Here is a 115,343-nt window from a genome sequence, read left to right as displayed (position 1 = left end):
GACCGTATTGGTCTCACCTAATGAAACTGCGTGGCACCAAATTACTCCATTATCTATATCAGCATTGACCACTGGACGCGGTGGATACTGCTTACCAAAGCGCTGATCGATTTCCTGCTGATAGTTTTCGTTCTTATGAGATCGACGCCATACTTGCAGACGATATAGTGGTTTTAGCAGCCCAATAAGAGACTGATAATATAAAGGTGTCTCGTGTACCGCTCGACTAGGCGATGATACAGGGTCAATTGGATTTACAGAGTGGTCAGACGAAGTATTAGATGATGGCATGGAACAGCCCAAATTAGTTATGAATCAAACGATAAAAGGGTAAAGGTAAAGCGCGCCAATTCTACCTGAATTTAAGCTGTAACAATAAGCTTTTAAAAAGTTACTGAGTAAATAGTTATTAGATAATGATTGTTAGATAATGACTATTATCAATAAAGCGACTGCAATGATTGCACCAATTAACAGCTGATAACGCTTGGTGCTATGCTGCTCTTGCTTCTGTGTGGTCAGCAGCATTTCTGCTTGCTGCCATTGCTGAACCAGATTGGCCGCTTCTGCATGACCATTATCTGCCGCTTGCTCTAACCAGTATTTACCGCTATCTATATCTTGAGACACCCCTACTCCTTGGTAATACATCTTACTGAGTAGACGCTGAGCACGGCTGTCGTTCTTGCTAGCGGCTTGGTTGACCCAATCTACGCCAGATTTTTTTTGGTTGTCACTGTCCGCTGTCAAACCTTCACCTAACAATTCATACATGGCCAAACGTAGCATAGCCGCTGTATTACCATCTTCAGCAGCCGCTTGTAGCGTTAGAAGCGCTTGGTTCTTTGTTGCGATATGTTTATCTGAAAATATAACTTGGCGACGAGGTTTGTTCTGTTTGGCAATATGCTGCTCGAACTGATCTAATACTTTGCGTGCTTGCTGATACTGAACATCACCAGTTGGTTGTGGCACCGCTATCTCATCTAATTCTACGAGCAGTTGCGTAAACATCTCTGGCGTTGATGTATTCTTTACAGACGACGTAGGCTTGGCTACTGGTTGCGCTATTTTAGTCAGCTCGGGCTTTATTGAATTCTCAGACTCAGGAGGCACTACGCTTGTTTGCAACTCAGTTGTTACCGTATCAGGTACACCAGATGGAGCTGCGCGACTCTCACTATCAGTTACAACTACATTAGCTAGGTTATGCTCAGCTCCTATCGATACTTCCTCTGGCTTGTTAAGAGGAGCATTTAATTGGCTAGTACCGACATGCGTATTTAAATCTACGCTCGGAATGATGCTTTCAGTGATTTGATGAGTGGTTGCTTTATGCGCTGTCAATTCAGGCACTGAATGAACATCGTTGCTTAAAATAGTTGGTAGTCTAAGGCTAACCGCTTGATATAGCCCACTCTCCACTTGCCCGCCTTGTACTGCGTCAAACTGCCGATCAATATGACCAAACAGACGCAGCCCTATTGGCTCTAATGCAAAAAATAAGTGCCCTTTAACCACGCTATCATCGTAACCAACCGCCATATGCTGATAGAAGTCATCTGTGACCAATGACAACTCAGGGTAACGTTTACGCAGCTCAAACTGACCATACCAATGTGGCTTGCTTTGCCACTGCTGCGCCAATACACGACCTACATAAAACGCCAAAAACACCATAAAATTACGATAGCGTTCATCGACCAGCAGCGTCGTCTCATCCCATATACCGCTTTTAATCATATCTCGGCGCACTTGGGATAATAGCGTGTCGATACGCTGTAAACTCTCAAGCGACTCGTCTAGTGTACAAGCACGCAGCTCAGTTTCGTAGGCGATACCGCCCGCAATAGGACGCCCAGCTAAGAAATCTTGCCAGTAGCCTTCTGCAATATAGTCCAGTGGCGTTAAAGGTGATGCAGACATAGACGGATGTGACCTCTTTGCAGATAAATAAACCAAAAAAGTATAAGTTATAAAAGTGCTACGACTAAGATGATAGAACAATACTAGTAGATTACCTTACCCTAAAAATCCGAGTGCTACAATAAAGGACTGAACAAGCGCACGACATTATCAAACAAGCGTTTTGATCCGTGACGCTGTTGCCACTCATCACTATCCAAGATTCGGCAGTTTTCTAAATACACTTCTTGACAGTCCGCTACTTGGGCAACCATTTCTGGCGTATAAATCGCCAAACTGACTTCCATATTTAGATAAAAGCTGCGCATATCGATATTAACGGTGCCAAATAGACAGTAGTCATCATCGATAACTACTGTTTTTGCGTGTAGCAAACCACCTCTAAACAAGGCAATCGTTACTCCAGCATCCAACAACTCTTGATAATAAGCTTGAGAAGCATGTTGTACCAGAAATGAATCAACCTTTTCAGGAACAATAATCGTCACATCAACGCCGCGCTTAGCTGCTATCGTCAGCGCGCCTGATAGGGATTCATCAGGGACAAAATAAGGCGTGGTAATACGGATGCGCTTATTGGCACGATGAATCACGGTAACTAACGTATTGTAAATCACATGAGCCGTTAGCTGCGGTGCTGAAGGTATTAGCTGCGCTAAGACCTTGTCCACAACAGGCATCTTTGGTACGACAATCGAGGTGGCACCTACATCTGGCTGCTCATGATCATCAATCGTATCCGCCAATACCTTCACTCGGCTATTTAGATCATTGATGGTCGGATGCATCACATATAACTTACGAGTGTAGTTATTAACCCGCTGATGCAGTTCAGCAAGATTGTCATTACTTTCAGCACCGATGTCGGTAACAATTACCTTGGCCATCGCTGTATTGATACTAATCGAGTGCTGGCTAGTCGTTCGTAGTGCCACATCAATCCATTGGCCGACGTTTTTGTTTTGCTTAAAAAACCTTGGATCAACCAGATTGAAACTACCGATATAGCCAATATGTTCATCGATAACCACCATTTTACGATGGTTGCGCAAATCAGAGCGTTTAAATAATGTCTTAAACAATCCTACTGGCAATGACTGATGGACATAAACCCCTGCTTTTTCTAATTTGCGGTGCACGCTACTATTAATAAAGCTAAAGCTGCCCACACTATCAGCCAATATATGACACTCTACGCCGCGCTGAGCCGCTACAGATAGCGCCTCTATAACTTCTAGCACCTGTCCTTTTGGATAGACAATATAAAACTCCATAAGGACAATACGCTGGGCTGCATGGATATCTTCAATCAAACGTTGAAAAATAGAAGCGGGATCGGTCAATAGCTGCATTTGATGATTGGGAAATACACCAAACCCTGTCCAGCGCGTTCCTATTTGGCTAACACCGCGGTAGTTGGCTGGTAATAAGTCCTGCCCTTTGTCAAAAATCAGATGCTCACGCCTTGCCATATCATTCATCAAGATGCTGGCTTGATCTACGCGTTCACGATAGCGCCGTCCAATCATCGGCTCACCGAGCAGAATGTAAGCCACAAAACCAAATACTGGTAACGTGTAAAGCACAGCCACCCAAGCAATAGACACACCAATATTGCGCTGCACAGAAACCACGCGCAGTGTCATTACTATCATAAGTACAATATGCAGCACCAGACCTAGACCCGCTAAGTCTCCCCAGGTCCAGCTAGTAAAAGTATCTTTAATAGTAAAAGTGTTTATATTGGCCTCCATCAACCGTGTTCAACGAATAAAGCATCCATAGTATAGTAGCTTTTCACCTCTAAACAACAAATAATGATAATAAGTGTACTTTTAGAAATGCTATATAATACATGGCTTTGAGTGCTATTTTTGGTAGATCGCAAGTGCGATTTATAATTATTTTCTAAAAACATTAAAATAATATTTGACACTCAACAGTAAATCTATATAATACACACCCACAGCAACGGAGCTTAGTGACAAACTTAAGAGCTCAGTTGATGTTGAATAAATTGCCTAGCAATTGTTCGAAGGGTGATTAGCTCAGTTGGTAGAGCGTCTGCCTTACACGCAGAATGTCGGCGGTTCGAATCCGTCATCACCCACCACTTCTTAGCAAGTGGCTAAACAAGCTAAGAGACCTAAGCAGCGGTAGTTCAGTTGGTTAGAATACCGGCCTGTCACGCCGGGGGTCGCGGGTTCGAGTCCCGTCCGCTGCGCCATATTTAAAACGAATTTAAACTGTTAAGTTTAAGCAAGTTTCGCCTCAAGTATTAGTTTACTTGAGGTTTTTTTGTGTCTACATATTTTGCTTAGACATTGTTTATATAGCTACTGCGCCAGCTAACACTTCTTAACTCGCGTACAAATATTTCAGTGCTATGGACGTTGACTTATTCGGCTCACACTAGCGATTAACGCTACCATCACTACACCCATAATAATCAAAATACCAGACATCATATGCGCCGCCTCATAGTTAAGGGCCTCTACTTGCTCATATATCGCAATCGATACTACTTTAGTTTCGCCTGAGATGCTGCCGCCTATCATCAGTACAACCCCAAACTCTCCAATGGTATGAGCAAAGCTTACCAAACTACCCAAAATAATACCCACCCGCGCTTGCGGTAAAGCCACTTTCATAAAACGCCGCATACGATTGGGTTCTAAAAGATGAGCGACTTCCGTGACACTTTTCGGAATACGCAAAAACTGTGCATAGACAGGCTGTATATAAAAAGGTAACGAGTAAATGATGGAGCCAATGACCAGACCTTCAAAGGTAAAAATTAGCGGGCTAATATTATGTTCGCTCAACCATTTACCGATACCTACACTAGGACTGAGCAGTAACAATAGATAAAAACCAATCACGGTAGGTGGTAGCACCAGGGGCATCGCAATGATGCCCATGAGCAGTACTTTAAGACGTCCTATTGCTTTTATACGGCTCGGCTTAGCCAACCAATAAGCGATGGGCGTTGCAAATAGCAGTAAGCATAAGGTAGTCACGCAAGCGAGCTTGATGCTCACCCAAAATGGACTGAGCATATCTGACATAAGAGACTGGTCGATCATATAATGTCACTGCTCGTTCTATGATGAGAGGGGTTAGTCTAACGTATTACTGGACGGCCAGATAGCCTGCTTGTAAGAAGTGCTGCTGCCCTGCTTTTGAGCGCAAGTAATTGGTGAAGTCTGCTGCTGGAGCAGTGTTATTAACGATTATGCCATCTTGTAAGATAGCTGGATAAGACGCTGGCAATAAGGTAATAAACTGCTCAGGCTTGGCTTTAATCGCAACAAGCTGAGACTGTGCTACAAAACCATAGTCCACACTACCTGTATGCGCATATTGAAATGCCTGACCGATATTCTCTGACTGTATTAAGCTTTTTTGAGCATTTAACTTATCGTACATATTTTGTGATTGCAGATAGGCTTTTGCAGAGGCACCATAAGGAGCAAGGTCAGGGTTCGCAATAGCTACCTTGCTGTCCTGAGTAAAGTCAGCACTGATAAACACATCACCCAGCGACGTTGGAGTAAAATTGTTTAAAGGTTTGGTGCCACTATAGAGCGCTAATTGACCTCTGGTATACGTAAAAGGCTTGGTTAGCTTATTATCTTCGTTAATAACACTAACTAAATTTTCATCAGCCAATTTAGCAGGAAAATCTTGATTGGCAGACAAGAATATATCATACGGTGCCCCTGCTTTGATTTGCGCATATAACTTACCAGAAGAGGCATAAGTAACTTCAATATCTGAAATACTTGAAATATTTTGGGCAGATGAGCTGTTATCAGCCTGATATCTATCAATAATACGAGGTAGTACATCAGATAAGTTGGCAGCCGCAGCAATACGCAAAGTCTGGGCTGGTTCAGTGGTATCAGCAGCAAGCGTCGTATTGGCGTCTTTATCCTGCGTACAAGCATTTAGTGACAATAGCAGACAAGCAGATGCACAGACAGTAGCTAATGACTTAACCATTATTGCTGAGCCATTTAGACGAGTCGTCTTCGTAGTATTCTTGCTTCCATACAGGAATGTCCGCTTTGATAGTATCTAATATCCAGCGACAAGCATCAAATGCTGGATAACGGTGCGCTGACACTACCCCAACCCACACAGCCACGTCGCCAATTTCTAACGCACCGATACGATGTATGGCAATAGCATGCGTAATTTCAAAACGCTTTTTGGCCTCTTCTATAATGGCGCGGCCTTGATTGATGGCCAAATCCTCATAACCATAATAGGTAAGACGATCAACGCTCGTGGCATTATTATGGTTGCGCACTCGCCCTTCAAAGCAGACGAAAGCACCACAACTGTCATTGTCTAACGTACTTTTTAGTCTATCTTCATCTATAGCAATATCTAGTAGCGCAAAACCATCACGCTCAGCGATAAGGTAAGCGTCATCAGCAGTACGTTTGATGGTCATTGAATGGTCATGGACGTTGTCGGTCATTTCTATTCTCTACTTATTATATTTTCTTTGTAGCCACTGACAAAATGGACACTAGTAAATGCTTGTCTAACCACCAGCGACTGGCGTGATGAAAACCACGCTATCACCATCATTTATCTGGTCAGTCCATTTAGCAAAGTAGTCATTTACTGCAACACGTAGCTCCGACTGCGGACGGCTAAAGCGATGCTTTTGACTAAGCTGTTCGTATAGTTCAGTCAATGACGTATCTTGCTGTACGCTTACTGTCTCTTGCTGACAATTGGCCTCATCAGCCAAACTGGCAAAATACATGACATTAATATTCATTGTTGATTCGATATTAGTTGTCATATCGATAGCACTCATAAACCTCTCCATCTTATACAAGCTTCCTTGCTTAGCATTTAGCATATCTTTATTAATTGATTAATTGATTAATTGATTACGCACTCTGCAATGTTGTCACTTTAAGCATGACTGTAATCTGACTTACCACCTGTCTTTTTAACCAGATGAATGCCATCTATAACGATGTCATGCGATAGTGCTTTGGTCATATCGTAGATAGTTAAGCAGGCAACGCTAACTGCGGTTAATGCTTCCATCTCAACCCCTGTCTTATGCGTAACCTTGACCACCGCACTGACCGTGATGCTACTGAGCGCGTCGTTATATTCAAAGTTTAAACCTATCTTGTCTAGCGGTAGCGGATGGCAAAGCGGTATAAGATCATGAGTGCGTTTGGCCGCCATGATACCAGCGATATGAGCTGTTTGCGTGATGCTGCCTTTTTTGGTCATGCCATCAGCCGCTTTAATCTGCGTATAAATCTCACTGGGAAAGCGTACTTGTCCAGTAGCATTGGCTTCTCGCGTCGTTGCTGTCTTGCCACTGACATCGACCATGGTAATATCACCATCATTATCCAAGTGAGATAAAGTAGATTGCTGATTTATCTGAACGCTGTCACTCATTTATATAACCTTTCTTATGTGATATTTTTATTATTTTGGTAGAGCAGCACATGCCTGCTTAAAATCTTCAGGCGTATTGAAGTTGGTTAGATTTTGCCACTCTTTGCTAAATGGTACAGCTTTCACTAATGGTTGAATAAACTGCATTACTCTACGCTGTCTGCTGTCTATATAGTTTTTCAAATCACGCTCGATGCTTAGCTGATACAGTCCTAATAATGGATATAGGTGACTGTCATCTTTTAAGCAAATTACTTTTTTATCGGTAGCAAGGCTTATTTCACATTGTAATTTCTGCCACAAGTCAGTTGCTGGTATTAAGCTATCACAGCTAATAACCAGTAACCACGATGCTTGTACGTTTTTTGATACGCCTGAATCATTCAAATCGTTCAATGTTTGTAAGGCTGATTCGATAGCGACCAAAGCGCCGCCAGTCTTGATCTGCTCATCATGTTTATTAGAGTCAACATCAGTACCATAATCAGCAATGTGAATAACAGGCGCATTAGGTTTTTCTGAATGGACATCTAAACCAGCTTGAAAGCCGCGACCATTATCTGCAATCAATATAGGAACCTGTAACTTGCTCGCATGACGAACATGATAGTCTAGCAGCTGCTCACCTGACGGTAGCGTCAGCATCGCTTTAGCCGTTCCCATGCGCTTGGATGCCCCGCCTGCCAAGATAACCACACCTGCCAAACCATCCAGATTATTTGAGCAATCTGTTACTACGCTATTACCTTTCAGATTTGATTGTATATCACTCATAGCTCAATTATTTATAACTCAATCATGGCTAGGGTTTTGTGCCAAAAAATGCGGCACGAAATTGCACGGACGAGTACGGCTATCAAACTGATCCTTTAAAATATTTTCCCAACCCGTACGGCAAGCACCAGAAGAACCTGGTAGACAGAATATACCCGTACCATTGGCCATACCAGCAACTGCTCGCGATTGTACGGTAGACATACCGATTTCATCTTTTGAGATTAAACGGAACATTTCACCAAAACCATCGATTGATTTATCAAACAGCACACTCACCGCTTCTGGCATGCTATCTCTGATGAAGAACCCTGTGCCGCCAGTTGTAATAACCGCATGAACGTCTGGACTAGCAATCCAACCACTAATGACTGCGCGAATCTGGTAAATATCGTCGGTGATTAATTGACGATCTGCTAAATGATGACCTGCTTCGGTCAAGCTGTCTACTAAGTACTGCCCTGAAGTATCTTCTGCCAGCGTACGGCTATCAGAAACGGTCAATACAGCAATATTAAGTGGTGTAAATTGTGCAGCAGGCTTACTCATAAATAATCCTTTATAGATGTCATTTTATAATTGTATTAAAAATCCGTTGTATCAAAAAAAGCGATGTTGAAAAACGATTGCGTTGGAAAACAGTCTCTATCAGCGTCGTGATTGCAGACTCAAAATGTTTTATCCGCCGATTATCGATAGATTGTGCATAATGCCACTGTTAGAGTCATGCAAATGATGATGCTCAGGTTTGATCGGCATAAAGCTATGTAAAGTGTTTACCAGTCCTTGGATATCGTCTTGCTGTAAGTATGGACGGATATCGTAATTGCCTTGATCAAACAGACACAAATGCACCTTACCTTGGCTGCTTACACGCAAGCGGTTACAGGTATCACAGAAGTGCGCCGCATATGGGGCAATCATACCGATACGACCGACATACTCAGGGTGGCTGTACTCTACTGCTGGGCCATCGGCACTACCGCGCTCGTGCGGCTGCCAACCATTTTCTAACAAGTAATCGGTGATAATATCAGACTGAGCATGCTGAGCAAAAAACAAATCGCTATTATCACTGGTCTGCATAAATTCAATAAAGCGATAGGTTACTTGTCTGTCTTTGACATAGTCGATCGCCGTGACTAAGTTCTCAAAAGCAGTCTCCGCCATCAAGACACTATTTATTTTCAGTTTGATATCAGTCGTTTCTAACAATATATCCATGTCAGCCAATATCTGCGGCAAGGTATCAAAGCCTGTCATTTTATGAAAAGTAGCAGCATCAAAACTGTCCATACTGATATTGAGCTGATCAAGTCCAGCAGCTTGCCAGTTGGCTATATGTTTACCCAATTTATAACCGTTACTGGTCATCGCAACTGTCTCAATACCGTCAGTCTGCTTAATCGTTTCGATAATTTCGACAACATCACGACGAATAGAAGGCTCACCACCTGTAATTCTAACCTTCTTGGTACCTACTTGAGCAAAGCCGCGCACCAAGGTTGCAATTTCAGAGATACTCAGCTCATCATCAGGGCGCTTACCTTGATAGCCATTTGGCAGGCAATACTCACAGCGAAAATTACAGAAGTCAGTAATAGATAGACGCAAGTAAGTCAGACGCCGTGCAAACCCATCAGTTAGCGGCTGGTGATAGTCACTCATCTGCTCAGTAGGCACGACCAAGGAAGACCCTATGTAACCGTCAGACATTGCCGGTGCCAAGCTCGGTGAATACAGTTGCGGGCTGTCTATTTTGTGTTTGTCATCTATGTTGTCATCAATCATATGTTACTGCCATCAGTACTGCTTACTATAAGCACTACTTTGTTATTCGTGTTTAGCATACCAGTGTAAGGTTATAGGATTGCTCTCTAACTTTATGCGACCACCTTACAATAAATTGGCAAACGATGAATTAGCGATGTAGCCAAGGAAACGGTTGTACAACGACGTCATTACCAGCTGCTACGTTCCCACTGTCTTTGTCCAGTACAATAAAGCAATTGGCGCGGCTTAGCTGTTTGATTCTATGTGACTGCTGTCTTGAGAAGCACTCAACTTGATAATGACCTGTCTCATCTAGTGACAATACGCCACGCTGAAAGTCTTTGCGGCCGGGAGATTTTCTGATATCACTGATCAGTTTGGCCTTGATAGTTAGCGGCATCGGCTGCTCTGATACGCTAGCACCTGACATTTCCCACAATGCAGGAATCACAAACTGTAGCGTCCCCACAACCGTAGAGAGTGGATTGCCCGGTAGGCCAAAATACAATACTGGCTTATCGAGATTTTTATTTAACTCGCCAAATACAAAAGGCTTACCAGGTTTCATCGCCACTTTATAGTGGTTAATCTGACCTAATGTTTCGATCACAGTGGTCAAAAAATCATAGTCACCAACAGAGACACCTGCAGTAGATATCAGTACATCACAGTCCTGCATGGCCTCATTGACTGCGATAGTTGTCTGCTCTAGGTTATCAGGAATAATGCCATAATCACGAATAGTGATAGGCAGATCTGATAGCAAGCTTTTGAGCGTCGGAGTATTAGAATTATATATTTGGGCTAGACTTTGTAGCTCATTGCCAATAGCCACGAGCTCATCACCTGTTGCCAACACGCCTACGACAAGCGGTTGGAACACGTTCACTTGGCTAATACCAAAGTTAGCCAGTAAGCCAATATCGGCAGAATTAAGGCGTTTACCAATTTTTAGTACGGCTTCGCCAGACTCAATCTCTTCGCCTTGTGAGCGGATATTATTGTTAACTTTGGCCGTTTGCGTGAGCGTAATGTTATAAGGTCGAGATTTATCAACGGTCGCTTTGATATCTGCAAAATTTGTATTCTCTTGCATAATGACCGTATCACAGCAATCTGGTACGACTGCACCCGTAAAAATCCGTACCCCTTGCCCTGCCGCTGTCTCACCAGTATAAGCACTGCCAGCTTGCGACTCACCAACGATTTCGATAGTACTGTTTTCTGATAACTCACTACCTTTGGCAATCGCATAACCATCCATCGCAGATAGATTTTGCCGCGGCACATCAAAGGGTGAAGCAATATCTTGAGCCAATATATGGTTTAGGCTGCCCAGCAACTCTAGAGTGTTAACGGCTCTTTTTTGTAGTGGAAAGTCAGTAATATGATAATTATCTATCCGTTGCTGTATCGCAGCTTGTAGCTCTTCCATGGTAATCATAAGGTTACGCTCTTTCTATTGTTCTAATTATTTATAATCGAAACTGTTATTTAAAATGGTCACTAAAAACTATGAGTAAAAGTCATCGTCAAAAAACACATTATCTAGAGTCTATCATTCAAAGTATCAACTTTCTTGTATTAACCTTGTCCTGATAAGTTTTGAATAAAGCCAGATTGAACTGGTCTCAATATTTGATATTTATTGCATTGTCAATTGTGTTAAAGATGTCAGCAAAACCAGACATAGATTGAGACAAAAAAAGCACCTTGGCAAGGTGCTTTTTGTAGAACAAAGTAAATTATCGTTTGATAACTAATGGCTAATTAATAATGGCTAAGCACGATTAAAAAGAGCCGCTTTTATACAATGTATAAACACCGTCAGCCTACCTCACCATCCAGCCAATGAAGACGCACTGTTTTGAGTAATGAATCCATCTGGCGTTTGACCATTATCTGCTTGCCAGCGCTGGAATGCCATACGAGTATTGGTACCAACGATACCATCAGCGCCTTTGGTATCGTAACCCATACTAGTCAACCGACGTTGTAGGTTAGTCACTTGCGTAGTCGATAATGGACGCTCATAACGAGGCCAAGATTTTTGCAAACCGCTTTGCCCATCAATCGTTTTGCCTAGCAGACTAACGCCCAATGCATAGCTTGATGAGTTGTTATAGACTTTGATCACATCAAAGTTTGGGCTCAGCAATAATACTGGACCGTCTTTACCAGCGGGTAACCATAGCTCCATCTGAGTATTGGCATCTAAGTAAACGTCCGCTATCGTATCGACACCCATCGCCGCCCATCTAGCAGCAGGTTGTTTACTACCAACCACTGAGTAATCAAACGAGGCTGGCACAGTTGCTTCATAAAAAGGCGCTAAGCCACGAACCCAACCTGAGTTACTAAGATAGTTGGCCGTCGAGGCTAGTGCATCACCAGTAGCCCAAGGATTACGATGCCCATTGCCATCACCATCGACCCCTTGTTTGAGCCAAGTCTCAGGGATAAACTGAGTTTGTCCCATACCACCTGCCCAAGAACCGTCGAGCTGTGACCATGATACGTCACCGCGTTGTAGCAGTGTCGCTAACGATAGCAACTGCGTTTCAGCAAACTCTTGACGACGACCGTCATAAGCAAGGCTGGCAAGCGAACTTGGCAAATCACTATTGCCCGTCACAGCGCCATACGATGACTCCATACCCCATATCGCAGCGATAATCTCTGCATTAACCCCATATTGAGACTCTAGCTGAGACAAATAAGCACGCTGCTCAGCAAATTTGCGCTTTCCTACACTGACGCGCCCACTTGATACCGCAGAATCTACGTATTCCCACGGCATCTTAGAAAACTCGGGCTGACCTGAATCTAATGAGATGACTTGCTGATTTAGATAAGCAGAATCGAGCAATCGACCAATTACTTGGGCATCATAGCCTGACGATATGGCACGCATAGAAAAGTCTGACTTCCAATCAGAAAAGCTACTGTAGCTAGGCTTGGGCGCAGGCTGCGGCTTTACGACTGGCGCAGGTGTTGGTTTGACCTGAACGGTTTGGGTTTGAGTAATCTCAACGCCGCCTTGACGAACAGGCTTACTTTGCATTGCCTGCTGGCTTGTACACCCGACCATCACTAATGCTGGCATAAGGGTGAGGTATTGCTTTTTTAATCTCATAAAAAATCTCAAACATGAATAAATAAAATGGCGCACAGTGGCCAAGCTATCCGTAGCTATTATTTAAGTCTAACGCCCAAGTACGCTACGTGGGTCAATAGGATTACCATTTAAGCGAACTTGAAACTCTAAGCCTACCTCATTGGTCTGCCCACTGCTGCCCATACTGGCAATGCGTTGACCACGCTGTACTGTATCGCCCTCTTGCACCAACAACTGGCTATTGTGGGCGTAGGCTGTGATGTAGTTATCACTATGACGAATCATAATTAGATTGCCATACTCTGGCAGACCGTTGCCTGAGTAAAGCACAGTTCCTGATTGGCTGGCAAGTACTGGATCACCAACTTTGCCTGCAAACCACATTCCCATATTGCCCGCAGCAGGGTCAATATTACGAGTCACTGGATTACGCGTAGGATAATCATAACCAGAGGTCGAGTTGGCAGTGGCTTCATAAGCTGGTGTTTGAGATTGAGTCACAGGTGGCGTATAAGTTGGTTGCGTTTGAACTGGAGCACTGTAGCTATTGTTACTTGCAGTGGTTGCCGCATTGCCTTGCCATAGTTTGAGCCATTGCCCACTATAGATGGTGTATTTACTATCTAGATTGTTCATCGCTCCGATTTGACGGTAGTTCAGACGATAGCGCGCTGCAATCTGGCTGACCGTATCGCCGCGTTGTACACGGTGATAGTTAGGGACGCCTTGCGCGTTAGTAATAATCTTAGGACCTGCTTGGTTTGCTGATTGATAGGTAGGCTTCGTTGCACAGCCGACGACAGATAGAGTAGCGACTGCCATAGTACCAATCAACGCGGCTTTAACAAGGTGCGATCCAGCTATGATTTTTTTCATACAAGGTTCCTATTCTTTGTGTTGCTCATTCATTGTTTAATCATTCAAAAGATCTTAATGCCATACATCTTAATGTCATACAAAAGTCTTCTGATACTCTCATAACACGTCAGTCTTTAATAAGCCGGTATGGATTATATCTTATAGAATTTATAGCGCGAGTGTTGATAATCTATCCACCGATGCCGTTGGCGTATGATGTAGGCGTACTGGTGATAAACTGATATACCCTGCCGCTACAGCCTGATAATCTGTCATCACATCCTGCTTCGCTTGTAACGCATCGATTGATGTCTCTAGTGGTCGCTCATTTTTACCTTTTCGTAGAGACAACCAGTACGCATCTCGGCCGCGTGGATCTATCATATGGCGTACTGGCTGAGTAGCCTGCTTATGGCCTAGCGAGGTTATTTTTCGACCCTTGATATCATCAGCATGCTGCACATCAGGAATATTAACGTTTAATACATGATAGGGCAAACTTTTGAGCATCTCTAAAATTGAAGTCTCAGTAAGCAGTTTGACGATTTCATGTGCGGCCACTTGATAATCACTGGCTGATTCTTGCCCGCCGTTTTTAACACCCCCACCTACCAAAGACGTTGCTATAGCAGGAATACCAGATAGTTGCGCAGTCAATGCAGCACCGAACGTACCAGAGAACATCACATCCTGTCCCAAGTTAGCCCCTGAGTTAATGCCTGTAATCACGCAGTCAAAGTCACTATCACGATATAACTCATGCAGGGCCAAATAAACACAGTCAGCTGGTGAGCCATTTACCGCTACAAATCCAGAAGGCAGCTGATGCGTGTGCAGTGGTCTTGAGACACTCAGCGCGCTGGCATAGCCGCTTTGTTCATCGTTGGGAGCGACGACGACAACTTCGCCGATAGTCGATAATGCTTGAGATAATGCCAATAATCCTGGCGCATACACACCGTCATCATTACTAATTAAAAATCTCATTTCTACTCAGTATCTGGTTAATATTTTATTAGCTGTTTTCTACATCTGTATTTGGTAATTCTGCTATCTTGCCATATCTGTTCAAAATATGGCATAAAGATACGATGCTCATATTTAAAATGAAAACATGATACTCTAATTCTTCAACGACATGACGTCTCAGTCTAACGAAAAAGAATCATTTTGATAGCATGGGCGATTATAACTGAATAATATAAAGACACGAACCCTGTCTTTAGCAAAGTATCATGCTCTTCTTATGCTGATAATTATACGATGAAAGTAGCGTAACAAGATCTGTATAGAGCGGATGACAACCAGTAGATTAAGCATCGCGTTACAATACGCAACACCCCACAACAATACAAACCGATGTACTGATACTGAAGTAACGTCATTAGGGTATGCTACTGATATGTTGCTAAAAAATGGTTTTGGCTCACAAGATATCTACACATAAATCAATATTTTATGTGACTTTTGTTTTTTTACCGATTAACATATGACCATTAAATAAAGACGAGCGAGTGTAATACTGAATGAATAAACAATCGATATTATCTATAGCTTCTGTGATAGCAAATACTGCCTCAAAAGTTGGGATTGCAGGACTGATAACGTCTGTTGCTATGCTGTCTCAAGCTTCTAATGCTGCGAATAACTCTGGCACTACCATTCCGCTAGACATGTCTGGCATCAACATTACTAAGCATGAAATTGCGGTAATGCAGGTACTATCAGAGATATGCCCACCAATGCTAAATGGTAAGCAAAAACAGCGGTTTTATAAGTCGTACACTGTACAGCTGCATGAGCTAATGCCTTCTCTAGAAGATCCAAAAGCGGCTATTCAATACTTATCTACACAGCAAGACTATCGCCAGATATTACAAGGTATTCGTAGTTGGACGATGGGATTCTCAAAGCAAGAAAACAAAGCACTATGTGAAGATTTGGCAAACGCGGACTATTAGACAACTAGCTAGTTTGATTCAGCGGCTAGCGTCTTCTGCTTAACTTGTTAATAACAATATTTGTATCAATGATAATAAAATAAAAGCTATGTACTCTTTATAACATCGGTTAAGCAAAGTTTATCAACTGGTTGTCTAGGTATCTGTAGCTTCAAAGCTTGCTGTCACTTTACTTGTTATTCACAAGCAGTGCAGCAGGCTTTTTTGTGAGCGTTAAATTTTTATTACAGAGACTGGTCAGATGATAGTCAGAACAAATATATGATAGGTCTTCATTTTTCTTTTCAAACTTGCCTTATTTTTGCATTTATCGATTCCCCATCGGTAGTCATTTTGCTAAGATAAGGCGTTAATTTTATGTCTATTGTGTAGGCGTTACTATTTTCGTCGATACATTATTTTAAACACTGCATTTAAGACATGCTGCTTAAAATAATGTATGGAAATAGGTACAAAACATGAGCGATAAATACATTTGGTTCCATGATGCGGTGTAATGATATATGACAGTAAAGCGTGTAAAAAATCAGCTGGTACAGCTGGTAGTTGGTGTAAGTATCTCGATGAGTGCAGTAGTGGCAAACGCAGCCATTCAACCACCTGAAATGGACAATACTGCCTATGTGTTGATAGACTATAACACTGGCGAAATTTTGGCTCAAAAGAACGCCAATGAGGCGCTGCCGCCAGCATCTCTGACTAAGATGATGACCAGTTATATCATTGAGCAACGCTTAGCATCAGGCGACCTGAAAGAAGATGAACAGGTATTGATGAGTCCAAATGCATGGTGCCGTGGTAGCAGCAGCCAATCTTGTATGTATGTGCCTGTGAACAAAACTGCCAGCGTCATCGATATGCTACGCGGTATTATCATTCAATCAGGTAATGATGCATCAAAAGCCATGGCTGAACATATTGCTGGCAGTGAAGCCTCGTTTGCAATCTTGATGAACGAACAAGCGCAAAAAATTGGCATGGAGAACTCTAACTTTGTCAATGCTACTGGTATGCCTGATGAGGGTCATTTAGCGTCTGCTTTGGATTTGTCTAAACTTGCTCGCGCTATTATCAAAAATAGCGGCGACTACTATAGTATCTACGCAGAAAAAGAGTTTACTTATAACGGTATTACCCAAGGTAACCGTAATGCTCTGCTGATTACAGACCCAACTGTTGATGGCCTAAAAACGGGCCACACTGATGCAGCAGGCTACTGCTTGGTTGCATCAAGCAACCGTGAAGGCATGCGCCTAATCTCTGTCATTATGGGTACCAAGAGCCAACAGGCTCGCGCCGATCAGTCACGCGAACTACTTAACTGGGGTTTTGGGCACTTTACAACGGTTACTAAGGCGCCTGCTGGACAGTTCGTTAGCAAGCTTCCAGTATGGTTTGGAGAAGCTGACGAGGTAGAACTGGCAACTGGCGACAACTTGCAAATTCTAACCAGCAAAACCCAGAAAAATAAAATCACTACAGTGGTCGATATTCCTGAGAGCTTAGAAGCACCGATTAAAAAAGGTCAGGAAGTTGGTAAAATGATGGCTGTAATCGATGGTAAAGCGGTAGCCTCAGTTCCAATTATCGCAACCAATGATATCGAACAGTCAGGCTTTATGAGCCGTACGTGGGAACATATCGTACGCTGGGTAAAAAATCTTTTCTAAGAGAATCCTTTAGAAAGCAATTCTAGCTAAAAACTGTTTAAAAAAAGACGCCTTAAAATGGGCGTCTTTTTTTTATACCTATTTTAGGTCTAAAGTGCTTTGATACTGAAAAGTCGAAAATACGAGAAATGCTACCTAGCAAAATAAACCTAACTAGGAACACCGATTTAGTAGAATCGTACTACATCTAAACCAACCATTGTTTTAATAAGTCGCTTAACGCTTTGTCTTTATAAGTAGCAATATGACAATAGTCAACGCCAGCTGCTTTTAAACCATACTCAAAACTGTCTACATAGCGCGCCCGATGCTGCGGATACCAATATACCAATAACGCCCGATGCTCGCTCTTACTACCCTCATCGCTTTCATACTGACGAATGCGTTTGGCCAGCATCTCAGCTTTTTCTGGGAAAACATCTTCAGCAAACATGACCATGTCAACTTTCTGCTTACGCATCTCCTCTATGACGAGTTGGTTACCTTGGCGACAAATAATCGTAGCTCCTAGGTATTCCAGTTCCTCTAACAAGGAGCCTGTCTCATGATAGTAATAATAAATAATCGTTAGGCCAGACAATAAGCGCTGCTGTTTTGATTGCTGTTGATTGGGCATCGCTATGGTCAGTGTAAACTGTGTACCTACACCAAGCACACTATCAACATCTATAGTAGCACCCATAAGCTGTGCCATTTGTCTAACGATAGGTAAGCCAACCCCTGAGCCTTCATACTGGCGAGTTTGCGACGAATCCACCTGAAAGAATGGATTAAATATATCGTCTAGGTGCTCATTATCGATACCAATACCCGTATCTTTCACGCTAATCTGCCAGCGATTACTCTTATTAAAATGTGTCAGTTGCGACGTAATCGTAATTTTTCCGACAGGCGTGAACTTCATCGCATTATTGAGTAGTATCGATAGTATCTGATGTATTTTTTCTGAGTCACCGTATAGGCTATAGTCTATATGATGAATATTACTAATCAGCTCCAACCCTTTTTGAGTAGCCGTATTTTCAAACTTAGCTAGCAGATCAGCGATTAGCTGTAATGGGTTAAACTCATTTTTATGAATTCTTATCTGGCCTTTTTGAATCTGGTTCAACTGTATAATATGATCTAACGACAATACCAATTTATCACTGCCGCTACTGATAATCTCTACCGCGTCTTTTTGCTCTCTGTTGAGCGCTTCATGATCCAATAGTTGTAACCCACCTACAATTGCATTCAATGACGTTTTTAACTCATGAGAAATCATGCTTTGAAAATTATGCAATTGCACATCAAGTGACACATCTTTATTTTGCAATTGTTGTTCAAAGGCCGCAAGGGTTTCATAACCTTGCCGTGCTTCTTGTAAACGATTGAATAACACAATTAATGCTTTTTTGATTTGGGTCAGTTCTTGAAAATTGAATTGCTGCGGGATGACTGGCAGTTGCTCTAGATTTGCGTTGTTCATGACAATGGCACAAACATCAGTTAACACTTCAATATCTTTAACTGGCCAATTAAGCTTTCTAAAAATATATAAGGCAAATATAACAATCATTATCACTGTTGTTAGCCATAACCACAGGATATTTTGGAACCAATGTAAACGTAGCACCTCTACGTCCATCGTAATATTAATATAACCAATCAATGTGCTATTTTCGGTAGCTGTATCAGTCGTCTCATCTGGCGCTGACGATTCGCTCATAATATTTGATAAAGCCAGTGCCAACTGCTGATTGGAATCAGACTTATTGGACGCGGCACTATTGGCATCAAGGTCTTTACTAATCACTGGATAGTTGAAACTGACCGTATGCGCAAATAAAGCATTTTTCCAATCAGCAAGCGACTGGTCTATATCTTCAATTGGCTCAGAAGTTGAATAGAAAACAATACTCTGAATCGTCGGCTCGTTTTCTAATAAGATATTGACTTGTTCAGCCACAACATCTGCGCCATCTGCAGTCGATGCGCTAGTCGTTAGTAGCGATGCCAGTTGTTGAATATGCTGGTTTTTTTCTTGATAGTGATGCACTAAGCCATAAATAAAAGGCAATAAAAAACCTGCCAGCACTGCCAATACGACAGCTTGTATGACAGAACGCCAGATAAGTACGGGTATTGTTTGAAACGAACGGTTGTTCATATCACTCTACTGAGTCGCGTGCAGCTTTCATTTATAGTACAGGTATTTTAAAGATGTGATAAGTAAAACATTTGAGTATTTTTTGAAACTAAGATAGCTATTTATGAGCTCAAACTATAGCGTATTAATAGAAAAATGTCATCGCGCTATCGAACGCGATGACATTAATCATAAAGCTAAAGATATAAAGCCTAAAATACGAGGATTAACGAGGCTTTTTATCTTTGGTAGTAAATTTCTGTGATCGATTACGCTCACGTTGACGCAATTGCTGGGCTTTTGCCTTAGTCGGCGTATCGCTCTTATTCGCATATGGGTTGTCATTTTGCTTCAAGATAACGTTAAGCGGTGTGCCTTCTAACTTAAATACTTGACGGAATTGGTTCTCTAGATAACGCTGATAGCTCTTAGGAAGCGCACTAGTTTGGTTACCATGAATGACAATAACGGGTGGGTTGTGGCCACCAATATGCGCATAACGTAACTTGATACGACGACCAGCAACGGTCGGTGGCGGATTGGCCGTTACCGCATCTTGCAAAATCTGGGTCAAACGGTTGGTCGATACTTCGAACATCGAAGATTTATACGCGCGCAAGATAGACGGATATAAATTACCAACGCCTGTACCATGTAGTGCTGAAATCAAATGTATTTTTACATAAGGAATGAAGCTAAAACGGCGATCCATTTCAAGCTTGATATAGTCTCTTTGATCTTGTGTTAGACCATCCCATTTATTGATCGCAACGACTAACGCTCGTCCAGCGTCAAGCGCATAACCAATCATATGCAAATCTTGATCAACGATACCTTCGTGAGCATCGATGACAATCACGGTTACGTTGGAATCTTCAATCGCTTGCAAGGTCTTGATGACAGAGAATTTTTCTACTTTTTCATCGATTTTACCACGGCGACGTACACCAGCAGTGTCGATCAAAACATAGTCGCGACCTTCACGCTGATAAGGAATATAAATACTATCACGCGTTGTGCCTGGCATATCAAATACCACTACTCGGTCTTCGCCAAGCAGGCGGTTTACGAGCGTCGATTTACCAACGTTTGGACGACCGATAATGGCAAGCTTTAAGCCTCTTGGCTCTACTATATTTTCTTGCTCAGGCATATCAGCCGTTAGCACTTCAAGCAAGTTACCCACACCACGACCATGACTGGCTGCCATCGGATACGGCTCACCCAATCCTAATGCATAAAACTCAGCAGGCGCTGCATCATGTACGCCATCGACTTTATTGGCAACAACATAGACAGGCTTGCCTAACGTATGCAAAAACTTACCAATTTCAGCATCAGCGCCAATCATACCGGCACGAGCGTCAACGACGAATACAATAATATCTGCTTCATGGATTGCTGTATGCGACTGCTCAGACATATAGTCATCGATATTACCGCTACCGTCATCAGCTTCACCGATACCACCCGTATCTACAACGATAAAGGATTTGTCTTCATAAGTTGCATCACCGTACTGACGGTCACGAGTCAATCCTGAAAGGTCAGCGACCAATGCCTGCCGACTTTTTGTGAACTGATTAAATAAGGTGGATTTACCGACGTTTGGACGACCAATTAAGGCGACCACAGGCTTGATACTCATGGGTTACTCTCAGTGAAAGGCACAATGACGGGCAGTACAGTTATTCTTATAACCAGTGACATAACAATAGTAATAGATATGCTGCAATTGACCGTGAATTAAAATGAATGATAGAACAATAGCAAAAATAATAGATGGCTATTTTACGTTTAAAAATAGTATATAGGATGGCTTCATAATACCTATTATACATAAATCAGTAGTATATATGGATAGCACATCGGTCGCATAGAGTACGCGAAAGCCTGTGTTTAAACAAGCAATTTACACAAGGCACTAAACGCTGACTGAGCAGCGTTTGTGTTTTATAAATGATAATCAAGAATAGGCTTAAGGGCTATAGTGAAATGTTACACTTCGTTAATTATCTATAAGCACCTATCTATATAGTTATTAGCGCACTAACTGCCAGATAGCAACTTGTCCTGACGTACTTTGAGTCATTAAACGGCTACCTTGAACTTGCAAGTTGGTCAACGCACCTTTTGTCTCTACACGACTGACGATGCTACCCGTAGCAGGGTTAAACAAGTGCACTACGCCATCGAAATCACCAATGGCGATATAGTTGCCAATCATCACAGGATTGGTGAGATCACGATAAGCCAATTCGTCACTTTCCCATAGCGTCTCACCACTGTTGCGATCATAAGCAACTACTTTGCCATCTAGACTGGTAGCGATAACTTGCTGAGGATTTACCGCCAGTGATTTGAGACTTGCAATTTCATTGACGAACATCACCTGACGTGAGGCCAAATCAATACCTAATAGCTGACCACTATAGCTGATCGCAAACAACTGATTTTTATCTACGATAGGTTTGCCATCGACATCGCTCATGCGCTCAACTTCACTACTACCAGCGCCTACGCCAACACGTCTTGACCAAAGCGGAAGACCGTTATCGACAGTAATCGCATGCAGGCGACCATCAGCTGTCGCCAAAAGTGCCGTCTCATTGTCTAATAAAGTTGGCGCAGCGCTACCGCGAACGCTGATAGCAGGTACTTGAGTTGCGAACTGCCATACTGACTGTCCGGTTTGCAGCGACAGACCATGTAAGAAACCATCATTCGCTGATAATACCACACGATTATTGGTAATCAGTGCTGGCGTCAAAACCGAACCTGACAACTGCTGCTGCCAACGCTTTGCACCAGTCGTGCTATCAAATGCCATGATCTTGCCACCACGAGTACTAACGATAGCGGTCTGGCTCAATGCGTCTACTGCAACACCGCCGGTGATTTGATCGTCAACATTGATTGACCATACGCGCTCGCCTGCACTATTAAACCCTGACAGCTCACCACCGCGTGATGCAGTAATGATTTGACCATTGGCATAGCCAACTTGCAAATCTAGCGGATCTTTTTTGCTGGCTTTTTTATTGCCAACGTCTGTACTAAAAACAGGCTGTAGTACGCTAATCGGCTGAGCGATTTGTACCAATTTTACCGGATCATTCACGACCGGCTTAATACCGCGATTACATCCAATCACTGCCGTGCTCATTACTGCCAGTACGGCCACATGCATGACTGTCTTTTTGATAGTCTTGGTGTTTAACATTTTGCTAGAGCGAATAGATTGAGTCATTGTATGTTCTCACTACAGATAAATTATTATTAATTGGTAAATTGGCCAACAGCAAATTAGTAATCATTAGGTTATATTAAAAAAGAGCTTTGGATGATTACCAACTCTCAATACTATCCTACTGACTTACTGCCCTGCTTCGACAGCGACTTCGTTCGAGGTATCCATCACTAGCGACGGCTCAGGAGCAGATGGCTCTTGAATAAGACTGGTTTGCTCAGCAATCGGCTCAGCCGTGATACCTAAGCTCTCCATCTTTAATGCCAATACTGCACGCGTTTCTTGACGGCTACGTAATAGCTCCCACGCATTGCTATAAGATTTAATCGCTGAGTCTTTATTGTCTTGTGCTAAGTAAATATCCCCTAGCAGCTCCTGCTGACTTGCTTCAAACGAGCTTGGCATGTCATTGTTTGCTTCTGACAGTGCAGCATCTGTATCACCTGCGGCCAATAACGTTTTTGCATAGCGTAAACGAGTAATCGCTTCTAGACCGGCATCACCCAAATCGATGGCCAATGCTTTTTTGAATGTCTCAGTCGCTGTTGCAAAGTCATCATTGTCTACTTGTTGACGTGCTTTTATCATCAGCGCTTGCCATGCATAAACCGACTCACCGTGCGTACTGACCAAAGTATCAATATCTTTGTCTAGCTGGCTACGACTTTGGGTAAGTGCTTCTTGAGCCTCTGCCTCTAAATCTGGGTTTTGCGAGGCCAATTTAACCTCTTCGTTTAGCTGCTGAATATCAGCATATTGATCGGCGGCGACGGTATCTACTCGCGCATGATTGTTTTGCCAGTATGTCCAACCAAAGTAGGCGGCCAGTGCTAACAAAATCGCAGTGACGATATAACTACCATATTGCTTTAGCGCTTGCATGGAGTTATCTGCATTCGGCGAATTAGGTGTCAGAGCCATATATATTTACCTGATAAAATTTACATTAAATTGCTGGTGCGACAAACAAATCTGATTAGACAAAGTCGGTTAGCGACGAGAAAAGTTATCTTTATTTGATAACCAGTCTTGGGCGACCGTCTTTTGCTCACCTGTCTGCATGTCTTTAATACTAATCGTATTATCATCCAGCTCTTGCTGGGCGATGATGACTGTCAATGCCGCGCCTGACTTGTCTGCCTTCTTCATTTGCGCTTTTAGACTCGTGGCACTGGCCATCTTTACTCGTACATCTGGACGACTGTGACGTAAGTTCTGTGCATAGCTTATACCAGCACTATACACCTCAGGATGGGCCACCACGAATACATCACAAGCAGGTATGTCAGCAATCGGCGCAACCGCTTCTATGAGTAGCAATAAACGCTCAAGCCCCATTGCAAAACCAACACCAGGCTCAGATTTGACTGGTTTACTACCATCTGTACCGATTGATTTTAATTGCCCTACTAACCCGTCATAACGACCACCCGCACAAACAGTGGCTTGGCTTCCAAGCTTATCTGTTACCCACTCAAATACCGTTTTATTGTAATAATCGAGGCCACGTACTAAGTGCGGATTGATTTCAAAATCAATATTAAGCGCAGTCAGATAGGCTTTGACTTGCTCAAAATGCGCCAGACTCTCTTCACCCAAGAAATCAGCAAGCTTTGGCGCATCTGCCAATACTGCTTGCGTGCTCGCCTCTTTACTATCCAAGATACGTAAAGGGTTAGTCGTTAGACGGCGCTTACTGTCTTCGTCTAGCTGGTCTTTTTTATCAGTTAAATAGGCAACCAATGCTTCGCGATAAGCATAACGCTCATCCAACTCACCCAAACTGTTTAGTTGCAAACGCATCTCATTGTTGAGACCTAGCTCTTGCCACATCAAATGAGTCATCGCAATCAGCTCAGCATCAGCATCCGGTAGTGCGCTACCGAAGCTCTCGACACCTAACTGATGAAACTGACGATAGCGGCCTTTTTGCGGGCGCTCGTAGCGGAACATCGGACCGATGTACCAAAGCTTGGGCGTATCACCACGTAGCAAGTTGTGCTCGATAACTGCGCGTACTGCTCCAGCTGTGCCTTCAGGACGCAACGCTAATGGCGTTGGTGGCTCAGATTTATCAGTAAAGCTGTACATCTCTTTTTCGACGATGTCAGTCGCGCCGCCAATAGCACGGGCAAATAGATCCGTTTGTTCAACGATAGGCAAGCGAATATGCTCGTAACCGTACCTACCAAGTACATCAGCCAATATCGCTTCTAAATGCAGCCACTTTGCTGATTGGTCAGGCAAAATATCATTAAAACCTTTGATAGCTTTGATCATGGTACGGTCGTATCCTTAAATATTTAACAAGTATTCTATTATTGTTTTCTATGCACTCAAATAAGCGTTATATCTGATTGATACTGTGACGGTATGGCCTAACGTATCAATCTATTCTATGGCTTATTTTACGCGAATGATTTCATTTTCACGTTTTTTTGCCAAGTCTTCTGCATGGGCGCGAACCATACCTTCGATCTCATCAACCAGATTACCTGTATCGATAAGGTGGCTTTTTTCACCCATACGATAGACCAGTGATCTAGGGGCAGCGCCAACGATACCGATATCGGCCTCTTTTGCTTCTCCTGGACCATTCACCTTGCAGCCAATCACAGATAGATTCATCGGTTCACGAATATCTTCTAGGCGCGACTCTAACGCTGTCATTACTTTAATTACATCAAACTCTTGACGCGAGCAGCTTGGACAGGCGATGAAGTTTACACCGTTCGAGCGAATATTAAGCGACTTTAAGATATCAAAACCAATCTTAATCTCTTCTTCAGGCTCAGCGGCTAATGAGATACGAATAGTGTCGCCAATACCATCTAGTAATAATCCACCTAGCGCGATAGCAGATTTGACAGCGCCCGTACGGTAGACACCCGCTTCCGTCACGCCCAAATGTAATGGATTATCAATTTGCGCTGATATTAAGCGATAAGCATCCAGTGTCAAAAACACGTTGCTGGCTTTGACAGAGACTTTGTACTGGTCAAAGTTAAGACGCTCTAAAATATCGATATGGCGCATTGCCGACTCTAGCATTGCCTCGCCAGTTGGCTCAGTATACTTACGCTGTATGTCTTTTTCTAAAGAGCCTGCGTTGACGCCAATACGAATCGGGATATTATGATATTTAGCACAAGCGACCACTTCACGCACTTTGGCATCGCTACCAATGTTACCGGGATTGATACGTAAGCAGTCAGCGCCCGCTTCAGCAACGGCCAAAGCGATTTTATGATCAAAATGCACGTCAGCAATCAAAGGCACACTTACCAGTTTGCGAATTTCACCAAAGGCTTTAACAGTATCCATCGTTGGCGTAGATACACGCATCAAATCTGCACCTGCTTCGACACAACGCTCGATTTGAGCAACCGTCGCTGCTACATCACAGGTATCAGTGTTGGTCATGCTCTGTACGCTAATTGGTGCATCACCACCAACCGCGACATCACCGACATAGATTTTTTTGGTCAGACGACGATTAATAGGCGATGGCATTGACATACATAAATCCTTGAATCAAAAATAGAAAAGCCCTAGGCCTTTGTACATATAATATAAACCAGCTAAATCAGGATACACATGTGCGCTTTACTCAAACACATGGATGCTTCATCCAAACATATAAGTGCTTTATTCAAATTTGGCGCTTATGCAACTGACTATGGTGCCAATTCAAAAGTAGCTTGCTTATCTGTTGCATACGTATCTAACACAACTGGTTGTTGATTGAGCATCAAGCTAACATTATCGATATTATCAATTTGCACATTAAACGGTGGCACACCTGACAAGTCATAGTTACCCGCAGACTGAGAACCATTTATTAGACTGTTTCCAGAAGCATCCGTGATACTAACCACAGCGTCGCTTGTCAATACAAGGTTTAGGTTAGCCGTTGCTGCAGCATCACCTAGATTCAATGCAGAGCCAGAAGCACCAACGCCACTTGCATCACTATTGATGGCGGCACCTTGTGCTTGCTCTATCGCCGACATGTCTTCAACAGCTGATACAGGCTCTTGGGTATTTTCTTTGCTAGCGTTACTTACCATGCGGAATAGGAATACCGCCAAGATAATCAATCCGATAACACCTATGATCAATAGCGGGTTAAAGCGGATACGGTTATGAGTATCACGCTGCAAAGTCCCCATTGGGCGCAGCGGCGTATCGATATTGCTGGCTGATTTGGCCTTTAGCTCATTAGGATAAGCGGCATCGAAGCTACTAGCGATTTTTGCTGAATCTAAGCCCAAATATTTGGCATAGTTAATCGCAAAACCACGAGCAAACGCAGCCTGTGGTAGCTCAGCGAAGTTTTCGCTTTCTAGCGCCTCTAGATGACGCTTTAGAATAAACAGCTCAGCCGCCGCTGCTTCTAAAGTTACTTGCTTGTTTTTACGGGCTTGCTGCAACACGGCACCAAATGATCCCTGAGCGTTAGATTGAGTGTTAGATGATGGGGTGATCATTTCCATGGTGCCTCTGGATTGTTAAGCCAAGTCTTAAGTTGTTTTGCTTCATCACTTAGCGGATAAGCGGATAAAAGCTGCTGTGCCAATTGCTGGCGCGTTGTTATATTATTTTGTGCTGCTGCAAGCTTGATACCTTGTAAGAGCAAGCGCGGGCTAATACCCTGCCCCTGCACCAATATCAGCGTCTCATCATACAGTCTCTGTGCCTGCGGTACACGCTGTTGGTCGAGCAATAAATCTACCAGTTCGATATGAGCAATAATACTATTACGATTGCCATCGAGTGCCCGTAAAAATGCTTTTGAAGCAGCACTATTATCACCTAACTGCAGATAAGTACGACCTAGGTTTTCTAGCGCGCCAATACGGCCTTCATAGCCTAGCGTCGCCCCTGCAATCTCAAACTGTTCTGCTGCTTCACGATAGCGCTTTGTCTGTGACAGATACACGCCATAATTATTGTGCGCTTGTACAAAGTCTTTATCTAGTGCGATTGCTTTTTTGAAGTACTCATCAGCTTTGGCTAGATTGATACGGCTGCCTTCTTGCTGCAACAAAACGCCCATCATATCATAGGCTGGCGCATAACGGCTATCGGCAGCAAAGGCTTTTTCGAGCTGCTGCTGCGCGGTATCTAACTCATTTTTTCGGATGTATTGCGCGGCAAGTGAGGTACGTACACGGGCGATTTCCTGCTGATCTAAATTTCGATCGTTGCTAGCGCGCGTAGATGTTTGATAAGGAGAGTTGCCTAGCAAATCATTAGTCGGGGTGGTCTGACAGCCACTTAATACAAGGACGCCAAATACTGCCGACAGCACTGCACGCTTTGGCAAAGCGGTTTGGGCAGCACTGATACTCAACTGCTTATAAAACTTAGAAAATGATTTTTGATATTTGAACTGACAAGAATTTTTAGAAGTCATCATAGCCGCCATCATAAAACTGGGATTCAATGCGTTCGATCTTCGAGGCCTCAGTTTAATAGATTTAACCCCTATAAGTACAATTTAGTTGTTATTAATTGCCACGTTCTGCAATCTTGACAGTCATTGCTACATTTTCTTACCATTGCGACAGACAAAAGACAGCTAAAACGCTATACCAGTCGAATATAACGCTTATCCTCTAAAGAACTACTAAACGCTTTCGCGATCTTTAATGCTCTGCTGCCACGCGGCTGAGCGTCTAGTACGATCGGCGACTTGTCCAACTAACTGACCACAAGCGGCGTCAATATCATCACCACGTGTTTGACGAATCGTACAAACAAAACCTGCTTCGCTCAGTATATTGCTAAACGCATGAATACGGTTGTTGCTTGATTTGTCATACGGTGCATGTGGGAATGGGTTAAACGGAATAAGGTTAATTTTACTTGGCAACCCTTCTAATAGCGCAACCAACTGATGAGCATGCTCATTGCTATCATTGACCCCATCAAGCATCACATACTCGATTGTAACGTGTTTCTTGTGACGTGGATTGACATCATAAACGTAGTTTTTTGCCGCTGCAATCAGCTCTTCTAACGGATATTTCTTGTTAATTGGTACCAGCTCGTTACGCAGCTCATCATTTGGTGCATGCAGTGAAATGGCCAATGCCACATCGATGTCTTGCGCTAGCTGATACATTTTCGGGACGACACCAGAAGTCGATAACGTGACGCGACGCTTTGATAATCCATAAGCATGATCGCTTAGCATCAACTCCATTGAACCTACTACAGGTTTATAGTTCAATAGCGGCTCACCCATGCCCATCATCACCACGTTGGTGACATTATTTTCCCATAGACTATGGTCGACGTTTTCTAAACTTTCATTTTCATCTGTCATATATGACGCATTAGCGACCCATAACTGACCGATAATTTCAGCCGCGCTCAAGTCACGCTCAAACCCTTGCTTGCCTGTACTACAGAAGCTACAGTCTAGTGCACAGCCTACTTGAGAAGACACGCATAATGTCTTACGGCCATTTAACTTACTGTCATCTGCAGGGATAAGCACTGTCTCAACCAATGAGCCGCCGGTGACTTCAAATACCCACTTACGCGTACCATCATCGCTATATTGACGATGAATCACTTTGGGCGGTACCACACAAGCATTAAGCGATAACTTGTCTCGCAACGACTTACTCAAATTGGTCATTTGCTCAAAATCTGTCACGCCATGCTGATAAATCCACTTAATCACTTGAGTTGAGCGGAATGGCTTTTCGCCAATACTCTTGAAGTAATCAGCCAGTTGCGCTTGCGTCATACCCAATAAATTGGTTTTGGCATGTGCCTCATCTACTAGCTTAATGCTATCAGTAATCTTAGCAGGTACGTGCTGAGTAGGTGCTTGAACAGTTGACATAATAGGTAACCTTTTTGCAGAAGCTTAGATAAGCGGTGCAATTATTTATATGGGCTTTGTCATACATACATGGGTGCATGAGCAATCCGCTATGAGCGCAGTTTTTTGAATTGACAAAAACATGCTGATAAGGGATTGATAACGCTAAGTAAAATCAATAATGAGGCAAGTCACTAAGAATTTCAATGAATAATATAATTATAGAACTCTAAAGCGGATACAAGGCAGCCGACTGCAGATTGTACAAGTTGTACATCTAAGGAGGGTAACGCCCTAGCAGTTTAGTAATTATTGGACTATAGGATTATTATAATAGCTAAAACGGCCTATACCCATAAGATATAAGCCGTCTCGCAAACCAATTATAAACAATCAATGTTGTAAATAATTCGTCCATAGTCAATCAAGTATAAAACTCATACAGGTAAGATCAGTTTAAATCGTAGCTGTCTTATTATAGCAGTTACCTCAAACAAATCGAATGCCGTAAAAGCTTATCGCTGATTTACTATATTAGCGTGTACGTGCACAAACTTCATCATCGCTGAAGAAGTAGCTGATTTCACGTGCTGCTGATTCAGCTGAATCTGAACCATGTACTGCGTTTTCGTCGATGCTGCTAGCGAAGTCAGCACGGATAGTGCCTTCAGCAGCTTCTTTTGGGTTAGTTGCACCCATGATTTCACGATGCTGAGCGATAGCGTTTTCGCCTTCTAGTACTGATACCAATACTGGACCTGACATCATGAAAGATTTTAGGTCATTGTAGAATGGACGCTCAGCATGCTCAGCATAAAAACCACCTGCTTTTTCATCATCAAGTTGTAGCATTTTAGCGGCAACGATTTTTAGACCAGCTTGTTCAAAACGGCTATAGATAGCGCCGATGTGGTTGCCAGCAACTGCGTCAGGTTTGATGATAGATAAAGTACGTTCGTTAGCCATGAGAAGCTCCTAATAAATGATAAATTCAATAAAATATGAAAAATTAATACGTTGTTTTAGCTTTAGCCACAATGTTGACTTGGACTGTTTTACACAACTCATGGTATATCAGTGTATAACCATAAGCGCCAACATCGGATTGCTGCCTATTATAATGATTAAGGCCATAAATGATAGGGTTAATTTATGACCATACCTTGCATAAAAGTAAATTTATTGTGCATTAGTCGTTGATAATGCTATAAGTTCTAACAAAAGCAAAAACCCCAACGCTCAGCGTTGGGGTTTTTTATTAACTAAAAACTATTTAATCAAGTTTATAGTAAAAACTAAGCGTCGTACGGATCGCGCAATACGATAGTCTCTTCGCGATCAGGGCCAGTTGAGATAATATCAACTGGGCAACCGATCAATGCTTCGATACGCTTGATATATTTTTTAGCGTTTTCTGGAAGCTCATCATAGTTCGTAATACCAACAGTAGACTCGCTCCAGCCTTGCATTGTTTCATACTTAGGCGTGACTGACTCATAGAACTCAGCATCATGTGCGCCTGCACACTCAGTTTCAGGTAGGTTGTAACCTACACCGATTAGCAACTCTTCAAGACCATCTAGTACGTCAAGCTTGGTCAAGCAAATACCTGACATAGAGTTAAGTACTACTGCACGGCGTAATGCTTCTGCATCGAACCAACCACAACGACGGGCGCGGCCAGTCGTCGCACCAAATTCATGACCGACTTTGGCTAAATGAGCACCAACATCATCGAACAATTCAGTTGGGAATGGACCACTACCAACACGCGTAGTGTACGCTTTGGTGATACCAAGTACATAGTCTAAATACAATGGACCGATACCTGTACCCGTTGATACACCGCCAGCAGTTACACTTGAGCTGGTTACAAACGGATAAGTACCATGGTCGATATCAAGTAGCGTACCTTGAGCACCTTCAAACATTAGGTTTTTGCCAGCTAGACGTAATTGATTTAGGTCTTCAGTTACATCAGTAACCATACCTTTAATCTCTTCTTTCCACTCTTTACAAAGCTTAAGTGTCTCATCAAAATCAATCGCTTCAACTTTATAGTACTCAGTCAGTTGGAAGTTGTGATATTCGATTAGGTTACGTAGTTTTTCTTCTAGATCTTCACGGAACAAATCAGCAAGTTTAATCGCACGGCGCGCTACTTTGTCTTCGTATGCAGGGCCGATACCGCGACCTGTTGTACCGATTTTACCAGATCCACGCTTGGCTTCACGAGCTTGGTCAAGTGCCACATGATAAGGCATGATAAGTGGGCAATTAGGAGAGATACGTAAACGCTCACGTACTGGTACGTTGTTGTCTTCTAGCTCTTTCATTTCCTTTAGTAATGCGTCAGGTGCTAACACCACGCCATTACCGATAAAGCAAGTGACGCCTTCACGCAAGATACCTGATGGAATCAAATGCAAGACAGTGGTTTTGCCATCGACAACCAACGTGTGACCAGCATTATGACCGCCTTGGAAGCGGGCTACTGCTGAGGCTTTTTCGGTAAGTAAATCAACGATTTTACCCTTACCTTCGTCGCCCCATTGGCTACCCAAAACTACAACATTCTTACCCATGATCAATCCTTACCTTTATGTATTGAGGTGTGTGCAATAAAAGCTGAAAATTAAAATGATTTTCTTAGCTATATCTTTTTATCTCAGTGATTTATGAAATAGAAACACTGAGATATCTAACGAATAATTTTGCGTTCTCATAATCTGTACTGAATAATTTTGGCTGCGTGCGCCATTCAATAGCCTACTATCAGACAATTAAACAGTCTGTAGCTGCCATTGACTGTCATCAGCCATGCTCAGACGATGCGTCACATCATCTGGACTGTCCTGTGCATCTAACGGCATAGTGACGCGATAGCCTTGCTGACGTAGACTCTCTACTTGTTGCAGTAGCGTCTGCATCTCATCTGTATTGGCATTAGACAAAGCGGCAAAATCAACCAAGACAACAGTTGGCGCATCTAACTGTGTATGAGCCAGCAATCGGCTAACATCCATACTAAAGCCCGTGGCCGCGCGTAACGCTTGCGTCTGACTTTGCATACCATCAAAACGACCACCACGTACGAGCGGCTGCGTTTCGCTATTGATATAGCCATTGAAGACGATGCCAGTATGATAGTGATAACCTGATAGCTCAGTCACATCAATACTGACTGGGCACTGCCATTGGTCTTGTAGATAGTTTTTCAGACGCTGTAGCTCATCAATTGCCGTTGCGATTTGGCTGTCTTGCTGCGCCGCATCTGATAATTTGGCTAATAGGTTTGCAATATCATGACCAAAGCGTGCCAAAACATAAAAATCATCACCCATTGGCAAAGCGCGGCAAACACGCTTAAGCTCTGGTAAGTTTTTATTGGCATATAAGTACATCAATTGTTCAGTATCACTGTCTGATAACTCAGCCAATTCAGCCAAACGTTTGAATATCGCTACGTGACCCAAATCGATATGGAGCGCTGCACTCATACTGAGTTTATTTACCATCGTAAATAGCACATCTATCAGCTCAATATCTGCTGCTAGTGACGCACAGCCAAATATCTCAGCACCCAACTGTAGCGGCGTACGAGAGCCAAACAGACCTGATGGCAAGGTATGGATCACATCACCAACATAGCAATAACGCGCAATACCCGTACCACCATGATGCGCATCTATACGCAAAATTTGCGGGGTAATGTCAGCGCGTACGCCCATTAGGCGACCCGTCAACTGATCGATAATCTTAAAAGTTTGACGTTTCAGATCTTCTGACGCATCACTTAGCAAGGACTCAGTAAACTCGATCATCGGCGGACAAACCAGCTGATAACCATGAGTAATAAGCTGCTCGATTAACTGATGTCTAAGCACTTCTTGCTTATGCGCATCTTCAAACAGGACATCAACCACCCCATCAGGCAATAGCCAACTATTGGCAACATCACTGCCAAAGTTACTCAAATATGGCATGCGATTGGGTGCAGCACTGTTTTCGGCAGGCTGAGACACTGTTTCGTTGGTAGAATTTGGCTGGGCAGGTTTTGCAGAATCAGAACTAACAGACACAATAAATCCTTGTTTGGCGTATCGCTTACCAAAAACGCGGTACTGATGCGGTACTTAAAGGGTGATTTGCCGGGTATTGACGCTGTGTGTGTTTATTTTTAACGCGCAACATCATTGACCCAATTATTTATAAACAAACCAGGTAACCGCAAAAGGGTGAATAATAAGTATAATTTAGAATGATAAGACGAGTATCTTTATGCGCTAAAAAATTGCGACAAATAATCAAGGCACTTTATGCTTTAGTTTAGCATAGCACTCAAGGTTCGCCTAGTGACAATTAGCCACAATCACTATCTAATTACAGTTCAATTGCCGCTTATTAGCTCAGCAGATGTAACAGTCATCATTGATGTATTTGGCTCAATATTGGGTGAATAGCCGAGAGGTTTGTTTTTTGTTATCCATAAGATAATGAGCGCGATTACGGCAGCGTCTTCGGCACAGACTCATGATACACTAACACATATTTTTATCTCGGAAGCCTTATGTCATCTGATTACCACCCAAACCCTGCGATCAACCAAACCAATGTCTTAGGCACCGCACTTGCTAGCTGTTGTTTCGATCCAATTACTGGCTATTATCGCAATGGTTTTTGCCATACTGGCAACCATGATGTCGGTCAACATACCGTCTGCGCCAAGATGACCAGTGAGTTTTTAAACTTCTCTGCCAGTCGCGGTAACGACCTGATTACCCCACTACCTGAATACAACTTTCCTGGTCTTAAACCTGGTGACTACTGGTGCATCTGTGCGCTACGTTGGGTTGAAGCATTGGACTTCGATATCGCACCGCAAATCAAGCTAGAAGCGTGTCACGAAAGCCTGCTAGCATTAGTAGATATCGATACGCTAAAAAGCTATGCCCTATAGAAATCTATGCCCTATAGATAGTATTGGCACACGATAAAACCGTAGCAGCGTTCACAGTATATTTGGATTATTGAAGTTTTTTATTATATGACAGGAAAGTATATGGAAAATGATAATAATCAATTGATCAAAAAAACGGCTCATATTGCGCCTGATTCCAATATGAATCATATCTACGCCAATATGAATGACAAGCATCTCTATTTGGACGATGATGATAGCTATATCTATGGTGATGTGGATGCCACTACTGAAGACACTATTGAGACCATGACGGTCTACGATCCTGACTCTGAACGCTATGAAGATATTGATTCATCAAGCGCAGGCGAAGTGGTCAATTGCTACGCTTACTCACGTAAAACAGGTGAGAATCTTAATAGAGTGGCGCTTAATGATGTGAGTCGTACGCTAGGGAACAACGGTCAATTTATTTGGCTTGGGCTATATGATCCAAGCTTAGAAACCATGGTCAAAGTAAAAGAAGCGTTTGACCTGCATGAGCTAGCGATTGAGGATGCCTTTGCTGATCATCAACGTGCCAAAGTCGAAAACTACGATAATGACATGGTCTTTGTGGTGCTACGTACGGCCAAGCTAGAAGATAATGTCATTCGTTATGGTACTACTGCGATATTTATGGGTAAAAACTACCTCATTACAATTCGCAATGGTCCGTCAAACTCTTATGCGCCAGTACGTGAGCATTGCCATCGTCGCCCTGAGAAGTTACGCATGGGCCCTATCTTTGTACTGCATGCTATCCTCGATTTTATCGTTGATAACTATATGCCGATTACTGATAGACTAGGCCGTTACTTGCGCGAGCAAGAACGCTATGTATTTACCTCTGAGTTTGATAAAGGCACCCTAAAAAATCTCTACGAGCTTAAATCGCAACTGGTACATATGCGTGCCATTATCTTACCTGTGCAAGACATCTGTAGCTTTTTTATCAATCATAAAAAGAGTGAGATTGTCTCTGGATTTTCTCAAGCCGCTAAGCCATATTTTCGCGATGTTAACGATCACCTGTTGCACTCACTAGATGCTATTAATGGTCTAAATGAAATGCTGAGTGTGGTGATGAATACCTATATGGCGATGGTCAATATGGGTCAGAATGAAGTCGTGCGTAAGCTCGCTGCATGGGCAGGTATTCTGGCAGTGCCGACAGCTATCGCTGGTATCTATGGCATGAACTTTGACTTTATGCCTGAGCTGCATTGGAAATACTCTTACCTTGTCATAATGGTCATTATTATCGCCCTATGTAGCTATCTGTACTACAATTTTAAAAGATTGAAATGGTTGTAATACCAAACGCCATCCGTAAAAAAAGAGCAACCACTGGTCGCTCTTTTTTTATGTTGCTATCTTTTTGTATTGCTATCTAATTATTCACGGCGATGCTTAGTATGGCTATCAGGCGCTTGAGCATTATCAGGCAATAGTGCTTTAACCGTTAGGTTTGCATGCTGCTTATCAAGATTGTCTTCTGGGCGACCAAATGTTTTGGCCGTCCAAGTCAAGATTACAATAGAGCCGCTTAGTAGCATGATGGCCACGGAAATTGTCGCTAGTAGCCATAAATGAAAATAGTCTGAAACTGCCTGCACATCAACCACCAAATGTCGTGACAATGCTGTTATGGCAATAAATATCAAAAACTGTACTGGCAGTCGGTGGGTTTTAAAGTAGATACCTATCATAGCCAGTAGCTCAAGGTAAATAAATAACATCAATATGTCTTTTAGATCCGCTGAACCCTTTTGGACAATATAAATAAACTCTTTCCCAGCGGTCCAAACGACAACCACACTGATTAGAAATAAAATAACGTAATGACAGACATCGACAAACTCTCTACCAATACTTTGTAGTCGCTCATGAACACCTACGTTTTTTTTAGCCATGTTTAGGTCCTATCAACTGAAATGTGGTTGATTTAGCCTGAGTCTGTGTTACCTCAGGCCCCTTATATATCGGCAATCAGTATTCGTATGACTATCTTTTTAGCCGTTATTCAAACCCGCTGATTTTTCAGCAGCATCGACCGTTTGGCGAATAAGCGTGTTAATAGTCATTGGGCCAACGCCGCCTGGTACTGGCGTATAAGCGCTGGCAATGTTTTCCATGCCTTGCATTTCGATATCACCAACACCGCCATCATCTGTAGGATGGAAACCTGCATCAACGACAACCGCTCCTGCTTTGATCCATTCCGCTTTAATCAGCTCAGGTACACCTACGGCACCAACCACGATATCTGCACGCTTAATATGTGCTGCCAAATCTTGAGTTCTTGAATGGCAGATCGTCACCGTACAGTTAGCATTCAATAGCATCATCGCCATTGGCTTACCTAAGATAGCACTACGCCCTACGACCACTGCTTCTTTACCCGATAGCTCGATATCATAATGCTCTAACAAATGCATGATGCCCTGCGGTGTGCATGAGCCATAAGCTGACTGCTGCATCGCCATACGACCAAAACCAAGACAGGTCACACCATCGACATCTTTTGCTAAGTCAATCTGCTCAAAACAAGCACGCTCATCGATATGCTCAGGAACCGGATGCTGTAGCAAAATACCGTGTACATCTGGATTACTATTTAACTCATCTATCTTTGCCATGAGCTGCTCAGTAGTCGTGGCACTCGGCATCTCAACGCGTATAGAGTCCATGCCAACACGCTTACAAGCGTTGCCTTTCATACGAACATAAGTGGCAGAGGCTGGATCGTCACCAACCAATATCGTCGCTAAGCTTGGGGTGCGGCCAGTCTTTTCCTTAATCGTATCTACGCGCGTGCGCAGATCCTGTTCTATTTGTTTGGCAAGTGCTTTGCCGTCCAAAACGGTGGCGGATTCTTGGGCAGTAGACATAGTAACTCCAATAGAGGGTACGATATAAAAAAATAAAGACAGCGCGCGCAAATACTTTGCATGCCTGTCCTTTGCTTCGTCAATCTTTGACTAAGAGTAATATTGTACCTGTGTACGCTACAAAATCCTAGCGTAAGATAAAGCCTGCGCACTGATAAATTTTTATAATAAGTAAATTAAACAGTATTGCTTATATATAGGCAAATGTATCTTGTGCTTTCAATAAAAATAGCGTCGACTGAGGGATGAATTTCTAAAGATAATCATTAATTAATTATCGTCTTATTTGACCATCGAACCAAACACACTATCGATCGCCTGTATTGTCAGTTCAATTTCAGCTGCCGTAAGCGTAGGATGCACCAAAAACATTAGGCTACTCTCTCCTAGCTGCTTTGCCATTGGCAATCTAATACTTGGACGCAACCCTGTATTATCAAAGGCCCTCTCCAAATAGACTTCTGACGCAGATCCAGAGAAGCAAGGCACACCTTGATGGTTAATTGCTTCAATAATACGGTCACGTGTCCAGCCATCAGATAGATTATCGGACTGCACATAGACATATAATTTGTAGTAAGCATGGTTTGTATTGGAGAACTGCGCTAAATGCTCTAATCTCGGCACACAAAGGTAGCCTTTGGACTCCCACTTGCTACAGGCCTCTAGTATGGCTTGCGCATTAGTAGTCCGTTTGGCTGTCCACTCACTCATTTTTTCCAGTTGAATACGCCCTAAAACGCCTTGCATCTCAGTCATACGCCAATTGGTGCCAAAGCTCTCATGGAGCCAGTTGTAGCCAGGTGATTGCTCTGTTTCATAGACTGCAGCATAGCTCTTACCATGATCCTTATACGCCCACATTTTTCGCCATAGCAGTTCGCTATCGGTGGTGACCATACCGCCCTCACCTCCTGTGGTCATAATCTTATCTTGGCAAAAACTCCATGCCCCAACATGACCAATACTGCCCACACTTTGCCCTTTATATCGTGCACCATGAGCTTGTGCGCAATCTTCAATGACATATAGGTCATGCTCATCTGCCAATGCCATAATGCTGTCCATATCACATGGCCAGCCAGCCAGATGTACGCATACAATACCTTTTGTTTTATTGCTCAATACAGCTGTGATGGTCTCAGCGGTAATATTGCCAGTTGCTTCATCGACATCTGCAAAGATGGGGGTCGCACCTGCATTAACGACTGATGAAATACTGGCAATAAAGGTACGCGGTGTGACAATGACCTCATCACCTGCACCTATATCAAGTGCTTGTAACGCGACATCTAATGCCAAGGTGCCATTACCCAACGCTATTGCATATTTACTACCTGTCCAATCAGCAAACTCTCGCTCAAACTGACGACATTCTTCGCCTGTCCAATAATTGACTTTGTTAGATAGTAGCACTCGACTGACAGCATCAGCCTCATGTTGCGTAAATTTTGGCCAAGGTGAAAAAGGGGTATTTAGCATATGTTCCTCTATGGTACTTATGTCTAATGTTATGTCACGCTCTACGATAAACTGCTCACTATGTTATTAACCTTCTTATCTATCATGATTTGCTTCATGCCTAAATTTTTCAATTAGCTGTATTGCTATTAGCAAAGAGTACTTTCAAAGTATTTCTTCGTTAATACTATTGCCCATAAATTTACTCATAGTTGCTTCTCCCTCAGCACTGATGCCATCTTTGACAATAACTTTTTTCACTGTTTTAAGTAAAATCTTGATATCCAACCATAGCGACTGATTGTCCACATACCATGTATCAAGTGCAAACCTCTCATCCCATCCAATAGCGTTGCGACCATTGACTTGAGCATACCCTGTAATACCTGGACGGACGTCGTGTCGGCGCGCTTGTTCATCATTATATAAGGGCAGATACTCCATCAATAATGGTCGCGGGCCCACTAGACTCATATCGCCTTTTATGACATTCCAAAGCTCTGGCAACTCATCAAGGCTGGTGTTACGCAGCGCTTTACCAAACGATGTCAATCGCGCGCCATCCTCCAAAGGATTGCCATTTACGTCTATATCATCTTTCATGGATCGAAACTTTATCATCTCAAATGGCTTGCCATACAGACCTGGACGAATCTGACGAAATAGAACAGGCGCACCAAGATTTTTACTCACCTTATATGCAGTTGCAGCATAGACAGGAGACAGCACTACTAACGCTGTCGTTGCACCTACAATGTCAAATAGTCGTTTTATCATTTATAAGCCCAACATATTTATTAGTCGTTTATTGACTTTATCTGCATCAAATTTCTCTTGTGCTAGCTTGTAGCTTTCATCACCCATCTCTTTAATCTGTTCAGGATGTTCTATAAAGTAAATCATTTTCTCTGCCAAAGCTTTTGGGTCCCATTTTTCTACTAAAAACCCATTTACTCCATCAACAACCGTCTCACGGCAACCAGGTACATCAGTAGTGATAATAGGTCTTCCAACTGCCATCGCTTCTTGAGTGCTGCGAGGCACCCCTTCACGATAAGACGGCAGTACAAACACATGATGATTTGCAATCCAGTCTTTTACATTATCAACATGACCAGGATAGTTTACGATGTTCGATGCAATCAACTCATCTAACTCTGATTTCTGCAATGCACCCATATTAGAAGCATCTATCTCTCCTAAAATAGTGAAATATGCTTCAGGATATATTTTCTTTACTATTTTTATAGCGGAAATAAGATCATGTACACCTTTTTCTTTCAATAAGCGACCAATAAATAAAAATTTGATAGGTTCTTCGATATTTACTATGGACTGATATTTGTACTGGCTTAGATTTAAGCCGATACCACCTAGCACATTTACCTGTTTCACTTGTATTTTATACCGCTTCAATAAATCATTAGGATCATCAGTATTTAAAAATATAAGACGATTTAACCGTGGCAAAGCAATTTTATACAATAAGACCTGGATACCTTTAATCACTTTTACCTTCTTGCTGAGGCCTTCAGGTTGATCTGTAAAACAATAACCCAATCCTTCGAGCATACCTACAACCTGTGGAACCTTTGCTATTTTTGCTGCTAACGTGCCAAAGATAACGGGTTTAGAAAAGTAAGAGAACACAACATCTGGCGCTATTTTCTTAATAACTTTGGACAGATGATAAGCTGCTGTGATATCCGCTAAAGGATTTAAGCCACCTCGATTTAAACTATAGGTTACAGGTATGGCACCCAACTTTTCTATCTTCTTTAGCTCATCTTGAGTATATTCAGAAGTAAACGCATAGACAGTATGCTGCTGTCTGACCAACTCCTGAATAAGGTCAGCGCGAAAGCCATAAAAACTATAAGCAATGGTGCCTAAAATAATTATTTTCATCCATTCACCACCTATACTCTACTTGAGGAGGACTTCCTAAAAGACGATCTTTTAAGCCTTAAGATATAAAAAAAACTGATATATATAGCCAAATAGTTGTATATCCTTAAACGTACTGCGGTGCCTAAATTATCGTTTCCGATCAGCCAAACACTGCCGTAGAACACGAAAAATATAATGAGAAAACGTACAAAGCTGTCTGCTAACTTAATATTCTTTAATACATATATGAGCATGAAAAAGAAAGGAACGGTTTCGAGTACGAATAGTACAAGCGCTAGCGGGTTAGTAATGTACAAGCCCAGCATCTGTCCCAAAAAGCTAATTATAAAATTAGGTATAAATAGTATAGGATTAGAGAAGCTGAGACCTAGAGTCGAGCCACCTTCCGACTCTTCAAATCCAGACCGATACTCAGTTAGCAAGTCCAAAACGCCTAAATAGTTTGCTGCAAACAGAAGTCCAAGATAGAGAAGACCTAAATAAAAAGCTCTACTTTTAGTAAATTTTATTTTTAAGAAAAGTAGACTAAGCAAGTAGGCATACCCTAAATAAGGTCTTATCTCTATTAAGAAAAATCCAATCGCCACAGATAATAAAAAATAAAAGACAGCACCAACGACACTATGACTGTTTAAGAACCACTTTACTGTCAGGCATCCTAATAGAAAACTAAAGGCCATAAATATATCGCGAAATATATCTGTTGAAAAAAAGAATATCGTTGGATGAATCAAGCAAACTAAAAGAGCGTATAAATAGTATTTTTGATTTCTTTTGAACGTTATGCCTGAAAGTCTAACTACCATAATGGGAATGGCTATTAAACTTAGAAAAAATAAGAAGTAAGTAGTCAAATCACGCGAATACAAGCCAAAATCGTTTAACCACCTTAGTAATACTGGCCAAATATTTACTGCGGTATCTGTAAAGCCTTCAGCATAAGAGTTATAGTAATTAGCATCGCTGCCACCGCCCAAGTTTATTATTAAAATATCGTATTCCATCAGTACAAATGCAATTATTTTTGAGAAAAAGATAGCGGTAACTAACAAAAATATATTAGAGTTAGAAAATCTCTCGAATAATTGCTGTTTATTTCTCATGGTATATTTCCACCCATTCATCAGAAATAATCTTTATATCAAATTTGTCTTTGGCATATTGTCGACCTAGAATGTTCTTCTGTTCAATTAATAAATTAGCTTCGATGGCCTTTGCTAAAGCTTCAGGCTTACGAATAGGTACGATACTTCCATAACCGTCTAATATCTCACGGGCGCCGCTAACATCAGTAGAAACGACGTTTGCTTGACAAGCTAAAGCTTCAATCAACACTGTCGGCAGCCCCTCATAATCAGATGATAAAACGAACGTATCACAAGCACTCATCAACGTTGATATATCACTCCTTCTACCTAACAAAATAACTTCTTTATCTAATTCCAACTCTATAATATGCCTTTCAATTTCTGATCTTAATTCACCATCACCTGCAATAATCAGTACAAAAGGAATAGAATTAGCGTTTTTTAAAAATCTTATGGACCTCAAGAGATTAAGGTAGTTCTTTGCTTTATTAAACCTACCAACTGCTAAGATTACCTTGCAGTTCTGATCTAGCCCGAGCTCATCCTTTATTGCAATTTTTGCCTGCGTACTATAACTAAAGTCATCAAAATTCACTCCGTTATATATAGCTTTCATTCCTTTTTTTGGTACTGCATATCTTGATTCAAAAGAGGCAACTGCCGTGTTGCTGACATTGGTGCTTACATCAGCTAAGCGGTTGGTCAGTCGATAAGCTAGCATACGTAGTGCACCGCCCTCATTGCTACTGTGGGCGGTGGATATCAATCTATTCATTGGAGTTACTATTTTAACTAAGCGCGTCAAAATGTTTGCATGGACCATATGCGAGTGCACAACGTCAGGCTGATAACTTTTAATTATTTTTGATAGCAAAATATATGCAGCAGGTAGAGAGATTAGATTAGTCAAGCTAACTTTCGTTAACTCAATACCTTCACATATTGGTCTAGTAAGTACCTCACCTACAAAATACACAATTCTAACTTGATGCCTTTTTTGGACCATGGCATCCGCCAAGTCACAAACAACTCGTTCAGCGCCTCCTTGTCCTAAGCCTGTAATAACATATAGTATTTTCATTGTTATCCTATAGCTATAAAATTGTTATATGAGTAGGCATACATCCATTATTTTAATTCTATTTATTCTATAATTAGTCACTCTTTTCTAATAGCCCAATCCACTGCCCTATTATTTCTTTAGGTTGATATTTTTTAGATTTCTCCTTTCCTTGTAAGCCAATTATTTTTCGATCTTCTTTATTATCCATCAGTTCTATCAAGGCTGAAGCAAGCTCATCGATATTGTTTTTCGGTACTAAAATTGAACCTGTACCTTCTAATATTTCTGCAGGGCCTGTATCACAATCAAAACTAACAATAGGTAGTCCAAAAGCTAACGCCTCAAGCAGCACCATTGGAAAACCTTCAAAACGAGAGCTTAAACAAAATATTTCTGCTTCTTTATAGTATTTACTTACATCCGAAGTCCTACCCACCAAGCACACTTTTTCAGTTAACTCATTCTCTTCGATAAATTTTGTGAGTTTGTCTCTTTCTTTCCCTTCGCCAACTATGACTAGTTTCCAGTCTGGCATAAAGTCACTTACCTGAACCCAAGCCTCAAGCAACATGTCGAAGCCTTTCACCTGAATCAACCTACCTACTGCCAATACAGTTTTTGTATTTTCTCGCTTGATATAGTCTTGTGGTGGGAATGGACAAGCATTTTCTATTGCTAAGATTTGCGATTTATGATGCGTGCCGTCTAACCAATACTGCTTATCTCTTTCCGTTAAAGTCACTACTGCATCACAATATCGTGCGGCTAATTGACGAGCGACTCTTCTACTTCTAACTCCTAAATCGTGATTAAAATTCAAGTGCTCCCAACATATATGCTTGACTGGTAAGCCAATGGTGGCAGGTATAGTAAATTGAGAGCATAACGTCTCTACTACTATCAATGCATCAATCTCCTCTTCTTTTAGTAGCTTCCTTAATTTATAAATAGTATTAGGAATACGGAGCAACCTATGGTCTGAAAAACTCATTAGAGACACTAGTTTTATTTCTTTATTTATAGGAAAAAAAGGTTTATCTCCGTAGGATATGCTAGCTAGTATTACTTCATACCCTACTTCAGATAAGCTATTTGCAAGTATACATCCTACTCGCTCAGTACCACCCGAGCTATTGACACTACTAATTACTATTAGAACTTTCATGTCGATCTCCTTATTATTTATTTCTAAAGGCTATAATATAAATGGATTTTATATAAGTAGCTTTTATGAATATGCACGAGCTAAATATTGATCATATCTCATACTATTAATGTTTATACTAAAACTATATTGATAATTATTACCCGCCCAAAAAACACTTAATTTCTTATCGGAGTTAATATAGTCATAAAAAAACTAATTTTATTTTTTTAGACCCTCTAACAAAAAAACCCACTGGTTTATTATTTCTTTAGGTTGATATTTTTCAGATTTCCCCCTACTTTTTATGCCAATCATGTTTCGATCTTCTTTATTATTCATGAGCTTTATCAATGCTGAAGCCAGTTGCTTAGTATTATTTTTTGGCACTAAGAGAGAACCCGTACCTTTTAATATTTCTGCAGGGCCTGTATCACAATCAAAGCTAACAACAGGTAGTCCAAAAGCCAGCGTCTCAAGTAATACCATTGGAAAACCTTCAAAACGAGAGCTCAAGCAAAATATTTCCGCTTGTTCATAATATCTACTTATATGAGAGGTATTACCTACTAGGCACACGCTTTCTGTCAATTTGGTCCTTTTAATAAATCCTGTTACTTTATTTCTATCCTCTCCCTCACCAACTATGACTAGCTTCCAATCAGGCATAGAGCTATTTACCTGCACCCAAGCCTCAAGTAACATGTCAAAGCCTTTTATTTGAGTCAACCCACCAACTGCCAATACGATTTTGGTGTTTTCTTTTTTGATATATGTCTGCGGTGGAAATGGGCAGGGGTTAGGTATTGCTACTATTTGAGACCTATGATGTGTGCCATCTAACCAGTACTGCTTATCTCTTTCTGTCAAAGTCACTACAGCATCACAATATCGTGCGGCTAATTGACGAGCTAACCTTCTAACAGGTTTTCCTAAGTCATTTTTAAAATTAAAATGCTCCCAGCAAACATGATTGACATTCAAACCCACTAGCGCAGGTACTGTAAATATGCATGAAATACTATCAACCACAACGAGCGTATCGATTTTTTGCTTTTTTACAAATTGCCGTAATTTATAAATTGCTTGTAAAATTCTTTTTTTAAAAGACACACTCTTAGAATATAAAAATTGATTTTCTATATTAGAACTTAGATTAAAAAAAGGGTTATCGCCTCCTACAAGACTTAAAATTGAGATGTTATAACTTCTTTCGGCAAAACCATTCGCAATTAAACTGGTTACTCTTTCAGTACCGCCAGCGTGATTAAGATTACCTATAAGAAAGCATATATTTTTCATATTTTATCTCTCAAATAAACCCATACATCCTATTGCGTTTATTGTTAAAACTTCATAATCGTTACTTACCATAGAAAATAGTGATTTATAAAAATAATTTTTTATTATTTTGACTATGAATACATAGCCATTTTTTCGAACGTTGGGTTGTTATTTATTAACTGTTGATAAGTGCCTTGTTCAATCACTTTACCTTTTTCCATAAAATAAATAATATCGCAATTTTTTACTGTTTTTAGACGATGGGCTATCATTACGATGGTCTTCTGCCCACTTAACTCTTGAATAGCGTCCATTATGACTTTTTCAGTAATGCCGTCTAAGGCACTTGTTGCTTCATCAAACACCAGTACATCAGCTTGATTGTATAGTGCTCTAGCTATGCCAATACGCTGTCGCTGTCCTCCAGATAGTTGTACGCCTCGTTCACCGACTTTAGTATTTAAACCTTCAGATAAACTGTCTACTAAGAACTCTAAATGGGCAAGCTTAATTGCCTGTTTTACTCTTACTAAATCAATATCTTTACGACATATGCCAAAAGCGACGTTTTCAGCGATACTACCTTCACTCAAAAATATACTCTGCGGTACGAAACCTATGTATTGCTGCCAAGCCTGCTTGTTTTTTTCATCGATAATTAAGTCATCAAGCATTAACTGTCCGGTAGTTGGTGCAATAAGACCTAGTAATAGATCGATAGCTGTAGATTTACCAGACCCCGACTCACCGACAAAACCAACTGTAGAATTGATAGGTATATTTAGATTTATATTATCTAATGCTGGCATTACTTTGTTAGGATAGGTGAAGCTAACCCTGTTCAGTCGTATAGTCTCGATTTTTGCTAAATCAATTGTTTGACCGCTCGCAATATCTGAAGCAGCACCCTGTTCACTATCTACGGTCAATGATGCAAGCAAGTCTTCTTTTATAGAATCAAAAGCAGCCGTATTACCTCTAATCGTAGCAACGCTGTGGTATATTTGCTGCAAAGCAGGCAATAACTTAAAACCAGCAAGAGCATAAACGGTCAATATAGGTAATACTTGGCTCAAATTCCCTTCGCGTGTTGTCAACAAAACTAAAACTAGCCCAATCATTGCACCAAAAGCTAATAACTCCATTAAATATCTAGGTGCTTGGCTTAATGCTGTATTTACTCCTTGAGCATGCGCAAATAACTTTCCACTTGTCTCAAACTGATGTACAAAATCATGTCTACGATTGTAAAGTAGTACATCTTTGATCCCCCCAAAGCCTTCATTCATTAAACGAAATCGATCAGTTGAGGTAGTAGAAACGTACTCTCCATACAAGGCGATACGCTTACGAATCATTCTGTATATAATTACGTAACCGCTAGCAAACAATACAACCCCTACGGTTGCTATCAATGGGTTATAAATAAAGATACTAACTGAGATAAATACTGCTAATACTAGACGAGCATTCATCTGTATAAATGGCAAAATAATAAAGTTTGTTACTCTTAATGCCTCAGTTGCAATTTGCTTCGTCAATTGAGCGCTGCTTCCACTGGCATGGAACAACCAGTCTTTTTGCAAATAATAATGATACAAACGATCACTAATCTCTGTACCAACGGAATAAGCAAATAAAGACAAACGCCATGTCGTAATCATCGACAAAATAGACGCTAAACTAAGCATCAACAGTACAAACAGACCCGTTATAAACAAAAAATCTGTATGTGTACTCACACCGCTGGCTACATATATACGATTAAGAGTTGCATTGGTTTCAAGCAGCTGCATATCAGCCACTAAGGCCATGAAGGGCCCTATAGAAGCAATTCCCAACAGCTCCATAAATGCCATGAACACCATCATGATCTGCAAAGACAAATAACGTCGTCGCTGGTCTACAGTTAACAGGGCAAACAATTCTTTGGCTAATCGCAACATACTTTTAACCACTCTATTAGTTTACTTACTTCAATTTTTTATTCTATTAACTCACTACGTCCATCAGTTCTATATCTATCTTTTCGGCATCAGTGTCATCGCCTTCTCGGTAGCCTTCAACGAAGGTCCTAAACTGTTCTTTCAACCATTGAGTATCGTGCCGCTTTGATCTTTCGATGAACTCAAACAAGATAGCTTCGATGTCTTCCAATGGAAAACTATGCTCCATTGCTTGCATAATGAGTGGATGAAACGTGGTCTCTATGTTGTCGGCACCAATGATTAACTCTTCATAGAGCTTTTCACCTGGTCTCAATCCAGTAAACACAATTTCGATATCACCATTAGGATTGCTCGCATCTTTTAGCTCGCACCCTGTCAGACGAATCATACGTTTGGCGAGATCGACGATTTTGACGGGCGCACCCATATCAAGCACAAATACTTCACCACCGAACGCCATGGCCCCTGCTTGAATAACTAAACTGGCTGCTTCTGGTATGGTCATAAAGTAGCGCGTGATGTCTGGATGAGTGATGGTAATCGGACCACCCTGCTCAATTTGTTTGGTGAAAAGTGGTACCACAGACCCTGATGAACCCAAAACGTTGCCGAAACGCACCATACTAAAACACGTGTGACTGTTGCTTTGGCTCAATCCTTGGCAGACAAGTTCAGCCAAGCGTTTAGATGCACCCATGACATTGGTCGGTCGCACTGCTTTGTCAGTAGAGATCAATACAAATGTATCAACGTGAGCCTTTATCGCAGCACAGGCACAATGGTAGGTGCCTTTAGTATTGTTGATTGTGCCTTCAAATGGATTGGACTCGACAATCGGTACATGTTTGTATGCTGCAGCGTGATAAATCGTTTTTATATGGTATTTTTCGAATATATTGATTAATTTTTTTTCGTTACCCACGCTTCCAATGATGCTGACAATCTCAGTATCTTGATATTCAATATTACTAATGACATTACTAGCGACAAGGCTTCTAAGTTCCTGATCGATTGTGTACAAAGCATATTCAGACTGCTCGTATAACACCAAACATGCAGGTTTATTTTTCATGATTTGTCTACACAACTCACTCCCAATAGAACCCCCTGCCCCTGTTACGAGTACGTTTTTACCCGTAATGTTCTTTTGGAGGAGCTCAGCAACTGGTTCGACAGTCTCTCTTTCAAGCACATCTAGTATATCAACCGGACGTATATGGCTGACTGTTACGATCTCATCAGCAAGCTCTCGTAAGCTCGGTAAATCTTTTAATTTGACAGAAACGCCTGACAGGCTATCCATAATCTGTTTTTTACGACCACGGCTCATAGAAGGCATTGCCAAAATCACTTGCGCGACATTTAATTTTTCTATCAACCAAGGTAGCGCATGAGCGGCATATATTTTTTTACCATGTAGATAAGCCCCTATCAGCTGCGGATCATCATCGATATATGCCACTACATTGTATTTATGAGAATGTCTCAAGCTCTCTAATAGCTCTCTACCAGCCGATCCTGCACCATAAATAATCACGTTATCACAGCAACTATCTAGGCGATCTTGATTGTCTGGTTTCTGTAGTCGATTCAGCAACCCGCGAATCATTAGTCGACTGTTCCACAACCAAATAAAGAATAAGAATAGAAATATGATTGGCGCTGAGCGCGGCATCGTTGACACTGGGTTCACATAAATGATGAACTGATAAACGATAATAAGTAATAAAAACAACTGTAGTACTCGACCCATCGCCGCATCGAAAAATCCTCTAGAGGCACCTCTATAAAAGCCAATCAGATATAAGCTGACGACAGGTATCAATGCATAAAAAGCTAATACCGTAAGGCCGATTTGATCATCGACATAACCCTGACGCAATGCCAATGCCGCTACCAAGCAAAGGACAGCAACCGAAAAATCGATACCAAATAAGATAGAGCATTTAGCAAAGCGTGGTAAAGCTAATAAAAACAGCGTCATACGCCTCGACCATCGATTGAGGTCACTTGGCGTTTGATAAGCATTGTTAGACTCTGTTTTTATAAACATAAGATCCACCTACTTAAGTTATGACGCTCGTTTGCCATGGACAATGAACAGTAGCTAACTACGAATTGTGTCCATAAGCATAATGGTAGTGATAGCTGTACCTGTTCAAAATACTTTGCTGTATGTCATTTAAGATGATGCCATCGACTTGTACGTTTGCTTTACTCATCTGCTTGATGGCATAGACCAACTGACCTTCTACTGAATGATCAAATTTGGTGACGATCAGTACTTTGTCTGCGTGCTGTGCCAACACCATGGCATCTGATGCAGCCAAAATAGGTGGCGCGTCAATAACGATATAGTCGTACTTCGTTTTGAGCGCTGCCATCAAATGATTGAACCTCTCTCCTATCAATAACGAAGTAGGATTATGCGACGGTCGTCCCCGCGATATAAGGTCGATATGCTCCATACCAGTCGGCTGAATAAAGCTCTCAAGGTTTAACTTAGCCATATCACTATCTAATCGAGGCTCATTATCTGTTAGAGAGCTATCTTTATCCTGCAGTAAATAATCTGTGAGACCACTGTCTGGATTCATACCAAACATTTTGTGCAGCTCCCCTAAACGCATATCTCCATCGATAATCAGCACCTTTTTACCAAGCTGTGCAAATACCTCAGACAAATTAGCCGTAATAAAAGATTTACCGACACCTGGGCTTTCTCCAGTGATTAATATGGTCTGAGCGGACTTTTCATCTACTGTCTTCGTCGTCTTACCAAATAAAAGGTTTGTCCGTAAATTTTTAATTGCTTCATAACTCAAGCCATTGTAATCAACGTGCGCAAGCATTCGGCCAGTATTTTTTTTGTTCCTACCTAACTTAGATATCGAGGTCGAACGTGGAATCGTTGCAATGACAGGAATTCCCGTTTTAGATTCTAGATGCTCTGGGTCCTTTACGACATTTCTAATTAAGTTTCTGATTAAAACCAGCATCACCCCAAGTACAGTACCTACGAGTAACGCCAGCAGCATAATTTGGAATTTGTTTGGTGCAATGGCGTCGAAGGTACTGGTCGGTCGGTCTAGAATACGGGCATAACCAACCTGACCAGCTCTAACGATTTTTAGTTGTTCATAATTTTTGAGCAGTGTGAGGTAAATCTCTCTATTGATAGCTGTATCTTCTGATAGCTTTAAAAACTCTCGCTGTATTTCAGGCAGTCCTGCCACTGTGCTACCTATCGCTCCTATTCGACTGTTGAGGACTTTTAGTTGCTCATTTATCTGGATAACGAGTGGGTGCTCATTGGTATAGTAAGTCGTTAGATCTGCTCTCTTTAATTTGAGATCATTGAGCTGCTCATCGATTCGAGACTTTTCATTTAGTAACAGCTCAGCTTCTTTACCTACATCGATGGTGCCGTGCTTTTTACGAAATTCATTGAACTGAGCTTCAGAGGTGTCTAATTTTTCTTTTAATGCTGGAATCTGCGTTTCCATGAAAGCCAATGTTTTGGTCGTTTCTTCCGTACCACGAGATTGGTTTTGATCGATATATGACTGGACTATCTGATCAAGTGTGGTCGTGATTTGCTGTTGATTTGTGCCTGTCATCGACAGCTGAATAATGTTGGTTTTATCGCCTTTTTCTTCCACAGACAAGGCGCTATTCATTGCATCTGTCGTGGTCTTTAAGGTCTGCTGAGTGATGCCAATAGGGTAACCGTCTGCAGGTAGCTCAGTCACCGTAATGTTAATCTCACCGTTTACCCCATTAAACTGATGCGGCTGACCTAACTGTCCTTTGAAATCATCTAGTCCATTACTCAAGACAAATCCTGTGTCAGACTGTGACAGCGTAAAAGATTGGTTTAAATACGCTGGTGACACATCGAACTGATTGATTTGTACGATCCCGTTTTTTGTGCTCAAAGACACACCATCATTTGTGTTCAACTGAGTATTAATGCGGTCGTTTGTTATTTTATCGAGATAGCCAATATTAGGATCGGTCAGTTTGATGTCTAGATGTAGCATATCGACGACTGGCTCTAGTATCATTCGAGACCGTATGAGCTCAGCTTCTGCCTCAGCCTTGCTCGCTTCTTCTCCGACTAACTCTGAGATGTTTGCCCCAAGCGCATCTACTCCTTGGGAGTTTTCTTCAATTTGGATCAGCGCATCAGACTTGAAGGTTGGATTAATATAGTGTGTATAGAAAAATCCTATTAAGAGTCCGACTGCTGCCATGAGTGCTATGACTTTCCAGCCACGCAACAAAACCAAAACCAGCGCCGTTAAGTCGATGTTGTCATTGTCGTTGTCACCCTTAGGTGTCGATAGGTTTTTTGAATCTATATTATTCATAACCATATACCCATTATTCAATGTTAATCGCTTAATAGCTTTCGCTTAGCTTCAAGACCCTAACTGCCCTTTACTGCAGTTAGATTGCTCTCTGCCTTATCGCACCTTATAAAATCTATCACTCTACTTCCTATTCTTATCTCTCAATTTCAGCATTAAAACTCAAAGCACATCCAGTATTTCCACTAGCTATCATTTATAACCCTGATATCACGTTGATGGCAGAAGTTGATGGTAGTATCGCGCTAATCACACGATTCCAGCGAGCTAAGCCTGTTGGATCTACATAAAGAATGTCATTGGCTTGCATGTCAAAGCGACTGGCTAGTGCCAAGCTTGTAATACTTTGCATGTCGACGTAATAGATATTGGTGTACTGGTACTGAGGGTTGTCGCGCACGATATATACTTTGGCTGCATTAGCCGTATTGGAATTTAGTCCATTTGACTCGCCCAATACATGCGCTAAGCTCAGCCCCTGTTCTGGAATCGCCACTGGCTCAATTTTGCCAAACTCACCCAATACGTAGACTTTATTGCGGCTTTGGCTATTGACGTGAATAGAGTCACCATCCCGCAGATAGATTTGATTGGCAGACAGCCCCATTCTTTGTAGTGACTGCACTCCTAAGCGATAGCTGTTGCCCTGACGATTTAGCACAATGTTATTTGAATCGCCAGTCTCAGTGGTACCACCTGCCATAGAGATAGCCCCATATACCGACACTGGCACATCAGCAATAGCAAATTCACCAGACTGCTTCACCGCCCCATCTACGAAAAACTTGCTGCCACGGTAATTGATGATTTTGACTTGAGGATCTGAGTACTTGAGATAGCGCTGTAGTTTGCTTTGCAACGTAGCGGTGAACTGCGGCACGCTCAGCCCACTGGCTTGAACTCTACCTATCAATGGAAACTGTATATACCCTTGTTGATCTACCGTTAAGCTAGCAGTTGACGCATTAATATCCGGATAATTGGTAAGGATTATATTCAGCATATCCCCTTTCGCAATACCGTAATTGACTCGTCCAGAGGTTTTTATTAAATGAGAGAGATCTTGAGTCACAGTAGGCGGCACTGTACGCGGTAAAGTTGCCAGACTTAAAGGCTGAATATGAAATTGAAGACCGTTTTCTGCGGTAAAGGTGCCAGATTCAGGAAGATTTCCTGACTGAAGTCCTGAGTTGATCGTACAGCCACTAAACAACCCCATCAGAAATAAGCAAAATATGCTCATTACCAAGAAGCGTTTGTGTACAAAAATGAAATATTTATTAACCATAACAGTTACTCATATTTATATTTGTGAATCAAACCAGTAAACCTAAACACAGCATTTATATTCGTAAAAAAGAATATATTTAATAAATATACACCTAAACTATATTCAGTGCAATACATATAATTTGTCATAAAATAATTAAGTGACTATTTTGCAATTTTTCATCAATCCCTTTATTTACGGCTAATTACAAACAATAATATGTACTTCCAAGTTACTGAGCGATAAGAAAACGGAAGTGAAAATAGCTCCATAATAAATAAAGTTTTTATTTTTAATTTGAAAAAAATTCAGCTTAATGAAAGATTGTCTAGATTGCATTTATGATTGGAACTATCCTTTTAATGCCAAAGTAGTGTAAGTGTTTGTATCTATGTATTAACTTATATAGTTACTCATTGAGAGTCTTCGAGTCTATATTTCGTATACGACTAATAAACTTTTATTGATTAGCACCATGTTTGTTTATACATTAATAACCAGTAAGGTATTGGTTTACGTGCTAAATTTGTTAAAATAGCGTAGAATAGTCAATCCAATTTTTTACATTGAGAAATGTAAACCCACCGACTCAAGGATATTATGATGAAAGATGAAAAATTACAGAAAGCACTCGCCCGTATGGGACTTGGTTCACGCCGTCAAATGGAAGAAGTCATCAAATCTGGCCGCGTAACGGTTAACAATGGTCCTGCGACCATCGGTGATCGCGTCTCGCAAGGTGATGAGATTCGCGTTGATGGCCGTCAAATCAAATACACTTCTGAAAATGAGAAGCGTCGCCGTGTTATCGCTTACTACAAGCCTGAAGGCGAAGTTTGCTCTGCTAAAGATCCAGAAGGCCGTCCAACTGTCTTTGAACGTTTGCCAAAGCTAACGCATGACCGCTGGGTAATGGTTGGACGTTTGGACATTAACTCAACTGGCCTATTGTTATTTACTAATGATGGTGAAATGGCGCATCGCTTGATGCATCCATCTGGTGAAGTCACTCGTGAGTATGCGGTACGTGTATTAGGTGAAGTAACGCCTGATATCGCTCGTGCATTGACCGCTGGTGTTATGCTAGAAGATGGCCTTGCCAAATTTGAAGACATCAAAGAAGGCGGCGGCGAAGGCGTTAACAAATGGTATCACGTCCAGCTAAAAGAAGGCCGTAACCGCGAAGTACGTCGTTTGTTTGAATCACAAGGTCTAAAAGTTAGTCGTCTACTACGTACACGCTATGGTACGATTGTTCTACCAAAAGAGCTACGTACTGGTCGTTTCTTAGAGCTTGATAAAAAAGAAATCAATACGTTGACGGATTTGGTCAGCTTACGCCCACGTTATGGCACGGGTCTACATGGCGCAGCTAAAGAAAAGCAAGAACGTATCAGAAACAAGCCGCTTAAAGCGCGTCGCACTGACACCCGTAGCGATAACCGCAACAGCAGCGCGAAACCTAAAAGTAGTGCTAGCCCTGCCAGCCGTGGTACACGTAACACCCGTGATCGCAATGATAAGCGCTAGTTAAATTGGTTTAACATTATTCTAAGTCTTAAATAGATTTAGGATAAACATAAAAAAGCGGTCAATGATTGATAGTCATTGTCCGCTTTTTTTATGTCTTTTTACAGCCGTCACAGTTTGCAGGCGTCACAGTCGCTCAGTATAGATATAACGGCTCAGCTATCGTGACTATTAATATAATGCTTCATGACTCGCAGCTCTTGTAGCTGCTCCTCGTCTATTTGCGCCAGTAGTCTATCCAAACGCTGTTCAATATTATCTAAAACACTCTGCAATAACTCACTAGCCTCTAACCTCTTTTCGCTATTCTCATTAGTGACATTTATATCCGTTAATTGATAATGAGTAGCTAGCATTTCGGGTAACCGTGTTTGCAGCATTTTATTCAATACAAACTGCGCTTCTGTTATCGCTGGTGTCTTATTCTGAGTTTGTAATGCTACTTGATAAGCGTAATAGCTGCTTACTTTTTCATCGATACGTTTTAACTGGCGCAGTTTCTGCTCTGACAATGTTTTTAAGTGCTGTTTATTTAACGTTAACTGCTGCCAACTTAATGTGGCTAATGACAAGGGCGCATTGTAATCCTGATACGTGAGTACACCAGGTGAGATACCGACGGCTTTATGAAAAGCTTGCCAGCCTTTTCTACCTAGATAAAAGGTAGTGACGGTCGTTACAATACCGATGCCTATTAAGATACTCATATACGCTTGCTCTTTACCCTTTTACCATTCAACTTTGTATTTACAGCTTAATGTCTTTAGCGCTCACATTTTCGCCAGTTGGGCTTTCAATCGCTTGGATGTTTACATCACTGCTCGCATCATTATTGGCATTGCTATCGGGCTTTTGAATATCTGTATTGCTAGCAGGATTGTTAAAACGTTTTTGGAGATAGCGATTGGTTGCAAGTAGTTTTTGACCGTCTTGATGATATGATGCGTTGAGCAGGTCATCGAACTGTGTGTTAATTGTCTTAAGCACGTCTAACAAGGCTTCTTTGCCCGTGACATTAGAATGCTTAATTTTGGTAGTGTCAGCAAGCGAGTCCTCCGTCACATCTAAATCATGCAAGCGGCGATAGTCAGAGAGGGCTTGTGGCACGTGCCTATCCATGAGGTTCTGAATCATAATATAAGTTTCGTTGACGGTATCCTTATCATCAATCTTTCCATCATTATTGGTATCGCCATACATGACACGCAACTTTTCACCCTTTGTATTAATTTGATCAAGAGCAGTCTTAACTTCGACAGGTAGGCTTTTTTCAGGTATATAACCCAGTTGCGGCATCGCCTTATATTCGAGCATTTTGGGTGCTGTGACTTTTTTAATGCCACGGTAACCTAGATATAATCCAGCCGCTGGCAACAGCCCATACAGAACAAACATTACGAACATCGCAGTCATTTGGGTCATTATATTGTCCTTATTACTTATCAGAATGTCGTGGCTGATTTCTTATGGTTGTTATTATTAAACAAAAAAATAAGGCTCTATTAAAGCCCTATATTGTTATGCATTGGGTCGATTGTGTTTTTTGATAATACTTAACCTTTGCAAGTGTACGAGAGAAAGTGTCATCAGCAAAAATTTAACTTTGCGTACGGCTCTTCACATAACGGTGGGTTGAGGCAAGGCGGTTCAAAACTGTCTGATGCAATTCATCCAATAGTTCGTCAAGCTCATAATCAATCTCTAAGAACAAATCTGTCAGCATATCACCAGCAGTCATCTTGCCCTGCACCATATTATTTTTGGTACGATGCGGACTAAAGCGTTGTAGCTGCTCATAATGATGTAATGCTTCAGGAATACTTTCGGATACTAATTTATCGATGACGAACTGACGCTCATTGTGTTGCTGCTGTTGCTGTTCGTTCAGCTCACTACTCCATTCACGATAACGCTTTAGCTTACCGTTGATACGGTCTAGTATCGCAACGGCTTCAATAGGCATGGCATTTAGGGTGGCCTCATCAACCACATCAACAAGCTCAGTCATAATCGGACAACGTCCATGTTTGAGATACCACAAGGTATCTGGGTCAAAAGGCGGTCTATTGGTTGGGCGCATTTGAGCACGATTACTCAGATAGCGATCAGTCAAAGGCGTGGATGATTGGCTATCACTTACTTGTGCCAACGCATCACATATGCGGTTTACACGTTCAGGCGGAGTTAGTGTAGAACACTCTTGTACTGCGTGATTGCTATCATTATCGGCAGCAGCAGCCTGTTCATGATTGACGCTCATCTCCTGAGCATTCTTTGCTGCCAATGTCGGTAGGTCATCTTGAGCTTGCCCAAATGACTGTAGCATTCTTGTCAAACTGACTACCATGACTTGCTCTGCCCCTCGTCTATTACACTCACATTGTGCGCATATTGCATACATTCATTCAATAGCGTATCTTAGCAGGTTTTTGCTGGCCTGCCAGTAAGCAAAATGTCACCATTCCTACACTCCAACCGTTAAGCACCGTATTATGAATGCTCCCGATTATATTTCTGGCTTCCTACTTGGGCTATCTCTCATCATTGCTATTGGTTCCCAAAACGCCTTTGTACTCAAACAAGGTCTCAAACGCGAACACATATTTTTTGTTTGTTTGTTTTGTGCGGTGAGCGATGCGTTTTTAATCTCAGCAGGTGTTGGTGGTTTTGGTGCAGTCACAGCTCGCTATCCTCACGTTATAGATATCGCAAAAATAGCAGGCGTTATATTTTTATTAGGATATGGTTTACAGAGTTTGTATGCCAGCGTACGTGTGTCACACGCTTTGACTGTCGAAGGACAAGTCGTCACTAGCTTAAAAAAAGCCTTGTTACTATGCTTTGGCTTTACTTGGTTAAACCCGCACGTCTATCTAGACACATTGGTACTCGTCGGCATGGTCTCTACGGGTGCAAGCAGTAAATTGACGTTTGCCACAGGTGCAATTAGCGCCTCGTTCTTTTTCTTCTTTGCGCTTGGGTATGGTGCGCGATTACTCAGGCCTCTATTTGAGAAGCCTAAGGCATGGAACATACTGGATGCTTTGGTAGGGTTACTGATGCTGTATCTGGCTTGGCATTTGTATCAAGGCTGATGGATATATGACTGAGAAATGATAGATAAGCTGAGTGTTGAATAAAATGAATGACGTTGATATCCGCTAACCACTGTATAAATATATATGGTTAGCGGTAATATTGTATTGATCGTTTACATCAAGCTAGGAAAAAGCGTACGCAGACCATTGACGATAATTTCGATAGAAACGGCTGCCAATAGCATACCCATGATTCGGCTCATAATGTTCAAGCCAGTATCGCCTAGTAAGCGACTGATACGACCTGCCGCCATCAATGCTAAGTAGCAAAACAGACTGATAAATAAGCCAGCAATCAAAATGGCAGATACCTGCAAAATACCTGATACTTGTGAAGAATAAATAATAACCGTAGAGATACCACCAGGCCCAATCATCATCGGAATCGCGAGGGGAACCACGGCAGCTGCCATTGAGACTGGTGCATCTTTCACATGATCAACATCGAAGTTCTCTTGATCAGGTTTAACAGGGTTACCCTCTCCATTCATCATATTTAGGGCAATTAAAAACACCAATATACCGCCTGCCAACTGGAACGAGCCGATAGAAATACCAAGGGTTTTTAGTAGCGTTTCACCTGCAATCGTAAAAAAGCTGATAGTGATAAAAATGGTCAGACAAGCAACGCGCGCGACCTTACGTCGATTGTTCATCGAATAGCCGCGAGTCAAATCTAAAAATAACGTCAATGCGCTAAATGGATTGATCAATACCATAAAGGCTAGGATTATCTTGATAATTTCAGTATTCACTGAGCGCTCGCTTGTCTATTGATACCGCTTGTGCAAAAAGATAAGGTCATCGTGCGAGTGCAACGATGACCCAATAGGCAACTAAAAATAGCATTGTAGCATAGGCAGATAAGCTAATAAAATCATTAACTTTGCGCCGTTACGCCTATATGTCACCTTAGTAAAGCTTCAGTGCAAAAACAAGCATTTAACAGGTTGTTAGTAAAAGCTATCAGTATAAATTACCGATCTATTAACTCGGTGATAGCCCTTGTCATAAAATCTAGCGTATGTATCGCTATTGGTCTTTATTACGTCTGTACTTAGGCACTAAAATCCAGACCGATATCCAAAGCAGTAGTACTATGCGTCAAATAACCCATCGCGATAAAATCAACCCCTGTACTTGCTGCCGCTTGTACCGTTTCAGGCGTAATACCACCTGAGGCTTCAGTCTTTGCTCGACCCTGACACATAGCAACCGCTTTCGACAACGTTTCAGGCGACATGTTGTCTAATAGCACTAAACTCACACCTGCATCGAGCGCTTGCTCTAATTGCTCTAGCGTATCGACTTCGACCTCAATAGGAATCAAATGCCCAGCAAACTTCTGTGCTTGCTGAATGGCTGTTTTTATATCACCAGCAATGGCGATATGATTGTCTTTAATTAAAATCGCATCATCTAACCCCAAGCGATGATTACGTCCGCCGCCGCAGCGTACGGCGTATTTTTGTACAATACGTAAGCCTGGAATGGTCTTACGCGTACAAGTAATTTGCGCAGGATATTGCGCCACACTATCGACAATTTGACGTGTCGCTGTCGAAATACCGCTGAGATGGGTCATAAAGTTCAGTGCCGTGCGTTCTGCTGTCAACAAGTGACGCGCGTTACCTTTTACGGTTGCTAACACTGCGCCAGCCTCTACTGTTTCTCCATCCTGTACTTGTGCAATAAACTCGATTTGTGCATCGACTAAGGCAAAAGACAAACGTGCCAAATCGATACCACATATCACGCCCGCTTGCCGCGCCTTGATCTGTAGCTGCGCTTGCATATCAGCTGGGATAGTAGCTTGTGAGGTTACATCACCACGCCTACCCAAATCTTCAGTTAGTGCATTATCAACCAATGGTTTAAGCAATACGTCATCCAATGCTGGCTCTTTTTCAATTGTCATCTTTGACCCTTATCTAGGCATGATATTGATAGAAACTGCTCGTTATTTAAACTCAAAATGAGCATAAATATAGCGTAAAGTTAGCGCCCCTGCAAGGAAAGGTGACAAATTTTTCGTTTTACAAACCGATTTAGAGACAAAACGGACTGGTTTGAAACGACTACTTGCGCTTAGGAAGTTTGCTGTCCATCAATAAACTCTGTAATTCAATATCATGACGGAAGCGATATAGCTTGGCAGGACGACCGCGCTGAGCAGTGCTACTTTCTCCTGTCTCCATTACCAAGTTTTGTGAATCAAGCAAACGACGAAAGTTTTGCTTGTGCAAGCGCACTCCTGATAATGCCTCAACACTCTGTTGCAACTGCGATAAGGTGAAGACGTCTGGCATCAGACCAAAAATAAGCGGTCTATATTCAATCTTCGCACGCAGTCTTGAGATAGCAGTAGCAATCACGCGACGGTGATCGTAATACATGGGTACACCTATGCGCTGTGACCAGTCCTCTGGCAAGGCAACAGCCTGATAATTGGGCGGATAATTAGGGGCTTCGGGTATCAGACCTGCTTCATAAAGCATCTCATAGCGTAGTAATACATGCTCTGCAATCCATTCTCTACTTTCATTATCGTGTTCGTGGACTGATTGACTGTCAGTGAGTTTACCACTTGTCAAAAACGCTTCGTCCAGCCCCCAACACAGGCCAATGCGCTGACGCCTGCGCTGTTGGACAATCGAGTCGTTGGCAGTATTGGCCCATTCGAGTAGTGCTGGCACGATAAAGTCCATAATGATACTGGGCATACCGTCCAGATGATTTTCCCATGGGAAGTAATCATACCAATCTCGCCAGAGTGCTTTGCTTTGGAGTGCTTGTATTTGCGTCTCTTGCACCAAGCCCAAATAACTCACATACACCAACGCATGACCGTCGATGTTACGTCTATTGGTATCGACAAAGGTATACAACTGTTCCAAATATCCGAGCGGTTGCTGTGTTTGCTCCTCTACCCACTGACGTACGCCCGCTTGTAGCGAGCGATGTAGCGGCATAAGTGGGCCATTTGGCAATAGCTTGCCTTGGTCAACGGTTAGAACGCGCGCGATATGATCAGTGATAGCGACCAATACGGCGACCACTTCTGTCGTGCCGCTACCTTGCTGGTGCGCATGTGAATAAGACAACGTCATGGCTTTGAGAATTATCCTTTTTTTCTGAAATGTGAAAGGCTATTGGGGTTAATAGCTATGGTATGGCTTAGTATAGCTCGAATCTAAAACTATCATAGTCTGTGGTTGTAAGTATGAAAAATCAATAACGATAAATAGTCATAAGGGGCATGAACTAGCACCATTTTCAAGCTCAGTACGGCTTAATTACACATCACTTTTAGCACTAAAACCTAATCTCTTGACTTATTGAGTATAAAAAACCACTTGTAATTATGCTCAAAATGAGCATAATTAAGGTAACTTATAAATTTGTTATGCCCAATTACCTATTTTTTAGCTCATACATTTATCGTTATTGCACCAAAAAAGGCTGCCATTATGAAAAAATATCCTTACGACGCACCTATCATGAGTACGGACAATCGCATCGCCACTCAGATGAATATTGAATATGCCAAGGCTAAAATGCCAGCAGACTTGCCTCGCGCTGAACGCATCGTGGTTGAAGAAAATATCAAGAAGCTACTGAAAGAGAATAATGCCGTACTGGTAGCACACTACTATGTCGACCCTTTTATCCAAGACTTGGCATTGGCAACCGGTGGCTGCGTCGGTGACTCACTTGAAATGGCTCGGTTTGGACAAGCTCATAGCGCTCAGACTTTGGTCGTCGCTGGTGTGCGCTTCATGGGTGAATCGGCAAAAATATTAAGCATGGAAAAGACCGTCCTCATGCCAGATTTAGAAGCCGAATGTTCGCTTGATTTGGGCTGCCCTGCTGACGAGTTTTCAGCATTTTGTGATGCCCATCCTGAACGTACTGTGGTCGTCTACGCCAATACCAGCGCCGCAGTAAAAGCGAGAGCTGATTGGGTGGTCACCTCATCTGTCGGTATCGACATCGTTCGTCACTTACATGCCCAAGGTGAGCCGATTATTTGGGGCCCTGACCGTCATTTAGGCAAATACATCGCTCGTGAGACTGGTGCAGATATGCTGCTGTGGCAAGGGGCTTGCTTGGTACATAACGAATTTAAAGCCACTGAGCTAATGCAATTAAAAGAGGAACATCCAGAGGCCAAAGTCTTGGTACATCCTGAGTCACCTGATAGTGTGGTTGAACTAGCCGATGTGGTCGGCTCGACTAGCAAGCTTTTGCAATCAACGTATGAGATGGATGCTGATACCTTTATCGTCGCTACTGACTTGGGCATATTGCACGAGATGCAAAAACGCTCGCCAAACAAGCGATTCTTGGCCGCACCGACTGCTGGTGAGAGTGCAAGCTGTAAGAGCTGTGCGTTTTGTCCTTGGATGGCAATGAACGGTCTAAAAGGTATTGAGCAGTGCTTAACCAATCAAAGCGGTGAAGTACTAATGACACCTGAGCTGGCAGTAGCAGCTAAGAAACCATTACAACGGATGCTCGATTTTGCTGAAGCACAAAAGCAACGCGTAGCCGCCAGTGGCGACATTGTAAAAGACCGTGCGCTGTTCGCTAACGTTGGGGCAGCCTAGCATGAGTCAGTCGCATTCAGTTGATTGTTCCAACACCACTAATTATACAAATAATAGGAGCAGCAGTGATATGAGTAATATTATAAAAACTGATGTTCTTATTATTGGGGCTGGTCTGGCAGGTTTGAGCACCGCACTATCTCTGCCGAAATCGCTGAATATCACTGTTTTAAGCAAAGCGGCACTTGAGGTTTGCTCAAGTCACTACGCTCAAGGTGGTATCGCAGCTAGCTTAGACAAAGCAGACTCTGTGACTGATCATGTCGCTGATACCTTAATCGCTGGCGCAGGATTGTGTGCGACGGACAATACTGCCCGTATCTTGGGTGCAGGACAGCAAGCGGTGCAGTGGCTATGCGAGCAAGGTGTGCCATTTACTCAATCTACTTTAACTAAAGAAAATGATAATACACCTGATTTTGCAGTCTTAAAAACCAGTGACTTACACTTGACCAAAGAAGGTGGTCATGGCTGTAGACGCGTGGCTCATGCGGATGATGCAACGGGTCGACACGTGATGGACGCATTAACCATCAAAGCACAGACTGCAATCAATATCACTATCTTGCCTTATCATGAAGCATTGGAATTACTAACTTCACCTATGATTAGCCGATCTTCTTTTAGCATGGACGCTAGCGAGATTAGACATTGCCGAGGGGCGCTGGTCTTTGATCATGTCAATGAGCGCCAACTCACCATTCATAGTGCGGCTGTTGTACTGGCTAGTGGTGGCTTAGGTCAGTTATTTAAGCGTGCCAGCGCGCCTAACGTCTGTGTTGGTGATGGCGTCATGATGGCATGGCAGGCAGGCTGTCGTTTGGCAAATTTAGAATTTATTCAATTTCACCCGACGGGTCTAGCATTAGATGACAGCAGTTTTTTGATATCTGAAGCGTTACGCGGTGAAGGTGGACGACTCTATTGCCCAAAGACTGGTACGCGCTTTATGTTAGACGTTGATGAGCGCGCTGAATTGGCGCCACGCGATATCGTCGCTCGAGCAATAGCCAATCAGATTAGTAGTAACGGACTTGGCTACGTGCACCTTGATGTCAGTCACTTGCCAGCTGCATTTATACAAGCGCATTTCCCGCAGATTTATCAGACGCTGCTAGCACTCGGTATCGATATGACGACAGACCCTATTCCGGTCGCTCCGACTGCCCATTATAGTTGTGGCGGCGTGGTGACTGATGCCAATGGATTGACCGATATTGCAGGGCTGTATGCAGCAGGTGAAGTTGCTTATACAGGGCTACATGGGGCCAACCGTTTAGCAAGTAATTCATTGTTGGAGTGTGTGGTAGTTGGTCGCAACATTGCCGCCAACTTACCTCATTATTTGACAAAATTGGAACGCTTAAAGAACTTAGAAGCTTTAGAGAAAACGGCTGAAGCTTTAGAAAAAATGGCGCAGCCACACACGACTGCCTATTATGAACTGCATCAGTTAGCTGCCGATATTTGGCAATCTCCGACATTAGAAAACACGCAATTTTTTATTTTGCCATCTTCCAAGCAGTCATCGTATCCAACTTATGTCGATAAGGCGTTTCATTCTGACGTAGCTATTGCAGAGATAACTATAGCGTTGAAAGCTCTTTTGACAGCCAATATGGGCATTACACGTAGTGCCAAACAATTAGAGCAAGCATTGCGACAAATTGAGCAGTGGCAAGAGTCAATCGAACATACTGAGATCATGTTATCTGATACGAGCAGTGGAACTCCTACTACTAACAGTGAGCTTGCCATTTTTCAATTGGTGAGGCAATTAGCGTTAGCAACGATGATTGTCCAATCGGCTTATCAGCGTTTTGAGAGTCGCGGTGGGCATTATCGTGAGGATTATCCTAACTTAGCTGAAACGCCTTTAACCAGTATCATTTTGCCATCAAGAAACGCTACGCTTAACTCCTTTTCGCACGTTATAGAAGACGAGCGTTATCCGATACCTGTCGCTGACCATATTTAAGCGTACGACAGATAATAGCCAAACCCATCAAGAGCGATATCTAACACTATAGTTTCTAGTACTATAGTTAAAGAAGCATTTAAGCTATCATTATGGATAGGCTTAAAATATTACCTCTTCTTTGAGTGTCCATGGTATGGCTTCTGATATTGTGTTTGTGATTGCTCTGATGATAATCGTCAGTTTGGCTTGGAGTGTACTTGCCGTACCTCGTCTGCGCAAACGCTTGCCAAAAATCTATTTGATAGCACGCTCGTGGTGGTTGATGCTCGCCGCGCTCTGCACTTGCTATGTGATTGCAAAAATAACGAACGATACGCAAGGTTCTCATTTGCAAGCATATCCCTATCAATGGCTGCTCATTTTATTTTTTATATTAATTGGTCTACGCGGCAGCTACGAGATTAAACGCCTATGGTGTTTACGCAGTAAAGCCGTACTCATTCATAAACTCCAAGCGCAAGGTTTACAGCCAAGTACGCTCCTACTACCGAAGACCTATCTCAATCTGACTCAACACTATACGCGGCTCAACTCCTTAGATCTGCTACTGAGTGTTGCATTCATCTCACTCATCATTAGCCTTATTGTCTTGCAGCGATTGACCTGGCAACGCGAACAGCATGGCGTTTTACTCTTCGTATTATTTGCCAGTCAGTTTAATGATATTGCCCAATATCTATGTGGGCGACTGCTTGGACGTAAGCTGTTTAAACGAGGTCTAGCGCCGACTATTAGCCCGAATAAAAGCATTGAAGGTGCTATCTTTGGCAGTTTAATTGCGGCAATCTTGGCAGCAGTATTAGGTCTTTGGCTTACCCCCTTTACTTGGTGGATCTGTCTATTAGCTGCCTATGGCTTGGCGGTAAGTGGTATTTTTGGCGATCTATTAGAATCAGCCTTTAAGCGCCAGCACGGGGTGAAAGACACCGGAACGATGCTCGCTGGTCATGGTGGGGTATTAGATCGGATAGACAGTTTGCTGATTGGAGTGCCAGTATTTACCCTACTCTACTGGTTATTTGGTTAGATCTAGTCAAAACATTGATAGACATGCTATCTGGCTTTATCCAGTTTACTGCGCAATATCCAATTGAGCACAGGCTTAGGTAAATGATTTAAGGCACTCGTGATATAGCGCATCGAGCGTGGGAATATCGCCAGTTCTACGTCATCTTCAATCGCTTGCATAATATGATTAACCGCCGCTTGCGTGCTCATAATAAATGGCTTATGACTAGCATCGCCATTGTTTAAATCGCGTAATGCTTGAGTATCAATATAGCCTGAAGCAATACAGTTTACTTGTATATCATAAGGTGCAAGTGCTGCCCGATAAGCGCTAGCCGTAGCAATCATTGCACGCTTGCTTTTTGCATAAAGGCTGGCATAAGGATAATCTATCGTACCTGCGATAGAGGCAATACAAATGAGGCTAGGTCTGCCACCCTTAGTCAAATCCAACGCCTGACGCGGTTGTTTTAACTGCTGCTTCAACTGACTGCTTGCCCATCTAAAAACTTGCTCAAACGCCTGTAAATTGATCGCTAGCATTTGGTCGCTATCGGCTTTATTTAAGTGATGGATACGCTCATTGGTATAGCTACCAGCACTATAGATCAGTCTTTGAAAACTAATACCTGACAAACTGTCTAATAACGTTCGCGTTTGACTTGGGTCAGTTAAATCGCATACATAAGTCACAGTAGCAGGATGCTGGCTGTTGATATCGGTTATCTTTGCTGCGCTACTACCAACAACGCTCACCTGCCAGCCAAGCGTCTGATGATTCAGCGCTAATGCCAAGCCAAGGCCACTCGTACCACCAACGATAATAATATGCGGCGCATGGTTTTTAGTGATATCTTTTGCGAGGTTTTTCATAATTTATGCTGCTGTATATAGTCGACCGTACGCTGATAGCCATATTGCCATTGCGCCTGCATTTGCTGCACAAAGCCATCGTAATCACTGTGTATTAGCTCAACGGTCATTTGCTTTAGGTTAAAACGCTTTTGCACATTTTGCCCTCTCAGTTGCTGCTCGTTATCTGCAAATGGTAACCAATGTAGCTGACGGTTGTTGCTAGCCGCCGTATTAATGTGCGACGATACCTCCATCGGTTGATAACCGTGTACTGCTGCCAATCGCCTATTAGGATCAAAACCAAAAACACGCTGAATCGCGGGAGCAGCCAGCCATGGGTCATAACCTGCCTTAGTCTCTGCAAATACGCTGTTACCCAACTGACAGGCTAGCTCAATTGGTGTCAGATTAATCACACCTCCTAAACACCAGCCAAGCTCTGTGATATGTGTGGGCGGCAGATAGTACATGTCAGCCATAGAAGCGCGGATCACTGGGGCAAAATCCCATTGTGTTTGAACCTTTACAGAAGGGTGTATGCGCCCGTTTGCAAATGTGTGCGCAGGCGATGTCATTTGCCCGTCGGCCAGACCTGATACAAAATTTGGCAAATTTGCTAAGCGCGGCGGCGCAAATAACAACTCTTGCAGTGCGAGTTTTTCACTATACAAACCATCAGTAGGTAATTGATACAATCGACTGGCAATGATAGCTATCTCTGGTGTTGCTTTATCAGTATTGCTAATATCATTATTACTAGTAGCAAACTGCGACAGCTCATCTAGCCAGTACTGATCGTTATCGATACGAAACATCGCCAACTGCTGTAACTCATTTAACAGTCGCTCGTAGCTGTCTGCTTGACGTTGTCTTTGTCCATTATCCCTTTGCTTTGATAACCGCCAACGTTTGAGTGCATGGGTCATATAGCGCAGCTTTAGACGTTTATTGGCTTCATCTGGCGCGACATGTCTGATGGCAGTGATAACGCGATACAACTCACGGCTGCACATCAACGCTTGCAAATCTTTAGGGTCAGGCGCAAGTTGCACCAGGTAAGCGGATAAGCTCCCACCGCAAGTACCGACAATAATATCTGGCGTCAAACCATGCGCCACTAGGGCGGCATAGCTGCCTAAGTAATAGCCAAAACGTGAGCCTCCCCCTGAAAAAATCTGAACACGTTCGTAAGGCTTAACGCGGTTATTATTCATTTATTACTTATCATCGATTGGTGTCGTTTTGATCGCTAATGACACGGTAAAGATACCAAAACGGTCGATACGCATGGCGACTTTCTTAAAGCCAGCACGCTCAACCAATTGATCCATCTCGGCTTGCGAGCGACAACGCATCACCCAACTGCTACCACGGTGATTGTTCAACGTCTTACTGATAAACTCTTGCTCAGGGTGCCACGGTTGGTTGGTATAAATCAGATAACCGCCCGATTTTAAACTGTCATAGATACCTGCCAAAGCCGTCGCTGGTAGCGTATTATCAGAGAACAGTTCAAATAACCCAGAGGCAATAGCAAGATCTGATTTTTTAGTATCGGTGCTAGTGTCATTCGTATGTACATCAATATAACTAGTAGGATCAAAGGCGTCCTTTTGACTGGTCACGACTCGACTACTCATGGCCAAACGTTTCGCCTTTGCGTGCAATGCTTGAATATTATGCATTTCATAATCACGCAACTCAGCCTGCAAATCTGTAAACTCTGTCAGTAGATCAAATGCATAAAAACCATGTCCACTAGCAATATCTAACAGTTTTGGTTGGTATGGTTTATTACTACTTCGGTTTTTATCTTCAATATCTGTAAATGCTAAGCGTGCCAATTCCAATATGTGCTCACGGCGAATACGAATACCTTGCCAGCCGATATTATTTAAATAAAACTTATCGACTGCCTGTCCGAATTTATTCTGACCGCTGGGCTTATTGTAATAGACATGATCCAGCGAATGGCCAGAATCAAATCCATGTTCAAGCCCTGTGGCAATCGCGTCGCTGACATGACCAAATTTCTGCATCGCAAAACGAGTAATTGCAAAGTTTGGATTGAATGGTTTAATCGCCAAACGATCCACCTTATCTTTACTGGCACTGTTTAAGTGAGCGGTACTCAAATCAGGGGCTTGGACTGGTGTGCTAAATACTTGCTCAGCAAACTCAATACAGTCGGCAAAGACGTCGGCTTTATTAGTCTCATGAAAAATTGCATGGTAGCTGTCTGGATACAACTGCCAGCGTTTGATCGGTGTGTTAATCGCTTCATAAAATGTGCGCTCAGCCTGTTTATCGACCACATAATCCTTGCCTGCACATAAGACAAACGTCGGTACGGTGATAGCACCAGCATCATCGAGTAGACGCTGACCCGTTGCATGGGTATCAATGAGTAAGTCGGTCGAGATACTGTTGGAGATTAACGGATCAGCATTGTAGGCTTGCTGCGCGTCCTTATCATGAGTCAGTACTTGTGCTTTAACATAGCTGCTGACACGTGACATCAGACCTAGCGTACGTGCAACCTTTAGCGATGGTATGGCAAAGGGCAGATACAGACGAATACTCAAAGCAGGAGTGCCAAGTATCATGCCGCGAATATTGGGTGCGTAATCGTGTACCCATGCTGCTGCCAATACCGCGCCGATACTACTGGCGACAATCAGCGTGTCTTCGATAGCAATGCCTGTTTGTCCAATCACCAATTGCACAAAACCCTCTAAATCTCGCTCAAGCTCCGTGACACTCTCTGCATGATCTTTTATACCCCCTGAGCGCCCATTACCGCGCGCATCCCAAGCGAATACTTGATAGCCAGCTGTTGCAAACTGCTCTCCTAGCTCTGCCAATCGTCCCGAATGCTCATGTCCTCGGTGCAATAAAATAACTTGGCGCAACGGTTGGTTGGCTTGCTTAATATCTTCTAAAGGCATCGTTAGCCAATAGCGATAATAAATAGCCGTGCCATCGTAAGCGTTATAACAGCTCTCACCATTGATGATTTTAGATGCAGGCAAGTCAAAATCAACACTGGCCTGTTCTTCGAATTTTTGACTATCAACGGTTGTGGTTGGCATTTCTTTGAACTCCAATGGGCGAGCGTTATCAGTAGAAGTATTTGGCAAAACAACAGTAAGAGATAGTGAGTTGTTTGTTGACTCACCCAGTACGGATCGCAGCTCAGGTGGGTTACGCATCAAGTATAACTCTGTCATATAACGTAGTCGATTGAGACAGGTCTTTAGTAGCATTATCTCTGTTAGTATAAATAATTGACCCATTTTGATAGCAGGTAAAGCCACCTGCGTTTTAGTACTTACTGGCGCTTTGGCTCTAATGCCCATAAACGCACCAAGCATACCTAATAAGAAGGCACGATCGCTTTTACCCAAAGGCCCTTGATTAGCACGAACACCTAACATGGTATTACTAGTAACGCCTAACAGCTCGGTGCCAATACTAAGGGCGATCAGAGCAGTGATATGATGCTGAGAAGTTGATATATTCGTTGGCAAATTGGCTGTTAACGTCTGCCGCTCTTTATCATTGATATAATGGGTCAGAATATGAGGGGTCAGGCTCGCTAATAGCGCCGTATCGGCAACCATATCACCTACCTCGTTTAACACAGCTCCTAGCCTTGATACCTGGCCATGTTCACGCGCCATCATGCCATCGATGGCATTGAGTGCCATACGTACAAACAATGATGATGGTAATAAAAGCCACAGCCGCTGCTGTTCAGCCGCTGGTTTGGCAATGATATATGCAGTACCGATACTTAATAAAACAGCGGATACTGTCACTTGATTAGCGGTAACATTTTGCTCAACCAGCGCATTACTCATCGGGCGTAGTTGATTTTGAAACTGAGTTTTGAGCTGATATAGCGACATGAGTCTAGCCAAATATTTTCAGTACTTTAATGTAGCAACAAAAGTTTGTAAGGTAAAGAATTACAAAGCGCTCAAAAACGTTCAAACATTTTGAAAAAGATATTTATTATCATCATTATAAGCGTCCAGTTTTTCTATTTTAATTAACAACGACCAATGATTTACAATGAATCTCAATGGCTCATATCAGTATTGCTGACCTTATATGGTACAATCTTCAGCTTCTTAAAAACGCCTTATTAAAAATGCTGCGAGCCCGTCATCATGGAAAGCCTAGTCACCCTTGTTCTGGTATTAATGCCAATGTTTATTGGCTTTGCCATTCCTTCTAACCCTACTATGACAAAAGTGGCCGACAAAGGTCTATCATACTTGGTATTTATCATCCTGGCGTTGATCGGTATTGAGCTGTCTCAGGTAGAAGGTCTAGGTAATCAGCTGGGGGAAATTGCGCTGTATGTCACTGTATTATCAATACTGACAATTGGCACAGGTTTATTTGGGCTGATGTTGTTCGATCACCTGCGTCCGTGGCATGCCAAAAAACCAAGTGTGAAATCTAAAGAGCATCGGGTGAGCATTCGCGGTAGCTTGGCGCAAGTGGTTTGTGTGGTGATTGGGATGGTGATTGGCTATTTCTTGCCTGCTGATTATATGCCGCCTGAAAACTCTATGACTGTTATGCTGATGATTTTGATTTTACTGGTCGGTATAGGCTTAAAAGGCTCGGGCATCACCTTAAAAGAAGTACTACTTAATAAACGCGGCGTAGAAATGAGTGTCATCTTTACGCTAGCGGTATTGGCGGGTGGCCTTATTTTCGCGCTACTATTTACTGATGTGTCGTGGACGAAAGGCTTAGCACTATCGTCGGGGTTTGGTTGGTACTCGCTATCAGCAATTGTCATGACGGATGCTTATGGTGCTGTCTGGGGCAGTGTCGCGTTGTTTAATGACTTGGTACGTGAGTTCTTTGCGTTAATCTTTATTCCGGTATTTATGCGCAAATACCCTTCTGCCGCGGTTGGGCTTGGCGGCGCGACCAGCTTAGACTTTACCTTGCCTATCATTCAACAGTCAGGTGGTCTAAAAGTCGTGCCACTAGCGATTAGCTTTGGCTTTTTGATTAATATTGTCTCACCAGTGCTGATGGTGTTCTTTTCGGCGCTTGGGTAGCTCCTACACCCCACTCGCCTGCTTAGCAAACAAACGCATCAATGGCTTGATTTTGCTGACTCGGTACATACCTTCATTACGGATTTGCTGCACAGGACGCATTTGGGCAAGCGACCCTGCAAATAACCAGTTAAGCGCAGAAAAGCTGTGCATCATTAGGCTGTTATGCGGACGGCGCGAACGCTCATAATGACGTAGCGTTTGATTGCTGCCCCAAAGCGTACCACCACTACGTGTAAAGTCATGCGCTAATTGCTCACATAATACTTGCACGTCCAGCATACCGAGGTTCAATCCTTGACCTGCCAGCGGATGTACGCCATGAGCAGCGTCACCGATGAGTACCAAGTTATCAGCGACGTAACTTTTCGCTTGCTGAGCCGCTAATGGAAAACTAGCGATAGACTCAATCTGATTAATCGCACCCAACTCGTAATTGCTGGCAGCTGCTAACTTATCAGCAATAAAACGATCTTCTTCCTCTATCAATGCCAATGCCTGATTGCGTGGCAATGTCCATACTATCGACTGCCAATGCTGCGGATTTGCCTTATCAACATCGGTTATATCTGCTAATGGCAATAGTGCCAGTGTACCCGTCGGTAGCATGGCTTGACGTGCAGTTGCCTGATGCGGTTTCTCAGTCTGAATCGCACAGCAAATCGCCGTTTGATTATAATCAAGCGTATCTACGCCAATCCCTGCTTGCTGACGGACAAATGAACCGCGCCCATCAGCGCCAACTAAGAGACGCGCATCAATCGCTTCGCCATTGTCTAGAGTTACACGGTAGCCTTGCTGCGCCCCTAGCCAATCCATATTGACAACTTTATGACCAGCGATAAGGGTCAGATAGTCGCTGACATCCTCTTCATGCAAACGCTGCCATAATGCGTGCTCAATGACAGCAGGCTCAACCATACTACCTAATAATGTAGGCTCATGAGTTTTACTACTACTATCCTCGGCGCCAATATCTTCACTTTCGCCAAATAATAGCTCACCCATGCCGTTCAGTTGCCACACCTGCATTTGCGAGTAGTCTGCTTTGCGTTTAGAGGCGGCAATATGTTGCCAAGCGCCAATGTCTTCAAGTAAATTAATACTAGCCATACTGAGTGCATAGACACGTGCATCACGTTTGCTAAGTACATGTTGCCAAGCTGATTCATCACGCTCAGGACGGGCATCAATCAACGTCACTGGCATTTTGTCTTGTGCCAACTTTAGAGCAAGCGTTGCCCCAACGATACCGCTACCGATAATCAGCGTATGGTTGTTTTTCATAAGGTGTCTCTCAATATTGCTCAATATTAGAATGCTTATTATCAATCTTAATTACAGTTAGTTGATTCAGTTTAAAAGAGAGACTAGGCAACCGAGTGCAGATGTATAGGCAATACTTCAAGCGAGGTTAACGCTGTTACTCTTTTAAACAGGATTAACTATAGCGCTATGATTTTAAACCCATCGCATAAGTAGCAACTAATGGCTTAATATTTGGCAATTTATCAAAGGCCAATAGCGCCATATTTCTTGCCAGTTTAATCGCTGGGTTAGGATGCGTGAAGCCGTGTACTACCGCATCACAAAAACGAATAACTCGCTTCTGGTCGGTTTGACGTGCTTTTTCATAACGCTTCAATAACTGTGCATCACCAATATCTGCGCCTTTGAGCCCTTGTGCATTTAGCATTTGTGCTAATACATGAGCATCTCGCATACAGAGATTAAACCCTTGACCAGCGACAGGATGCAGAGTATGAGCGGCATTGCCCATAATGACGCAGCGCCCTTCTACCTGCTTATCCGCTAGTACGCGGGTCAATGGATAGGCGCCGCGGCGACCAGCAGCGGTAAACTTGCCAGCGCGTTGACCGAAAGCTTGTTGTAACGTCTGCAAGAAATGGACGTCGTCTTCCAAATACCTGGTTTCTTCACCCGTTGGGCATACCCACACCACAGAGCGCCTGTAACCTTGTTGATACTCATCGTTGCCATCGCCTTCTGGATCAGTCAGTGGGAGCACAGCAAGCGGTCCAGCTGGACTGAAACGCTCAATCGCTGCATGCTCGTGTGGCGTATCTGTCTCTACTACCCCGACGATGGCCGTTTGCTGATAGTCATACGTAGTTGTACCTATATCTAGCAATTGGCGTACTGTAGAATCGCGCCCATCACAAGCGACTAATACGCTAGCTTGCAGCTGCTGCTCGTTTTCGGCTTCATCGTTATAATTAAAGCTAAGTGTCACACTATCGGCCTGCTGCTGGACAGTCGTCACATTGGCATTATCTATCAAGGTAATTAGTGGCTCTTGCTGTGCGGCTAATAAAAGCTTACGACCCAGCCAAGCGTTTTCGATGACTTGTCCAAATGACTCGACCTTTTCCTCTGCTTTATTCAGCTGCGCACGCCCAAAACTGCCTTGCTCACTAATCTGTACGGTATCGATACGGCAGGCATGGCTTTGCAATTCATCCCACAGGCCAATCTCTTGATATATTTGTACCGTGCGCCGTGATAACGCCGTATTGCGACTGTCTAAATAATGGCTGCGAGCACTATCATCCGTTGGACTGATGGTTGGATAGCTGTTTTTTTCTAATAAGGTGCTCGCAATACCGTGATGGGCCAATAGCAATGCAAAAGACAAACCAACATGACCACCACCTGCGATAAGCACTTGCTGGTCGGTTATCGCTTCTTTATTTTTAGAGATGCTGTCAAACTTTTTAGGTATGCTGTCAGAATTGGATAAATGTGAATCAGTATCTTGCATCGTTATTTTCCTAGTATAATTTTTGGACAAACAGTTTATTTATGATAGATAGCCGCTCGTCACTTACGTTATTTTATAATTTTTATCATGTCGCTACTGTTGTTAGATGAGTTGCAGCAACCTATGGTATCGCCCATAGATTACCACAAATTGTCTATTATGCCGTGGTCTTAACCGTAGACAAATCGTTTCTTCACTCTCATCATAAACGAGGTTTATATTTATAAAACTCGAAAATCTTAATCTTATTAAAGCACTATCATATGGTGGGTAGCGATGAATTATATAGAACTGATAGCAACATCAAATCGATCTATAGAAAATCGCTGTAGCAGTTGCAATCCGCATACAAAAACAGCGTTATCTATCTGATGTATGGCTTGAAATTTAAAAATTCTCTACCATAATGAAGGCAAGACTTTCATTACTTTCATTTACCACCTTCCACAAAAACAACAATAATAACGCCGTCATTTTTATCATCTACAATCTTTGTATCACCTAAACACTGTAACGCCACTAACTATTTTATCTCTGCAACCCGCTACGCAATTAAAACCAAATCATAGCTTCGGGTACACAATAAAAGGATAATCGCTTGACTGATTCCATGAGCCGCCGTATAAAGTTTGAATCATTGACCCCAGCACAGCTAAAAACCGTGCTTGGTGAATACAATAATCACATGAAATATATCCAAGAACGCCTCGATATTAAAATCATGCAGCGTCAAGGCGATTTTTGCCTGAGTGGCGATGTGACCAATGTCGAACGCGGTGAACGTATTATCTACAAAATGGTAGATGAAGCACAGAACACCAAAGACATCAGTGCAGAAGAGCTGCACCTTATCATCCAATCTAGTCTCTCTCGTGATGAAGACATCGAAGAAGACGAGCAAGACCACGATGACATGGAATATGATGAAGACTTGGATGAGGCTAGCGAATTTACGCCCATCAGTTTACGTACACGTAAAGGCCGCATCGTTCCGCGTGGCGGCAACCAACAGCGTTACGTAAAAAACGTTCTGAGCTCTGATGTATCGTTTGGTATTGGGCCAGCTGGTACAGGTAAAACGTATCTAGCGGTGGCGTGTGCCGTCGATATGCTTGAGCGTAATGAGATTGAGCGTATTTTGCTAGTGCGTCCGGCGGTAGAGGCTGGCGAAAAACTGGGCTTCTTGCCAGGTGATTTGACCCAAAAAATCGATCCGTACTTACGCCCGCTATATGACGCACTCTATGAGATGATAGGCTTTGAGAAAGTCGGTAAAATGATTGAGCGTCAGATTATCGAAGTGGCGCCGCTTGCCTACATGCGTGGTCGTACTTTGAATAACTCGTTTGTCATTCTAGATGAAGCGCAGAACACCACACCTGAACAGATGAAAATGTTTTTGACCCGCTTGGGCTTTGGCTCACGTGCCGTCATCACTGGTGACATTACTCAGGTGGATTTGCCACGTGGTCATAAGTCAGGCTTGGCACAAGCGATGGATATTCTAAAAAATATCGAAGAGATTCATATCACAAAGTTTGATTCAAAAGACGTCGTACGACATCAATTGGTACAACAAATTGTTGAAGCCTATGACGTATTTGATGAAGAGCAAATGGCTTTAGAAGAAAAACGTAAGTTTGAACGTATTAAAGAACAAGAGCGTAGACAAGCCGTCGCTAATGCAGCAGCCAATCTGTAATAATCAAGCTAATCACTGAATTGCAATCATTTGCTATAAGCATTTATCTTGCATAAGAAAACCGGATTACTCAAAGTAGTCCGGTTTTTTCTTACCGACAGTTTATTGAATTTAGCATATTCACTACTAGTCGCCTACCAGCAACTTAGCTATAGTAGCCTCTATATATTCTATACATATACCTCTATTTATGAGTCAAAAACTTAGCAATGAGAGATAATAATTAAGCTACTTTTATGATAAAAAAACCGCTAAGTAAATAACGTAAACGATGCAGCCTTAAAAACGCATTTATTTATAATAAAAAGGACAACAATATGAGCCAACCTGACAATACTAATTTTGACGACAAGATCGCTAGCAACCATGCCAGCTTAGCAGCACTTGATATCAGTGCGACCGACAGTATTGATGATGAAATATTAGATACTTTTTATAATCGCGAGCATTTACTGTCAGTCATGATGGCGACTTTAGATTATATAGACGGTCGTATTAATAATGGTCTGACCCTACCCTATTTTGCAGATATTGATCCTGAGCTTTGGCAGGAAAAGTCTAAAACCTTGGATATATATATCACTGATGACGTTGAAGGCCGTGCTTTAAATCTAGAAGCACGCGGCAAGGACTATGCGACCAATATTTTGTCTTATCCAAGCGAATTACCTGCGGCCGTCATTGAGCTGATGCCAACATTGCCTCTTGGAGAGCTGATTATCTGTCATGAAGTGATGGTACGTGAAGCGGCTGAACAGGACAAAACCGTGGCGCAGCACATCAGCCATTTGCTAGTGCATGGCGTGCTACACCTACTAGGTTTTGATCATGAGCTCGGACAAGCTGAACAAGATGAGATGGAGTACTTTGAAATTGAGATTTTGGCAGGTCTAAACCTACCAAATCCTTATGTCTAAACTAGCACTGCTTTATTAAACAGTCTTCTAACTATTAAGCAGCTATCAATCAATCTTTAGATAGTGGTAACTTTTGCGCTTGACCCATTTGGTTGATCATATGATCTAAGCCTTTAACATGGACACTGCGCTGCGGGAATGGAATCTCAATCTTCTCATCATCTAGAGCTTGCTTGAATTGCTCTAGTAACTCGCATTGCATCGACCACCAGTCGGCATTGGTTGTCCAAACGTTTAGGGTAAGATCTACTGAGTTGTCGCCTAGATTGGTCACTCGCACGATAGGCTCAGGATCAGTGAAAGCCAATGGGTTGTTTTTTGCCAGACTTAACATCACGTCTTTAGCCGTTTTGATATCAGCATCGTAACCAATACCGACTGTGATATCGACGCGGCGATTGGGTAGCGCTGTATAATTGACCACAGGTGAAGTCGTGATATCGCTATTAGGAATGATGATATCGTGATTGTTAATGGTCGTCAGATGGGTATTAACCAAGGTAATCTCTGTCACTGTACCTGTGTAGCTACTAATCTGTACATAATCACCGCGCACAAACGGACGAAATGTCACAATCATAATACCAGCGGCAAAATTTGATAGCTGGTCTTTTAGTGACAAACCAACGGCAACAGCGGCACCACCTAAGATCGCAACGACCGAAGTAGTCTGTACACCGACTTTGCTAAGTGCAGCTAAAATCACCACGACCAGTAGTACGCCATACAATAGACGACTTAAAAAACTAGCAACTGTCTCATCCAGATGGCTACGCGTCATCAGGCGATCGGAAAAAGCGACTGCCTTTTTGGCAAGCCAACGTCCCACGATAAATATAAGTATTGCTAAAGCGACTTTAATGACCAGCTCTAGGGCGTTGCTCGTTAATGTAGCGACATCGACGGTAAAACCTAAAAATTCCATACTGACTCTTTATTTTATAGCTGTGTGTTATGAACTTGAGTATCTGTGATTATAAAAAATAGTGCGTTGAACGTTATTCTTAGCAGCTATGTTTTCAGTAACTTTAATTTCAGTAGCTTTTTTCTTAGCACCTGTCTTCTTAGGGCATGAATACGTTAACCTTAATACGTTACTTCGACTGTATCACTATAGCGGTAAGTACGTATCAAGCGCAGCTCGACGATATCGCTCATGTCTTCGGTGAATTTACCAAAAGGTGCAGCTTGTCGTACCGACTGCTTGGCCGCTTCATCCAATATCGTAGAGTTTGAGCTTTCAAGCAAACGAATGGCTTTGATATTGCCGTCGTTACTGATGATAACCATAAGGCGTACTTCACCCGTAATACCTTGGGCACGCGCTTGTACAGGATAATGCAAGTTGCCCACTCGCTCGACATGCTCACGGAATGTATTGATATAATCGGCTGCCGCACCCCGTGTGGTCGAGTTACTATCCATGGTCACGACTTTGGATTTGGTCGCGTAGACCTGCTGACGCTGAGATAGCTGAGCTTCTAAGGTTGCAATCTGCTTACGTAGCCGCTCTTCTTGCGCCATCGCATCATCTTGCGCTTGCTCGCTGTCATTATCCGACTCTACAGTAGCCTGACGCCAACTTAACGTCGTGCGTAGGTAGCTTTCTTGATAGCGCTGCTGACGTACTTTACGCTGTAAATTAACGATGTCTTGAGTCTCACTTATTTGCTCAGCAGACATTGCACTTAGCTGATTGTTCTCTTGTCTTAGCTGCTCTTCTATTGTACCGCCGCCCTCTTGTGAAGCATTGGCAATAAAGTGCGCATCTTCATTGGGCTGCATATTATCGGTCAGCGCCTTTGCCACATCTTGCATCATAGCAGCTGGGTCTTTTCCCATAGAGAAGCTAATCCCGAAAATAATCAGCACATGAACAGCCACCGCAATGATAATAGCGACAGGCAAACTTATATCGCGCTTGGGCGCTTGCGCGGAAAAATGATAGCTCTGTGAGTCTTTTATATAGGCCACAATGAATCTCAGCTTGTGAGCACATCAGTACAAAGCACTATTTAACAAGTGTTGTAACGATAGGCATGATTTATACTGGCGCTATCATAACATGACATAGAATTATGTCGCCAGTATAAGCACTGAGACGGCATTTTGACATCTGCTATACAGTATTGGTAACCTTATCCGCTGACTGAAATGCGTGCATTTGATAATCCATGGGACAGGTGAAACACTGTCTATACCAAATGAATTGCTATAAAACGCATGTGTTCATTTTGAAGCCACTGTATTTGTTATATACTGCTTTAGCAAAATAGCATTAGTAGCACGATACTTTGCAACAATTAGAACTGTGCATCGTCTTAATTAGGCATAGTAGATGAATAAGCAGCACAATAAGTGCAGATTTACTGTGCACCAGTATCAGAGGTCAGTTTTTCGCTTTTGCTACCTATCAGTATAAAAATTACTAATGGTCGTAGATATTCAGAAATTATAGATGATTAGCTTTCATTTAAATTAATGATAGCCTGCAAAGTTTGTTTAGCCATTTTTACGTCACCGATTGAATGACGCGCCCTATAAGGATAATAAGTTTGAGTGACTTTGATAACGTGAATAATTCAGACAATTTTGATGAGTTCTTCGAGAGTATTGGCTATCGTTTTGACGAGTCATTCGGCAGTGGTTGGGAGCGTATCGCCCAATCGGTTAAAGATATCTATAATAAGACGACGGACAAGTTCGAAGATGAGTTGTCATTGCCAGTGGCACAGACTTACGTTAATGATGCATTACAAAAATTCGTCACCGACAATGTAAAAGCCATTTTAGAGCTACGCGTCGAGATGCATGATGATTGGTTTCGTTTGTACTGCACTGTCAATACAGGCGGCATCTATGCCGAGGTGGCAAGTAACTTTAGCTTAGTTCACGTTCAGCTCGATCGCAATGTGCAACGCTTTGTATTTGGTCAGCAAACTTATACCGATATATTAAATCTGCGCTGCGAATCTTTCGTGAAACGCCAAGGCGTCAAACTGGCGATTTGGTTTTATCATAGCATCCTCAAAAAAGACCCTTTGGGCTTTATTCTGTCTTACGTCAATATTGCTCGCGCAAAAGACGAAGTGATTTATCTCGATATCCATCGTTGGTTAAAAAACAACAAAAAAATCATGAGTACTTTGCATAAGGTGCAGATAAATTATGGCGAGCTAGAAGAAGAGCAAATGATCTTGAAGGCTCAAATCAACTATCGTGATTTACTGGCGGCCAGCAGTAACGAAGATATCATCGGTGATGATGACGATCCTGAATTGATGCAAGGTCCTATCAACCCTGTAGATGATGCGACTGAGCCAAGTCAAGAGTAAGTCGCTAATGTCTCATCCCATAAGACAATGTTTTATCCCATAAAAAAACGCTGCATCTTAGAGGTTCTTGGCCTTATAGATGCAGCGTTTTTTATTGAAGTCGTCAACTACCAGTAGTTCTCTACGGCAATATTACCTTCACCGCGGCGATTCATCACCAGTCCTAATGTCTTTAATGCCTCTTTGGTATCTTCTACCATATCTGGGTTACCACATAGCATGACATGGGTAGTATCGATATCCAACGCAATACCCGCCTGCTTCTCTAATGTGCCTTCTAGTAATAGCTTCGGCAGACGCTCTGACAACGCGCCTTCGACAGGCTCACGAGTGACGATTGGGATAAAGATGAGCTTTGCTGGATTATCAACCAGCGCGCCAAAATCTTCTTGTAAACTCTCTATTTTCTCGACGTAAGCAAGTTCATCGAGCGAGCGTGCGCTATAAGCCAATACAATGTGCTCGTAATCTTCCCATGTTTTTAAATCTTGTAGCATCGATAAGAACGGTGCTAAGCCAGTGCCTGTTGCTAGCAGCCATAAGTCTTTTGGCAATGGTTTTTGGTAACGTGCTAACGTCAAAAACCCAAATGGCATGGTATTAAGCAGTAGCTCATCGCCCACTTGTAGGTGCTGCAATTGCGAGGTAAATGCACCGTCAGGAATTACGATAGAAAAGAATTCTATCACCTCATCAAAGGGTGAAGAGACAATCGAATACGCGCGAAAAACATCTTCATTCAATGCGGCATCAGCAGTTTCATCACTTGCATCAGTCTGTTGATAATACTTTAATTGACTAGGATTGACTCCTAAACGTACAAACTGCCCCGCTGTAAACTTAAAACTATCGGGACGGCTGACGGTAAAGCTAAATAAGTTTGGCGTCCATGTGGTTTTGCTGAGCACCGTTACTGTTTGAATATTATCACTCATAATTATTCGTCACTTATACTTTATTAAACTGTATTTTTATAAGATATCTTTGATAGGCAAAAGAAGATAAATGCCAAAAAGATAAGCATAAAAAAAGATGCGCCAAGCTTATCATAAAGCTGGCGCATCTTGGTTTTTTAACCGTAACAACAGATAGATCGCAGCGACTTATCTGTTGTATTGACTCAGCGACATTACCAAATGCGAGCCAAACTTGCCCACTCAATCATACTATTTGGCAAGATACCAAAGAATAGAATAATCGCAGTCACAGCAATGACCATGATACCACCGGTACGAATACCCCATTGCCCAGACACGTCAAACTCGATGAACTGCTTAGGACGTTTGAACAGCGTGAGTAAAACGCGTAAGTAGTAGAATAGACCAATCGCACTGCCCAAGATAATCATCGCAGCCAAGAACCAGTTGGTGCCTTGTACCGCAGCTAAGATAGCAAATAGCTTGGTGATAAAGCCTGCCGTCAACGGAATACCAGCCAATGACAACATCATGATGGTCATGACAGCGGTCAATACTGGACGGCGCCAGAATAGCCCTTGATAATGGGTCAACTCATCAGCTTCACCAGATAAGCGATACGGACTCGACATCAACGTCACTACGCCAAAGGCACCGATAGAGGTAAAGGCATAGACTGCCATATACATACTAGAGATACTATCTGCGGCTGAGCCAATGCTGACAATCACGATCATCACATAACCCATATGAGCAATAGATGAGTAACCGAGTAGACGTTTCAGGCTAGTTTGACGTACTGCCAATAAGTTACCTACCAAGATAGATAAAGTAGCCATGACCATCAATAGCATTTGCACTGATGGCAATGCCAGCAAAGCAGTATCGATTAAGAAACGCACAGCTAGTGCCATCATCGCCACTTTTGATACTGATGCTAAAAAGGTAGCAATAGGCGCTGGTGCACCTTCATAAACATCTGGCGTCCACATATGGAAGGGAGCAGCCGAGAGTTTAAAGGCGATACCAAACATCATCATTGCAGCGCCTAATATCAGTAGTGGCGACTCAAAGATATTGCCCAGCACCATGCTGATTGGCTTAAATGCTAGCGAGCCTACTTCTGCATAGATAAAAGCCATACCCATCAGCAACGTCGCTGATGCAGTCGCCGACAATACCAAATACTTCAATCCCGACTCAAGTGACTGGTTGCGCATATAAGTATAAGCGAGCAAACCATATAACGGTACTGATAGCATCTCTAGGCTCATAAAGAATGACGCCATATGCTGTGCGCTTACCATTAGCAGTGCACCAATGGTCGATAGCAGCATGAGCAAGTACAGCTCTTCTTTATTGTCTTTTAGGTTAGCTAAATACGCATAAGACAGCGTACAACAAGCCAAGGCACAGATAAAAATCACCACCATATTAAACTGAGCAAAGTTATCAATAACAAATAACTGCTCAGCGTTTGGCGCGATAGATCCGCTGTCAATCACCCCGATCATCTGCCCGATAAGGGTAAATAGACCAATGTTTAAGCCTGCCACTGTAATCGTACCAGTGACCATATGCGAGCGTTTAAAGGTAATCGCGATCATAACCGTCAGTACCGTAATCACTACGGCGATAATCGGCGCGTAAGGCAACAATCCTATCAAATCATTCATCGTAATATCATTCATGACTTAACGTGCCTCCATTACATCAAGCAGCTGCGACGCATCTACCTGTGTCACTTGACTGTATATATATGCGTTATTGATCCACTGCATTGCGTGACTTGAGGTATCAAGGAACGGCTGTGGGTACAGTCCGAGCCATACCAAACCAGCGGCTAACATCAGTAGTAATGACAGCTCGCGCTTGCCCAAATCTTTTAATTTGCGTGCAGGTAAGCCATGTGACTTAGTCTCTCGCTCTGCCAATGCGGCGATATTGTTTTCACCAAATAGTGCGCGATGAATCAAAATCAACGAATAGAGACCTGCTAATACCAAACTGAATGTCGCAAAAACTACAAACACTGGATACTGAGCAAATGAGCCAAATAAAATCATGAATTCACCAATGAAATTACCTGTCCCTGGAATACCAAGCAACGCAGCACAGAAGAACATCAGTATCGGTGCGTAGTAGCGGAACTGTCCCCACATACCACCCATCAAGGTCAAATCACGCGTATGCAGACGCTCATATAGCTGTCCTGCCATGATAAATAGTGCAGCTGAACTCAAACCATGAGCAAGCATCTGAATCATCAGACCTTGTAAGCTGAGTAATGTTCCAGCATAAATTGCTAGTACCACAAAACCCATGTGCGAGATACTGGTATACGCCAGCAAACGCTTCATGTCAGTCTGCATAAACGCTAGCCATGCACCGTAAAAGATACCAATCGTACCTAGGGTAATCGCTATCGGCGCAAACTCTTGTGACGCTGCTGGAAATAGCGGCAACACAAAACGAATCAAACCATATGCAGCAGTCTTGATGAGCACCCCTGCCAAATCTACCGAACCTGCTGTTGGTGCCTGCGCATGCGCATCTGGTAACCAGCCGTGGAAAGGGATGATTGGCAACTTCACCGCAAAGCCAATAAAGAAGCACAGCATGATTGGATATTCCCAGCCGCCAAGTGACGTACCGAGCAGGTCATTATAGTTAAAGCTCACTACCCCTTTTTGGGCATAGCTGATAATGACCAATACCAAAATACCGATGAGCATGATAAGCCCAGACGCTTGGGTATAGATAAAGAACTTGGTGGCCGCGTATTCTTTGGTTTTGCCTACAACGTCATGACCCCAAATCGCGATCAAGAAGTAGATAGGAACCAGCATCATCTCCCAAAAGAAGAAGAATAAGAACAGATCAATGGCTAAGAAAACACCAATAACGCCGCCCAAACTCCATAGCAAGTTCAAATGGAAGAAACCAACGCGGCGCTGAATCTCATTCCACGAACAAGCAACAGCGGCCACACCAAGTAAGCCTGTGAGAGCTACCATCATCAATGACAAACCATCTAGTGCTAAGTGAAAGCTAATACCAAAACTTGGTATCCACGGCACACTAAATTCTGCTACCCAAGGCACTGCAGCATCTGGTGCAATGACCTGCTTACTCATACCGCTAAAATCACCTTGCTGCCAAAGTACCAACGACAAAGCAAAGGTCAACATCATACCGATCAAGGCAATCCAGCGCGGCAGACGTTTATTAAATCGCTCTACTACCCAGCATAGCAATCCTGCAATAAAAGGAATTGCAATTAATGCTGGTAGCATCCACGTTTGTTGTAACTCAATCATCTTTTACACCACCGTCATCATTACCAGCACCAGCAATACAGCCATACCCAAGCCAAAGCTTGTGGCATAACCTCGAAGAGACCCTGTTTGCGTCGCAGACAATAATTTATTACCTGCTGAGGCCAGCTTAGGTAACAGTAACCACGTTTTATCGATAGGGTCGGCTTTAAGTAAGCGACCGATGAATAAAAAGGGTTTTACAAAAATTACATCATATAGCGCGTCGAAACCTAGGCCATGGTAGCACCAGTGATATAGCGCTCCACCAATACGTGAGCGCTTAAAGCTAGTGAGCATTCTGCCTTTGTTGACGACATATAACAGTGCGGCCAATATCAAACCTGCTGCCATGGCACCCATCGCGATATACTCTGCGGTGTGCTTAGCATGCGCTTGACCCGCTACTTCTAATAGATGACCAACGCTCTCTGGCAATACACCGTCTAATGGCGGTGTAATCCAAGCACCAACGGCTGTAGATAACACTAGCAACACGGTCAAAGGCAACCAATACGACACACCTGATAGCTTATGCGCATGGGTTTTTTCTTCGCCAAAGAAGATGATCCAAATCATACGGAATGTATAAATCGCGGTTAAGAATGCGCCAAATACACCCATATAAAATAGTACTAAGTGACCTGTAGCATAAGTCTCCCAAAGAATTGCTTCTTTAGAATAAAAACCAACGGTAACCCAAGGTATGGCAGCGAGTGCGCCACCACCGATGATATAACACCAAAATACCAATGGTATCTTTTTGCGTAGACCACCCATTTTAAAGATATCTTGCTCGTGATGTACCGCAAGGATGACCGCACCTGATGATAAGAACAGCAATGCTTTGAAGAAAGCATGGGTCATCAGATGGAAGATTGCCCCTTGCCATGCGCCCACGCCAAGTGCTAAGAACATATAGCCAATTTGACTCATGGTCGAATACGCAAGGATACGTTTGATGTCTGTTTGCGCGAGCGCACAGAATCCAGCAACGACCAACGTCAATGCCCCTACGCCGCCAACCCAATACAATAAGATACCTGGGGTCAGCTCAAACAATGGATGTAGACGGGCGATTAAATAAACACCTGCTGTAACCATTGTTGCCGCGTGAATCAATGCCGATACTGGTGTTGGACCTGCCATCGCATCAGCAAGCCATGTATGTAGTGGCAGCTGGGCTGATTTACCCATCGCGCCACCGACCAACATCATCGTGGTAAGCATCATCGTTGGGTTATTAACATCGAACACTTCTGGCGCGCGCGTAATAATTTCTTGAATATTAAGCGTACCGAACTCGCGGAACAATAAAAACAAACCAAAGGCTAAGAACACATCACCGACACGCGTGACAGTAAAAGCTTTCATCGCGGCACGGCCGTTGGCTCTGTCGTGGTAATAATAACCAATCAATAAATACGAACAGATACCCACGCCTTCCCAACCGAGATAAAGCAAGAACAAATCATCTGCTAGCACCAATAACAACATACTGGCCACAAACAAGTTCATATAGCTAAAGAAACGAGCAAAGCCAGTGTCGCCTTTCATATACCAAGAGGCAAACAGATGAATCAAAAAGCCAATACCCGTAATAACGCCTGTCATGGTCAATGCAAGACCATCAAAGCTCAAACCGAAATGTGGGGCAAAATCGCCAACTTGGAACCATGTCCATAGCGGAACTTCAATTACCGTTCCAGCTGGATTGGTGGTCAAAAAGGTATAGCTAACCACTAGCGTACATAATGCTGATAACAGCATGCTACCCACGCCAACAATCGCTGCGACCGTCTCTGATAATTTGTCGCGCATAAAGGCTAAAATCAAAAAGCCAATGAGCGGGAATATAAAGGTTAATGGTAATAAACTCATGACATCATCCTTTCATCTCATTGGCGCTATCGACATCGAGATGCCCACGCTGATGATAAAAACGCAATAATATTGCCAGACCAATTGACGCTTCAGCCGCAGCCAAGGTCAAAATAAAGATAAACATAATCTGTCCGTCTGGATCGACCCAGCGACTACCTGCTACTACAAATGCTAGTGCTGCCGCATTCATCATGATCTCAAGACTCATTAGCATAAACAGGAAGTTACGTCGTACCATGACGCCGCACAAACCGATGGCAAATAAAATACCTGCCAAAATCAGTCCATGGCTCATGGGTATCATACCCAGTACATTTTGCGCCTCAGCAACTGGCTGTACTAAGCCTGCCACCTCGTGGGCAAACGGCACGTTTGACACATCTTGTGCCACGCTTGCTGCTAGTACCATTAGTCTGACTCCTTGCGCGTAACTTTGTTCGCACCTACTTGACTACCTGCTTTCATGCCTACCTTCATACCTACATAGTCATGCGGGTCAACATCTTTATATTCGTAAGGCTTAGCCATTTCTACGCCGTCATGCTGTGTAAGCGTACTATCATTGTCGTATTGTTTGATACTGCCTACGCTTGGCTTGAAACTTTGGCTATCATTACCGATGACCTCATCGTCGACTGTCTCTTTACCTAAATGATAAGCGGCGACCAAGGCTGCCAATAATAGCAATGCTGCTACTTCAACCAGCATAATGTATTTGGTAAATAACACCGTACCGACTGCTTTGGCAGAGATAGTCGTGCCACCCATCATGACAGCTTCATCATGATTGAGACCAATCATCGCATAGAGCACAACGGCAATGATTATCGTCAATCCTGTCGGTATCGCCCAAGTACCAGCATCGAGCCAACGCTCTTCGCGCTCGTCATTACTCATGCCCAAATTAAGCATCATAATGACAAAGACGAATAGCACCATAATGGCACCAGCATAGACAACAATCTCTAATGCTCCTGCAAACGGCGCACCTAATACAAAAAATATCCCAGCAATTGCCAACAACGACACAATCATCGATAAGATAGCGTGCACTGGATTGGCCTGAGTCACTACGCGCAGACTGGCAAATATCGCCACTGCTGCAAGTGAGTAAAACCCAGCCAATTCAGGATGGTTTAAAATATTCATCATGGTAGCAAGCTCCTTAGATCAATCGGTGCAGACTCATTTTGTGCTGCGCCTTTTGGTTTATCTGCTACCGCCATACCTGTCACACGATAATAGTTATAATCAGGGTATTTACCTGGTCCTGAAATGAGCAAATGCTCTTTTTCGTAGACCAAATCTTGGCGCTTATATTCACCCAGCTCAAAATCTGGGGTCATTTGAATGGCTGTCGTTGGACACGCCTCTTCACACAATCCGCAAAAAATACAGCGTGAGAAATTGATACGGAAAAACTCTGGATACCAGCGACCGTCTTCACGCTCGGCTTTTTGTAATGAGATACACCCTACCGGACAGGCCACCGCACACAAGTTACAAGCGACACAGCGCTCGTCTCCATCAGGATCACGCGTTAGGACAATACGTCCACGAAAACGCGGCGGTACAGGTACCGGCTCTTCAGGATAAAGGATGGTGTCACGCGGTCTGAGCGCATGACTATTGACCATCCACATGCTGCGGACAATGGTAAATATACCAATGACGGTCTTTTTTATGGTAGTAAACATGGGATTATTATCCTTATCAGCTTTACCCTAGTTCATCAGTGATGGCTAGTAATGACTATAACGTTGGGGAAAAGATCAAAATGACCGCAGCAGTAATCAACAGATTGATTAAGGTTACGGGCAGACATACTTTCCAGCCAAAGTTCATCACCTGATCATAACGCGGACGCATGAGTGAGCCTCGAGCCAAAACAAACATGGTCATAAAGAACAGCGTTTTAATCATGAACCAAAAAGCTGGTGGAATAAATGGAATATCTAAATTGAACGGCGCAAGCCAACCGCCAAAGAACAAGCAAGTCATCAAGGCAGAAATCAAGACAACGTTGACATACTCACCAATGAAGAACATACCAAACTTCATGCCAGAATATTCGACATGATAACCTTCAGCCAGTTCTTGCTCTGCTTCTGGTTGGTCAAATGGATGTCTATGCGTAACGGCCACACCAGCCACGACAAAGGTCAAGAATCCAAAAAACTGCGGAATGATATACCAGCCGTCTGCTTGTGCTTCGACAATAGCACGTAAGTTAAATGAGCCTGTCAGTGCGACCACACCCATCAAAGATAAGCCTAAAAACACTTCGTAACTGATGGTTTGTGCCGCTGAACGTAAGCCACCCAATAACGAGAACTTGTTGGCAGAAGCCCAACCACCGAACATCACTGCATAGACAGCAATACCTGCCATAGCAAAGAAGAATAGAATACCGATATCCCAATCAACCACGCCAAGCGTTGGCGAGATAGGAATGATGGCAAATGAGGCCAAGGCAGTAAACATCGCGACCGCAGGTGCCAACGTGAACATAAACTTATCGGTAAAGTTTGGTGTCCAATCTTCTTTAAAGAAGATTTTGAGCATATCGGCGACCAACTGCAATGAACCAAAAGGCCCAACACGGTTTGGACCATAACGATCTTGCCATAAGGCCAACATACGGCGCTCATAAATAATCATCATCGCGGCAACCAATACCACGACCAAAAAGATGACTAGTGATTGACCCACCAAAAACAGAATAGACCAGGTATCAAAGCTAATGCTATTGGCCAAAAAGCTTGGCACATCAGGGATAATACGGGTAAATTGCATATTACACCTCCTGTGTGGTGGTCGGCGCTGCGTTTATTTGCGCAGTATCGTTATCATTAATCATATCGTTAGCCATGCTACCCATCATCGTCACTGGTGCATCCACTTTACGTACCGACGCTGGCATTGATGGGTGAATGATACTCACCTGCCCAACGGGGTAACCGATACAACCTTCTGCCAAATAACCGACCAGCTGTACTGGCAAGGTGATTTGTTGCTTATCAATCTCAATCGCTAGGTAATCACCAGCAGCGATATTCCAGTTGTTGGCATCATCTATACTGATACGCCATGTTGCAACGGGTAGTTGCTCTGCGACGATTGGGCTACGTGATGCCATCATTGAGCTGGCATAAATATTATGAATCGGTACCAGTTTCGCTTGGCCGTGCTGCAAGTCAGTTGTATTCGAAGACATCGCTTCTGGCGCCACATATTGACGAGTAGCTAGGCGCTCTAGCTGATCGAACAAACGCACACCTGGATCACCATTTTTCAGATGACCGCCGACTTTGTCTTGATATTTGTTCCATGCTTGCGGTGAATTCCAACCTGCCGCATTGGCAAAAGGAATCATCGAGCTTGGCGTTTCTTTGCCGCTATAACCTTCCATTGAGAAAGTCAGACCAGTGTCCAAATCTTTTGGCTGCATTGGCTCGTGCACTGAGATTGGCGCACGCATAGCAGTACGACCTGAATAACGACGCGGTTGACGCGCAATCTTAAGACCTGTTATACGGTAGTCAGCATCAGGCGCAGCGCCTTTGATACCCGCAAGTTTAGGATGGGTGGCAATCAACGCATTGATCACATCATCCAACTGCGTCCAGTCGACATCACGACCTTCGATGCTGCTATGCACAGCATGTATCCAGCGCCAGCCTTCTTTAATACTGCTCATCGGATGGTAGTATTCGTTATCGTAAACTTGGAAGAAACGCTGCGCACGACCTTCAGCTGATATCAATGTACCATCCGCTTCTGCAAAACTAGCCGCTGGCAATACAATATCGACGTCTTTGTGCCAATCAAGGAGCTGATGATCTAACGCAATGACCGTTTTATCAGTCAATAGCTGCGTCAATTTATTGGCATCAATCGCATCTGTTAGCTGGTTTTCTGCAACCACAACCACATCGTAATCAGTCGCTAGCAGTTCTTCAACTGACTGACCGCCAAGCATACAAACGCCCATGCTATTGGCATCAGGAACCGTTAGATAAATACCTGCTTGTGCCTGATACTTGTTATTTACTTCTTTTAACTCAAGGTTTTCAGCAGGCTCACGTTCTACATCATCTTGCGTTTCTGTATTCACGCCTGTTTCAGGTTTGTTCGGCTTGGCAGATAAATCTTGGTCTTCTTCAGGCTGATCATTAGCCGCTTTTGCTTGCGCTGCCTGTACTTTGGCATTATGTGCCTCAACCTGCTGCTGCTCAGTCGCTTTAATAGATGCACGTTTTTGGGTCAACATTTGGGTAATCTGTGCTGCTGCTTCTATTAATGCGGTAGAAGACAAGCTGCTACCCGAGACAACTAAAGGCTTATCGGCTTGAATCAAGTCATAAGCGATTTGCTGTGCCAGTGCTTGCATACCGTCAGTTTCAGTACTTGCATCAGCTGCTTGCGGGTCTCTTATTTCTGCTAAATCATCAGCGAAATTAGCGATTTCATCAGCAACCTTGAAGCCAAGTTTAGTGATGTCTTCAGGGGTCGCCACTACGCTCACTTTACTGATATCTTCTAGCTTAGTTTGCGTTACATCGATGACATAGACTGGGCTTAGCGCATCTTGAGCGATACGCTTAACTGGTTCAGCAAGCCAAGGTTGCGTTTGTAGCGCCGCCGCCATTTTCAAGCCTTCATTTTTTGCCGCTTGACGTACTGACAACGCGACACGTGATGAAGTTTGTGTGATGTCTTCACCTAATACGAGCACCGCATCATGTGTTTCGATATCGGTCATGCTAGGGTTATAAATGCCTTTAGTGCTAAGCACTTCGATGCATTTATTGACCAGTGCTTGCTGCTGATGATTCAGACCTGTTGAGAAGTTATCAAAGCCGACCAGATTTTTTAGCGCAAAGTTAGTCTCTAAACTGGCACGTGGTGAGCCAATCCCGATAACTTTTTTGTCTTTGATACGTTTGATGGTTTCATCAAGTGCGTAATCAATATTGATTTTGACATGCTTATCATTGATACGTTCAAGCGCTTGGGTTGGACGATCATCACGATTGACATAGCCATAACCAAAGCGGCCACGGTCACATAAGAAATAGCGATTTACTTCGCCATTATAGCGGTTTTCGATACGGCGCAATTCACCATAACGCTCGCCCGGTGAAATATTACAACCAGCCGAGCAACCATGACAGATGCTTGGCGCATACTGCATATCCCATTTACGGTTATAGCGCTCAGAATGTGTTTTATCAGTAAACACACCTGTTGGGCAAACTTCGGTTAAGTTGCCTGAAAACTCGCTTTCAAACTGACCATCTTTATCACGGCCAAAATACACGCGGTTGTTTGAGCCATAAACGCCTAAATCTTCGCCGCCCGCGTAGTCTTTATAAAAACGTACACAGCGATAGCAAGCGATACAACGGTTCATCTCATGCGCGATGAATGGACCAAGCTCTTGGTTGTTGTGCGTACGTTTGGTAAAGCGATAACGACGACGGCTGTGACCTGACATATAGGTCATGTCTTGCAAATGACAATGTCCACCTTCTTCACAAGTTGGACAGTCATGTGGATGGTTGGTCATGAGTAGCTCAACCATCGACTTGCGGAATGCTTTGGCTTCATCGTCAGTGACCGAGATGTACATATCATCGCCAGGAGCGACCATACAAGACATCACAAGGCGACCGCGACCCGCTTCCATATCTTCTTTATTTTGGAATTGCTTGACCGCGCACTGACGGCACGAGCCTACTGAGCCAAGGGCTGGATGATAACAAAAATACGGCACATCAATGCCAAGTGATAAGCAGGCTTGTAGCAAGTTATCTGCGCTATCTACTTCGACAGTGGTTCCATCAATATGTATGACTGCCATGCCGCTCTCCTTATTTCACTACTGGCTGTTGGTTGGCTGCAGCATCAATAACATCGACACCAACCGCCTGCGCGATTTTTTGATCAAACTCTGGACGGAAATATTTAATCGCACTCATTAGTGGTTCCATCGCACCTGGAGCATGCGCACAGAATGTTTTACCAATCCATAAGTCACGCGTTAGGCCTTCTAGTTTTTCTACATCGCCCACTTGCCCTTCACCATCATTGATGGCGGTAAGCAGTTTCACGCCCCACGGTAGACCATCACGGCATGGTGTACACCAACCGCACGACTCACGCTGAAAGAAAATCTCAAGGTTACGTAGTAATGGCACCATGTCTTGTGATTCATCGACGACCATAATCAGACCAGTACCCATACGGCTACCAGCGTTTTGAATGGTGTCAAAATCTACCACCACATCCAAATGTTCTGCGGTCAAAAAGTCAGTCGAGGCGCCGCCCGGTAACCATGCTTTCAGTGTTTTACCATCTTTCATACCACCCGCTAAATCTTCAATGATTTCGCGAGCTGTATAACCAAACGGTAATTCCCAAAGGCCTGGATCATTAACTAAACCTGAGCAGCCAAATAGTTTGGTGCCCGGCGTTTTACTTTTGCCTTTAATTTCAGATAACGACTGATACCATTCAACGCCGTGATTCAAAATCGCTGGCATATTACACAGAGTTTCAACGTTATTAACAACGGTTGGACGACCCCATGCACCAGAGATTTGTGGAAATGGCGGCTTAGTACGTGGGTTAGCACGGCGGCCTTCTAGACAATTAATTAGCGCTGTTTCTTCACCGCAGATATAACGTCCAGCGCCAGTATGCACATGCAGATTAAAACTAAAATCTGAGCCTAAAATGTTTTTGCCCATGAGATTGTTAGCTAAGCACTCTTCGATGGCAGCGACCAAACGCTCAGCGGCCAAGATATACTCACCACGGATAAAGATATAACCGTCAGTAGCGCCAATCGCATGAGCGGTAATTAGCATACCTTCGATCAGCTGAAACGGTAGACGCTCCATGAGCAGACGGTCTTTAAACGTGCCCGGCTCCATTTCATCCGCATTACAGATCAGATAACGCGGCAAACCGTCCGGCGGCGACATAAACGACCATTTAAGACCAGCATTAAAACCTGCACCACCGCGACCTCGAACATTGGCGGCTTTAATCATATTGCCGACGTCTTTAGGCGATTTGGATAGGGCTTCCTTTAGACCCGTAAAGCCTTTTAGAGACTCATAAGTGGCTAAATCAAGCACCGCATCATGATGCGCTAAACGCCAAGTCAAAGGCTTGGTTTCGCTAGTGGCTGTCGCTTTATCACCATAGATTGGAACACGCTGTGCATTTAGCTGGCTTGGCGCTTGGCCTTGACCGCGACGAGCAATTTGCTCTGAAATCGTTAAACTCATGCGTATAGCTCCAATAATTGCGCGACCTCAGATGGCTGGACAGGGCCGTAAGTGTCTTCATCAATCAGTACCGCTGGTCCCTTATCACAGTTGCCCAAGCAGCAAATTGGCAATAGGGTAAAACGTCCATCAGCAGTGGTTTGACCGTACTCTATACCCAGCTGCGATCTAATCTCAGCTGACAGCGCTTCATAACCTGTCAAATAACAAGCCACGGAGTCACATATGAGAATCACATGGCGACCGACAGGTTGGCGATAAATACGGTTAAAGAAAGTCGCAACCCCATCCATATCTGACATCGGAATGTCTAGGATATTGGCAATGGCATTTGCTTGCGCATCATCGACCCAGCCGTTACGCTTTTGCACGATTTTTAGCGCATCTAGCGAGGCGGCACGCGCCTGTGGGTAATGATGCATAAACTCATGAATGGCAGCGATTTCATCACTGGTGAGAATGCTTTCCACATCTACTTTTGGCATTTTGTCGGAAACAATTTTCATAATCTTCTGTCTTTCCTCACTCATCCTGCTCTATCACAAGCCAATATCAGTCTGATTGAAACTGTGGTTATATTGACGAGTGACAGCATTTTGGTGTGCCATCAGGCAATAATATATTGATGAACAAATACTTTTGAAGCAGCGGCTCTAACGATCACAATCCGCCATCACAATATCAATCGATGCTAGGTACATAATGGCATCAGAAACCAGCGAGCCATTGATGACCGATGGCATCTGCTGCAAATGCGCAAATGTCGGTGTACGGATACGGGTACGATAGCTCATCGTGGCCTTGTCTGAGGTGATGTAATAACTGTTCAGACCTTTAGTCGCCTCGACGATCGTCGTACATTCGCCCGCTGGCATCACAGGACCCCAAGATACTGAAATAAAGTGGTTAATCAGCGTTTCGATATCATTCAATGTACGGTCTTTTGGCGGAGGTACGGCCAGCGGATGATCCGCTTTGTAAGGACCTTGTGGCATATTGTCCATACATTGACGAATAATACGCAATGACTGACGCATCTCTTCAACTTTGACCATACAGCGATCATAAGCATCACCGTTGTAACCAACTGGCACTTCAAAATCGTAATTCTCATAGCCCATGTATGGACGTGCTTTACGCAAATCAAAGTCAACGCCTGTCGCGCGCAGACCAGCGCCCGTCACGCCCCAAGCAAGTGCTTGCTTAGCATTGTACTGAGCAACCCCTTGAGTACGGCCTTTGAGCACGCTGTTTTGCAATGCTGCTTTGACATACTCGTCCAGACGTTTTGGCATCCAATCTAAGAACTCACGTACCAAACGCTGCCAGCCACGTGGCAAATCAGCAGCAGTACCGCCGATACGGAACCAAGCGGGATGCATACGATAGCCAGTCACGGCTTCGATAACGTCATAGGCTTTTTGGCGATCGGTAAACATATAGAATACCGGGGTCATACCGCCCGCATCCTGAATGAACGTACCGACGAATAGTAAATTATTGGTGATACGGAAAAACTCGCTCATCATCACGCGGATAGTTTCAGCGCGCGGTGGAATGGTAATTCCAGCCAACTTTTCGACCGACATGATGTACGGCAGCTCATTCATTACGCCGCCCAGATAATCAATACGGTCGGTATAGGGAATAAATGAATGCCAAGTTTGACGCTCAGCCATCTTTTCTGCACCGCGATGGTGATAGCCGATATCAGGGATACAGTCGACGACTTCTTCGCCATCGAGCTGTAGCACCAAACGGAACGCACCGTGAGCAGAGGGATGGTTAGGACCGATGTTCAAGAACATAAAGTCTTCATCACGACCTGAACGCTTCATACCCCATTCTTCTGGGACAAAACGCAGGTTCTCTTGCTCGTATTGTTGCTTAGCAGTATTCAAGAAATACGGGGTAAATTCCGTCGCACGCGCATGATACTCTTTACGCAGTGGATGACCTTCCCAGTATTTCGGTAATAAAATACGGGTCAAATGCGGATGACCTGTAAAGACAATACCGAACATGTCCCACACTTCACGCTCATACCAGTTGGCGTTTGGCCAAATATTGGTGGCGCTCGGTACATTGACATCGTCTTCGCTCAGCGCGACCTTGATACGTACATCACTGTTGCGCTCAAGCGACATTAGGTGATAAAACACCGTAAAGTCACTGTCAGGTAAACCCGCGCGATGCTGGCGTAAACGCTCATCTATCGCTGATAAGTCAAATAGCATGACATAAGGTTTAGGCAGTTTGCGCAAGAATAAAAGAATATCTAATAAATCAGCACGAGCCACCCAAACCGTTGGAATCTCATCCACAGTCTGCTGCACGACAAATTTACCAGCATACTTTTGCTCCAGCTCTGTGATGACTGCTGGGACGGGCTTGATCTTAGGATCTATGTTTTCAACTACCGTGACCATGAATGATGTATTCCTTCATTAATCATAACTGAACTATGTTAGTCATAACCGAACTATGTCAACCATAACTAAGCTATGTTAATCATAACCGAACTATGATAAGCGCATAAAATATTGAAACTGTTGCTATAAGTCTAAATGCTGTTTGAAACTTAAATACTGTCTGGGCTACGCAAGTTTTTGACAGCGATACGATCTGCCTGCTTGCGGTCACGCTCAGGCGTCATTTGCGGCTGATAGATACCCTGCTCATTGACATGGATACCCAGCGGACGACGCTCTTTAGTAATAGATTCTTGTAACAACATCAAACCCTGAATAAGCGCTTCTGGACGCGGCGGACAACCTGGTACATAGACATCAACAGGGATAATCTTATCGACACCTTGTACGACAGAATAAATATCGTACATGCCGCCCGAGTTGGCACAGGCACCCATAGAGATAACCCATTTTGGCTCAAGCATTTGCTCGTATAGGCGCTGGATGACAGGGGCCATTTTGACAAAACAAGTACCAGCGACGATCATGACATCTGCCTGACGAGGCGAGGCACGAATAACCTCTGCCCCAAAACGTGACAAATCATGAACGGCGGTTAAGGTAGTAGCGTATTCAACATAACAGCAAGAAGTACCAAAGTTAAATGGCCACAGTGAGTTCTTACGCCCCCAGTTTGCTGTTGAATGAACGAGGTCTTCGAGACGACCCATAAAGACGTTTTTATTCACTTCATCTTCGATAGGATCATTGACCGTTTGACTGGTCTGTGCAGGATAGGTATCTGCATCGGGGTTGGCTTTTGTTAATGTGTATTTCATAACATACAACCTTCATATTAGGCTTGGCGTGGCAATCATCTTGCTCGCGCTGTCACCATAATTTTATTATTAATAAGTGGCTAATCATCAGCGATCATTAATACATACAGAACTGACGCCTTCATGCTTTGCTGCTCGTTTTTGCAAACGCTATAAGCTGAGCATCAACTGCTATTAACGTTCAGTTTTGTCCTGCTGAGCAGACGTTGCAAAATCCACAGAAGTAACGTTACCCGTGGTATTAATATGATCGATGTTTTGTAGATGACGACGATTGGTCTCAATATTGTTTGAGACATTGATTTGACCGGATGACTGCGCGGGCACTTTACCTGTCGGATCGACCATTAGCTCATGAGCACCATCAAACTTGGTAATGTCTGCCAAATTAAAGCCTGCAGGCGCCGCATATAAGCGTGCTTTTTTGCGTAGCTTGTCAGCAGGTGCCCAGTTCATCGCACCCAAGCTCAGCTCATAAATCAAACCGATAATCAGAATAGTGATAAACGTGCCAGCGGCGGCAAAGCCAAGCCAACCCGCCTCTCGTACCGAGACAGCATAAGCGTAAAGATATAACGCCTCTAGATCAAAAATCACAAAGAAGATTGCGACCAAATAAAATTTGGCAGACAAACGAATACGGGCGTTGCCAGATCCGACAACACCCGCTTCAAATACTTCTTCCTTTTGTGAGCCTTGAGAGCGACCGCCAAGTAAGCGCGGTACGACCAGCATAAAGACAACTAGCCCAATGGCGGCTAAGATAAAGGCAATGGCTGACCAATTAAAAGCAGACATGATAATACGTGCTCCTCACCCAATCGAGTGTTAGACACAGCGCAAGCACTGACCCACTCAGGCCATGTTGCGACAGGTATAACGCAGACGAAAACACAAAGTGACTTCATTTAAGTAATTGTCACTGCACTTCAGCAACTGTCACTGTGTTTAAGTAACTGTCATTGAGTCACATGTTAGGTATTTTGCTGGTAACAACCAATTATCAAGCTTATTGACGACGATGTCAGACGTGACCAACTGTAGAAATTCCGGTATGCGCGCGGATAAAGGCTGGTCGCCCAACGCATCTTCTAACAACGTAAGATCAACGTATTAAATCAATATCATATCTGACTGCTTACTTAATTGATTTAATAGCTCATTACACGTGGTCAACAATGACGTGACAACTGGCATAAATTATTTACGTACTATACGCATATCAGTGCCTAAAAGCTAGTTTTTAACTGTATTGAACGGTCACTTTCTGTGTAAAAAAAATGTGTTTTTTTTACTATGAATTATGATATAGACCTTACCTTATATTAACCCCAAATCCGTACTTTTGGCTATGAGCAAACACTGCCACGCTATTTGTCAAAAATCAAGTGTCCGAATACCCCACTTTCATCACCCAAGTCCTCCCCCAAAGTGAGCATTTTTGCTTTATAATGACCCACCAGATTTTTATGATATGCCATCATCAAACCTTAAATTCTATTATTCTTACAATAAAGATTATTAAAATATCGCAACGATACGAATTTTGATGATGCACGCTGCGTTTATCTATCTTTTTCATATCAGCGCTACCCTCTTTTTTGCTTTTGTCTTACAGGTCACGTTATGAGTCAACTCAATCCCAAACAACAAGAAGCCATGCTCTACGTATCTGGTCCATTACTTGTACTTGCAGGTGCTGGCTCCGGCAAAACCTCTGTGATTACGCGTAAGATTGCTTACCTAATCCAAGAATGTGACATGCCAGCTGAGCGCATCACCGCCGTGACCTTTACCAATAAAGCGGCACGTGAGATGAAAGCGCGGGTAAGCAAACTGCTACCAAGCGAAAAAATGCGCGGGCTAACGGTGTCGACCTTTCACCAATTTGGTCTACAGTTTTTGCGCTATGAGCTGATTCATACCCCGCTAAAAGGCAACTTTTCCATCATGGACAGCGATGACAGTAAGCGCCTCTTGATGGAGCTGATGATGCGTGACAACTTAAGCGGCGCTGAAAGTCGCGAGTTGGTCGGTAAAGCCATCAAAATGATTTCGGATTGGAAAAATGACTTGGTCGAGCCTGATAAGGCGATGGAAACGTTAGACGATCCAGAGGATATGATTTTCGCGACGTTATATGCGCTTTATGAGCGTAACTTGCGGGCCTATAATGCCGTCGATTTTGATGACTTGATTGTCTTGCCAACCAAAATATTGCGTGAAAATAGAGAACTGCGTGACAAGTGGCAGAACCGTATTCGTTATCTATTGGTCGATGAGTATCAGGATACCAATACCGCCCAGTATGAGATGATTAAGTATTTGGTCGGACCGCAAGGTCGCTTCACCGTGGTAGGTGATGATGATCAATCTATCTATGCATGGCGCGGGGCAAAGCCCGAAAACATGGCGCTACTAAAAGAAGATTTTCCAAAACTGAAAATCGTTATGCTTGAGCAAAATTACCGCTCAACCACACGTATCTTGACTTCTGCCAACGCCGTTATTCTTAATAACGAGCATTTATTTGAGAAAAAACTGTGGTCAGATAAAGGTCAAGGCGAAAAAATCCGCATTATTAATTGTCGTAATGACGACGATGAATCCGAGCGCGTGGCCAAAGAAATCGTCACGCATAAGCTGCGTTTTGGCAATGAGTGGGAACAGTATGCCGTACTGTACCGCAGTAACTTTCAAGCACGTATGCTAGAGGCACAGTTGCGCCAGCTGCAAGTGCCTTATAAGTTATCAGGCGGTCAGTCATTCTTTGCGCGTAGTGAAATCAAAGACATCATGGGGTATCTGCGTCTGATTCTGAATCCCGAAGATGACAGCGCGTTTTTGCGTATTATCAATACACCCAAGCGCGGTATGGGACCCGCCACGCTAGAAAAACTCGGCTTATTTGCGCAAGAGCACAGCATATCGCTATTGGCTTCTTGTACCCATGCTGGCCTGACTCATGTATTGCCGTCAAAGGCTTATGGTACGATAAAAGAGTTTGGTGAATTCATCGAGCACTATACGCGTGAGCTGGATCAACACCCAGACCCTGTGCCGATCGTACGCCAGATGATTGATGAGACGGGTTATATTGATTTTGTCCGTAGCGATGCCAAAACGCCGCAACAAGAAAAAAACCGTATCGATAATATCGATATGCTCTATACCAGTATTCAGTCCTTGATTAATCGTGCTGAAGAAGACGAAGACCGAACGATTGATACCATCATTCGTAAGCTGGTTTTGCTTGATATGCTCGAGCAACAGCAAGAAGAAGAGAACACTAACAAAGTTAACTTGATGACCTTACATGCCGCAAAAGGTTTGGAGTTCGATTTTGTTTATATCATGGGGCTCGAGGAAGAGATGCTACCGCATCGCAACTCCATTATGAGTGAGACGGTCGAAGAAGAGCGCCGTCTGATGTACGTGGGCATTACTCGTGCACGTCGTGAACTAACATTGACGCTCGCGACCCAGCGCCGTGCCGGTGGACAGATGCGCGTTACCTCAGAATCAAGATTTTTGGATGAGTTGCCTGAGGATCATATTGATTGGCCTGCCAAAGCGAAAAAGAAAAAAGCGACCAAAGACCCAGAGGCCGTCGCTGACGAATATCTGGCCAATATTCGAGCGTTACTGGGTAAGCGTTAATCTTAATCAAGACATTTAAGCACCTGAGTAATAAACACCTAAGTAAAATGCTTACGAGAACATGCTTTAGACTGCGCAAAAGGCGATTGTTATAATCGTCATTGTTATTGTTCTTTATATACTATAAAAAACTGACTGTAAAAACTTGGAACACTTATGCCTACCCCGACGCCCAATCAGGAACGAACTACCATTCTGTCAGGAGACTATAATTCGGCTGAATATAGTGCCGAATATAAGCTTCTGTATCTGCAGGGGTTGGTTGCTGATAAAGCATACGAGGCCATTACAGAGTTTTTGGAAAAGCAGTCCGAATATGAGATTGCCAACCTACTAGAGTCCTTCCCAACTCAAAACCGTCTGTTGATTTGGGCACAGGTGCCAGAGCACATCAAAGGAGAGGTACTTGCCGAACTAGATGTCGATACGCGCCAGCCGTTGATGGAGAACATTTCTTCTCAAGAAATATCGTTGTTTACCCAAGACCTTGATGCGCAAGATATTTCTGAGATTTTGGACACTGTCACTGAGAGCGTACGTACCTCAGTCATGGCAACGCTAGACGAAGAGACGCGAGTCCAAGTCAATAAGCTTGATACCTATGCCGACTGGGAAGTTGGTAGCTATATGGATCCCGATATTATCCAGATAAGAGATGATATCTATTTGGCGGATGTGCAAGAATGGCTGCGTGAAAACGACGACCTGCTCGATGACGAGAGCCAAGAGCTGCTCGTTGTCGATCAAAGCCAGCAATTACTAGGGCTACTGAGTCTAGTAGATTTAATTAAGCATAGACAAGATACCTTGGTCTCGGAGCTGATTGATACTGCCATTACAATTAATGATCGCTTAGACATCCAAGATGCCGCCGCGATTTTTCGTTCAGAAGACATCCGTTTTGCGCCCGTCATCAATAGCCATGGCGAGCTGGTTGGTCAATTAAACGGCGAAGACATCATGGAGATTATCCAAGATGATGTCGACAGCACCATGAAAAACCTTGCTGGTGTTAGCCAAGATGAAGAGTTGTTTGCCCCCATCCTAACCAGTGCTAAAAGCCGTAGCGTTTGGCTAGGTATCAATTTATGTACTGCCTTATTGGCCGCAGCAGTGATTGGACAGTTTGAAGAAGTACTAGCACAAGTCGTGGCGCTAGCGATATTGATGCCAGTAGTCGCCAGTATGGGCGGTATTGCTGGCTCGCAAACGCTGACGGTCGTTATCCGCGGGATGGCGATGGGTCAAATCGGTGGTTCCAACCGTGTCTGGCTGTTGAATAAAGAGCTCTGGGTGGGTGCGATAAACGGTATCATCTGGGCGATAATTATGGCGTTTATTGCTCAGTTATGGTTTCATGATATTAAGATCAGTGCCGTCATCGGTTTTGCCATTGCGATCAACATGACTGCGGCTAATGTCTCGGGGATCAGCATACCGCTGATGCTAAAACGGATGAATATCGACCCTGCTCTATCTGCTTCGGTTATCTTAACGACTGTCACGGATATCGTCGGCTTTATGTCCTTTTTAGGATTGGCCAGCGTGTTGATACTATAGCTGATTGCTGAATTGCTGAATTGCTGAATTGCTGAATTGCTGAATTGCTGAATTGCTGAATAATCAATGACTCAATCCAAATATAGAATTGTTATTTGTATAAAAATTTCGAATAAGATTTATTTAGACCTTAGTTCAAGGCCTTAGTTTTAAATCATAATTTAAAAACCATCAAATCGTTAAGTGAGTGTGTTATGCAAGCTGTACAAGTTAAAGTGGTAAACCCTAAAATTACTGAAGACGAAGCATTTTCTCTACCAACTCGTGCCACCGATGGTAGTGCAGGTATTGATTTACGCGCTTGCATCGATGAGCCATTAACGATTAAAGCAGGTGAAACCCATTTAATAGGTACAGGCCTTGCGGTTTATATTCAAGATCCTAATTATGCAGGTATGATTTTACCGCGTTCAGGTCTTGGCCATAAGCACGGTATCGTCTTGGGTAACTTGGTTGGACTAATTGATGCCGACTATCAGGGCGAGCTGATGGTTAGTATTTGGAACCGCAGTAGCGAAGACTTTGTTCTTAACCCAAGCGATCGAATGGCACAGTACATCGTGGTGCCTGTTGCTCGTCCTGAGTTTGAAGTGGTTGCAGAATTCAGTGATGAAAGCGTACGCGGTGCAGGCGGGTTTGGACACTCAGGTCGTCAATAATAGCTATTTTGACGGTCAATTCTGCTAGTAATTTTTAGATAGCCTTCAAGGTTTTGCTTAAGCTATATATAAAACCTTGCACTATTCATTTTTATTTATCATTGAACATCTATCACGGTTATAAGGAGAGTAAGCAATGCCACCTTTTGCGGCGCAGCAATCCTTATTCCGTGCTTATGATATTCGTGGTGCCAACCAGTATTTCACTAGTAGTTTTATACAAGCGTTAGGCGATGCTTTTGCTGTTCTCTACAATGCCCAAGATAGCCAACCGACTCAAAACATCAATGCTAATGCCTCTGTTGAGACTAAGCAGAATGTTGTCGTTATTGGTTATGATATGCGTATTGGTAGTGAAGCCATTGCCCATACACTCTCTACTGTATTAGCTCATCATGGTTTACGCGTAATCCAATTAGGCCTAATCACCACGCCGATGATGGCATTTTGGGCAATGCAATATCAAGGTCATGGCATTGTCGTAACTGCTAGCCATTCTGCCAAAGACATACTAGGCATTAAATGGTTGGTGAATAACAAGTCCCCTAGTAGCTCAGAGATACAGACTCTCTATCATCAGCTAACCGCCCATCATAGTTGTCACGCTTATCCAGATAATCAAGCTAACAATCTTATCTGGTTTTCAGAAGGCATTAAAGATATTAAGAGTAGCCACGATTCAGAATTACCAATTGACTTGCTTGAGCAACTACCTACTCATCAAGTAGCAAACGTTTATATCGATGCTATTGCGCAGGTATTTGAAAAATTATTTCAGCACAATCACTCGGCAACTGCAGCCAATCAGAAAAGCGCTTATAAACTTGATTTGGTCGTGGTTATTGACTGTATGCACGGTGCAACTGGTAGCATCGCTCAGCGCTTATTTGAACGTTTTTGCCGACATGTTATTTTTCTCAATGACATACCCGATGGCAACTTTCCCCTTGGTAATCCAGACCCTACCGAACCAAATCGCCTAAACGAATTGCAACAAGCCATTGTTTTGCACGCAGCAGATATAGGCTTGGCGTTTGATGGCGATGGCGATCGTTTGATGATCGTTGATAATAACGGCAAAATAGTTACGCCCGATCATTTGCTCTATCTATTGGCACGTATTGCTATTACTGAACATCCTAATTCTCTTAGCGACTCTTTATTAGCATCTGAAGTTCTTTTCGATATTAAGTGCGCCCATCATTTGCCAAGACTGTTATCTGAGCTTGGTACTACACCTGTGATTAGCAAGACTGGCAGCAGCTTTATGCGCCAACAGGTACAGCATCCTGACAATCAGATTGTCTTCGCTGGTGAATTATCAGGGCATTTCATCTTTAATGACAGCCGCTTTATCCCTTATGATGATGCGATGTATGCTGCATTACGGTTGCTGCATTGGCTTGACCAAACTCATAATGATGTTAATGATAAAAAACAACTATCAGATATCATCCAAAGCTTGCCTACTATTGTCAGTACTGCTGACCATTACTTGCCAATGCCGCAGACGGCTACTACCGACTGCTCACTTGTAGAGCAATTAACGAGATTTTGTCATTACTTGCAGTATCTAGTAGATATGTCTACTCATACTGATTCTTCATACAGTCAGCAGCTAAAAGATGCTTGCCTGCCCGCCACAACATGCAAGTCATCAGCGTGTACTTGCGCTACTGCGAAGGCGCAAATAGCATTAAAACAGACGCATGAATTATTACCTATGGGAACCAAGCTGAGCTGTATCGATGGTGTGCGCTTGGATTTCGCGCATGGCTTTGGGGTACTGCGTCAATCAAATACCAGTAATAGCCTGACCGCGCGCTTTGCAGGCGACAGTATAGATGACCTAAAAGATATTCAGGCGACATTTGCCACTTTATGCCGACCATTTAACACAGCGCTAGCAGAACAAATTCTTGCTATTCCTGCGGAGTAGCCTCATAAAACACATAACTGTTTCATTAGACATAGTAGAAAAACAACCAATTTAAAACCGGCCCTTAGGAGTTTGTAATGACGCTTAATTTAGATGATGCCAAAAACACCGCTGAAGTATTGACCACTGCTCTGCCCTATATCCAGCGTTTTGTTGATAAACTCATAGTCGTAAAATACGGCGGCAACGCCATGACCGACCCTGAGCTTGAGAGCTCATTTGCTCGCGATATCGTTTTGCTAAAGACAGTCGGTATGCATCCAGTAGTCGTACATGGTGGCGGCCCACAAGTTGACAACCTCCTAAAAGAGCTCGGCCGTCAATCAGACCGTATCGATGGCATGCGTGTCACTGACAAAAGCACCATGGATATCGTAGAGATGGTCTTGGGCGGTAGCGTCAACAAATCGATTGTTAGCCTGATTAACAAACACGGTGGTCGCGCGATTGGTCTTACAGGTAAAGATGCCAACTTAATTCAGGCGAAAAAACTGATGATGGAAAAAATTGGCGCAGATGGTATCGCTGTACCCGTTGATTTAGGATTTGTCGGTGATGTGGTCAGCGTCAATAAAGACGTGATTAACATGTTGATTGCCTCTGATTTTATCCCTGTAATCGCACCACTTGGCGTTGACGCTGAAGGCAATACCTATAATATCAATGCGGATTTAGTCGCAGGTAAAGTAGCGGAGTTTTTACAAGCAGAAAAGCTGATGCTATTAACCAATATCAAAGGCGTATTGGGCCGTGATGGCGAAGTGGTGACTGGACTCACGCCAAAGAAAGTCGATAGCTTAATCGAAGACGGTACTATCTCAGGCGGTATGATTCCTAAAATTCAATGTGCGCTTGATGCGGTACGTAGCGGCGTCAAAAGCGCGGTAATCGTTGATGGCCGTGTTCCTCATGCGACCTTACTTGAGATTTTCACCAACGAAGGGGTTGGTACGCTTATCAGTCGCGAAATAGATTCATCGTTGAGCTAGAAAAATATAGCAATACTAAATGTAAAAAAGCTAAGTGTAGAAAAGCCCGAGCTGATATAAATGCTCGGGCTTTTTTGTGCATTTTTATACTTAACAAATAAGCCTAGCTTAATTTTTATGGATTAAACTTACGAAAAAACTTTATCAAACTCAGATTCATCGAAGCCGCATAGTAATACTGCTTGATCTTTATCTGCCAACTGACCTTCTACAATTGGGCGTTTAATCATACTGGTATTTTCCACGAGTAAATCTATCGCGGTGTCTACACTAGCATCAGCCGCTTGCTTTTGACTATCGTCTAGCTTGCGCCATGTTGTACCACGCTTATTCAACACTTTGTCGATACCTAGCTCATTTACCCAGCGCTGTACTGTTTCTTTATCAATACCTTGTTTTTTATAATCGTGAAAATCGTAGCTGATATCTAATTCGTCTAGCTTAGTAAACGCTTTTTTCATCGTGCTACAAGACTTGATACCGTAAATGGTGATGATCATGATAAATCCTCATAAATATTCATTAATTTGTCTATTATACCTAAGGCTGACTGGATATAGAGAATGCATTACTTTTAATCGTCAAACCTAGTAAGCAACTGCATCATATCGTCGCAATTTTCGCCAAATTACGCTATGCTATGGCATTGTCAAATTCCACCTATTTTGATCAGTATTAAACAAATCCGTATTAAATAAATCAGTATCAACCAATTTCGAGCCGACTATGAGCAACGCCGTGACAGCAGACCAAACAGAAAACAACTATTATAACCCACAAGCGATAGAAGCCGCGCAGCAAACCAAATGGGCCACTGACAAGCGCTTTGAAGTAAGCAATGAGCCAAGCGACAAGCCAAGCCGTTACATGCTGTCGATGTTCCCTTATCCAAGTGGTAAGCTGCATATGGGCCACGTCCGTAACTATACGATTTCTGACGTATTGAGCCGTTATTATCGTCTCAAAGGCTATGAAGTCATGCAACCAATGGGTTGGGATGGTTTTGGCTTGCCAGCAGAAAACGCAGCAATTGCTAACCAGACGCCACCCGCTGCATGGACATTTGCCAATATTGACAGCATGCGCGCGCAGCTTAAATTGCTAGGCCTGTCTATTGACTGGTCACGTGAATTTGCCACTTGTAGCCCTGAGTATTATCAGTGGGAGCAGTGGTTATTCCTGCAATTGTACAAAAAAGGCTTGGTCTACAAAAAGCTGTCGACGGTCAATTGGGATCCTGTTGACAACACTGTCTTAGCAAACGAACAAGTCATCGATGGCAAAGGCTGGCGTAGTGGTGCTGCGGTCGAAAAACGCGACATCCCAATGTATTACTTCAACATCACCGATTATGCCGATGAGCTGTTGGATGATTTGGATCAGCTAGAGGGTCACTGGCCCTCTGAAGTACTAACCATGCAGCGCAACTGGATTGGTCGTAGTGCTGGTATGGAAGTGCACTTCCCTTATGAGCTTGCTGGTGAAGCAAACACCTTAGATGTGTTCACCACTCGCCCTGACACCTTGATGGGTGTGACTTACGTCGCTGTTGCCGCAGAGCATCCACTTGCACAGTACGCCTCTGAGCAGGATGACGCAATCGCTCAGTTCTGTGCCCTTTGCAAAAAAGGCTCAGTAGCTGAAGCAGATTTGGCCAAAGCTGAAAAAATCGGTATGGATACAGGCCTCACTGTGACGCATCCTTTAACTGGTGAAGAAGTGCCAGTGTGGGTTGCCAACTACGTATTGATGAGCTACGGCTCAGGCGCAGTTATGGCAGTACCTGCTCATGATGAGCGTGACTATGAATTTGCGGTTAAGTACGACCTACCAATCAAACAGGTCATCAATACCCCTGATGGCTATTTTGATGAGCTAAAAGCAGAGGCAAAAGCGAACGATAGTGAAGTCAATCTTGCTTATACTGAACGCAATACCTTGGTTAATTCAGGTGAGTTTGACGGTCTAGACTTTGAGCAAGCGTTTGAAGCAATGCTAGCCAAACTTGAGCCAAAAGAGCTGGCTAAGAAAAAAATCCAATATCGCCTACGTGATTGGGGTGTCTCTCGCCAGCGTTATTGGGGCTGCCCTATCCCAATGATCAACTGTGAGCATTGTGGTACGGTGCCTGTTGAAGAGCAAGACTTACCAGTTGTGTTGCCAACCGACGTCGTACCTGATGGTCGCGGTAATCCACTTAAAAATATACCAGAGTTTGTCAATACCACTTGTCCTAAGTGTGGTAATCCTGCTGAGCGTGAGACCGATACCTTTGATACCTTTGTAGAGTCAAGCTGGTACTATGCACGTTTTGCTAGCCCAAATGATGCACAAAACATGGTCAACAAGTCTGCTGCCAATAAATGGTTGCCTGTTGATCAATACGTCGGCGGTGTCGAGCATGCGGTGATGCATCTATTGTATGCACGTTTCTTCCATAAGCTGATGCGTGACGAAAACTTAGTCACAGGCGACGAGCCATTTGCCAATCTAATGACCCAAGGCATGGTACTCGCTGGTACGTTCTACCGCGTCAATGCGGATGGCAGTACGACCTACTATTTTGTAGAAGATATCGATATTGACTTTAACGAACGCGGTCAACCAATCAAAGCTATCTTGAAGTCAGACGGCCAGCCAGTCACGATTGGCAAAATCGAAAAAATGTCTAAGTCAAAAAACAATGGCGTAGACCCGCAGCTAACCATTGATAAATATGGTGCTGATACGGTTCGTCTATATACGCTATTTACTGCGCCTGCGGATCAAACGCTTGAATGGTCAGATGACGCGCTAAAAGGCCCTTATAACTTTGTGAAAAAAGTATGGCGAATTGCAACCGACCATATGCAAGCGCTAACGGCCGCCAATATCAGCATTGATACGCTTAACCGTGCTACCTTGAACACAGACGGTCTAAGCAAAGAAGCCAAAAACTTACGTCGTAAAACGCACGAAACGATTGCTAAGATTGACAGTGATTTGGGTAATCGTCTGGCATTGAACACGCCAGTATCAAGCCTGATGGAACTTGCTAATGAGCTGACTAGCTTTAACGCTAGTAATGAGCAAGAGCTACACGTCAAACACGAAGCATTGACCAATCTGCTAATTATGCTATCTGTATACGCGCCGCACGTTGGCGAGCATCTGCTTGAGCAGTTAGGTCTTGATACCTTAACGTTGGACTACCCAACCGTGGATGAAAGTGCGCTGGTACAGGACATGATCACCATGGTGGTACAGGTCAATGGTAAGATGCGTGGTAAGATGGATGTCGCACCAAACAGCGATCCTGAGCAGCTAAAAGAGCAAGCTCGCACTATGGAAAGTGTGGCAAAATTCATCACTGGCGAGATCAAAAAAGAAATCGTCGTTCCTAATAAATTGGTTAACATCGTGGTTGTAGGCTGAGGTATCTTGAGCTAAGTATTTTAGGCTTAGTGCTCTAAGCCTTCTTATCATATGAGGATAGCGTTTATGTCATACAAGCATCGAGCTGAGCAGGCGCAACCAGAATCAAGCGCACACAGCCTAGCTAACAAAAAGTCCCATGGCCAAAAGCTCGGAGCAGTCTTACTTGCCACGCTGCCAATGTTTGCAGTGGTAGGTGCAGCCGCTGCTCTTAGCGGCTGTGGTTTCCAGCTGCGTGGCTACGACTCAGCGATGCTGCTTGACGTCGAAAAAACAGCGGTCATCATCGAAGACAATCGCACCTCCTTCCCGCTGAAACTACCATTGACGCGTCGCCTAAAGACGTTAGGTGTCGATGTTATTAGTAATATGAGCTCAGAAGAAGTTGCCCGCAATAACCAACAAGCAGGGGCTGAGTCTATTGCCGCTATCGACATCCGTAATGTACGTTTTAAACGTTACGAATTGGTTGGCGTATTAACAGAGATTCGCTTGGTACTATCAGCAGATGTCAGCTATCAAACGATGGAAAATGGTAAGCCTGTAACACTAAGCAACCCCATTCAGGTCGAGCGAAGCTATCAGTACAACGAAGCCTCTGTTAGTACTGACGATCAGCAAGGCGATCAGACTCGCGATTGGCTCTATGATACTTTAGCTCGCCGTATCACTGACCAGTATGTTGCTATCTCGCTTCCTAAAGTCGCACCTGCTGCCAAGCAGTCTGTGCAAATGAATAAAGGTGTGACACCAACCGTTGTCGTCGTACCACAACCGTAATAGTTAGTCGTTCTGATTATCAAACGATACCATTTCTAGAAGAATGAGTAGCAAACTAAGCGAGTGTAAGTACTACATTGAGTAGACTAAGCTAGCTTGACACTGCTAATCATATTTTAGAACTGGTATTACCTGCTCATCAATCTGTGTAACACCACACTATGCAAGATACTTTCATAAAAGCCTATCCAAAACTACTGCAGCCTTCGGTTGCGGTAGCCGGCTTGTGGCTGGCGCACGGTGACGAGCCACTACTGAGTCAATGGTTGATAGATGCGCTGCGTCCACACTGGCGCGCGCAGAATTACGCAATCAAACGTATAGAGCTAATTTCCGTCAAGAGCTGGCAAGAAGTACTGTCAGAGCTTGGCAGCCAGTCTCTATTTGATGATGCCAGTGCCTTAATCGTGACGGGCAACCATAAACCTGACAAAGCAGTTATCGCCGAGCTGGAACGTTTTGCGGTCGAGGCACAAGCTGGCACACACGGTCATAGTGTGTTGTGGCTCACACCTAAGCAAGACAAACGCAGCCAGAGCAGCAAATGGTTTGCTCCTTTTGCACAATATGGCAATGTCATTGATTGCAATTTGTATAATGAGCAGCAGCGCCAACAGCTACTACAAATACAAGCTCAGAAGTTTGGCTTGCGACTGTCTCAAGAGGCGTGGCAGCTACTCATGTCACACACTGAGCATCATTTGCTAAGTGCTTATCAAACCCTATGGCGACTGTCCTATTTGTTTGCACCGCAGCTAGTTATTAATAACAGTACTAGTGAAAATAGTGCTACTGACACAATTGCCGAGCGATCTAATAGCTTTTCACAACCTGCGAATAATGTGGCATTGGATATTGCAGACCTACAAGCAGCGTTAGTGAGCGATGCGCAGTTTAGTGTGTTCGATTTGTCTGATGCGATGCTTGCGGGCAATAGTACGCAGGTCGCCAAAATCATATTTCAGCTAAAGTCGACCGATGAGCCCACTACTTTAGTGCTCTGGGCTATTAGCAAAGACATGCGTCAAATCATTCAACTTATGGACGGTCAAGACCCTCAAGCATTGGGCATTTGGCGTAGTAAGCAAGGGTTATATCAGCAAGCCTGCCGCCGTCAGTCAAAACAACAAACGAGCGAATGGCCTGCCCTGCTTTACCGCTGTGACCAAGCTATCAAAGGACTTATACGCCAGCCAGCATGGGAGCTATTATTGCAAGCAGCATTGGAGCTCGCAGGTAAGCGTTTATTTGCCATGCGCTAAGGCTAACCTGTCACCGACTTTTATTGTTGCGCTTAGCCACGAGTTATCCATCTCTTCTCTTACTGATTTATACGTTTTTCTGACTGGTTTATACATTTAAACGCTATAAATCCAGATTCTACTACCCTATCTTGTTCTCCTATAATCTCCGTTTTATTGATTTTTAGTAAGCATTTCTTTTTTGTACCTGTCTCTATTCTTGGCTACCTTAACCTTTCGTAAACTAATTTCCATTCCCTTTTGTAGGTGAAGTCTCTACTATATCTACACTTGATTTAATTGTGATTGGATTGTTGTCATGCGCAAAATAAGCAAAAAGTCTGCTATCAAATGGGGTGTCATCACCTTAATTATCGTAGCATTAGGGGCTTTGGCCTATACTTTCTTAAAACCAGAAGAAACCACACCTAACTATCTAACCGCAACCGTTGAAGTCGGTGATATTGAAAACAATGTCATGGCATCTGGTAAAGTAAAAGCGTTAAATACCGTCGATGTAGGGGCTCAGGTATCTGGTGAAGTAAAACGCCTGTACGTTGAAGTCGGTGACGAAGTCAAACAAGGCGATTTGATTGCGCAGATTGATCAAGTGACTCAGAAGAACAGCCTGAGCAATGAACAAGCCAGTCTTGAACAAAGCGAAGCCGCGCTACAAAGTGCGCAAGCAGAATCGTTAAGCAAACAAGCCAGTCTAAAAAGTGCCTATGCCGATCTTGCCAGCCGTCAGTCTGAGCTGAAACAAGCCCAGTCTGATTTTGCGCGCTTGCAAGACTTAGTCGCTATCGACGCTATCTCGCAGCAAGAATATGATACGCAAGCGACCAGTGTCGAGACCGCAAAAGCAGCCGTTGCCAATGCACGTGCGGCTATCGATACAGCAAAAGCCGCGATTGCGACTACCGAAGCCAATATCAACAGTCAGCAAGCAGCATTGCGCAAATCACGAACCAACGTCAGTACTGCTGAAGAAGATTTGAGCTATACCACGATTCGCGCACCGATATCAGGTACCGTCGTTTCTATTACCACTGAGCAAGGCACTACGGTTAACGCCAACCAAACGGCGCCAACACTAGTGACACTAGCAGATTTATCGACCGTACGTATTAATGCGCAAATCTCGGAAGCTGACGTTATCAATGTCAATGCTGGTATGCCCGCTTATTTCAACATCATCGGTAATCCAGACCAGCAGTATGATGCGACGTTGACGGCTATCGAGCCTGCCCCAGAGCAAATCAGTAGTACCAGCTCAACAGACGCCGCTATCTATTATGTCGGCTACGTAGAAGTACCGAACCCTGACCGCTTGTTCCGCATTGATATGACCGCACAGATTTATATCATCGTTAACGAAGCCAAAAACGCTCTGTTAGTACCGTCAACAGTGATACAAGAAAAACGCTCTAAAGGTAAAGAAAAAGGCAAAGCAGCCACCGGTAAGTTTGTACGTGTATTAAAAGAGGATGGAACCGTAGAAGAGCGTACTGTAGAAGTCGGTATCGATAACCGAGTAAATGCGCAAATCTTAAGCGGTCTGAAAGAAGGTGAAGAAGTAATCATCAGTGAAGAAAGCGGTAAGAAGTCAGGTAGCGGCCGTATCCCTGGTGGACCTCGAATGTAACTTGCTCTTTGACTATGTTGAATAAAAAAGGGCTCGTTAAACATAGCAGCCCTTTCATAACAACACTATAACGCTTATTAGCCTTTATTAAAGACACTGCTATGACTATATCTCAATCTCCTAAACCGTCGACTGAAGATAGCTCTGAAAGTAGCACGGCTCAAAACTTAGGGTCACACACTTCTGCTAACCTTTCAAACAGCTCAGATAACTTAAATAACTTAGACAGCTCAGATAGTTTCGATAACTTAAATAATCCGGCAAAAACCAATACCGTTAATCACCCTGCACCAGACAAGCCTATTATGGAGTTGTCTGGCATTATCAGAGAGTTCCCTGCTGGTGAGCAAACTATTCGCGTCTTGCATGATATCAATCTAACTATCAATCAAGGTGAGATGGTTGCCATCATTGGACAGTCAGGCTCTGGTAAGTCTACCTTGATGAATATTTTAGGTTGTCTTGATCAAGCCACTGCTGGCGATTATAAGATTTACGGTCAATCTGCCCGTAAGCTTGATGCCGATCAGCTAGCAGAACTGCGCCGTGAGCACTTTGGGTTTATTTTTCAGCGCTACCATTTGCTTGGTGATATCAGTGCCAAAGACAACGTCGCCGTCCCTGCCGTATATGCAGGCATGGATACCGAGGCACGCACCAATCGTGCTGAGAAGTTACTAACGGATTTGGGGCTTGGCAATAAGGTCAACAACCGTCCCAATCAGCTCTCAGGTGGACAGCAACAGCGCGTTTCTGTTGCTCGTGCACTGATGAATGGTGGTGACGTGATCTTGGCAGATGAGCCAACGGGTGCCCTAGATAGTAAATCTGGCGAAGACGTCATGGCGATTTTGCATGACCTCAGCGCACAAGGCCATACCATTATTATGGTCACTCACGATCCAAAGCTAGCGGCACAAGCAGAGCGTGTGATTGAGCTAAAAGATGGCTATGTCATCGCTGATTATCAAACTGAGCATTACAAGCACACAGACAAAAAACCAGAATCTATCCTTGGTGAACATCGTAAAAGTGCCTTTGGTAGCTTTATCGATCGACTGCTTGAAGCATTTAAAATGTCTTTGCTTGCCATGCGCGCGCATAAGATGCGTACCCTACTGACTATGCTCGGCATTATCATCGGTATCGCTGCGGTTGTATCTATCGTAGGTCTTGGACAAGGTTCTCAGCAGCAAATCCTCGCTAATATTAGCTCGTTAGGTACTAATACCATCACCGTCAATGATGGCTACCCTAGAGGCGACCCTAGACGACGCTATAACGATGACAACTTGACGCCGGAAGACGCAGAAGCGGTCGGCAATCAGCCATATATTATCAGCGTTAGCCCTCAGGTAAATGCTAACTCTAGCGTGCGCTATCGAAGTATACAAGAGGATGCTACCGTTAACGGCGTTGGTGAAGACTATCTAACCGTCACTGGTGAGACATTGGCATTGGGTCAAGGGTTTGATGAAAAAAGCGTCACATTACGTAGTCAAGATATCATCATCGATGACAATGCCAAGCAGACCTTTTTCTCAGATATTGATAATCCTGTTGGAGAGGTGATATTGGTTGGTAGTGTGCCTGGGCGCGTGATTGGCGTCCTCGAAGAGAGCGATGGTGGCTTTGGCCCCAGTGTGACGACGCCTACTATCTATATGCCTTATACTACGGTGATGTCGCGTGTCACGGGTAGTACCAATATTGACCGCTTTGTGGCGTTGTTAGATGACAGTATCTCCTCCAGTGCCGCAGAGACGGCCATCTCTGACTTGATAGAGAGTCGCCATGGTAAAGATGACTTTGAGTTGCGCAATTCAGACTCTATCCGTCAAACGATCGAATCGACGACAGGCACGATGACCCTGCTTATTTCATCAGTCGCGGTTATTTCATTGATCGTCGGCGGTATTGGGGTAATGAACATTATGCTCGTTTCTGTCACCGAGCGCACCAACGAGATTGGTGTACGTATGGCAGTAGGCGCACGTCAGAGCGATATCATGCAGCAGTTCCTCATTGAGGCCGTTTTGGTCTGTATCTTAGGGGGACTGATTGGTATTGGACTGGCCTTTGCCATTGGCGAGCTGATCAATAGCGTGGGTGGTGATAATTTCAAAGTTATCTATTCATCAACCTCTATTATTGCGGCTTTTGTTTGTTCGACGTTAATTGGCGTGGTATTTGGATTCTTGCCAGCGCGTAATGCTGCCAAATTAGATCCTGTTGAAGCACTTTCTCGAGACTAATAATCGATTATTGACTCGCTTTAGCCAAAAATAGAGCAGTCAATATCGATATAATGGCAAAAATTTAAAGAAACTGGAATAAATTGGCAATTTTATAAGAGAATTACACTTTTTTTATCATGTGGGGTTGTAATTGTCATAATAATATATATAATGTGCTCTCACGTTTAGGGATACAAACACTTTAAACGTTAGGGCTGTTAGCTCAGTTGGTAGAGCAGTTGACTTTTAATCAATTGGTCCCGCGTTCGAGTCGCGGACAGCCCACCATATTTAGTTTAATCTTTATTAATCGTTCTGCCCTATCCGGTAGTAGACTGATAAAGGTAAGTTTAAAAAACATCGTTAAGATGTTTAGTTTTAGAAAGTTCTTTAGTTAGAATTTTCTCTTGCAGAGTTAAAAAGCATCGCTTTTTTATATACTCTTCAGGGCTGTTAGCTCAGTTGGTAGAGCAGTTGACTTTTAATCAATTGGTCCCGCGT

At 43.3% G+C, this 115,343-nt stretch carries 91 protein-coding genes and 3 tRNA genes (1 of these 94 running past the window's edge); 26 read left to right on the top strand and 68 right to left on the bottom strand.

The genetic code is table 11. The annotated features are described in order from the left end of the window. From V6252_RS00470 to V6252_RS00460, 3 genes are all read right to left on the bottom strand, one after another. Positions 1–291, bottom strand: the 5' end (the start) of a protein-coding gene (locus V6252_RS00470; protein ID WP_341608864.1) for a 3-deoxy-D-manno-octulosonic acid transferase. Its footprint begins 1,266 nt before the window's first position; the window shows 291 of its 1,557 coding nt (coding positions 1–291); its start codon is at positions 289–291; its stop codon lies off the left edge, out of view. A 132-nt stretch (positions 292–423) separates the two neighbouring features. After that, positions 424–1,926 (bottom strand): tetratricopeptide repeat protein, encoded by a 1,503-nt coding sequence (locus V6252_RS00465; RefSeq protein WP_341608863.1) that lies wholly within the window; start codon positions 1,924–1,926, stop codon positions 424–426. Positions 1,927–2,042: 116 nt separating this feature from the next. Then, positions 2,043–3,680: a cardiolipin synthase gene (locus tag V6252_RS00460; RefSeq protein WP_341608862.1), complete on the bottom strand. Its 1,638-nt coding sequence runs from the start codon at positions 3,678–3,680 to the stop codon at positions 2,043–2,045. A gap of 283 nt (positions 3,681–3,963) precedes the next feature. Between V6252_RS00460 and V6252_RS00455 the strand changes: the two genes are divergently transcribed. Together V6252_RS00455 and V6252_RS00450 are read left to right on the top strand one after the other, a co-directional pair. After that, positions 3,964–4,039 (top strand) — tRNA-Val (locus tag V6252_RS00455). Between the two features lie 37 nt (positions 4,040–4,076). Continuing rightward, positions 4,077–4,153 (top strand) — tRNA-Asp (locus V6252_RS00450). A 157-nt stretch (positions 4,154–4,310) separates the two neighbouring features. Here the strand turns inward: V6252_RS00450 and modB are convergent. The 12 genes from modB to surE all read right to left on the bottom strand — a co-directional run bounded on the left by modB (position 4,311) and on the right by surE (position 14,881). Beyond that, positions 4,311–5,012, bottom strand: a complete 702-nt coding sequence (gene modB, locus V6252_RS00445) for a molybdate ABC transporter permease subunit (protein ID WP_341608861.1) — start codon at positions 5,010–5,012, stop codon at positions 4,311–4,313. 46 nt (positions 5,013–5,058) lie between these two features. Then, positions 5,059–5,931 carry a molybdate ABC transporter substrate-binding protein gene (gene modA, locus V6252_RS00440; RefSeq protein WP_341608860.1) on the bottom strand — a complete coding sequence of 291 codons (873 nt, stop codon included), beginning with the start codon at positions 5,929–5,931 and terminating at the stop codon, positions 5,059–5,061. Then, positions 5,924–6,415: a molybdenum cofactor biosynthesis protein MoaE gene (locus V6252_RS00435; protein ID WP_290164838.1), complete on the bottom strand. Its 492-nt coding sequence runs from the start codon at positions 6,413–6,415 to the stop codon at positions 5,924–5,926. Before V6252_RS00435 ends, modA begins: the two co-directional genes overlap by 8 nt. 66 nt (positions 6,416–6,481) lie before the next feature. Then, positions 6,482–6,763, bottom strand: a complete 282-nt coding sequence (locus V6252_RS00430; RefSeq protein WP_057759069.1) for a MoaD/ThiS family protein — start codon at positions 6,761–6,763, stop codon at positions 6,482–6,484. A 101-nt stretch (positions 6,764–6,864) separates the two neighbouring features. Next, positions 6,865–7,371, bottom strand: a complete 507-nt coding sequence (moaC, locus tag V6252_RS00425; protein WP_341608859.1) for a cyclic pyranopterin monophosphate synthase MoaC — start codon at positions 7,369–7,371, stop codon at positions 6,865–6,867. 30 nt (positions 7,372–7,401) lie between these two features. Next, positions 7,402–8,145 (bottom strand): molybdenum cofactor guanylyltransferase, encoded by a 744-nt coding sequence (gene mobA / locus V6252_RS00420; protein ID WP_341608858.1) that lies wholly within the window; start codon positions 8,143–8,145, stop codon positions 7,402–7,404. An 18-nt stretch (positions 8,146–8,163) separates the two neighbouring features. Further along, complete coding sequence (gene moaB / locus V6252_RS00415) at positions 8,164–8,694, bottom strand: molybdenum cofactor biosynthesis protein B (protein WP_102078147.1); 531 nt, start codon at positions 8,692–8,694, stop codon at positions 8,164–8,166. A 129-nt stretch (positions 8,695–8,823) separates the two neighbouring features. Beyond that, a complete protein-coding gene (gene moaA / locus V6252_RS00410; protein ID WP_425355838.1) occupies positions 8,824–9,861 on the bottom strand; it encodes a GTP 3',8-cyclase MoaA in 1,038 nt (345 codons plus the stop codon). Between the two features lie 205 nt (positions 9,862–10,066). Beyond that, complete coding sequence (gene glp, locus V6252_RS00405; RefSeq protein ID WP_341608856.1) at positions 10,067–11,362, bottom strand: gephyrin-like molybdotransferase Glp; 1,296 nt, start codon at positions 11,360–11,362, stop codon at positions 10,067–10,069. 393 nt (positions 11,363–11,755) lie between these two features. Continuing rightward, on the bottom strand, positions 11,756–13,054 hold the full coding sequence (locus tag V6252_RS00400) for a lytic murein transglycosylase (RefSeq protein ID WP_296207450.1): 1,299 nt from the start codon (positions 13,052–13,054) through the stop codon (positions 11,756–11,758). Positions 13,055–13,123: 69 nt separating this feature from the next. After that, entirely contained in the window at positions 13,124–13,912 is a 789-nt protein-coding gene (locus tag V6252_RS00395; protein ID WP_057759055.1) for a peptidoglycan DD-metalloendopeptidase family protein, read from the bottom strand. A 150-nt stretch (positions 13,913–14,062) separates the two neighbouring features. After that, a complete protein-coding gene (gene surE / locus V6252_RS00390) occupies positions 14,063–14,881 on the bottom strand; it encodes a 5'/3'-nucleotidase SurE (protein WP_341608855.1) in 819 nt (272 codons plus the stop codon). 539 nt (positions 14,882–15,420) lie between these two features. On the opposite strand from surE, the gene V6252_RS00385 reads away from it, so the two are divergent. Together V6252_RS00385 and V6252_RS00380 are read left to right on the top strand one after the other, a co-directional pair. Beyond that, positions 15,421–15,855 carry an MCR_0457 family protein gene (locus V6252_RS00385; RefSeq protein WP_057759051.1) on the top strand — a complete coding sequence of 145 codons (435 nt, stop codon included), beginning with the start codon at positions 15,421–15,423 and terminating at the stop codon, positions 15,853–15,855. 503 nt (positions 15,856–16,358) lie between these two features. Further along, the gene (locus V6252_RS00380) at positions 16,359–17,525 is read left to right on the top strand and encodes a D-alanyl-D-alanine carboxypeptidase family protein (RefSeq protein WP_341608854.1); all 1,167 of its coding nucleotides are present in this window, start codon (positions 16,359–16,361) and stop codon (positions 17,523–17,525) included. 187 nt (positions 17,526–17,712) lie between these two features. On the opposite strand, the gene V6252_RS00375 is transcribed toward V6252_RS00380, so the two are convergent. The 12 genes from V6252_RS00375 to V6252_RS00320 all read right to left on the bottom strand — a co-directional run bounded on the left by V6252_RS00375 (position 17,713) and on the right by V6252_RS00320 (position 33,829). After that, on the bottom strand, positions 17,713–19,677 hold the full coding sequence (locus tag V6252_RS00375; protein WP_341608853.1) for a HAMP domain-containing sensor histidine kinase: 1,965 nt from the start codon (positions 19,675–19,677) through the stop codon (positions 17,713–17,715). 205 nt (positions 19,678–19,882) lie between these two features. Continuing rightward, entirely contained in the window at positions 19,883–21,304 is a 1,422-nt protein-coding gene (gene der, locus V6252_RS00370) for a ribosome biogenesis GTPase Der (protein ID WP_057759046.1), read from the bottom strand. 393 nt (positions 21,305–21,697) lie between these two features. Continuing rightward, positions 21,698–22,906, bottom strand: a complete 1,209-nt coding sequence (bamB, locus tag V6252_RS00365; protein WP_341608852.1) for an outer membrane protein assembly factor BamB — start codon at positions 22,904–22,906, stop codon at positions 21,698–21,700. Between the two features lie 126 nt (positions 22,907–23,032). After that, on the bottom strand, positions 23,033–23,827 hold the full coding sequence (locus tag V6252_RS00360; protein WP_341608851.1) for a YfgM family protein: 795 nt from the start codon (positions 23,825–23,827) through the stop codon (positions 23,033–23,035). Between the two features lie 69 nt (positions 23,828–23,896). Next, a complete protein-coding gene (hisS, locus tag V6252_RS00355; protein ID WP_341608850.1) occupies positions 23,897–25,186 on the bottom strand; it encodes a histidine--tRNA ligase in 1,290 nt (429 codons plus the stop codon). 123 nt (positions 25,187–25,309) lie between these two features. Further along, a complete protein-coding gene (ispG, locus tag V6252_RS00350) occupies positions 25,310–26,425 on the bottom strand; it encodes a flavodoxin-dependent (E)-4-hydroxy-3-methylbut-2-enyl-diphosphate synthase (protein ID WP_057759039.1) in 1,116 nt (371 codons plus the stop codon). A gap of 158 nt (positions 26,426–26,583) precedes the next feature. Continuing rightward, positions 26,584–27,396 (bottom strand): helix-turn-helix domain-containing protein, encoded by an 813-nt coding sequence (locus tag V6252_RS00345; RefSeq protein WP_341609146.1) that lies wholly within the window; start codon positions 27,394–27,396, stop codon positions 26,584–26,586. After that, the gene (gene pilW, locus V6252_RS00340; RefSeq protein WP_341608849.1) at positions 27,393–28,328 is read right to left on the bottom strand and encodes a type IV pilus biogenesis/stability protein PilW; all 936 of its coding nucleotides are present in this window, start codon (positions 28,326–28,328) and stop codon (positions 27,393–27,395) included. The genes V6252_RS00345 and pilW overlap by 4 nt, the downstream gene beginning before the upstream one ends. Positions 28,329–28,538: 210 nt before the next feature. Beyond that, positions 28,539–29,768, bottom strand: a complete 1,230-nt coding sequence (rlmN, locus tag V6252_RS00335) for a 23S rRNA (adenine(2503)-C(2))-methyltransferase RlmN (protein WP_057759033.1) — start codon at positions 29,766–29,768, stop codon at positions 28,539–28,541. Positions 29,769–30,281: 513 nt separating this feature from the next. Then, entirely contained in the window at positions 30,282–30,713 is a 432-nt protein-coding gene (ndk, locus tag V6252_RS00330; protein ID WP_057759031.1) for a nucleoside-diphosphate kinase, read from the bottom strand. Between the two features lie 329 nt (positions 30,714–31,042). Further along, positions 31,043–32,332, bottom strand: a complete 1,290-nt coding sequence (locus tag V6252_RS00325) for an adenylosuccinate synthase (protein WP_057759029.1) — start codon at positions 32,330–32,332, stop codon at positions 31,043–31,045. A gap of 198 nt (positions 32,333–32,530) precedes the next feature. After that, a complete protein-coding gene (locus tag V6252_RS00320) occupies positions 32,531–33,829 on the bottom strand; it encodes an ATP phosphoribosyltransferase regulatory subunit (RefSeq protein WP_341608848.1) in 1,299 nt (432 codons plus the stop codon). A 488-nt stretch (positions 33,830–34,317) separates the two neighbouring features. On the opposite strand from V6252_RS00320, the gene V6252_RS00315 reads away from it, so the two are divergent. Continuing rightward, positions 34,318–34,707 carry a DUF2237 family protein gene (locus V6252_RS00315; RefSeq protein ID WP_057759025.1) on the top strand — a complete coding sequence of 130 codons (390 nt, stop codon included), beginning with the start codon at positions 34,318–34,320 and terminating at the stop codon, positions 34,705–34,707. 162 nt (positions 34,708–34,869) lie between these two features. Continuing rightward, positions 34,870–36,024 carry a magnesium/cobalt transporter CorA gene (gene corA, locus V6252_RS00310; protein WP_414558949.1) on the top strand — a complete coding sequence of 385 codons (1,155 nt, stop codon included), beginning with the start codon at positions 34,870–34,872 and terminating at the stop codon, positions 36,022–36,024. An 80-nt stretch (positions 36,025–36,104) separates the two neighbouring features. Here the strand turns inward: corA and V6252_RS00305 are convergent, their stop codons facing one another. From V6252_RS00305 to V6252_RS00245, 13 genes are all read right to left on the bottom strand, one after another. Next, positions 36,105–36,623: a phosphate-starvation-inducible protein PsiE gene (locus V6252_RS00305; RefSeq protein ID WP_057759021.1), complete on the bottom strand. Its 519-nt coding sequence runs from the start codon at positions 36,621–36,623 to the stop codon at positions 36,105–36,107. A gap of 99 nt (positions 36,624–36,722) precedes the next feature. After that, a complete protein-coding gene (folD, locus tag V6252_RS00300) occupies positions 36,723–37,601 on the bottom strand; it encodes a bifunctional methylenetetrahydrofolate dehydrogenase/methenyltetrahydrofolate cyclohydrolase FolD (RefSeq protein WP_341608846.1) in 879 nt (292 codons plus the stop codon). Positions 37,602–37,883: 282 nt separating this feature from the next. Further along, a complete protein-coding gene (locus V6252_RS00295; protein WP_341608845.1) occupies positions 37,884–39,083 on the bottom strand; it encodes a DegT/DnrJ/EryC1/StrS aminotransferase family protein in 1,200 nt (399 codons plus the stop codon). 144 nt (positions 39,084–39,227) lie between these two features. Beyond that, the gene (locus V6252_RS00290; protein WP_341608844.1) at positions 39,228–39,839 is read right to left on the bottom strand and encodes a sugar transferase; all 612 of its coding nucleotides are present in this window, start codon (positions 39,837–39,839) and stop codon (positions 39,228–39,230) included. Next, positions 39,840–40,970, bottom strand: coding sequence for a glycosyltransferase family 4 protein (locus V6252_RS00285; RefSeq protein WP_341608843.1), 1,131 nt, complete (start codon positions 40,968–40,970; stop codon positions 39,840–39,842). A gap of 11 nt (positions 40,971–40,981) precedes the next feature. Beyond that, entirely contained in the window at positions 40,982–42,076 is a 1,095-nt protein-coding gene (locus tag V6252_RS00280) for a hypothetical protein (RefSeq protein WP_341608842.1), read from the bottom strand. Then, positions 42,066–43,142 (bottom strand): glycosyltransferase, encoded by a 1,077-nt coding sequence (locus V6252_RS00275; RefSeq protein WP_341608841.1) that lies wholly within the window; start codon positions 43,140–43,142, stop codon positions 42,066–42,068. The genes V6252_RS00280 and V6252_RS00275 overlap by 11 nt, the downstream gene beginning before the upstream one ends. 73 nt (positions 43,143–43,215) lie before the next feature. Continuing rightward, positions 43,216–44,289: a glycosyltransferase family 4 protein gene (locus V6252_RS00270; RefSeq protein ID WP_341608840.1), complete on the bottom strand. Its 1,074-nt coding sequence runs from the start codon at positions 44,287–44,289 to the stop codon at positions 43,216–43,218. Between the two features lie 201 nt (positions 44,290–44,490). Next, positions 44,491–45,570: a glycosyltransferase family 4 protein gene (locus V6252_RS00265; protein WP_341608839.1), complete on the bottom strand. Its 1,080-nt coding sequence runs from the start codon at positions 45,568–45,570 to the stop codon at positions 44,491–44,493. Between the two features lie 113 nt (positions 45,571–45,683). Then, positions 45,684–47,498: an ABC transporter ATP-binding protein gene (locus V6252_RS00260; protein ID WP_341608838.1), complete on the bottom strand. Its 1,815-nt coding sequence runs from the start codon at positions 47,496–47,498 to the stop codon at positions 45,684–45,686. Between the two features lie 46 nt (positions 47,499–47,544). Then, complete coding sequence (locus tag V6252_RS00255; RefSeq protein ID WP_341608837.1) at positions 47,545–49,554, bottom strand: nucleoside-diphosphate sugar epimerase/dehydratase; 2,010 nt, start codon at positions 49,552–49,554, stop codon at positions 47,545–47,547. A gap of 58 nt (positions 49,555–49,612) precedes the next feature. After that, on the bottom strand, positions 49,613–51,874 hold the full coding sequence (locus tag V6252_RS00250) for a polysaccharide biosynthesis tyrosine autokinase (protein ID WP_341608836.1): 2,262 nt from the start codon (positions 51,872–51,874) through the stop codon (positions 49,613–49,615). Between the two features lie 196 nt (positions 51,875–52,070). Next, positions 52,071–53,117: a polysaccharide biosynthesis/export family protein gene (locus tag V6252_RS00245; RefSeq protein ID WP_341608835.1), complete on the bottom strand. Its 1,047-nt coding sequence runs from the start codon at positions 53,115–53,117 to the stop codon at positions 52,071–52,073. A 630-nt stretch (positions 53,118–53,747) separates the two neighbouring features. Between V6252_RS00245 and rluB the strand changes: the two genes are divergently transcribed. Further along, positions 53,748–54,674, top strand: coding sequence for a 23S rRNA pseudouridine(2605) synthase RluB (gene rluB / locus V6252_RS00240; protein WP_101206234.1), 927 nt, complete (start codon positions 53,748–53,750; stop codon positions 54,672–54,674). A 155-nt stretch (positions 54,675–54,829) separates the two neighbouring features. On the opposite strand, the gene V6252_RS00235 is transcribed toward rluB, so the two are convergent. The 3 genes from V6252_RS00235 to V6252_RS00225 form a co-directional block, all read right to left on the bottom strand. Continuing rightward, the gene (locus V6252_RS00235; RefSeq protein WP_341608834.1) at positions 54,830–55,381 is read right to left on the bottom strand and encodes a hypothetical protein; all 552 of its coding nucleotides are present in this window, start codon (positions 55,379–55,381) and stop codon (positions 54,830–54,832) included. A 40-nt stretch (positions 55,382–55,421) separates the two neighbouring features. Beyond that, positions 55,422–56,096, bottom strand: a complete 675-nt coding sequence (locus V6252_RS00230) for a hypothetical protein (protein ID WP_341608833.1) — start codon at positions 56,094–56,096, stop codon at positions 55,422–55,424. A gap of 175 nt (positions 56,097–56,271) precedes the next feature. Continuing rightward, entirely contained in the window at positions 56,272–57,000 is a 729-nt protein-coding gene (locus tag V6252_RS00225) for a hypothetical protein (RefSeq protein WP_341609145.1), read from the bottom strand. Positions 57,001–57,166: 166 nt separating this feature from the next. Here V6252_RS00225 and V6252_RS00220 point away from each other — a divergent pair, with 166 nt between their 5' ends. Then, positions 57,167–57,769, top strand: a complete 603-nt coding sequence (locus V6252_RS00220) for a LysE/ArgO family amino acid transporter (RefSeq protein ID WP_341608832.1) — start codon at positions 57,167–57,169, stop codon at positions 57,767–57,769. 116 nt (positions 57,770–57,885) lie between these two features. On the opposite strand, the gene V6252_RS00215 is transcribed toward V6252_RS00220, so the two are convergent. The 3 genes from V6252_RS00215 to V6252_RS00205 form a co-directional block, all read right to left on the bottom strand. Then, positions 57,886–58,527, bottom strand: coding sequence for a MarC family protein (locus tag V6252_RS00215; protein WP_082624565.1), 642 nt, complete (start codon positions 58,525–58,527; stop codon positions 57,886–57,888). A gap of 302 nt (positions 58,528–58,829) precedes the next feature. After that, positions 58,830–59,690 carry a carboxylating nicotinate-nucleotide diphosphorylase gene (nadC, locus tag V6252_RS00210; RefSeq protein WP_341608831.1) on the bottom strand — a complete coding sequence of 287 codons (861 nt, stop codon included), beginning with the start codon at positions 59,688–59,690 and terminating at the stop codon, positions 58,830–58,832. Between the two features lie 160 nt (positions 59,691–59,850). Next, entirely contained in the window at positions 59,851–60,882 is a 1,032-nt protein-coding gene (locus V6252_RS00205; RefSeq protein WP_296207406.1) for an NUDIX hydrolase, read from the bottom strand. A gap of 360 nt (positions 60,883–61,242) precedes the next feature. On the opposite strand from V6252_RS00205, the gene nadA reads away from it, so the two are divergent. From nadA to V6252_RS00190, 3 genes are all read left to right on the top strand, one after another. Next, positions 61,243–62,382 carry a quinolinate synthase NadA gene (gene nadA, locus V6252_RS00200; protein ID WP_425355830.1) on the top strand — a complete coding sequence of 380 codons (1,140 nt, stop codon included), beginning with the start codon at positions 61,243–61,245 and terminating at the stop codon, positions 62,380–62,382. A gap of 70 nt (positions 62,383–62,452) precedes the next feature. Beyond that, positions 62,453–64,360, top strand: a complete 1,908-nt coding sequence (gene nadB / locus V6252_RS00195) for an L-aspartate oxidase (RefSeq protein ID WP_341608830.1) — start codon at positions 62,453–62,455, stop codon at positions 64,358–64,360. Between the two features lie 136 nt (positions 64,361–64,496). Beyond that, complete coding sequence (locus tag V6252_RS00190; protein ID WP_341608829.1) at positions 64,497–65,390, top strand: phosphatidate cytidylyltransferase; 894 nt, start codon at positions 64,497–64,499, stop codon at positions 65,388–65,390. Between the two features lie 26 nt (positions 65,391–65,416). On the opposite strand, the gene V6252_RS00185 is transcribed toward V6252_RS00190, so the two are convergent. From V6252_RS00185 to V6252_RS00175, 3 genes are read right to left on the bottom strand one after another with little or no spacing between them, the layout of a single operon-like run. Continuing rightward, complete coding sequence (locus V6252_RS00185; protein ID WP_341608828.1) at positions 65,417–66,244, bottom strand: SDR family NAD(P)-dependent oxidoreductase; 828 nt, start codon at positions 66,242–66,244, stop codon at positions 65,417–65,419. Then, the gene (locus V6252_RS00180; RefSeq protein ID WP_341608827.1) at positions 66,241–67,440 is read right to left on the bottom strand and encodes a patatin-like phospholipase family protein; all 1,200 of its coding nucleotides are present in this window, start codon (positions 67,438–67,440) and stop codon (positions 66,241–66,243) included. Before V6252_RS00180 ends, V6252_RS00185 begins: the two co-directional genes overlap by 4 nt. 3 nt (positions 67,441–67,443) lie before the next feature. Further along, complete coding sequence (locus tag V6252_RS00175; RefSeq protein WP_341608826.1) at positions 67,444–70,137, bottom strand: alpha/beta fold hydrolase; 2,694 nt, start codon at positions 70,135–70,137, stop codon at positions 67,444–67,446. A 264-nt stretch (positions 70,138–70,401) separates the two neighbouring features. On the opposite strand from V6252_RS00175, the gene V6252_RS00170 reads away from it, so the two are divergent. Next, positions 70,402–71,313, top strand: a complete 912-nt coding sequence (locus V6252_RS00170; RefSeq protein WP_341608825.1) for a lysine exporter LysO family protein — start codon at positions 70,402–70,404, stop codon at positions 71,311–71,313. 3 nt (positions 71,314–71,316) lie between these two features. On the opposite strand, the gene V6252_RS00165 is transcribed toward V6252_RS00170, so the two are convergent. Together V6252_RS00165 and V6252_RS00160 are read right to left on the bottom strand one after the other, a co-directional pair. Next, entirely contained in the window at positions 71,317–72,600 is a 1,284-nt protein-coding gene (locus tag V6252_RS00165; protein WP_341608824.1) for an FAD-dependent monooxygenase, read from the bottom strand. Positions 72,601–72,766: 166 nt separating this feature from the next. Next, complete coding sequence (locus V6252_RS00160; protein ID WP_341608823.1) at positions 72,767–74,095, bottom strand: UbiH/UbiF/VisC/COQ6 family ubiquinone biosynthesis hydroxylase; 1,329 nt, start codon at positions 74,093–74,095, stop codon at positions 72,767–72,769. A gap of 598 nt (positions 74,096–74,693) precedes the next feature. Between V6252_RS00160 and V6252_RS00155 the strand changes: the two genes are divergently transcribed. Together V6252_RS00155 and ybeY are read left to right on the top strand one after the other, a co-directional pair. Further along, a complete protein-coding gene (locus V6252_RS00155) occupies positions 74,694–75,797 on the top strand; it encodes a PhoH family protein (RefSeq protein ID WP_341608822.1) in 1,104 nt (367 codons plus the stop codon). A gap of 317 nt (positions 75,798–76,114) precedes the next feature. Beyond that, positions 76,115–76,714: an rRNA maturation RNase YbeY gene (ybeY, locus tag V6252_RS00150; RefSeq protein WP_201579348.1), complete on the top strand. Its 600-nt coding sequence runs from the start codon at positions 76,115–76,117 to the stop codon at positions 76,712–76,714. Positions 76,715–76,763: 49 nt separating this feature from the next. Here ybeY and V6252_RS00145 read toward each other — a convergent pair whose 3' ends face one another. After that, the gene (locus tag V6252_RS00145; RefSeq protein WP_341608821.1) at positions 76,764–77,639 is read right to left on the bottom strand and encodes a mechanosensitive ion channel family protein; all 876 of its coding nucleotides are present in this window, start codon (positions 77,637–77,639) and stop codon (positions 76,764–76,766) included. Between the two features lie 161 nt (positions 77,640–77,800). Then, positions 77,801–78,688 (bottom strand): TonB family protein, encoded by an 888-nt coding sequence (locus tag V6252_RS00140; RefSeq protein ID WP_341608820.1) that lies wholly within the window; start codon positions 78,686–78,688, stop codon positions 77,801–77,803. Between the two features lie 581 nt (positions 78,689–79,269). On the opposite strand from V6252_RS00140, the gene V6252_RS00135 reads away from it, so the two are divergent. Next, positions 79,270–80,049, top strand: coding sequence for a hypothetical protein (locus tag V6252_RS00135; RefSeq protein ID WP_341608819.1), 780 nt, complete (start codon positions 79,270–79,272; stop codon positions 80,047–80,049). A gap of 107 nt (positions 80,050–80,156) precedes the next feature. Here V6252_RS00135 and V6252_RS00130 read toward each other — a convergent pair whose 3' ends face one another. The 14 genes from V6252_RS00130 to ndhC form a co-directional block, all read right to left on the bottom strand. Beyond that, positions 80,157–80,987 carry a ferredoxin--NADP reductase gene (locus V6252_RS00130; RefSeq protein WP_425355837.1) on the bottom strand — a complete coding sequence of 277 codons (831 nt, stop codon included), beginning with the start codon at positions 80,985–80,987 and terminating at the stop codon, positions 80,157–80,159. 191 nt (positions 80,988–81,178) lie between these two features. After that, entirely contained in the window at positions 81,179–82,657 is a 1,479-nt protein-coding gene (locus V6252_RS00125; RefSeq protein WP_057758941.1) for an NADH-quinone oxidoreductase subunit N, read from the bottom strand. A gap of 3 nt (positions 82,658–82,660) precedes the next feature. Continuing rightward, positions 82,661–84,286: an NADH-quinone oxidoreductase subunit M gene (nuoM, locus tag V6252_RS00120; RefSeq protein ID WP_341608817.1), complete on the bottom strand. Its 1,626-nt coding sequence runs from the start codon at positions 84,284–84,286 to the stop codon at positions 82,661–82,663. A 3-nt stretch (positions 84,287–84,289) separates the two neighbouring features. Further along, complete coding sequence (gene nuoL, locus V6252_RS00115) at positions 84,290–86,164, bottom strand: NADH-quinone oxidoreductase subunit L (RefSeq protein WP_341608816.1); 1,875 nt, start codon at positions 86,162–86,164, stop codon at positions 84,290–84,292. Between the two features lie 4 nt (positions 86,165–86,168). Further along, entirely contained in the window at positions 86,169–86,477 is a 309-nt protein-coding gene (nuoK, locus tag V6252_RS00110) for an NADH-quinone oxidoreductase subunit NuoK (protein ID WP_025653102.1), read from the bottom strand. A gap of 98 nt (positions 86,478–86,575) precedes the next feature. Further along, positions 86,576–87,319 carry an NADH-quinone oxidoreductase subunit J gene (nuoJ, locus tag V6252_RS00105; protein WP_341608815.1) on the bottom strand — a complete coding sequence of 248 codons (744 nt, stop codon included), beginning with the start codon at positions 87,317–87,319 and terminating at the stop codon, positions 86,576–86,578. Beyond that, on the bottom strand, positions 87,316–87,864 hold the full coding sequence (gene nuoI, locus V6252_RS00100) for an NADH-quinone oxidoreductase subunit NuoI (protein WP_010198902.1): 549 nt from the start codon (positions 87,862–87,864) through the stop codon (positions 87,316–87,318). The genes nuoJ and nuoI overlap by 4 nt, the downstream gene beginning before the upstream one ends. A gap of 55 nt (positions 87,865–87,919) precedes the next feature. Beyond that, complete coding sequence (gene nuoH, locus V6252_RS00095) at positions 87,920–88,963, bottom strand: NADH-quinone oxidoreductase subunit NuoH (protein ID WP_341608814.1); 1,044 nt, start codon at positions 88,961–88,963, stop codon at positions 87,920–87,922. Position 88,964: 1 nt separating this feature from the next. Next, positions 88,965–92,033: an NADH-quinone oxidoreductase subunit NuoG gene (gene nuoG / locus V6252_RS00090; RefSeq protein WP_341608813.1), complete on the bottom strand. Its 3,069-nt coding sequence runs from the start codon at positions 92,031–92,033 to the stop codon at positions 88,965–88,967. 10 nt (positions 92,034–92,043) lie between these two features. Further along, positions 92,044–93,468: an NADH-quinone oxidoreductase subunit NuoF gene (gene nuoF, locus V6252_RS00085; protein ID WP_341608812.1), complete on the bottom strand. Its 1,425-nt coding sequence runs from the start codon at positions 93,466–93,468 to the stop codon at positions 92,044–92,046. After that, positions 93,465–93,974 carry an NADH-quinone oxidoreductase subunit NuoE gene (nuoE, locus tag V6252_RS00080; RefSeq protein ID WP_057758927.1) on the bottom strand — a complete coding sequence of 170 codons (510 nt, stop codon included), beginning with the start codon at positions 93,972–93,974 and terminating at the stop codon, positions 93,465–93,467. The genes nuoF and nuoE overlap by 4 nt, the downstream gene beginning before the upstream one ends. A 147-nt stretch (positions 93,975–94,121) precedes the next feature. Continuing rightward, positions 94,122–95,897, bottom strand: a complete 1,776-nt coding sequence (gene nuoC / locus V6252_RS00075; RefSeq protein WP_057758925.1) for an NADH-quinone oxidoreductase subunit C/D — start codon at positions 95,895–95,897, stop codon at positions 94,122–94,124. Between the two features lie 152 nt (positions 95,898–96,049). Then, positions 96,050–96,718 carry a NuoB/complex I 20 kDa subunit family protein gene (locus V6252_RS00070; protein ID WP_101206265.1) on the bottom strand — a complete coding sequence of 223 codons (669 nt, stop codon included), beginning with the start codon at positions 96,716–96,718 and terminating at the stop codon, positions 96,050–96,052. A gap of 174 nt (positions 96,719–96,892) precedes the next feature. Then, the gene (ndhC, locus tag V6252_RS00065; protein ID WP_102091044.1) at positions 96,893–97,516 is read right to left on the bottom strand and encodes an NADH-quinone oxidoreductase subunit A; all 624 of its coding nucleotides are present in this window, start codon (positions 97,514–97,516) and stop codon (positions 96,893–96,895) included. Between the two features lie 828 nt (positions 97,517–98,344). Between ndhC and V6252_RS00060 the strand changes: the two genes are divergently transcribed. The 5 genes from V6252_RS00060 (at position 98,345) to argB (ending at position 105,525) form a co-directional block, all read left to right on the top strand. Continuing rightward, positions 98,345–100,378: a UvrD-helicase domain-containing protein gene (locus tag V6252_RS00060; protein WP_114700718.1), complete on the top strand. Its 2,034-nt coding sequence runs from the start codon at positions 98,345–98,347 to the stop codon at positions 100,376–100,378. Positions 100,379–100,534: 156 nt separating this feature from the next. Next, positions 100,535–101,938 carry a magnesium transporter gene (gene mgtE, locus V6252_RS00055; protein WP_341608811.1) on the top strand — a complete coding sequence of 468 codons (1,404 nt, stop codon included), beginning with the start codon at positions 100,535–100,537 and terminating at the stop codon, positions 101,936–101,938. Between the two features lie 194 nt (positions 101,939–102,132). Continuing rightward, the gene (gene dut, locus V6252_RS00050; RefSeq protein WP_341608810.1) at positions 102,133–102,597 is read left to right on the top strand and encodes a dUTP diphosphatase; all 465 of its coding nucleotides are present in this window, start codon (positions 102,133–102,135) and stop codon (positions 102,595–102,597) included. A gap of 136 nt (positions 102,598–102,733) precedes the next feature. Then, positions 102,734–104,536, top strand: a complete 1,803-nt coding sequence (locus tag V6252_RS00045) for a phosphomannomutase (RefSeq protein WP_341608809.1) — start codon at positions 102,734–102,736, stop codon at positions 104,534–104,536. A 77-nt stretch (positions 104,537–104,613) separates the two neighbouring features. Continuing rightward, on the top strand, positions 104,614–105,525 hold the full coding sequence (gene argB / locus V6252_RS00040) for an acetylglutamate kinase (protein WP_057758912.1): 912 nt from the start codon (positions 104,614–104,616) through the stop codon (positions 105,523–105,525). Between the two features lie 128 nt (positions 105,526–105,653). Here argB and V6252_RS00035 read toward each other — a convergent pair whose 3' ends face one another. Continuing rightward, on the bottom strand, positions 105,654–106,025 hold the full coding sequence (locus tag V6252_RS00035; protein ID WP_341608808.1) for an arsenate reductase: 372 nt from the start codon (positions 106,023–106,025) through the stop codon (positions 105,654–105,656). Positions 106,026–106,251: 226 nt separating this feature from the next. Between V6252_RS00035 and leuS the strand changes: the two genes are divergently transcribed. The 6 genes from leuS to V6252_RS00005 all read left to right on the top strand — a co-directional run bounded on the left by leuS (position 106,252) and on the right by V6252_RS00005 (position 115,130). After that, complete coding sequence (gene leuS, locus V6252_RS00030) at positions 106,252–108,939, top strand: leucine--tRNA ligase (protein WP_341608807.1); 2,688 nt, start codon at positions 106,252–106,254, stop codon at positions 108,937–108,939. Positions 108,940–109,005: 66 nt separating this feature from the next. Next, positions 109,006–109,719, top strand: a complete 714-nt coding sequence (locus tag V6252_RS00025; RefSeq protein WP_341608806.1) for a hypothetical protein — start codon at positions 109,006–109,008, stop codon at positions 109,717–109,719. Between the two features lie 161 nt (positions 109,720–109,880). Beyond that, positions 109,881–110,981 (top strand): DNA polymerase III subunit delta, encoded by a 1,101-nt coding sequence (locus V6252_RS00020; protein WP_341608805.1) that lies wholly within the window; start codon positions 109,881–109,883, stop codon positions 110,979–110,981. Between the two features lie 298 nt (positions 110,982–111,279). Next, positions 111,280–112,605, top strand: a complete 1,326-nt coding sequence (locus tag V6252_RS00015) for an efflux RND transporter periplasmic adaptor subunit (RefSeq protein ID WP_341608804.1) — start codon at positions 111,280–111,282, stop codon at positions 112,603–112,605. Between the two features lie 305 nt (positions 112,606–112,910). Then, on the top strand, positions 112,911–114,860 hold the full coding sequence (locus V6252_RS00010) for a MacB family efflux pump subunit (protein WP_341609143.1): 1,950 nt from the start codon (positions 112,911–112,913) through the stop codon (positions 114,858–114,860). Positions 114,861–115,054: 194 nt separating this feature from the next. After that, a tRNA-Lys gene (locus V6252_RS00005) sits at positions 115,055–115,130 on the top strand. Positions 115,131–115,343: the final 213 nt, after the last annotated feature.

This window comes from Psychrobacter proteolyticus (genome assembly GCF_038155145.1).
Classification (GTDB): Bacteria; Pseudomonadota; Gammaproteobacteria; order Pseudomonadales; family Moraxellaceae; genus Psychrobacter; species Psychrobacter proteolyticus_B.
The sequence above is the reverse complement of the archived record's forward strand: the minus strand, read 5'-3'. Positions and strand labels throughout refer to the sequence as shown.

What these genes read in the sequence shown, in the direction of transcription:
- V6252_RS00190 (WP_341608829.1), top strand. Translation starts at nt 64,497, where the DNA reads ATGGCTTCTGATATTGTGTTTGTGATTGCTCTGATGATAATCGTCAGT.
- V6252_RS00045 (WP_341608809.1), top strand. Translation starts at nt 102,734, where the DNA reads ATGCCACCTTTTGCGGCGCAGCAATCCTTATTCCGTGCTTATGATATT.
- moaC (WP_341608859.1), bottom strand. Translation starts at nt 7,371, where the DNA reads ATGAGTGACAGCGTTCAGATAAATCAGCAATCTACTTTATCTCACTTG.
- V6252_RS00325 (WP_057759029.1), bottom strand. Translation starts at nt 32,332, where the DNA reads ATGGGTAAGAATGTTGTAGTTTTGGGTAGCCAATGGGGCGACGAAGGT.
- V6252_RS00375 (WP_341608853.1), bottom strand. Translation starts at nt 19,677, where the DNA reads ATGAACAACCGTTCGTTTCAAACAATACCCGTACTTATCTGGCGTTCT.
- V6252_RS00255 (WP_341608837.1), bottom strand. Translation starts at nt 49,554, where the DNA reads ATGTTTATAAAAACAGAGTCTAACAATGCTTATCAAACGCCAAGTGAC.
- V6252_RS00345 (WP_341609146.1), bottom strand. Translation starts at nt 27,396, where the DNA reads ATGATCACCCCATCATCTAACACTCAATCTAACGCTCAGGGATCATTT.
- nuoE (WP_057758927.1), bottom strand. Translation starts at nt 93,974, where the DNA reads ATGAAAATTGTTTCCGACAAAATGCCAAAAGTAGATGTGGAAAGCATT.
- V6252_RS00165 (WP_341608824.1), bottom strand. Translation starts at nt 72,600, where the DNA reads ATGAAAAACAACCATACGCTGATTATCGGTAGCGGTATCGTTGGGGCA.
- nadB (WP_341608830.1), top strand. Translation starts at nt 62,453, where the DNA reads ATGAGTAATATTATAAAAACTGATGTTCTTATTATTGGGGCTGGTCTG.
- ybeY (WP_201579348.1), top strand. Translation starts at nt 76,115, where the DNA reads ATGAGCCAACCTGACAATACTAATTTTGACGACAAGATCGCTAGCAAC.
- V6252_RS00015 (WP_341608804.1), top strand. Translation starts at nt 111,280, where the DNA reads ATGCGCAAAATAAGCAAAAAGTCTGCTATCAAATGGGGTGTCATCACC.
- nuoF (WP_341608812.1), bottom strand. Translation starts at nt 93,468, where the DNA reads ATGAGTTTAACGATTTCAGAGCAAATTGCTCGTCGCGGTCAAGGCCAA.
- V6252_RS00295 (WP_341608845.1), bottom strand. Translation starts at nt 39,083, where the DNA reads ATGCTAAATACCCCTTTTTCACCTTGGCCAAAATTTACGCAACATGAG.
- modA (WP_341608860.1), bottom strand. Translation starts at nt 5,931, where the DNA reads ATGGTTAAGTCATTAGCTACTGTCTGTGCATCTGCTTGTCTGCTATTG.
- V6252_RS00145 (WP_341608821.1), bottom strand. Translation starts at nt 77,639, where the DNA reads ATGGAATTTTTAGGTTTTACCGTCGATGTCGCTACATTAACGAGCAAC.
- leuS (WP_341608807.1), top strand. Translation starts at nt 106,252, where the DNA reads ATGAGCAACGCCGTGACAGCAGACCAAACAGAAAACAACTATTATAAC.
- nadC (WP_341608831.1), bottom strand. Translation starts at nt 59,690, where the DNA reads ATGACAATTGAAAAAGAGCCAGCATTGGATGACGTATTGCTTAAACCA.
- V6252_RS00175 (WP_341608826.1), bottom strand. Translation starts at nt 70,137, where the DNA reads ATGTCGCTATATCAGCTCAAAACTCAGTTTCAAAATCAACTACGCCCG.
- V6252_RS00235 (WP_341608834.1), bottom strand. Translation starts at nt 55,381, where the DNA reads ATGAGTATCTTAATAGGCATCGGTATTGTAACGACCGTCACTACCTTT.
- V6252_RS00225 (WP_341609145.1), bottom strand. Translation starts at nt 57,000, where the DNA reads ATGCTACAGTCATTTGGGCAAGCTCAAGATGACCTACCGACATTGGCA.
- V6252_RS00035 (WP_341608808.1), bottom strand. Translation starts at nt 106,025, where the DNA reads ATGATCATCACCATTTACGGTATCAAGTCTTGTAGCACGATGAAAAAA.
- bamB (WP_341608852.1), bottom strand. Translation starts at nt 22,906, where the DNA reads ATGACTCAATCTATTCGCTCTAGCAAAATGTTAAACACCAAGACTATC.
- V6252_RS00270 (WP_341608840.1), bottom strand. Translation starts at nt 44,289, where the DNA reads ATGAAAGTTCTAATAGTAATTAGTAGTGTCAATAGCTCGGGTGGTACT.
- V6252_RS00070 (WP_101206265.1), bottom strand. Translation starts at nt 96,718, where the DNA reads ATGAAATACACATTAACAAAAGCCAACCCCGATGCAGATACCTATCCT.
- hisS (WP_341608850.1), bottom strand. Translation starts at nt 25,186, where the DNA reads ATGATCAAAGCTATCAAAGGTTTTAATGATATTTTGCCTGACCAATCA.
- ispG (WP_057759039.1), bottom strand. Translation starts at nt 26,425, where the DNA reads ATGTCAATGCCATCGCCTATTAATCGTCGTCTGACCAAAAAAATCTAT.
- V6252_RS00025 (WP_341608806.1), top strand. Translation starts at nt 109,006, where the DNA reads ATGTCATACAAGCATCGAGCTGAGCAGGCGCAACCAGAATCAAGCGCA.
- V6252_RS00060 (WP_114700718.1), top strand. Translation starts at nt 98,345, where the DNA reads ATGAGTCAACTCAATCCCAAACAACAAGAAGCCATGCTCTACGTATCT.
- V6252_RS00185 (WP_341608828.1), bottom strand. Translation starts at nt 66,244, where the DNA reads ATGAAAAACCTCGCAAAAGATATCACTAAAAACCATGCGCCGCATATT.
- V6252_RS00395 (WP_057759055.1), bottom strand. Translation starts at nt 13,912, where the DNA reads ATGAAAAAAATCATAGCTGGATCGCACCTTGTTAAAGCCGCGTTGATT.
- nuoI (WP_010198902.1), bottom strand. Translation starts at nt 87,864, where the DNA reads ATGTTTACTACCATAAAAAAGACCGTCATTGGTATATTTACCATTGTC.
- V6252_RS00305 (WP_057759021.1), bottom strand. Translation starts at nt 36,623, where the DNA reads ATGGCTAAAAAAAACGTAGGTGTTCATGAGCGACTACAAAGTATTGGT.
- V6252_RS00435 (WP_290164838.1), bottom strand. Translation starts at nt 6,415, where the DNA reads ATGACCGACAACGTCCATGACCATTCAATGACCATCAAACGTACTGCT.
- mgtE (WP_341608811.1), top strand. Translation starts at nt 100,535, where the DNA reads ATGCCTACCCCGACGCCCAATCAGGAACGAACTACCATTCTGTCAGGA.
- nuoH (WP_341608814.1), bottom strand. Translation starts at nt 88,963, where the DNA reads ATGCAATTTACCCGTATTATCCCTGATGTGCCAAGCTTTTTGGCCAAT.
- V6252_RS00205 (WP_296207406.1), bottom strand. Translation starts at nt 60,882, where the DNA reads ATGACGTTGTCTTATTCACATGCGCACCAGCAAGGTAGCGGCACGACA.
- V6252_RS00180 (WP_341608827.1), bottom strand. Translation starts at nt 67,440, where the DNA reads ATGAATAATAACCGCGTTAAGCCTTACGAACGTGTTCAGATTTTTTCA.
- folD (WP_341608846.1), bottom strand. Translation starts at nt 37,601, where the DNA reads ATGTCTACTGCCCAAGAATCCGCCACCGTTTTGGACGGCAAAGCACTT.
- corA (WP_414558949.1), top strand. Translation starts at nt 34,870, where the DNA reads ATGAATCATATCTACGCCAATATGAATGACAAGCATCTCTATTTGGAC.
- V6252_RS00400 (WP_296207450.1), bottom strand. Translation starts at nt 13,054, where the DNA reads ATGAGATTAAAAAAGCAATACCTCACCCTTATGCCAGCATTAGTGATG.
- V6252_RS00020 (WP_341608805.1), top strand. Translation starts at nt 109,881, where the DNA reads ATGCAAGATACTTTCATAAAAGCCTATCCAAAACTACTGCAGCCTTCG.
- rluB (WP_101206234.1), top strand. Translation starts at nt 53,748, where the DNA reads ATGAAAGATGAAAAATTACAGAAAGCACTCGCCCGTATGGGACTTGGT.
- V6252_RS00290 (WP_341608844.1), bottom strand. Translation starts at nt 39,839, where the DNA reads ATGATAAAACGACTATTTGACATTGTAGGTGCAACGACAGCGTTAGTA.
- V6252_RS00125 (WP_057758941.1), bottom strand. Translation starts at nt 82,657, where the DNA reads ATGAATGATATTACGATGAATGATTTGATAGGATTGTTGCCTTACGCG.
- modB (WP_341608861.1), bottom strand. Translation starts at nt 5,012, where the DNA reads ATGATCGACCAGTCTCTTATGTCAGATATGCTCAGTCCATTTTGGGTG.
- V6252_RS00265 (WP_341608839.1), bottom strand. Translation starts at nt 45,570, where the DNA reads ATGAAAAATATATGCTTTCTTATAGGTAATCTTAATCACGCTGGCGGT.
- dut (WP_341608810.1), top strand. Translation starts at nt 102,133, where the DNA reads ATGCAAGCTGTACAAGTTAAAGTGGTAAACCCTAAAATTACTGAAGAC.
- V6252_RS00285 (WP_341608843.1), bottom strand. Translation starts at nt 40,970, where the DNA reads ATGAAAATAATTATTTTAGGCACCATTGCTTATAGTTTTTATGGCTTT.
- nuoJ (WP_341608815.1), bottom strand. Translation starts at nt 87,319, where the DNA reads ATGATGAATATTTTAAACCATCCTGAATTGGCTGGGTTTTACTCACTT.
- nuoC (WP_057758925.1), bottom strand. Translation starts at nt 95,897, where the DNA reads ATGGTCACGGTAGTTGAAAACATAGATCCTAAGATCAAGCCCGTCCCA.
- ndk (WP_057759031.1), bottom strand. Translation starts at nt 30,713, where the DNA reads ATGGCTAACGAACGTACTTTATCTATCATCAAACCTGACGCAGTTGCT.
- V6252_RS00465 (WP_341608863.1), bottom strand. Translation starts at nt 1,926, where the DNA reads ATGTCTGCATCACCTTTAACGCCACTGGACTATATTGCAGAAGGCTAC.
- V6252_RS00245 (WP_341608835.1), bottom strand. Translation starts at nt 53,117, where the DNA reads ATGAGCATATTTTGCTTATTTCTGATGGGGTTGTTTAGTGGCTGTACG.
- mobA (WP_341608858.1), bottom strand. Translation starts at nt 8,145, where the DNA reads ATGAGTGATATACAATCAAATCTGAAAGGTAATAGCGTAGTAACAGAT.
- surE (WP_341608855.1), bottom strand. Translation starts at nt 14,881, where the DNA reads ATGAGATTTTTAATTAGTAATGATGACGGTGTGTATGCGCCAGGATTA.
- V6252_RS00280 (WP_341608842.1), bottom strand. Translation starts at nt 42,076, where the DNA reads ATGAGAAATAAACAGCAATTATTCGAGAGATTTTCTAACTCTAATATA.
- argB (WP_057758912.1), top strand. Translation starts at nt 104,614, where the DNA reads ATGACGCTTAATTTAGATGATGCCAAAAACACCGCTGAAGTATTGACC.
- nadA (WP_425355830.1), top strand. Translation starts at nt 61,243, where the DNA reads ATGAAAAAATATCCTTACGACGCACCTATCATGAGTACGGACAATCGC.
- V6252_RS00430 (WP_057759069.1), bottom strand. Translation starts at nt 6,763, where the DNA reads ATGAGTGCTATCGATATGACAACTAATATCGAATCAACAATGAATATT.
- V6252_RS00315 (WP_057759025.1), top strand. Translation starts at nt 34,318, where the DNA reads ATGTCATCTGATTACCACCCAAACCCTGCGATCAACCAAACCAATGTC.
- V6252_RS00380 (WP_341608854.1), top strand. Translation starts at nt 16,359, where the DNA reads ATGACAGTAAAGCGTGTAAAAAATCAGCTGGTACAGCTGGTAGTTGGT.
- V6252_RS00010 (WP_341609143.1), top strand. Translation starts at nt 112,911, where the DNA reads ATGGAGTTGTCTGGCATTATCAGAGAGTTCCCTGCTGGTGAGCAAACT.
- V6252_RS00170 (WP_341608825.1), top strand. Translation starts at nt 70,402, where the DNA reads ATGGAAAGCCTAGTCACCCTTGTTCTGGTATTAATGCCAATGTTTATT.
- V6252_RS00230 (WP_341608833.1), bottom strand. Translation starts at nt 56,096, where the DNA reads ATGACCCAAATGACTGCGATGTTCGTAATGTTTGTTCTGTATGGGCTG.
- nuoL (WP_341608816.1), bottom strand. Translation starts at nt 86,164, where the DNA reads ATGAGTTTATTACCATTAACCTTTATATTCCCGCTCATTGGCTTTTTG.
- V6252_RS00385 (WP_057759051.1), top strand. Translation starts at nt 15,421, where the DNA reads ATGAATAAACAATCGATATTATCTATAGCTTCTGTGATAGCAAATACT.
- V6252_RS00160 (WP_341608823.1), bottom strand. Translation starts at nt 74,095, where the DNA reads ATGCAAGATACTGATTCACATTTATCCAATTCTGACAGCATACCTAAA.
- pilW (WP_341608849.1), bottom strand. Translation starts at nt 28,328, where the DNA reads ATGATGACTTCTAAAAATTCTTGTCAGTTCAAATATCAAAAATCATTT.
- V6252_RS00260 (WP_341608838.1), bottom strand. Translation starts at nt 47,498, where the DNA reads ATGTTGCGATTAGCCAAAGAATTGTTTGCCCTGTTAACTGTAGACCAG.
- V6252_RS00460 (WP_341608862.1), bottom strand. Translation starts at nt 3,680, where the DNA reads ATGGAGGCCAATATAAACACTTTTACTATTAAAGATACTTTTACTAGC.
- der (WP_057759046.1), bottom strand. Translation starts at nt 21,304, where the DNA reads ATGAGTATCAAGCCTGTGGTCGCCTTAATTGGTCGTCCAAACGTCGGT.
- moaB (WP_102078147.1), bottom strand. Translation starts at nt 8,694, where the DNA reads ATGAGTAAGCCTGCTGCACAATTTACACCACTTAATATTGCTGTATTG.
- V6252_RS00275 (WP_341608841.1), bottom strand. Translation starts at nt 43,142, where the DNA reads ATGAAAATACTATATGTTATTACAGGCTTAGGACAAGGAGGCGCTGAA.
- nuoM (WP_341608817.1), bottom strand. Translation starts at nt 84,286, where the DNA reads ATGATTGAGTTACAACAAACGTGGATGCTACCAGCATTAATTGCAATT.
- glp (WP_341608856.1), bottom strand. Translation starts at nt 11,362, where the DNA reads ATGATTACCATGGAAGAGCTACAAGCTGCGATACAGCAACGGATAGAT.
- ndhC (WP_102091044.1), bottom strand. Translation starts at nt 97,516, where the DNA reads ATGTCTGCTTTTAATTGGTCAGCCATTGCCTTTATCTTAGCCGCCATT.
- nuoG (WP_341608813.1), bottom strand. Translation starts at nt 92,033, where the DNA reads ATGGCAGTCATACATATTGATGGAACCACTGTCGAAGTAGATAGCGCA.
- moaA (WP_425355838.1), bottom strand. Translation starts at nt 9,861, where the DNA reads ATGTCTGACGGTTACATAGGGTCTTCCTTGGTCGTGCCTACTGAGCAG.
- V6252_RS00220 (WP_341608832.1), top strand. Translation starts at nt 57,167, where the DNA reads ATGAATGCTCCCGATTATATTTCTGGCTTCCTACTTGGGCTATCTCTC.
- rlmN (WP_057759033.1), bottom strand. Translation starts at nt 29,768, where the DNA reads ATGTCAACTGTTCAAGCACCTACTCAGCACGTACCTGCTAAGATTACT.
- V6252_RS00250 (WP_341608836.1), bottom strand. Translation starts at nt 51,874, where the DNA reads ATGAATAATATAGATTCAAAAAACCTATCGACACCTAAGGGTGACAAC.
- V6252_RS00360 (WP_341608851.1), bottom strand. Translation starts at nt 23,827, where the DNA reads ATGGCTCTGACACCTAATTCGCCGAATGCAGATAACTCCATGCAAGCG.